The 97,830-nt window shown below is 63.1% G+C and carries 100 protein-coding genes and 1 riboswitch (1 of these 101 cut by a window edge); of the genes, 52 read left to right on the forward strand and 48 right to left on the reverse strand.

Annotation, left to right across the window (positions count from 1 at the left end; translation table 11 throughout):
* From NKH17_RS06515 to NKH17_RS06530, 4 genes are all read left to right on the forward strand, one after another.
* On the forward strand, positions 1–180 hold the 3' portion of the coding sequence (locus NKH17_RS06515; RefSeq protein ID WP_352801740.1) for a sigma-70 family RNA polymerase sigma factor. It extends 381 nt beyond the left edge of the window; the window shows 180 of its 561 coding nt (coding positions 382–561); its start codon lies off the left edge, out of view; it ends in the stop codon at positions 178–180.
* Positions 177–1,010 (forward strand): anti-sigma factor family protein, encoded by an 834-nt coding sequence (locus NKH17_RS06520; RefSeq protein ID WP_352801738.1) that lies wholly within the window; start codon positions 177–179, stop codon positions 1,008–1,010. The genes NKH17_RS06515 and NKH17_RS06520 overlap by 4 nt, the downstream gene beginning before the upstream one ends.
* 124 nt (positions 1,011–1,134) lie before the next feature.
* Positions 1,135–1,632: a 5-(carboxyamino)imidazole ribonucleotide mutase gene (gene purE, locus NKH17_RS06525; protein ID WP_352504988.1), complete on the forward strand. Its 498-nt coding sequence runs from the start codon at positions 1,135–1,137 to the stop codon at positions 1,630–1,632.
* On the forward strand, positions 1,629–2,705 hold the full coding sequence (locus tag NKH17_RS06530; RefSeq protein ID WP_352801736.1) for a 5-(carboxyamino)imidazole ribonucleotide synthase: 1,077 nt from the start codon (positions 1,629–1,631) through the stop codon (positions 2,703–2,705). Before purE ends, NKH17_RS06530 begins: the two co-directional genes overlap by 4 nt.
* A gap of 91 nt (positions 2,706–2,796) precedes the next feature.
* On the opposite strand, the gene NKH17_RS06535 is transcribed toward NKH17_RS06530, so the two are convergent.
* Positions 2,797–3,219: a lysozyme inhibitor LprI family protein gene (locus NKH17_RS06535; RefSeq protein WP_352898193.1), complete on the reverse strand. Its 423-nt coding sequence runs from the start codon at positions 3,217–3,219 to the stop codon at positions 2,797–2,799.
* 235 nt (positions 3,220–3,454) lie between these two features.
* On the opposite strand from NKH17_RS06535, the gene ykgO reads away from it, so the two are divergent.
* Both ykgO and NKH17_RS06545 read left to right on the forward strand, forming a co-directional pair.
* Complete coding sequence (ykgO, locus tag NKH17_RS06540; protein ID WP_006203764.1) at positions 3,455–3,580, forward strand: type B 50S ribosomal protein L36; 126 nt, start codon at positions 3,455–3,457, stop codon at positions 3,578–3,580.
* Between the two features lie 94 nt (positions 3,581–3,674).
* Entirely contained in the window at positions 3,675–4,274 is a 600-nt protein-coding gene (locus NKH17_RS06545) for a tetratricopeptide repeat protein (RefSeq protein WP_352454860.1), read from the forward strand.
* Positions 4,275–4,346: 72 nt separating this feature from the next.
* On the opposite strand, the gene NKH17_RS06550 is transcribed toward NKH17_RS06545, so the two are convergent.
* The 3 genes from NKH17_RS06550 to NKH17_RS06560 all read right to left on the reverse strand — a co-directional run bounded on the left by NKH17_RS06550 (position 4,347) and on the right by NKH17_RS06560 (position 7,528).
* A complete protein-coding gene (locus NKH17_RS06550) occupies positions 4,347–5,429 on the reverse strand; it encodes an NAD(P)H-dependent flavin oxidoreductase (protein ID WP_352898188.1) in 1,083 nt (360 codons plus the stop codon).
* A 207-nt stretch (positions 5,430–5,636) separates the two neighbouring features.
* Positions 5,637–7,067: a pyruvate kinase gene (gene pyk, locus NKH17_RS06555; RefSeq protein ID WP_352504984.1), complete on the reverse strand. Its 1,431-nt coding sequence runs from the start codon at positions 7,065–7,067 to the stop codon at positions 5,637–5,639.
* The gene (locus tag NKH17_RS06560) at positions 7,064–7,528 is read right to left on the reverse strand and encodes a DUF1036 domain-containing protein (protein ID WP_502894192.1); all 465 of its coding nucleotides are present in this window, start codon (positions 7,526–7,528) and stop codon (positions 7,064–7,066) included. The genes pyk and NKH17_RS06560 overlap by 4 nt, the downstream gene beginning before the upstream one ends.
* On the opposite strand from NKH17_RS06560, the gene NKH17_RS06565 reads away from it, so the two are divergent.
* The 5 genes from NKH17_RS06565 to NKH17_RS06585 all read left to right on the forward strand — a co-directional run bounded on the left by NKH17_RS06565 (position 7,520) and on the right by NKH17_RS06585 (position 10,728).
* Complete coding sequence (locus NKH17_RS06565) at positions 7,520–7,750, forward strand: hypothetical protein (protein ID WP_352737829.1); 231 nt, start codon at positions 7,520–7,522, stop codon at positions 7,748–7,750. The genes NKH17_RS06560 and NKH17_RS06565 overlap by 9 nt on opposite strands.
* Positions 7,751–7,795: 45 nt before the next feature.
* Complete coding sequence (locus NKH17_RS06570) at positions 7,796–8,593, forward strand: N-formylglutamate amidohydrolase (RefSeq protein ID WP_254816514.1); 798 nt, start codon at positions 7,796–7,798, stop codon at positions 8,591–8,593.
* A gap of 26 nt (positions 8,594–8,619) precedes the next feature.
* A complete protein-coding gene (locus NKH17_RS06575; RefSeq protein WP_352898185.1) occupies positions 8,620–8,928 on the forward strand; it encodes a DUF1244 domain-containing protein in 309 nt (102 codons plus the stop codon).
* A gap of 10 nt (positions 8,929–8,938) precedes the next feature.
* Positions 8,939–9,400 carry a cupin domain-containing protein gene (locus NKH17_RS06580; RefSeq protein ID WP_352898182.1) on the forward strand — a complete coding sequence of 154 codons (462 nt, stop codon included), beginning with the start codon at positions 8,939–8,941 and terminating at the stop codon, positions 9,398–9,400.
* Positions 9,401–9,546: 146 nt separating this feature from the next.
* Positions 9,547–10,728, forward strand: a complete 1,182-nt coding sequence (locus tag NKH17_RS06585; protein ID WP_352898179.1) for an MFS transporter — start codon at positions 9,547–9,549, stop codon at positions 10,726–10,728.
* On the opposite strand, the gene NKH17_RS06590 is transcribed toward NKH17_RS06585, so the two are convergent.
* Positions 10,686–11,597 (reverse strand): LysR family transcriptional regulator, encoded by a 912-nt coding sequence (locus NKH17_RS06590; protein WP_352476142.1) that lies wholly within the window; start codon positions 11,595–11,597, stop codon positions 10,686–10,688. The two genes, NKH17_RS06585 and NKH17_RS06590, sit on opposite strands and share 43 nt — an antisense overlap.
* A gap of 94 nt (positions 11,598–11,691) precedes the next feature.
* Between NKH17_RS06590 and NKH17_RS06595 the strand changes: the two genes are divergently transcribed.
* Positions 11,692–12,654, forward strand: coding sequence for an SDR family oxidoreductase (locus NKH17_RS06595; RefSeq protein ID WP_352898176.1), 963 nt, complete (start codon positions 11,692–11,694; stop codon positions 12,652–12,654).
* A gap of 63 nt (positions 12,655–12,717) precedes the next feature.
* Here NKH17_RS06595 and NKH17_RS06600 read toward each other — a convergent pair whose 3' ends face one another.
* The 6 genes from NKH17_RS06600 to NKH17_RS06625 all read right to left on the reverse strand — a co-directional run bounded on the left by NKH17_RS06600 (position 12,718) and on the right by NKH17_RS06625 (position 20,977).
* Complete coding sequence (locus NKH17_RS06600) at positions 12,718–12,876, reverse strand: DUF3309 family protein (protein ID WP_023678456.1); 159 nt, start codon at positions 12,874–12,876, stop codon at positions 12,718–12,720.
* A 98-nt stretch (positions 12,877–12,974) separates the two neighbouring features.
* Entirely contained in the window at positions 12,975–16,151 is a 3,177-nt protein-coding gene (locus NKH17_RS06605; RefSeq protein WP_352476140.1) for an efflux RND transporter permease subunit, read from the reverse strand.
* Between the two features lie 2 nt (positions 16,152–16,153).
* On the reverse strand, positions 16,154–17,365 hold the full coding sequence (locus tag NKH17_RS06610) for an efflux RND transporter periplasmic adaptor subunit (RefSeq protein WP_352476139.1): 1,212 nt from the start codon (positions 17,363–17,365) through the stop codon (positions 16,154–16,156).
* A 384-nt stretch (positions 17,366–17,749) separates the two neighbouring features.
* A complete protein-coding gene (locus tag NKH17_RS06615) occupies positions 17,750–18,880 on the reverse strand; it encodes a patatin-like phospholipase family protein (RefSeq protein ID WP_352650967.1) in 1,131 nt (376 codons plus the stop codon).
* A gap of 26 nt (positions 18,881–18,906) precedes the next feature.
* Positions 18,907–19,689 (reverse strand): 3-hydroxybutyrate dehydrogenase, encoded by a 783-nt coding sequence (locus NKH17_RS06620; RefSeq protein ID WP_352650945.1) that lies wholly within the window; start codon positions 19,687–19,689, stop codon positions 18,907–18,909.
* A 199-nt stretch (positions 19,690–19,888) separates the two neighbouring features.
* Positions 19,889–20,977 (reverse strand): citrate synthase/methylcitrate synthase, encoded by a 1,089-nt coding sequence (locus NKH17_RS06625; protein ID WP_352898169.1) that lies wholly within the window; start codon positions 20,975–20,977, stop codon positions 19,889–19,891.
* Between the two features lie 92 nt (positions 20,978–21,069).
* On the opposite strand from NKH17_RS06625, the gene NKH17_RS06630 reads away from it, so the two are divergent.
* Positions 21,070–22,218, forward strand: coding sequence for a citrate/2-methylcitrate synthase (locus NKH17_RS06630; protein ID WP_352898166.1), 1,149 nt, complete (start codon positions 21,070–21,072; stop codon positions 22,216–22,218).
* 42 nt (positions 22,219–22,260) lie between these two features.
* On the opposite strand, the gene NKH17_RS06635 is transcribed toward NKH17_RS06630, so the two are convergent.
* Positions 22,261–22,914 (reverse strand): TetR/AcrR family transcriptional regulator, encoded by a 654-nt coding sequence (locus tag NKH17_RS06635; protein WP_352898163.1) that lies wholly within the window; start codon positions 22,912–22,914, stop codon positions 22,261–22,263.
* 101 nt (positions 22,915–23,015) lie between these two features.
* On the opposite strand from NKH17_RS06635, the gene NKH17_RS06640 reads away from it, so the two are divergent.
* The gene (locus tag NKH17_RS06640; RefSeq protein ID WP_352650951.1) at positions 23,016–23,462 is read left to right on the forward strand and encodes a hypothetical protein; all 447 of its coding nucleotides are present in this window, start codon (positions 23,016–23,018) and stop codon (positions 23,460–23,462) included.
* Positions 23,463–23,571: 109 nt separating this feature from the next.
* Here the strand turns inward: NKH17_RS06640 and phaR are convergent, their stop codons facing one another.
* Entirely contained in the window at positions 23,572–24,180 is a 609-nt protein-coding gene (gene phaR, locus NKH17_RS06645) for a polyhydroxyalkanoate synthesis repressor PhaR (protein ID WP_254816501.1), read from the reverse strand.
* Between the two features lie 278 nt (positions 24,181–24,458).
* On the opposite strand from phaR, the gene NKH17_RS06650 reads away from it, so the two are divergent.
* Both NKH17_RS06650 and phbB read left to right on the forward strand, forming a co-directional pair.
* Entirely contained in the window at positions 24,459–25,643 is a 1,185-nt protein-coding gene (locus NKH17_RS06650) for an acetyl-CoA C-acetyltransferase (protein WP_352898160.1), read from the forward strand.
* 104 nt (positions 25,644–25,747) lie between these two features.
* Positions 25,748–26,473, forward strand: coding sequence for an acetoacetyl-CoA reductase (gene phbB / locus NKH17_RS06655; protein ID WP_352896518.1), 726 nt, complete (start codon positions 25,748–25,750; stop codon positions 26,471–26,473).
* A gap of 65 nt (positions 26,474–26,538) precedes the next feature.
* On the opposite strand, the gene NKH17_RS06660 is transcribed toward phbB, so the two are convergent.
* Positions 26,539–27,738, reverse strand: a complete 1,200-nt coding sequence (locus NKH17_RS06660) for an FAD-dependent oxidoreductase (protein ID WP_352898157.1) — start codon at positions 27,736–27,738, stop codon at positions 26,539–26,541.
* Here NKH17_RS06660 and NKH17_RS06665 point away from each other — a divergent pair.
* The 5 genes from NKH17_RS06665 to NKH17_RS06685 all read left to right on the forward strand — a co-directional run bounded on the left by NKH17_RS06665 (position 27,725) and on the right by NKH17_RS06685 (position 34,387).
* Positions 27,725–28,456, forward strand: a complete 732-nt coding sequence (locus NKH17_RS06665) for a TetR/AcrR family transcriptional regulator (protein WP_352801714.1) — start codon at positions 27,725–27,727, stop codon at positions 28,454–28,456. The two genes, NKH17_RS06660 and NKH17_RS06665, sit on opposite strands and share 14 nt — an antisense overlap.
* A 696-nt stretch (positions 28,457–29,152) precedes the next feature.
* Positions 29,153–32,551 carry a helicase-related protein gene (locus NKH17_RS06670; protein ID WP_352801712.1) on the forward strand — a complete coding sequence of 1,133 codons (3,399 nt, stop codon included), beginning with the start codon at positions 29,153–29,155 and terminating at the stop codon, positions 32,549–32,551.
* A 12-nt stretch (positions 32,552–32,563) separates the two neighbouring features.
* Positions 32,564–32,950, forward strand: coding sequence for an RNA-binding S4 domain-containing protein (locus tag NKH17_RS06675; protein ID WP_352801710.1), 387 nt, complete (start codon positions 32,564–32,566; stop codon positions 32,948–32,950).
* Between the two features lie 148 nt (positions 32,951–33,098).
* Positions 33,099–33,437: a ferredoxin FdxA gene (fdxA, locus tag NKH17_RS06680; RefSeq protein WP_352801708.1), complete on the forward strand. Its 339-nt coding sequence runs from the start codon at positions 33,099–33,101 to the stop codon at positions 33,435–33,437.
* Between the two features lie 368 nt (positions 33,438–33,805).
* Positions 33,806–34,387 carry a CarD family transcriptional regulator gene (locus NKH17_RS06685; protein WP_006327799.1) on the forward strand — a complete coding sequence of 194 codons (582 nt, stop codon included), beginning with the start codon at positions 33,806–33,808 and terminating at the stop codon, positions 34,385–34,387.
* 76 nt (positions 34,388–34,463) lie between these two features.
* On the opposite strand, the gene NKH17_RS06690 is transcribed toward NKH17_RS06685, so the two are convergent.
* The 3 genes from NKH17_RS06690 to NKH17_RS06700 form a co-directional block, all read right to left on the reverse strand.
* Positions 34,464–35,237: an amino acid ABC transporter ATP-binding protein gene (locus tag NKH17_RS06690; protein ID WP_352801706.1), complete on the reverse strand. Its 774-nt coding sequence runs from the start codon at positions 35,235–35,237 to the stop codon at positions 34,464–34,466.
* Positions 35,234–35,914, reverse strand: a complete 681-nt coding sequence (locus NKH17_RS06695; RefSeq protein WP_023721020.1) for an ABC transporter permease subunit — start codon at positions 35,912–35,914, stop codon at positions 35,234–35,236. The genes NKH17_RS06690 and NKH17_RS06695 overlap by 4 nt, the downstream gene beginning before the upstream one ends.
* A 122-nt stretch (positions 35,915–36,036) precedes the next feature.
* Positions 36,037–36,810, reverse strand: a complete 774-nt coding sequence (locus tag NKH17_RS06700; RefSeq protein ID WP_352454874.1) for an amino acid ABC transporter substrate-binding protein — start codon at positions 36,808–36,810, stop codon at positions 36,037–36,039.
* Positions 36,811–37,135: 325 nt separating this feature from the next.
* Between NKH17_RS06700 and NKH17_RS06705 the strand changes: the two genes are divergently transcribed.
* The gene (locus NKH17_RS06705; RefSeq protein WP_254816490.1) at positions 37,136–37,993 is read left to right on the forward strand and encodes an RNA polymerase factor sigma-32; all 858 of its coding nucleotides are present in this window, start codon (positions 37,136–37,138) and stop codon (positions 37,991–37,993) included.
* Between the two features lie 13 nt (positions 37,994–38,006).
* Here NKH17_RS06705 and NKH17_RS06710 read toward each other — a convergent pair whose 3' ends face one another.
* The 4 genes from NKH17_RS06710 to thiB form a co-directional block, all read right to left on the reverse strand.
* Positions 38,007–39,476 carry a M48 family metalloprotease gene (locus NKH17_RS06710; protein ID WP_352476125.1) on the reverse strand — a complete coding sequence of 490 codons (1,470 nt, stop codon included), beginning with the start codon at positions 39,474–39,476 and terminating at the stop codon, positions 38,007–38,009.
* A gap of 254 nt (positions 39,477–39,730) precedes the next feature.
* Positions 39,731–40,522: a thiamine ABC transporter ATP-binding protein gene (thiQ, locus tag NKH17_RS06715; protein ID WP_352476124.1), complete on the reverse strand. Its 792-nt coding sequence runs from the start codon at positions 40,520–40,522 to the stop codon at positions 39,731–39,733.
* The gene (gene thiP, locus NKH17_RS06720; protein WP_352805783.1) at positions 40,519–42,138 is read right to left on the reverse strand and encodes a thiamine/thiamine pyrophosphate ABC transporter permease; all 1,620 of its coding nucleotides are present in this window, start codon (positions 42,136–42,138) and stop codon (positions 40,519–40,521) included. Before thiP ends, thiQ begins: the two co-directional genes overlap by 4 nt.
* Before the next feature lie 240 nt (positions 42,139–42,378).
* Positions 42,379–43,392 carry a thiamine ABC transporter substrate binding subunit gene (thiB, locus tag NKH17_RS06725; protein ID WP_352801702.1) on the reverse strand — a complete coding sequence of 338 codons (1,014 nt, stop codon included), beginning with the start codon at positions 43,390–43,392 and terminating at the stop codon, positions 42,379–42,381.
* 43 nt (positions 43,393–43,435) lie between these two features.
* Positions 43,436–43,550, reverse strand: a riboswitch (TPP riboswitch).
* A gap of 140 nt (positions 43,551–43,690) precedes the next feature.
* Between thiB and NKH17_RS06730 the strand changes: the two genes are divergently transcribed.
* The 4 genes from NKH17_RS06730 to NKH17_RS06745 all read left to right on the forward strand — a co-directional run bounded on the left by NKH17_RS06730 (position 43,691) and on the right by NKH17_RS06745 (position 46,774).
* Positions 43,691–44,335 carry a thiamine diphosphokinase gene (locus NKH17_RS06730; protein WP_352476121.1) on the forward strand — a complete coding sequence of 215 codons (645 nt, stop codon included), beginning with the start codon at positions 43,691–43,693 and terminating at the stop codon, positions 44,333–44,335.
* A 1-nt stretch (position 44,336) separates the two neighbouring features.
* Positions 44,337–46,157, forward strand: a complete 1,821-nt coding sequence (locus tag NKH17_RS06735; protein WP_352898147.1) for an ABC-F family ATP-binding cassette domain-containing protein — start codon at positions 44,337–44,339, stop codon at positions 46,155–46,157.
* A 75-nt stretch (positions 46,158–46,232) separates the two neighbouring features.
* Positions 46,233–46,475, forward strand: a complete 243-nt coding sequence (locus NKH17_RS06740; RefSeq protein WP_254816484.1) for a type II toxin-antitoxin system CcdA family antitoxin — start codon at positions 46,233–46,235, stop codon at positions 46,473–46,475.
* Complete coding sequence (locus tag NKH17_RS06745) at positions 46,475–46,774, forward strand: CcdB family protein (RefSeq protein ID WP_352504964.1); 300 nt, start codon at positions 46,475–46,477, stop codon at positions 46,772–46,774. Before NKH17_RS06740 ends, NKH17_RS06745 begins: the two co-directional genes overlap by 1 nt.
* Before the next feature lie 31 nt (positions 46,775–46,805).
* Here the strand turns inward: NKH17_RS06745 and NKH17_RS06750 are convergent, their stop codons facing one another.
* Together NKH17_RS06750 and NKH17_RS06755 are read right to left on the reverse strand one after the other, a co-directional pair.
* Positions 46,806–48,488 (reverse strand): hypothetical protein, encoded by a 1,683-nt coding sequence (locus NKH17_RS06750; protein WP_352898143.1) that lies wholly within the window; start codon positions 48,486–48,488, stop codon positions 46,806–46,808.
* A 73-nt stretch (positions 48,489–48,561) separates the two neighbouring features.
* Positions 48,562–49,860, reverse strand: coding sequence for an adenylosuccinate synthase (locus tag NKH17_RS06755; RefSeq protein ID WP_352898140.1), 1,299 nt, complete (start codon positions 49,858–49,860; stop codon positions 48,562–48,564).
* Between the two features lie 321 nt (positions 49,861–50,181).
* On the opposite strand from NKH17_RS06755, the gene NKH17_RS06760 reads away from it, so the two are divergent.
* Positions 50,182–51,084, forward strand: coding sequence for a DMT family transporter (locus NKH17_RS06760; RefSeq protein WP_352801691.1), 903 nt, complete (start codon positions 50,182–50,184; stop codon positions 51,082–51,084).
* 84 nt (positions 51,085–51,168) lie between these two features.
* Here the strand turns inward: NKH17_RS06760 and serA are convergent, their stop codons facing one another.
* Both serA and NKH17_RS06770 read right to left on the reverse strand, forming a co-directional pair.
* A complete protein-coding gene (serA, locus tag NKH17_RS06765) occupies positions 51,169–52,767 on the reverse strand; it encodes a phosphoglycerate dehydrogenase (RefSeq protein WP_352476115.1) in 1,599 nt (532 codons plus the stop codon).
* A 183-nt stretch (positions 52,768–52,950) separates the two neighbouring features.
* Positions 52,951–54,126 carry a phosphoserine transaminase gene (locus NKH17_RS06770; RefSeq protein WP_352898136.1) on the reverse strand — a complete coding sequence of 392 codons (1,176 nt, stop codon included), beginning with the start codon at positions 54,124–54,126 and terminating at the stop codon, positions 52,951–52,953.
* Between the two features lie 123 nt (positions 54,127–54,249).
* On the opposite strand from NKH17_RS06770, the gene NKH17_RS33395 reads away from it, so the two are divergent.
* The 13 genes from NKH17_RS33395 (at position 54,250) to NKH17_RS06835 (ending at position 64,745) form a co-directional block, all read left to right on the forward strand.
* Positions 54,250–54,582, forward strand: coding sequence for a hypothetical protein (locus NKH17_RS33395; protein WP_502910578.1), 333 nt, complete (start codon positions 54,250–54,252; stop codon positions 54,580–54,582).
* The gene (locus NKH17_RS06780) at positions 54,579–55,295 is read left to right on the forward strand and encodes a hypothetical protein (protein WP_352970388.1); all 717 of its coding nucleotides are present in this window, start codon (positions 54,579–54,581) and stop codon (positions 55,293–55,295) included. The genes NKH17_RS33395 and NKH17_RS06780 overlap by 4 nt, the downstream gene beginning before the upstream one ends.
* Positions 55,295–55,627 carry an HNH endonuclease gene (locus tag NKH17_RS06785; RefSeq protein ID WP_352970391.1) on the forward strand — a complete coding sequence of 111 codons (333 nt, stop codon included), beginning with the start codon at positions 55,295–55,297 and terminating at the stop codon, positions 55,625–55,627. The genes NKH17_RS06780 and NKH17_RS06785 overlap by 1 nt, the downstream gene beginning before the upstream one ends.
* Before the next feature lie 67 nt (positions 55,628–55,694).
* Entirely contained in the window at positions 55,695–57,350 is a 1,656-nt protein-coding gene (locus tag NKH17_RS06790) for a terminase large subunit (RefSeq protein ID WP_352970393.1), read from the forward strand.
* 274 nt (positions 57,351–57,624) lie between these two features.
* Positions 57,625–58,077, forward strand: coding sequence for a hypothetical protein (locus NKH17_RS06795; RefSeq protein ID WP_352970396.1), 453 nt, complete (start codon positions 57,625–57,627; stop codon positions 58,075–58,077).
* A gap of 98 nt (positions 58,078–58,175) precedes the next feature.
* Positions 58,176–58,727: a MerR family transcriptional regulator gene (locus NKH17_RS06800; protein ID WP_352970399.1), complete on the forward strand. Its 552-nt coding sequence runs from the start codon at positions 58,176–58,178 to the stop codon at positions 58,725–58,727.
* A gap of 160 nt (positions 58,728–58,887) precedes the next feature.
* Positions 58,888–60,192, forward strand: a complete 1,305-nt coding sequence (locus NKH17_RS06805; RefSeq protein ID WP_352970401.1) for a phage major capsid protein — start codon at positions 58,888–58,890, stop codon at positions 60,190–60,192.
* 12 nt (positions 60,193–60,204) lie between these two features.
* Positions 60,205–60,759 (forward strand): HK97 family phage prohead protease, encoded by a 555-nt coding sequence (locus tag NKH17_RS06810; protein ID WP_352970404.1) that lies wholly within the window; start codon positions 60,205–60,207, stop codon positions 60,757–60,759.
* Positions 60,759–61,994 (forward strand): phage portal protein, encoded by a 1,236-nt coding sequence (locus NKH17_RS06815; protein ID WP_352970407.1) that lies wholly within the window; start codon positions 60,759–60,761, stop codon positions 61,992–61,994. The genes NKH17_RS06810 and NKH17_RS06815 overlap by 1 nt, the downstream gene beginning before the upstream one ends.
* 183 nt (positions 61,995–62,177) lie before the next feature.
* The gene (locus NKH17_RS06820; protein WP_352970410.1) at positions 62,178–62,768 is read left to right on the forward strand and encodes a head-tail connector protein; all 591 of its coding nucleotides are present in this window, start codon (positions 62,178–62,180) and stop codon (positions 62,766–62,768) included.
* A gap of 9 nt (positions 62,769–62,777) precedes the next feature.
* Positions 62,778–63,188, forward strand: coding sequence for a hypothetical protein (locus NKH17_RS06825; RefSeq protein ID WP_352970413.1), 411 nt, complete (start codon positions 62,778–62,780; stop codon positions 63,186–63,188).
* A complete protein-coding gene (locus NKH17_RS06830) occupies positions 63,185–63,571 on the forward strand; it encodes a hypothetical protein (RefSeq protein WP_352970416.1) in 387 nt (128 codons plus the stop codon). The genes NKH17_RS06825 and NKH17_RS06830 overlap by 4 nt, the downstream gene beginning before the upstream one ends.
* Positions 63,572–63,749: 178 nt before the next feature.
* Positions 63,750–64,745, forward strand: a complete 996-nt coding sequence (locus tag NKH17_RS06835; protein ID WP_352970419.1) for a tyrosine-type recombinase/integrase — start codon at positions 63,750–63,752, stop codon at positions 64,743–64,745.
* Between the two features lie 202 nt (positions 64,746–64,947).
* Here NKH17_RS06835 and NKH17_RS06840 read toward each other — a convergent pair whose 3' ends face one another.
* The 3 genes from NKH17_RS06840 to glmM form a co-directional block, all read right to left on the reverse strand.
* Positions 64,948–65,808: an outer membrane protein gene (locus tag NKH17_RS06840; protein WP_352898133.1), complete on the reverse strand. Its 861-nt coding sequence runs from the start codon at positions 65,806–65,808 to the stop codon at positions 64,948–64,950.
* 234 nt (positions 65,809–66,042) lie between these two features.
* Positions 66,043–66,882 carry an outer membrane protein gene (locus tag NKH17_RS06845; RefSeq protein ID WP_352898130.1) on the reverse strand — a complete coding sequence of 280 codons (840 nt, stop codon included), beginning with the start codon at positions 66,880–66,882 and terminating at the stop codon, positions 66,043–66,045.
* A 217-nt stretch (positions 66,883–67,099) separates the two neighbouring features.
* The gene (glmM, locus tag NKH17_RS06850) at positions 67,100–68,452 is read right to left on the reverse strand and encodes a phosphoglucosamine mutase (RefSeq protein WP_292664754.1); all 1,353 of its coding nucleotides are present in this window, start codon (positions 68,450–68,452) and stop codon (positions 67,100–67,102) included.
* 534 nt (positions 68,453–68,986) lie between these two features.
* Between glmM and NKH17_RS06855 the strand changes: the two genes are divergently transcribed.
* A complete protein-coding gene (locus NKH17_RS06855; RefSeq protein ID WP_352898127.1) occupies positions 68,987–69,973 on the forward strand; it encodes a hypothetical protein in 987 nt (328 codons plus the stop codon).
* 396 nt (positions 69,974–70,369) lie between these two features.
* Here NKH17_RS06855 and ftsH read toward each other — a convergent pair whose 3' ends face one another.
* From ftsH to rcdA, 17 genes are all read right to left on the reverse strand, one after another.
* On the reverse strand, positions 70,370–72,295 hold the full coding sequence (ftsH, locus tag NKH17_RS06860; protein ID WP_352476109.1) for an ATP-dependent zinc metalloprotease FtsH: 1,926 nt from the start codon (positions 72,293–72,295) through the stop codon (positions 70,370–70,372).
* A 105-nt stretch (positions 72,296–72,400) separates the two neighbouring features.
* A complete protein-coding gene (tilS, locus tag NKH17_RS06865) occupies positions 72,401–73,909 on the reverse strand; it encodes a tRNA lysidine(34) synthetase TilS (protein WP_352898124.1) in 1,509 nt (502 codons plus the stop codon).
* Positions 73,910–73,963: 54 nt separating this feature from the next.
* Entirely contained in the window at positions 73,964–75,079 is a 1,116-nt protein-coding gene (gene ybgF / locus NKH17_RS06870) for a tol-pal system protein YbgF (RefSeq protein ID WP_352476107.1), read from the reverse strand.
* Positions 75,080–75,267: 188 nt separating this feature from the next.
* On the reverse strand, positions 75,268–75,774 hold the full coding sequence (gene pal, locus NKH17_RS06875; RefSeq protein WP_352476106.1) for a peptidoglycan-associated lipoprotein Pal: 507 nt from the start codon (positions 75,772–75,774) through the stop codon (positions 75,268–75,270).
* 284 nt (positions 75,775–76,058) lie between these two features.
* Complete coding sequence (gene tolB, locus NKH17_RS06880) at positions 76,059–77,369, reverse strand: Tol-Pal system beta propeller repeat protein TolB (protein WP_352898121.1); 1,311 nt, start codon at positions 77,367–77,369, stop codon at positions 76,059–76,061.
* Between the two features lie 28 nt (positions 77,370–77,397).
* The gene (gene tolA, locus NKH17_RS06885; RefSeq protein ID WP_352476104.1) at positions 77,398–78,564 is read right to left on the reverse strand and encodes a cell envelope integrity protein TolA; all 1,167 of its coding nucleotides are present in this window, start codon (positions 78,562–78,564) and stop codon (positions 77,398–77,400) included.
* A gap of 7 nt (positions 78,565–78,571) precedes the next feature.
* Positions 78,572–79,030 carry a protein TolR gene (gene tolR / locus NKH17_RS06890; protein ID WP_352476103.1) on the reverse strand — a complete coding sequence of 153 codons (459 nt, stop codon included), beginning with the start codon at positions 79,028–79,030 and terminating at the stop codon, positions 78,572–78,574.
* A gap of 9 nt (positions 79,031–79,039) precedes the next feature.
* A complete protein-coding gene (gene tolQ, locus NKH17_RS06895) occupies positions 79,040–79,750 on the reverse strand; it encodes a protein TolQ (RefSeq protein WP_254816465.1) in 711 nt (236 codons plus the stop codon).
* A 294-nt stretch (positions 79,751–80,044) separates the two neighbouring features.
* Positions 80,045–80,515 carry a tol-pal system-associated acyl-CoA thioesterase gene (gene ybgC / locus NKH17_RS06900; RefSeq protein ID WP_352476102.1) on the reverse strand — a complete coding sequence of 157 codons (471 nt, stop codon included), beginning with the start codon at positions 80,513–80,515 and terminating at the stop codon, positions 80,045–80,047.
* A 129-nt stretch (positions 80,516–80,644) separates the two neighbouring features.
* Positions 80,645–81,685, reverse strand: coding sequence for a Holliday junction branch migration DNA helicase RuvB (gene ruvB / locus NKH17_RS06905; protein ID WP_352801675.1), 1,041 nt, complete (start codon positions 81,683–81,685; stop codon positions 80,645–80,647).
* Positions 81,682–82,086: a type II toxin-antitoxin system VapC family toxin gene (locus NKH17_RS06910; RefSeq protein WP_352476101.1), complete on the reverse strand. Its 405-nt coding sequence runs from the start codon at positions 82,084–82,086 to the stop codon at positions 81,682–81,684. Before NKH17_RS06910 ends, ruvB begins: the two co-directional genes overlap by 4 nt.
* On the reverse strand, positions 82,083–82,367 hold the full coding sequence (locus tag NKH17_RS06915) for an AbrB/MazE/SpoVT family DNA-binding domain-containing protein (protein ID WP_352476100.1): 285 nt from the start codon (positions 82,365–82,367) through the stop codon (positions 82,083–82,085). Before NKH17_RS06915 ends, NKH17_RS06910 begins: the two co-directional genes overlap by 4 nt.
* A gap of 67 nt (positions 82,368–82,434) precedes the next feature.
* Positions 82,435–83,055: a Holliday junction branch migration protein RuvA gene (ruvA, locus tag NKH17_RS06920; protein WP_254816462.1), complete on the reverse strand. Its 621-nt coding sequence runs from the start codon at positions 83,053–83,055 to the stop codon at positions 82,435–82,437.
* Between the two features lie 13 nt (positions 83,056–83,068).
* Positions 83,069–83,491, reverse strand: coding sequence for a type II toxin-antitoxin system VapC family toxin (locus NKH17_RS06925; RefSeq protein ID WP_352476098.1), 423 nt, complete (start codon positions 83,489–83,491; stop codon positions 83,069–83,071).
* On the reverse strand, positions 83,469–83,738 hold the full coding sequence (locus NKH17_RS06930; RefSeq protein WP_352476097.1) for an AbrB/MazE/SpoVT family DNA-binding domain-containing protein: 270 nt from the start codon (positions 83,736–83,738) through the stop codon (positions 83,469–83,471). The genes NKH17_RS06925 and NKH17_RS06930 overlap by 23 nt, the downstream gene beginning before the upstream one ends.
* A 56-nt stretch (positions 83,739–83,794) precedes the next feature.
* On the reverse strand, positions 83,795–84,307 hold the full coding sequence (gene ruvC / locus NKH17_RS06935) for a crossover junction endodeoxyribonuclease RuvC (RefSeq protein ID WP_254816459.1): 513 nt from the start codon (positions 84,305–84,307) through the stop codon (positions 83,795–83,797).
* A gap of 308 nt (positions 84,308–84,615) precedes the next feature.
* Positions 84,616–85,143 carry a protease adaptor protein RcdA gene (gene rcdA, locus NKH17_RS06940; RefSeq protein WP_352476096.1) on the reverse strand — a complete coding sequence of 176 codons (528 nt, stop codon included), beginning with the start codon at positions 85,141–85,143 and terminating at the stop codon, positions 84,616–84,618.
* A 580-nt stretch (positions 85,144–85,723) separates the two neighbouring features.
* Here rcdA and NKH17_RS06945 point away from each other — a divergent pair.
* Complete coding sequence (locus NKH17_RS06945; protein ID WP_352476095.1) at positions 85,724–86,275, forward strand: DUF2269 family protein; 552 nt, start codon at positions 85,724–85,726, stop codon at positions 86,273–86,275.
* A 40-nt stretch (positions 86,276–86,315) separates the two neighbouring features.
* On the opposite strand, the gene NKH17_RS06950 is transcribed toward NKH17_RS06945, so the two are convergent.
* Positions 86,316–87,086, reverse strand: coding sequence for a sulfite exporter TauE/SafE family protein (locus NKH17_RS06950; RefSeq protein WP_352476094.1), 771 nt, complete (start codon positions 87,084–87,086; stop codon positions 86,316–86,318).
* A 94-nt stretch (positions 87,087–87,180) separates the two neighbouring features.
* A complete protein-coding gene (locus NKH17_RS06955) occupies positions 87,181–87,630 on the reverse strand; it encodes an Lrp/AsnC family transcriptional regulator (protein ID WP_352898110.1) in 450 nt (149 codons plus the stop codon).
* A gap of 132 nt (positions 87,631–87,762) precedes the next feature.
* On the opposite strand from NKH17_RS06955, the gene NKH17_RS06960 reads away from it, so the two are divergent.
* From NKH17_RS06960 to NKH17_RS06970, 3 genes are all read left to right on the forward strand, one after another.
* Positions 87,763–88,647 carry a DMT family transporter gene (locus tag NKH17_RS06960; protein ID WP_352476092.1) on the forward strand — a complete coding sequence of 295 codons (885 nt, stop codon included), beginning with the start codon at positions 87,763–87,765 and terminating at the stop codon, positions 88,645–88,647.
* A 105-nt stretch (positions 88,648–88,752) separates the two neighbouring features.
* The gene (locus NKH17_RS06965; protein WP_254816453.1) at positions 88,753–89,400 is read left to right on the forward strand and encodes a thiamine phosphate synthase; all 648 of its coding nucleotides are present in this window, start codon (positions 88,753–88,755) and stop codon (positions 89,398–89,400) included.
* A 1-nt stretch (position 89,401) separates the two neighbouring features.
* Entirely contained in the window at positions 89,402–90,433 is a 1,032-nt protein-coding gene (locus NKH17_RS06970) for a tetratricopeptide repeat protein (RefSeq protein ID WP_352476091.1), read from the forward strand.
* Positions 90,434–90,476: 43 nt separating this feature from the next.
* On the opposite strand, the gene NKH17_RS06975 is transcribed toward NKH17_RS06970, so the two are convergent.
* Positions 90,477–91,481, reverse strand: coding sequence for a zinc-dependent alcohol dehydrogenase family protein (locus NKH17_RS06975; RefSeq protein ID WP_352898105.1), 1,005 nt, complete (start codon positions 91,479–91,481; stop codon positions 90,477–90,479).
* A gap of 112 nt (positions 91,482–91,593) precedes the next feature.
* Here NKH17_RS06975 and NKH17_RS06980 point away from each other — a divergent pair, with 112 nt between their 5' ends.
* From NKH17_RS06980 to NKH17_RS07010, 7 genes are all read left to right on the forward strand, one after another.
* Complete coding sequence (locus NKH17_RS06980) at positions 91,594–92,451, forward strand: LysR family transcriptional regulator (RefSeq protein WP_352476089.1); 858 nt, start codon at positions 91,594–91,596, stop codon at positions 92,449–92,451.
* Between the two features lie 135 nt (positions 92,452–92,586).
* Positions 92,587–93,153 (forward strand): elongation factor P, encoded by a 567-nt coding sequence (gene efp / locus NKH17_RS06985; RefSeq protein ID WP_352476088.1) that lies wholly within the window; start codon positions 92,587–92,589, stop codon positions 93,151–93,153.
* Positions 93,154–93,178: 25 nt separating this feature from the next.
* A complete protein-coding gene (locus tag NKH17_RS06990; RefSeq protein WP_352476087.1) occupies positions 93,179–93,979 on the forward strand; it encodes an inositol monophosphatase family protein in 801 nt (266 codons plus the stop codon).
* A 99-nt stretch (positions 93,980–94,078) separates the two neighbouring features.
* Positions 94,079–94,786, forward strand: coding sequence for a PAQR family membrane homeostasis protein TrhA (trhA, locus tag NKH17_RS06995; protein ID WP_352476086.1), 708 nt, complete (start codon positions 94,079–94,081; stop codon positions 94,784–94,786).
* A gap of 115 nt (positions 94,787–94,901) precedes the next feature.
* Complete coding sequence (locus tag NKH17_RS07000) at positions 94,902–95,927, forward strand: MotA/TolQ/ExbB proton channel family protein (protein WP_352476085.1); 1,026 nt, start codon at positions 94,902–94,904, stop codon at positions 95,925–95,927.
* Between the two features lies 1 nt (position 95,928).
* On the forward strand, positions 95,929–96,960 hold the full coding sequence (locus NKH17_RS07005; protein ID WP_352465687.1) for a peptidoglycan -binding protein: 1,032 nt from the start codon (positions 95,929–95,931) through the stop codon (positions 96,958–96,960).
* Positions 96,961–97,406: 446 nt separating this feature from the next.
* On the forward strand, positions 97,407–97,619 hold the full coding sequence (locus tag NKH17_RS07010) for a hypothetical protein (protein WP_352476084.1): 213 nt from the start codon (positions 97,407–97,409) through the stop codon (positions 97,617–97,619).
* Positions 97,620–97,830: the final 211 nt, after the last annotated feature.

A 97,830-nucleotide genomic window follows, 5' to 3' on the forward strand; every position in this document is an offset into this window, starting at 1 on the left:
CTCGAGGCGGCGATCGCCGCGCTGCCGCACCAATTTCGCGAGACTGTGGTGCTGCGCGACGTCAACGGCCTCAGCTATCGCGAGATCGCGACGCTGCTTGGCGTGCCGCTAGGCACGGTGATGTCGCGGCTGGCGAGGGCGCGCGGTCTGCTTATATCCCAACTTGGGAGGGCGCTATGAGCGCGCACAACGATGGACTGCCCGATGACCCGGCGGGCGTGGCGCTGATGATCCATGCCTTGGTCGATGGCGAGCTCGACGCAGCGGCAGCATTGGCTGTCGAGCGACGCATCGCGGCCGACCCGGCGCTCGCCGCCGAGCATGCCCGCATCGTTGCGCTGCAGACGGTCGTCAGCGGGCTGACGAGGCTCGATGTCCGTGAGGATTTCAAGGCTCGCATCGCTGCAATCGGGACAGCCGGTATGGAGAAAGTGCTGCCGGCGCCGGCGCCCGCCGCTCGAGTGCTGCCAGCGCACAGGGCGATGCACCGATTTGGCGCGTTCGACTGGCGCGCGCTGGCGGCGTCGATCGTCGTTACGGCCGTGCTGGCCAGCGGCGCGACGCAATGGATGATGCTGAGCAGGGCGCCCGACAGCTTTGCTGCCGCGGTCGCCAGCGGCCACCGTCGCAGCCTGCTGGCAGCCAGCCCGGTGGACGTCGTCTCGTCGGACCGGCACACGGTCAAACCCTGGCTGGATGGCAGGGTCGGCCTGTCGCCGCCGGCACCTGACCTTGCCAGTGACGGCTTCGCGTTGCTCGGCGGCCGGGTCGAGGTGATCGCCGACCAGCCAGTGCCGGCACTGGTCTACAGGCACCGCGAGCACCTGATCACTCTCGTCGCCGCGCCCGAGGAAACCGGCTCGACAGCCGGACCGGTCGATCTTTCTGCTGGTGGCTTCTCGCTGGTCCACTGGAGCGACAGCGCCTTTTCCTACTGGGCGATTTCCGATACCGAACGGCCTGAACTTGACGACTTCGTCAACCGCTTCCGAGCAGCGGCCGCCCGATGACAGACCGCCCAAGTCCATGTGCGTAGCCACGCAGACGGCACAAGCGGCTTTGCCGTTTCCGGCCATCCTTGCGGCTCCCCTCGATTTCCGCTAATGCGCGCCTTTGCCGCCGGAGAGCAGAAGCTTGGACGATCACCGCGCCGACGTCGCCATCATCATGGGCAGCCAGTCCGACTGGGCGACGATGCGCCACGCCGCCGAAACGCTTGAGGCGCTTGGCATTTCGCACAAGCGGCTGATTGTCTCGGCCCACCGCACGCCCGATCGGCTCTATGAGTTCGCCAAGGGCGCCAAGGCGGCCGGCTACAAGGTGATCATCGCCGGTGCCGGGGGTGCGGCGCATCTGCCCGGCATGACGGCGGCGATGACGCCGCTGCCGGTGCTCGGCGTGCCGGTGGAATCAAAGACGCTGTCGGGCCAGGATTCGCTGCTATCAATCGTGCAGATGCCGGCCGGCATTCCGGTCGGCACTTTGGCCATCGGCAAGGCCGGCGCTGCCAACGCTGCCCTTCTCGCCGCCGCGGTGCTGGCGCTGAGCGACGAAAAGCTCGCCGCCCGGCTGGATAGCTGGCGCGCCGCGCAGACCGCCAAGGTGGCCGCCGAGCCCACGGACGCGCCGTGAGCCTGCCGGCGGGATCGAGCATCGGCATCATCGGCGGCGGCCAGCTCGGCCGCATGCTGGCGATGGCCGCGGCCCGCCTCGGCTATCGCATCGTCGTGCTGGAGCCGCAGCCGGATTGCCCGGCGGCACAGGTCGCCAACCGGCAGATCGTCGCCGCCTACGACGACGCGGCCGCGCTTGGCGAGCTGGCTGCGGCCAGTGCCGTCGTTACTTATGAATTCGAGAACGTTCCGGTCGCGGCTGCCGCGGCACTTGCCTCTACGGTGCCGGTCTATCCGCCGGCACGCGCACTGGAAGTGGCGCAGGACCGGCTGGCGGAAAAGAAATTCCTCAACGGTATCGGCATACCGACCGCGGATTTCAGTCCCGTCGACAATGACGAGGAACTGACGGCTGCGCTGAAACAGTTCAACGGCAGCGGCATATTGAAGACGCGCCGCATGGGCTATGACGGCAAGGGCCAGCGTGTCTTCCGCAACATGGAAACAGGCGGCTTTGCCGGCACTTGCGAGGCGATGGGCAACGTGCCGTTGATCCTGGAATCCTTCGTCACCTTCGAGCGCGAGATTTCGGTGATCGCCGCGCGCGGCAGCGACGGCTCGCTCGCCGCCTACGATCCAGCGTGGAATGTCCATCGCAACGGTATTCTGCACAGCTCGACGCTGCCGGCCGGAGTAAAATCCGAGACGGCTGCTGCGGCTCAAACGGCGGCGGCAGAGATCCTTGCAGCGCTCGACTATGTCGGCGTCATCGGCGTCGAATTCTTTGTCCTTGCCGACGGTTCGCTGTTGGTCAACGAGATAGCGCCGCGCGTCCACAATTCCGGTCACTGGACGGAGGCCGCCTGCACCATCTCGCAATTCGAGCAGCACATCCGCGCCGTCGGCGGCCTGCCGCTGGGAAATCCCGCCCGGCAGTTCGACTGCGTCATGGAAAACCTGATCGGCGACGACATCCGGCGCGTTCCTGAGCTGCTCGCCGAGCCCGATCTGATGCTGCACCTCTATGGCAAGGCCGAGGCGCGGCCCGGCCGCAAGATGGGCCATTTTACGCGCGTGAGCCGCCGCAGCTAGAGCATGATCCCGAACCGAAGGTCCGCGCTAGCGAAAATTGGAATCCGGTTTCGGAAAAGATCATGCTCAAACATAAAGTTAGAACCTAAGCTTACTGGATGTCGCCGCTCTCGTCCTCGTCGGGGCTGGCGCAGCTCACATCGCCTTCTGCGCAGGTCGAATCGGCGGTGAGCTGCTTGGTGCGATCGTCGGTCAGCCGCGTCAGGCATTCCGATATCAGCATCGGATAGATCGAGCCGCCTTCGCTGTCCGCGGCGGAATAGCTGCATTCCGCGTCGCGAAAAGCGATCCAGGCGCGCTGCGCCGTCTGCAACAGCTTCCTGGCTTTTGCGCCACTTCCGCCGATGAGATCCTGGTAGGCCTTGTTGAGCTTGGCGTCGGCGGATTTGTAGTCCGCGTCGGCGCAGATGTTCATCATCTGCTGGCTGTCGTCATTGCGGTCGCATTCCTGCGCATGGGCAACAGAGCCTGCCGCGAGGACGACAAGACAGGCGGACACAAGAATTCGGCGCATGACGATCTCCAATTCGCAACCGCATCATTCCAGCCGTCGCAAGCCTGCGCAATGCCGCAAGGCGCCAGTGGCGGATATTTGATGATACGAAACGGTCCGTATCGTTTAGGCAACGCGCTTGCGGTTGACACGGGCAACGCTCCTCGTCTATGAGCCACGCACAGTTCAAAGGCGCGTCTGTGGGCGCGCCTTAATAATTCGGCCCGTGACCGGGCCCAGACCGACGGGCAAGACCATGAAAATCAAGAATTCGCTTAAGGCGTTGAAGGCGCGTCACCGCGACAACCAGCTGGTTCGTCGCAAGGGCCGCATCTACATCATCAACAAGACCGCGCCGCGCTACAAGGCGCGCCAGGGTTGAGTTTTCGACGGAGGCTGCGCGCCTCCGTTCGCATGATACGACACTCACGCTAAATTCAGTTTGACGATCCGGCGTCGGGGGCTAGATTCCCGCGATGCGGATTCTTTTTGCATTTTTCACGGCTTTCCTCGTTTCCGGCGCTGTCTCGCTGCCGGCGTGGGCTGAAGATCCGACCACAACTCCGCCGACAGCACCTCCGGTCGTCAAGACGAAACAGGCGCGGCTCGATCAGCTGTTTGCCGATCTCAAGCGCGAACGCAATGAAAAGGCGGCCGAGCGCATTGCCGGACGCATCGGCAGCGAGTGGTCCCAGTCGGGCAGTGCCTCTATCGACCTGATGATGCAATGGTCGCAGAAGGCAATCGAAAACCAGAAATTCGATGTTGCACTCGATTTCCTTGATCAGGTGGTGACTTTGCAGCCGACCTATGCGGAAGGCTGGAACCGCCGCGCCACTGTTCATTTCATGATGAAGAACTACGGAAAATCAATGGCGGACATCGACCGCACCCTGCAGCTCGAACCACGCCATTTCGGCGCGCTGTCCGGCCTGGCTCAGATCATGGCCGAAACCGGCCACAAGCAGTCGGCACTTGAAGCCTGGCAGCGCGTTCTCGGCATCTACCCGATGATGCGCAGCGCCCAGGACCAGGTCGCCGCACTTTCCGAGGAGCTTGCCGGCGAAGGCATTTGAAGCCAGTAAGGGAATAGGGGAGTAAGGCAGTAGGTGAGTGGTGTAGATTGCACTGCGGAAACGCATGCTCCCCTACTCCCCTACCTCCCTACAGGCCCGATCTATGCCGCTTGCTTCCGTGACGAGTTTCTCCACAAGCGCGGCGGCCGGCATCTGCCGCAGCTTCGCAACGCCCTGCCCGGCCCAAATGGGCAAGAAGTCAGCCCGCTTGCTTTCATCCTTTGCCATCGAAAGCGGCATGACCAGACTCGCCTGTAGCGGAAACGCCAGCGCAGCATCTTCCTCACCAGCCATTTCCATCACAAACCGGTTGCGCACCACGCGCGCTGGGCGGCCAGTGAAGCAGCGGGTCACCGACGTGCTCTCGTCGTTGGCCGAGCGCAATGCTGCGCGATAGACTGGCTGCACATTGGCTTCAGGACAGGCCAGGAAAGCCGTGCCGATCTGCACACCAGATGCACCAAGTGCAAAGCTGGCAGCAATGCCGCGACCGTCGAAGATACCGCCGGCGGCAATTACAGGCACCCGCACGGCATCAACAATCTGCGGTACGAGGGCCATGGTGCCGGCTGTGCCGATAGCAGGGTCGCCAGTGAATGTGCCGCGATGCCCACCGGCCTCGTATCCCTGGGCGATAATGGCGTCCACCCCTCCTGCCTCAAGCTGGCGCGCTTCCGAGACGGTGGTAGCCGAACACAAGACAGTACAGCCAGCCGCTTTCAACTGCTGCACAATTGCGGTGTCGGGTAGGCCGAAGTGGAAGCTGACCACCTTCGGGCGCAGCTCAAGCACGATTTCGAGACGCTCACGATCGAAGGTGGGGAAGGGCTCGCCCGGCTCGGGCACCGGTCCGAGGCCGACCTCCTCATAGCAGCCGCGAAGGCGGTCGCGTATAGTTTGGGCAGCCGCATCATCGCGTGCCGGCGCCGGATGCGCAAAGAAGTTGACGTTGACCGGACGATTGGTGGCGTGCTGTGTCGCCGTGAGCTGCTCGCGGATAGCCGCCGCAGGGAGAATACCGCATCCGAGCGAGCCTAGTGCCCCGGCATTGCTGACCGCCGCCGCGAGTTCCGGTGTGGTGACGCCGCTCATCGGCGCCTGAATTATCGGGTGCTCAATGCCGAGGAGTTCCAGAAGATCAGTGCGCATCCACATTGGATCACCCTCCTCTTTCTCCCAGGAGAGATTACCTTAACTGACTTCCAGCTCAAGTCGGACAGGACCTTCGAACCGCCGGCTACAGGCCGATGCAAGCTGGCGGAGTTCGGCGTCGATCCCAACCCGACTGCCGACGATGCGCCGGGCTGGCGCCGTGTTTACGACGCGCCATGCAGCCGGCCCATCCGGCAGCCGCCGCCGACATTAGCGTCCGACTTCCGATCCGACATAGGCGATGCGCAGCATGTTGGTCGAACCGGGCGTCCTGAGCGGAACGCCGGCCGTGATGATGACGCGGTCGCCGGGCTTGCCGAAACCCTCGTCGAAGGCGATGCGGCAGGCGCGATCGACCATGTCGTCGAGGTCGATGGCATCGGGAGAAACGACGCAATGCGTGCCCCACAACAGCGACAGCCGCCGCGCCGTGTTGAGGATCGGCGACAATGCGACGATCGGCACCTGCGGCCGCTCACGCGCGGCGCGCAGGCCGGTTGTACCCGAGGCCGTGTAGGTGATGATTGCCGACAGCTTCAGCGTCTCGGCGATCTCGCGGGCAGCAAGCGAAATGGCGTCGGCGCCGGTCGCTTCCGGTTCCGAGCGCTGCGCGTTGATGATGCCGGCATAGGTCGGGTCGGTTTCAACCTTGGTGGCGATCCGGTTCATCATCGCCACCGCTTCGACCGGGTAGGCGCCGGCGGCGGACTCCGCCGAAAGCATGATCGCGTCGGCGCCTTCAAACACGGCGATCGAGACGTCCGAGACTTCGGCGCGGGTCGGCACCGGCGCGGTGATCATCGATTCCAGCATCTGCGTGGCAACCACCACAGGCTTGCCGGCGCGGCGGGCGGCGCGGGTGATCTGCTTCTGAATGCCAGGCACGGCTTCGAGCGGCATCTCGACGCCGAGATCGCCGCGGGCGACCATCAGCGCATCCGAAAGCTCGATGATCTCGGCCAGCCGGGCGACGGCCTGCGGCTTTTCGATCTTGGCCATGATCAGCGCCCGGCCGCGCGCGATCTTGCGCGCTTCGGCCAGGTCCTCGGGCCGCTGCACGAAGGACAGCGCCACCCAGTCGACGCCGGTCGCCAGAACTGCGTCAAGATCCCGGCGGTCCTTTTCCGTCAGCGCGCCGACCGGCAGGTCGGTGTCGGGCAGGCTGACGCCCTTCTTGTCGGAAATGGTGGTGCCGGCGACGACGGTGCAGACGATCGCCTGGCCGTTGCTGCTGACCGCCTTGAGCTCGAGCTTGCCGTCGTCGATCAGCAGGCGATGACCGGCCTCGACCGAACGCAGGATTTCGGGATGCGGCAGGTAGACCCTCTTCGAATTGCCGGGCTCGGGATTGTCGTCGAGCGTGAAGGTCTGGCCGACGGTCAGCACTTCTTTGCCGTTGGCGAACTTACCGACGCGCAGCTTTGGCCCTTGCAGGTCGGCGAGAACGCCGATCGGCCGGCCGACCGCCTCCTCGACGGCACGAATGCGGCCGACAAGCGTCCGCATCAATTCATGGTCGGTGTGGCTCATATTGATCCGGAACACGTCGGCGCCGGCTTCGAACAGCTTCTTCAGCATCTCCTCGGACGAGGAGGCCGGACCGATGGTGGCGAGGATCTTGACCTTGCGGCTGCGTCTCATTGACTGTTTGTTCCCGGGGCGGCTGCAGCGCCATCCGTTGCGGGCTCGTCAGTCAGCTGGACCATCCAGCTTGCCTGCTCGCCCGTGTCATATTCCTGAAATCCGGCGCGCTGAAAGCCCCGGGCGACGCAGTCGGTAACGCCGGCGATCTTGAACTCTTTTTCGGCCACGCACATGTTGATCGGGCCATCCCAGCGTCCGCCGCGCTCGGCGTCTTCTGCATAAAGATAGTAAAACCTTGATGACAACGGTCCCTCGATCAGCGTCTTGCAGCTCGATCCTTCGATGTGCCACCAGCCTTCGGTGATCCAGCCGGCCTTGGCCCGATAGCCGATGCCGACGCCTACCAGGTTCTGCGTGGCGTTGCAGACCCGGAAATCGGCCCGTGCCGGCGAGGCCGTGATCACCGCGAAAAGGCCCATTGCCGGTATCAGGAGCGGCATGGCCAAGGCATGGCGCACACGCAGCCTGCCGGCGAAACCCATCCTGAAACCCCTCAAGAACCACATTTGCATCTCTCAACGCCCCTTTTCGGAAAAGTCCGTACGCATGTCAACGCGCCGATCTGTCCAATTCCAATCGATTTAGAAGGCTCCGGCGCGCTTGCGGTCGCCCCCGCTCAGTTTTTTGCAGAAACCGTGGCTAAACAACGGCATTGCGCAAGCGTTCTCTTCGTGGAATGACGATACCACCCTCCCAGGAAGCCCGCGAACAGACCTTTCCCGCCGATGACCCGATCCACAGTTTTCGCGCCTTTCGACATCGTCGAAGGCGACCGCAAGCGCGGCATGGTGCTTTTGGCCGATCACGCTCGCCGCGACCTGCCGGAGGAATATGGCAGCCTTGGCCTGCCAGCGGCGGAGTTCGACCGCCATATCGCCTACGACATCGGCGTCGAGACTGTAACCCGCGAACTCGCAAGTCTGCTCGGCGTTCCGGCGGTGCTTGCCAATTTTTCACGGCTGCTGATCGATCCCAATCGCGGCGAGGACGATCCAACGCTGATTCGCCAGCTCTATGACGGCACCATCATCCCGGGAAATTATCCCATGGCGCCGGAGGAACGCGAAAGACGTCTGGACCGTTTTTACCGCCCCTATCATGATGCCGTCGGCGCCATGATCGCCTCGGTGGCGCAAGCGTCCGCGCAGGCACCTTTCATCTTTTCGGTGCATTCCTTCACGCCGACCATGCAGGGCTTCGTGCGGCCGTGGCACGTCGGCATATTATGGGATCTCGACGATCGCGTTGCGCGGCCGCTGATCGACATGCTCGCCAAGGACAAGAGCCTCATCGTCGGCGACAACGAACCCTATGACGGCGCACTGCGCGGCGATACCATGTTCAGGCACGCCATCGTCAACGGATTTGCCCATGCGCTGCTTGAGATCCGCCAGGACCTGATCGCCGACCTTAAGGGTGCCCTCGACTGGGCCGAACGGCTGGCGCCGATCGTTGACGCGATCGATCGACGTGCCGATATACATGCGGTGAAAATATTCGGCTCGCGCACCGGACCGGTGTGACGAAAGGCCCAAGGGACGCCAAAGACATGACCGAACCCAGCGACGAACAAAAGCGCGATTTCGAAGCCGCTGCCTTCCGCCGGCTGGTTGCGCATCTGCGCGAGCGTTCCGACGTGCAGAACATCGACCTGATGAACCTCGCCGGCTTCTGCCGCAACTGCCTGTCCAACTGGTACCGCGATGCGGCGCAGGCCGAGGGTGTCGAACTCAGCAAGGAACAGTCGCGCGAGATCATCTACGGCATGCCCTATGCCGAGTGGCAGGCACTGAACCAGATCGAAGCCTCCGATGCCAAGAAGGCCGAGTTCGAGGCAAGGCGCCCCAGGGATCACTAGGGAGGACGCCGTGCCTAAGATTGACGTTGCCGACGTGCCCGGACGCAAGGGCTCATCCTATCCACCGCCGTTCGATGCACCCTGTGCCGAACGCGTGCGGCAGCGGCTGGGCAACGCAGGCGGGCTCACCGACTTCGGTATCAATCTCATGCGCCTGCCGCCGGGCAACTGGTCGAGCCAGCGCCACTGGCATTCGCACGAAGACGAATTCGTCTACGTGCTTGAAGGCGAGCTGACGCTCGTCGAAGATGCCGGCGAGACGGTGCTGCGCGCCGGTGACTGCGCGGCCTTTCCGAAAGGATCAGGCAACGGCCATCACATGATCAACAAATCGGGCGCGATGGCGATTTATCTCGAAGTCGGTTCGCGCTGGCCCGACGACGTCGCCACCTGCTCCGACATCGACATGATGAGCACCAACGCCGACGGCCGGTTTGTGCACAAGGATGGCGCGCCTTATCCCCAGCCGTAAGGATTTCGGAGTGGACCGCCGAGATGGTTGGCCGACGCGAGAGGACGTAGCGTCTGGTCCAAGCACTTTCGGCAAAGAGCGCTTGACTGTGAATTGAATCGATCTAATTTGCCGCGCGAAGCCATTTCCGGACCGGATTCTACCCGATGGACGCGCAGAAAATGACGCAGACCGCGATTCGTGGACGCTGGGCAGTGGCCGGCATCTTCCTCGCCAATGGCTTCCTGACCGGGAGCTGGGCGCCGCAGATCCCGGTGTTCCTCACCCGGCTGGACATCAGCAAATTCACGCTCGGCCTGTTGATTCTGTTGTTCGGGGCCGGGGCCGTAACCGCCATGACCTGGTGCGGCCATCTGATCTCGAAGCATGGCTCGCGCACGGTGCTGCGCTGGTTCGGACTTGCCGGCAGCTTCGGCCTGTTGGTCGTGGCTCTGGCCCCCAACGTGCCCTTGGCGGCAATCGCCATGTTCATCTTCGGCGGTTCGATCGGCGGCATGGACGTCGCCATGAATGCCAACGCAGTGGCAGTCGAACGGCGGCTATCCCGTGCCATCATGTCGTCCTCGCACGGCTTCTGGAGCCTTGGCGGTTTCGCTGGCGGCGCTTTGGGCGGTTTCGCCATCCAGAACTACGGTCACCTCGCCCATGCGACGGTGGTGACGGCTCTTGCCTTTGCCGTCATCGCCGTAGCGATCCGCTACCTGATCGCCGAGGACAAGCACCCAGCCCCCGAGCACCACAAATTCGCGCTGCCGGCAAACCCTCTGGTCTATCTGGTTGGGCTGATGGCACTGCTGACGATGATCTCCGAAGGTGCGGTGCTCGACTGGGCGGCGCTGTATCTCAGGCAGGAGCTCGGCGCCGATCTTGCCATCGCAGGCCTGGCCTACGCCGCCTTTTCCGGTGTCATGGCCGTCATGCGCTTCCTTGGCGATGGCGTCCGCAACCGTTTCGGTGCCGTTACGACGTTGCGTGCCTCGGCTCTTGCCGCTGCTGCCGGCATGCTGGTGGCCGGGCTGGCGCCCTCGCCGTGGCTCGCCATTGCCGCCTTTGCCTTTTGCGGCCTCGGCATTGCCAACATGGTGCCGATCATCTTTTCGGCCGGCGGCAACCAGGAAGGCATGGCGTCCGGCACCGGCATGAGCGTCGTCACCACAATGGGTTACTCAGGCATTCTGGTGGCGCCGTCGGCGATCGGCTTCATCGCCGAACACTCGAGCTTCGGCCCGATCTTCGTCGCTCTGTCCGGGCTGCTGATCGTCGTGCTGTTGATGGCCGGGCTCGCTCACCGCGCTGAATTCGCAGCCGAGGCAGCACCGGCTGAATAGCGCTTGAACTCTTCGTAGAGGAAATCCGCGACGCGGCGGATGCGGACGCTTGTACGCACGTCGCGGTGCATGGCGAGCCACACCGGCAGCGTCGGCAGCGGGAGACCCGGCAGCACTGTCTCGACCAGCGGATCACGGTCGGCGAGCGGCTCCTGGCCAAATCCGATGCCGTTTCCCGCCCGCACTGCTTCCCACAGCACGATCTGATTATCGGTCCTGAAGCGGAAGGCATTGCGGGCAAGCGGGACGCCGAACTGGGCAAAGCCGCGAATGATCTCATCGCTGCGGTCGAAGCCGACCAGATCATGGCCGGCGAGATCGCGGGCCTCGCGCGGACGGCCACGCCGGTCGAGATAGGATTTTGCCGCGCAGGCGCGGAGCGGAATGTCGGTCACCTTGCGCGCGACCAGTTCATTCTGCGCCGGCTTGACCATGCGAATGGCGATATCGGCATCGCGACGCAGCAGATTCTCGACCTGGTTCGAGGCGACGATCTCGACCTCGATGCCCGGCTCCTCGAAACCAAGCCTCGCCATCATTTCCGGCAGTACATAGGCGGCCACCACTTCGCTGGCGGCAATGCGCACCGTACCCTCTATCGCCTCGACCGATCCCAGCGCCAGCAGCGAAAAGGCGCTTGCCTGCTCGCTCACCGCGCGACCCTGTTCAAAGAGCGTGCTGCCTGCTTCCGTGAGCGCATAGCCACGCCGCCCGCGCCGGAACAGGGTGACGCCGAGCGCCTGTTCCAGCTCGGCGATGTGGCGGCCGAGCGTCGGCTGGCTTGCTGCAAGTTTTCGCGCGGCGGCCGACAGGCTGCCGGTCTCCGCCACGGTGACGAAACTCTTGATCAGGTTCCAATCGATATCCATTCAAAATTGAATATCAGATTGCCATCTTTAGTCAATTTTCATTCGCTTGCGAAGAGACCACAACAGGGTCTCAACACAAACACGGAGACGAACAATGACCAAGATCGCAATTCTCGGCGCCAACGGCCGGCTCGGCCGCACGGTGGCCAAGGCCTTCCTCGATGCCGGCTACGATGTCCGCGCCGTCACCCGCGGCGGCGAGGTGCCGGCCGAGCTCAAAGGCGCCACGGCAATCGCCGGCGACGCGCTCGACCGCAAAGCGCTGATCCGCGCCACCGAAGGCGTCGACATCATCTTCAACGGCCTCAACCCGCTCTACACCGACTGGGGCAAGTGTCTGCCGATGGCGGAGAACGTCATGGCTGCCTGCCGGGCGAACGGCGCACTGCATCTCTTCCCGGGCACCGTCTACAATTACGGCTCGCCGATGCCGGCGGTGATCGCCGAAGACACGCCGTTTCGCCCGACGACGGAAAAGGGCCGCATCCGCGTCGCCATGGAAGATCTGTTTCGCCGCGAGGCGGACGCGGGTCGGGTGCGCACGATCCTGCTGCGCGCCGGTGATTTCTTCGGCGGCACCGGCAGCGGATCGTGGTTCGATCTGGTTGTCGCCGCCAAGATGACCAAGGGTATCTATACGGCACCGGGACCGGTCGATCTCGTGCATGAATGGGCCTATCTGCCCGACCTGGCCAAGACCTTCGTCGGGCTGGCTGACAATCTCGACAAGCTCGGCTCATACGAGGCGCTGAATTTTCCTGGCCATGCGGTGACCGATCTGGACATCAAGGCGGCCGCGGAGAAGGCGCTCGGGCACGCGCTGAAGCTGACGAAGATGCCGTGGTGGGTGCTGCGCGCCGGCAGCCCGTTCGTGGCGATGTGGCGCGAGATCGTTTCGATGTCCTATCTCCGCTTCGAGCCGCACCGGCTGGCTTCAGCCCGGCTGGAAGGCATTATCGGTACGATCCCGCACACGCCGCTGGAAGATGTAGTATCGGAAGCGCTTGAGGATATCGGCGTCGCCACAACCAAGCCGGTGCAGCAAGCTGCCCAATAAGGAAGTTGAAAAAGACGGATGGTCTGACGGTCATCCGCCGCTTGTCCGGACCAATGATTGCGCTCAGATCCGGCCCATCAACAGCAGCACCAAGACAACGATCAGGATGACGCCGACGATGCCCGATGGGCCGTAACCCCAGGACCGAGAATGCGGCCACGCCGGAACCGCGCCGATCAGGATAAGAATAAGAATAATGATGAGAATGGTGCTGATCGTCATCAGAAAATCCTCGCTTTGAGGTTGCAATGACGAAACAATGCAGAAGGCCGCCCATTGTTCCCGGGCGGCCTTTGCTTGATCAGGGCAGCAATCGGACTCTATTCGGCGGCCTTCGGGAAGGCGATCGCCGGCTCGGCGCCCAGATCGGCGTCCAGGCCTTTCGACGGGATGTCGGCCTTGCGACGCCCCAACAGGCTACTGAACCAGCCACGGCGCGCACCGGGTTTGACCTTGGCGCGCGTGAACACCATCAGCATCGACGGCGTCACCACCAGCGTCAGCACGGTGGCGAAGGACAGCCCGAAGACGATAGCCGAAGACAGCGAAATCCACCATTGCGTCGACGGCGCGTTGATCGTCGTCTCGTGGTGGAAGATTTCGAGGCCGAGGCCGAAAGCGATCGGCAGCACGCCGAGGATCGCCGACACTGCCGTCAGCACCACCGGGCGGGCACGTTCGCGGCAGGTCTGCAGAACGGCTTCGTATTTGTCCCAGCCCTCTTCGCGCAACCGGTCATAGGTGTCGATCAGCACGATGTTGTTGTTCACCACTACGCCGGCCAGCGCAATGACACCGATGCCCGACATGACGATGCCAAATGCCTCTCCCGTCAGCAGCAGCCCCAGGAACACGCCGATCGTCGCCATGACCACGCAGGACAGCACCAGCCAGACGCTGGTGAACTTGTTGAACTGCGCCAGAAGCACGATGAAGATCAGGAAGATCGCCGCACCGAAGGCTTTGCTGAGGAAGGCACCAGCCTCCGCACTGTCCTCATTCGAACCGGCAAGCTTCCAGCGAATGCCGCTGCCGAGGTTCATGTCGGCGACAGCTTTGGTGACCTCCTGCTGGACGGCAGCCACCTGGGCGCCGGCAGCGACGTTGGCCTGGACGACCACCGTGCGCGCGCCGTCGATGCGGTTGAGGATACCGACCGTCGGCTCCGGCTTGCGCACGACGAAGTTCGAGATCGGCACCGAGCCTTGCGCGGTCTGCACCCTGAGTTCGTCGAGCGTCGACAGCGTGCGCCGATCCTCGGGCAGGCGCAGCCTGATGTCCACCGCATCGTCGGCGCCGGCGGGCCGGTACTCGCTGAGCTTCAGCCCGTTGGTCACCAATTGCACGACCGTCCCGACCGCGGTCGGACTGATGCCGTACTGCGCCGCCTTTGCGCGATCGACCTCGAGCGCCCAGTCGACCCCGGGCGGCGCCAGACCATCGGAAATATCGATGACGCCGGGCACCTTGGCAATGCGCGCGGCGACGGCGCGGGCCTTGTCGTCAAGGCCCTTCGGATCGACGGCCGAAAGCCTGATCTGGATCGGCTTGCCGGTGGGCGGGCCGGCTTCCGGCACGCGAACCTCGACGTCGACACCGGGAATGCCGGCCATCACGCCGCGCAGTTCGTCCAGAATTGAGTTCGCCGATTTGCGCTCGCGCCAGTCGACGAATTCGTACTGGATCACGCCGACCACGTCTTCCGGAACGTCCTGGCCGCCGCCCTGCGTCTTGCCTACACGCGTATAGACGGACTTCACGCCCGGCCAACCGAGCAGCCGATTTTCTGCCGTCTTGGTGGCCGCATCCATTTCGGCAAGCGAAAGATTGCCGCGGGCGTGGACATAGAGCAGGCCGTAGTCAGGTTCGACATTCGGGAAGAATTCGACGCCGGCGCCGAATTTCGAATAGGCGTAGCCGACGCCGAACAACAGCGCCACAGTGAGGACAAGCACGGTGATGGGATAGTGCACCGCCTGCTTGACCACGGCCATGTACCAGCCGTCGCGATTGTCGTCGGGGTGATGGGCCGGCGCCTTGGCAAATATCGCGCCCAGCGTCGGCGCGAAAACCAGCGCATAGAGCATCGAGGCCGAGAGCGTCACGATCAGCGTGATCGGCATATATTTCATGAAGTCGCCGATGATGCCCGGCCAGAACAACAGCGGCGAGAAGGCGGCAATGCGCGTCATCGTCGCCGCGATGACCGGGCCGGCCATGCGCTTGGCGGCAAGCGCGAACGCCTCTTGCTTCGGCATGCCCTCGCTCATGCGACGCTCGGCGAATTCTGTGACGATGATGGCGTCGTCGACCAGCATGCCGACCGCGAGGATGAGGCTGAACAGCACGATCATGTTGATCGTGTAGCCCATCATCGCCAACAACAGGATGCCGATCAGGAAGGACGAGGGGATGGCCAATCCGATCAGCAGCGAGGCACGGCCGGACAGCGCGTAGAGGATAACGATGAACACCAGGATGACGGCGATCATCACGTGGTTCTGCAGGTCGCCGAGCAACTGGTTCACGAAAACGGACTTGTCTTGCGTGTAGGTGACGTGCATGCCCTCCGGCATCGTCTTGATGAAGGCGTCGGACACCTCCCTGACCTTGCCAATCGTATCGATCAGGTTGGAGCCGATGCGCTTCTTCACCTCGATGGCAATCGCCGGCTTGCCGTCGAGGCGGGTAACCGTCTCGGCGTCCTTGAAGGTCGAGCGGATGGTGGCGATATCCTTGGCCTGCACCACGGCATTGGGTCCGGCGACGACCGGAAGCGCCGCCACATCCTCTGGCGTCTCGATAAGCGACGGCACCTTGACTGCGTATTTGCCCTCGGACCCTTCGATATTGCCGGCGGCGACAAGACTGTTGGAAGCGCCGACCGCACCGATCAACTGGTCGAGCTGCAGCCCGTAGGAAGACAGCTTCATCGGATCGATGACCACTTCGACGAGGTCGTCGCGCGCACCCTGCAGCGAGCCCTCGAGCACGCCAGGCACTTCCTCGATGCGGTCGCGCAACTCGCGCGCCGCCGCCGTCAGCACGCGCTCGGGCACCTCGCCCGACAGCGTCACGACCAGGACGGGGAACTCGGAGATGTTGACCTCTGAGACCACGGGCTCCTCGGCCGCTTGCGGCAGGTCGGCCTTGCCGTCCTGCACCTTGCTGCGCGTGTCCTGCAGCGCGGTGGCGAGATCCGTCTGTGGCTGGAATTCGACCAGCACATAACCGCCGCCCTGGAAGGCGGCCGAGCGCATCTCCTTGAGGCCCTTCAGGCTCTTCAGCTTGGCTTCCATCGGCCGCAGCAAGAGGCGCTCGGAATCTTCCGGCGAGATGCCCTGGTAGATCAGGCTGACATACATCATCGGAATCGGAACGTCCGGTTCCGCTTCCTTCGGCGTCGACTGGTAAGCAACCGCACCGGCAAGGATGAGAAAGACCAGGACCGAAATGGTCAGCCGGGCATTGCTGATTGCAAGTTTGACGATGTCCATGATTACTGCGTCCCGGTCGTCGCTTCGCCCAACAGCTTTTGGATGGTCGCCTGGTCCGCTTCGACCGGCTTGACCACTTCGCCTTCCTTCACCAGCTCCTGGCCGGCGACGATGATGCGGGCGTCGGCCGGAATGCCGCCGAGCACCAGGCCGGTCGGCGTGTCGTCGACCAGGTCGATCGGGAAGAACACGACCTTGTCGTCCTTGTCGACGGCGCGGATGCCGAGGTCGCCCTTGTCGCCGAGCGTCACCACCGAGCGCGGCAGCATGACGGCGTCGGTCGGCTGGGCGCTGAGCGCGATTTCGGCCGTCATGCCGGCCGGTACGGAACCATCTGCATTCGGGATGGCGACTTCGACCCGGAAGGTACGGGTTGCCGAAGATGCATCCCGGCTGATGTAGCGCACGATGCCCTCGACGTTCTGGCCGCTGACCAGACGCACATTCGCCTTGTCACCGATCTTCAGATAGCCGAGATCGCGTTCGCTGACCTCGCCGCGCGCAATCACCGGGTCGAGGCTGAGAATAGTAGCCACCTCGCCGCCCTGCATCACGGAACTGCCAAGCTCCACCGGCACCCGGTCGATAACGCCGTCGAAGGGCGCCTTCACCTCGTTGCGGTCGAGTTCGGCTTGCGCTGCGTCCAGTTGCGACTTGGCCAGCGTCAGGTTGGAGCGGGCTGTATCGAGCTGCAACTTGGGCAGATTGCCGGTTTTCATCAGCCGCAGGGCAGCAGCCAGCTCTGCCTCACGCTGCACGACAAGCTGCTTGGCATTGTCGACCGCCGAGATTTTTTCCTCGGCGGCAAGCATCAGGATCAGGTCGCCGGTCTTGACGTGCTGACCCTGCTTGACCGGCAGCTTGTCGATGACGCCGGCGACGCGTGTCGCCAGGACGGCGCGCTTGTCGGCTTCGGTCAGTCCGGAAATGCGGATAGCGCGTGCATAGGTGCGCCGCGGCGGGGTTATGACCGCGACCGTACGTAACGGCGCCTTGGGCTGTTCCGCCTCGGCAGTCCCCGGCTTGGCAGCCCCCTGTTCGCCAGTTTGGGGCTTGCCTGCGTCGGCTGTCTTGGGCTGCTCGACCTCTCCTGCCTTGGGCTTGTTGTCGGCGGACGCGCTGCCGACGGACGAGAACTCGCCTGTCGCCATCCAGCCGGCGAAACCGATGAGCACAACAATGGCTGCAAGCTTGTGAAACCTGAATTTCGGCATCGTTATTTTTCCAGTGCGCGGGGTTCGGCCAGGCCGCATCTTCTACTTGGGGCGCGTCGCCGATATGGGTGCGCGCGAGGCCGTATTCAAATTGCCGTGATCGGCGAAGCGCGCTTCTACCTCAAAGTTGCGGCGCAATATAGTCAGAAAAGTTGATGGATTGTTGCTTTGTCCGCAAAGATGCGGCTGCAGCATCGGCTGTTGATCGCCAAAACAGCGGTATGGCAGCAAGTGTCAGGATGATTGGACAGATTGCGATGTCATCTGCTTTGCGGAGGAGCAAGAGCAATTCCAGGAAAAGTGTGAAACGGTTTCCGTCCGGAATTGCGTCAAAACAAAAGAAAAAGATAGAGCGGTTCGGCGTTTCCGAAACGATTAACCGTTCTAGGCCGGACGGCGGGCGGCCTCGGGCTGCTTGTGCGCCGCAAGAAACTCCTTGACCCGCCGGCCCGGCGCGGGCCCGCGTACCGGCTTCAGGCCGTCATCGAGCTCGCCGGACAGATCGATCGTCGGCCGCTTGCCGACGGCGTCGTAGTTTTCTTCCAGCCAGTCACTGGCCGCGGTGCGGCCGAGGTCGCGCAGATAAGCAAGGAACGCCCATTCGGCATTGACCTTGGACGATGCCGACAAATCCTTGAACGCTTCGTCGGCATCGATGCGGTGCATGCGTATGTCGCGATATTCGCCGTGCGGCAGTCGGCCGGCGGCGATCAATTCCTTGACGAAGGCGATCGAGCGGAATTCGCGCAACAGCCCGGCATTGAAGGTGATCTCGTCGATGCGGTTTTGAATCTCATTGGCGCTCTTCGGCGTCCCCTCGCGGACCACCGGATTGATCTGAACCAAAAGCACGTCCTCGGTGGCCGCCGTCTTGAAGAACGGGAACAGTGCTGGGTTGCCGCCATAACCGCCATCCCAATAGGGCACGCCCTTGATCTCGACGGCACGGAACAATTGCGGCAAGCAGGCCGACGCCATCACCGTGTCGAGGTCGATCTCGCCGTCAGAGAAGACCCGCAACTGGCCGGTCTCGACATTGGTAGCGGAAATGAACAGTTCAATCGACTTGCAGGCGCGCACATTGTCGAAATCGATCTCACGTTCGACCACGTCGCGCAGCGGATTGATGGCGAGCGGATTGGCGACATAGGGCGAAAATACCCGAGACATCGTATCGAACAGGAAATAGCCGGGCGTGTTCTCGATCGACCAATTGCCCCAGGCGACGTCCCAAGGCATGCGCTGCACCGGGCTGAAGCGGCCCTTTGCCGCCACCGCACGCCAGAAATCGTCGAGCTTCCGCCGCGCACCCTCGACGCCGCCGCGGACAAAGCCGTCGGCCAGCGCCACGGCATTCATGGCGCCGGCGCTGGTGCCCGAAACCGCCGTTATATCGAGGCGCCCGTCCTCCAGCAGCCGATCGAGCACGCCCCAGGAAAACGCCCCGTGCGAGCCGCCGCCTTGCAGCGCGATGTTGATCTTCTTTGGCTCTTCCACCTTGCCGTTCTTCGGCATGGCGTGGCCCTTCACCGCTGGATGGCTCACTGAGCGGTCCAGCCGCCATCGACAGAGATGTGCGTGCCGTTGATCTGCGCCGCCGCATCCGAGCATAGGAACACTGCCGCCACCGCAACCTGCTCGACGGTAACGAACTCCTTGGTCGGCTGCTTTTCGAGCATGACCTCGCGGACCACCGTCTCGCGGTCCATCTTGTTGGCCTTCATCTGGTCGGGGATCTGCGCCTCGACCAGCGGCGTCAGCACATAACCCGGACAAATGGCATTGCAGGTGATCTTGTCGCGCGCCAGCTCCAGGGCGACAGTCTTGGTCAAGCCCATAATGCCATGCTTGGCCGAGACGTAGGCCGACTTGAACGGCGACGCGACCAAGCCGTGGGCCGAGGCGACGTTGACGATCCGGCCGCCACCGGCCTGTTTCATCAACGGGATGGCGGCGGCGATGGTATGGAAGGCCGACGACAGGTTGATGGCGATGATCGCATCCCACTTCTCGATCGGGAAGCTTTCCACCGGCGCGACATGCTGGATGCCGGCATTGTTGATCAGGATGTCGACCGAGCCGAATGCCTCGGCTGCCTTCGCCACCAAAGCCCGGCACTCGGCCGGCTTTGACATGTCGGCTTTGACATAGGCGGTCCTCACCTTGTGGTGCTTCGCGATCGCGTCTGCGATGGCGTGGTCGTCTGCGGTATCGGAAAAGGAATTGACGACGAGGTTGCAGCCTTCGGCCGCGAGCGCGTGGGCAATGGCCAGGCCGATGCCCGAGGTAGAACCCGTGACGATGGCGGTTTTTCTGGTAGTCAAGGCTGGCTATTCCTTTGAAGTGGGTTCCCGCGGAACCATGTTGCACTGCAGCATATAGGTTCTCTGCCATCCAAGAACAGCGGATGTGTGGAGCAATGACATGAAATTTTTGTCATGAGGACCTCTCTTATCTCGACGAGAGAGGTGTCCGGCACCGGCTATTGCGACCGGTTTCCGCAAGTATGCGAGGGAAAAATCCTCAGGCGACGAGGTCTGGGACCGGCCCGATATAGCGCGACTGCGGCCGGATCAGCCGTCCGCTCGTCTGCTGCTCGCGCGCATGGGCAATCCAGCCGGCGACGCGCCCGGCAGCAAAGACATTGGTGAACGCCTCTTTCGGAAAGCCCGCCGCTTCCAGCAGAAGTGCTGTGAAGAACTCGACATTGGTCTGGAGCGAGCGCGACGGCTTGGCGATGCGAAGCACTTCGAGCGCCGCTTGCTCCACGCTCTCGGCAAACGCCAGCCGGTGGCCGGCTTCGCCCTTGGCGCCGAGTTGCCGCACCACCGCTTTCAGCACGTCGGCACGCGGATCGCGCACGCGGTAGATGCGATGCCCGAAGCCCATGATGCGGCGGCCGCGCCCGATCTCGTCACGCAGCCAGCCGGCGGCGTCGCCATGCGCCTCGATCGCATCCAGCATCTCGATCACCGGACCTGGGGCGCCGCCATGCAGCGGCCCCTTGAGCGCTCCGAGCCCGGCCAGCACCGCCGAAGTAAGCCCGGCCTGCGTCGAAGCGACCACGCGCGCGGCGAAGGTCGATGCGTTGAGGCCATGGTCGCAAACCGTCACGAGATAGGCATCGAGTGCCTTCGCCAACTTCGGCGAGGCCGCAATGCCGGTCAGCATCCGCAGCATGTCGGCGGCATGATCGGCCTTGCTATCGGGCGCAATCGGGCTTTCGTCGCGCTGCAAGCGCAGCAAGGCCGGCGTCAGCACGGCAGGTGCTGCAACCAGCCGCAGCGCGTCCGGCAATTTGCCGCCGTCCGGCAGCAGCGCAATGCCGGCGCGCATCGCACTGAAGATATCGAGGGATGCGAGAAACGGCAGCAAGGGTTCGATCTGCTCGAACACTTCGCTGCGCGCCCGACCGATCGCGTTCGCCAGTTCCTTGTCGCCGGGAAAATCGTCGAAAAAGCCATCGAACAGCAGATGGACCACCTCGGCGTATTTCCAGCGGCCTGCCAGTTCAGGCAACGAATGGCCCCGGATGGTCAGGCGGCCGCCAAGACCGTCAACATCGGAGAGCACCGTTTCCGCCGCCACCACATCATCGAGCCCATTCGCCATTGGTTTTCTCCTTGACCCTTTCCGCGCGGTAGATAAGGGTTGGCGACTGGATCATCAATCTTGATCAACAGAATCAACATGACAGGACTGACATGACGGAGTGGCTGACGCGGGACGAGGCCCTGGAGCGTCTCAAGGTGCGCGCCCAGACGCTCTATGCCTATGTCAGCCGCGGGCGCATCGGCATGCGGCCGGACCGGGCGGATCCACGCCGTAGCCAGTATCGCGCCGACGACATCGCGGCGCTGGCGAGCCGCCGGGCGCGCGGCAGAAATCCCCAGGCCATCGCGGAAAGTGCAATTGCCTGGGGTGAGCCGGCGATAGCCACCACGATCTCGACCGTTTTGCACGGCCGCCTCGTCTATCGCGGCCAGGATGCGGTTGCACTCTGCGATGCTGCCACGCTGGAGCAGACGGCAAACCTGCTTTGGGCATCTGACGCACCAGTGTCGTTTGTCTCGGCGAGCCGCCATGGCAACGGCGCAACTGGCCGGCCGGCCGCCTTCGTGGAATTGGCCGCGTTGGCGGCCAAGGGCCGGCCTTCGCTCGGCCGCCGATCAGCTTCGCTCAACCACGATGCGGCCAGCGCCATCGCCGCCCTGGCCCAGGCGCTCGGCGCGATTCCCGGAACCGGTGCCGTGCACGAAAGGCTGGCGCGGGGATGGTCGCTCGATGCGGCCGGCGCGGACTTGATCCGCCGCTCGCTCGTACTGTTGGCCGATCACGAATTGAACGCATCGACGTTCGCCGCACGGGTCGCCGCGTCCACCGGCGCACCTGTTTCGGCCTGCCTGCTTGCCGGCCTCGCCACGCTCTCCGGTCCGCGCCATGGCGCCGCCGCGGAGGCCGTCATGATATTGGGTGAGGATGCGCAGAGATTGGGGCTGGATGCGGCCGTCGGACGCTGGCTCGGTCACGACATGCCACTGCCCGGATTTGGCCATCCGCTTTATCCCGAAGGCGATCCGCGCGCCGAACCTTTGCTGGCCGCTATCGATGTCGATGATGGGCTGCTGCGGCTTTGCGATGCGGCCTTTGCGGCAACGGGCATGCGCCCGAACGTCGATTTCGCCTTGGCTGCGCTGACGCGCAGCCTCCGCTTGCCGTCCGATGCGCCGTTCCGTCTGTTTGCGCTCGGCCGCAGCGTCGGCTGGGCCGCGCACGCGGTGGAACAGGTGACAAGCAACGGCCTGATCCGGCCACGCGCCCGCTACCAGGGACCGCTGCCGGAGTTCCATTAGCTGGCGGCGCAATCCCGGGCCCTTTTTTGGGTGCTGGCGGATTTAAGCTTTAGATGGAATGGTCATACGGTTCATGAAAAGTCGGAGAGCCCGCTGCGCGGCCAGGGCTGGCGGCTCGGACGGATGCCATTCCCGGAAATGATCATCGAGCGCCATGCGTGCCAACCCATACACGAGTGCACGCGCGGCAAGCACAAGATGATCAAAGTCGGTGTCGGGAGCAAGCCGACCGTGTTGTTGCGCTTGCGTCAGCAAGTCGATCATCCTCCGCCGAATAGCCTCATTCTGATGACGAAGGCTGTCCGACGCTTCAAAATCAATTAGGGTTCTGGAACTGATGATCTGGAAATGCGTGGGGTTGGTAATTGCCCATTCCAGATAGCCTTGTCCGATTGCTTCGAAAGCCTCAATGGGATCTGCGCTGCCGATTTTCGACTGCGCCTTGGCAACAGCCTCTGTCAGCCGATCCATGGCCTGTTCGGCGACCGCGGTTAGCAATGCTGTTTTCGATCGAAAATGCCGGAATGGTGCGCCGGGTGAAACGCCGGCACGTTTTGCGGCTTCGCGTACGGAGACATGCTCGGCTCCCCGTTCCTCGATGATCTCCACGGTTGCCGTGATCAAGGCCTCGACAAGATTGCCGTGATGGTATCGCTTGGCATGTCCGGCTTCGTCGGAATCAGTAGTCTTGGTCATCTCAGCCAAATAGCACGAGAGCGGAATGTAAACACTGATTATTTCCCTTGCGTTCGAGCTCTGCGTATGTAATCAATGTTTACATCGCAACGGAGGTTACCATGTTTCGCATTACCGCAACGACTGCCCTCGCTTTCTCCTTATTGTCGCTCGTGTCTGCCGAGGCCGAGGATCGGCCCACCCTGGAAATCGCCTGGCCGACCGCAGGTTCAGTTGTCGAACTGGGCAATGCTCCTGAGAAGGCGATAGGCGTCGTCGTCAGGAGCAACTTCAGGCTGCTCCCTGCGGGTGAGTGTGGGGAAATCAGCCAATGCGGCCACGTGCATATGAAGATCGATCCCGACGGAGACACCTGCAACATCCCCGGCAAGCCGTACAACAGCATGAACAGCGACTTTGGCGGTGACCTTATCAAGGCCCGTTTCGGCCATTGCCCGAATGCCGCCGGCAGACACGTAATCGGCGTGCTTCTTGCCGATGATCATCACCGGCCCATTCTAGTAGACGGCAAACCTGTTACCGCTCTGGTGACGGTGACCACGAAATAGAGCATGCCACGAAGCATAGCATGGATGACATCTCCGCCTTTCGAGACGAAGATGTTTTATCACACGGTCTGCTGAAGGAAGTTTCGGCCGGCACTTCGCCAGCCGGCAGTCAGGACATCGTGTCGAGCTTGCGCTGCATCGCGGCGATCTGCTCCTTCAGTTCCTGAAGGTCGTCGGGTTTTTCCGGTGTTTCCTTCCTGGCCGGTTCGGCCGGCGCTGCTGCCGGCGCAGAGCCCGCAGGCGGGAACGGTGTGAACAGCCGCATGGCGTTCTGGAACATTTCCATGTTGCGCCGCGTCTGCTCCTCCAGCACCTTGATCGGCGTGGCGATCTTCATCATGTCCATCGGCGACTTGCCGAGCGCATCTTTCATCTGTTCGCGAAAGCGTTCCTGCTCCTTAGAGAAGGCCAGCATCGACTGCTCGAGAAAGCTCGGCACGATCATCTGCATCTGGTCGCCGTAATAGGCGATGAGCTGACGCAGGAACGGGATCGGCAGCATGTTCTGCCCGTCCTTGTTCTCGAGCTCGAAGATGATCTGGGTCAGCACCGGATGCGTGATGTCGTCACCGGTCTTGGCGTCCTGGACAGTAAAGTCCTCGCCTTTTTTGACCATTTCAGCGAGATCCTCGAGCGTCACATAGGTGCTGGTGCCCGTATTGTAGAGACGGCGATTGGCATATTTCTTGATAACAATAGGTTCGTCTTTTGCGGCCATCTGCATCCTCCCCGGACACCGGCCAGCTTAAGTAAGCCGCCGGTAACGATTGCGCCTTTTTAAAGGATATGCGCAAAAGCGTCATGAATCCAAGCGGTTTGTGCAGTGCGGGAACATTTTATGCTGCGCAGCACGGACGAGCCGCCGTTGCAGCGACGGGCGGCATGCTTGCGGCAGTGGGACGCCATGCCCATTTCGGGTTTGACTCGGGTTGTGGAAAGGGCAAGAAAAGTCCCAGACGGCACCCGAAATCGTTCCCCGAAAGCCTGGAGAAGAACATGTCCGCTTCCAACGCCATCGTTGTCGCCAGTGCAGCGCGCACGCCTGTCGGCTCCTTCAACGGCGCCTTCGCCAACACGCCAGCCCATGAATTGGGTGCGGTCGCCGTCAGGGAAGCGCTTGTCCGTGCCGGCGTCGAGGGCAAGGAGGTGGACGAGGTCATTCTCGGCCAGATCCTGACCGCGGCCCAAGGGCAGAACCCGGCGCGGCAGGCGGCTATGGCCGCCGGCGTGCCGCAGGAGACTACCTCCTGGGGCCTGAACCAGCTCTGCGGCTCGGGCTTGCGCGCCATCGCGCTCGGCATGCAACAGATCGCCCAGGGCGACGCGAGGATCATCGTTGCCGGCGGCCAGGAATCGATGTCGATGGCTCCGCATGCGCAACATCTGCGCGGTGGCGTCAAGATGGGCGACTTCAAGCTGATCGACACCATGATCAAGGACGGCCTGACCGATGCCTTCTACGGCTATCATATGGGCAACACCGCGGAGAACGTCGCTCGCCAGTTCCAGATCACCCGCGACGACCAGGACCAGTTCGCACTGGCTTCCCAGAACAAGGCCGAGGCCGCGCAGAAAGCCGGAAAATTCAAGGACGAGATAATTGCCTTCACAGTCAAGGGCAGGAAGGGCGACACCGTAGTCGACCAGGATGAATACATCCGCCACGGCGCGACAATCGATGCCATGACCAAACTCAAGCCGGCATTCGACAAGGAAGGCACGGTGACGGCAGCCAATGCCTCCGGCATCAACGACGGCGCCGCAGCCGTGGTGCTGATGACCGAAGCGGAAGCCGCAAGGCGCGGCATCACACCTCTGGTGCGTATCGTTTCCTGGGCGACCGCCGGCGTCGACCCGCAAATCATGGGGACGGGACCGATCCCCTCCTCGCGCAAGGCGCTGGCCAAGGCCGGCTGGTCGGTCGGCGACCTCGATCTGGTCGAGGCCAACGAGGCCTTCGCCGCGCAGGCCTGCGCCGTCAACAAGGACATGGGCTGGGACCCGGCGATCGTCAACGTCAATGGCGGCGCCATCGCCATCGGCCATCCGGTCGGTGCCTCGGGCGCCCGCATCTTCAACACGCTGGTCTACGAGATGCGCCGCAGAGGTGCCAAGAAAGGTCTTGCCACGCTGTGCATCGGCGGCGGTATGGGCGTTGCTATGTGCGTGGAAGCATTGTGATGAGATAAGCGATACGAGTAAGATACTGGCGCAAAGCGAGTAGGGAATAGAGGGCAAACCCCACCGCTTCAACGCGCAGTCATCTGCATTTCCCGGGAGGACACATGACAAAAGTTGCAATCGTCACAGGCGGGTCGCGCGGCATCGGCGCGGCGATATCGGTCGCCTTGAAAAGCGCCGGCTATTCGGTGGCCGCAAACTACGCGGGCAATGAGGATGCGGCGGCAAAGTTCAAGGCAGCGACCGGCATCCCGGTCTATAAATGGTCGGTCGCCGACTATGAAGCCTGCACTGCCGGCATCAAACAGATAGAGGCCGATCTCGGTCCCGTCTCGGTGCTGGTCAACAATGCCGGCATCACCCGCGACGCGATGTTCCACAAGATGACGCGCGAGCAATGGAAAGAGGTCCTCGACACTAATCTTTCCGGCGTCTTCAACATGACGCATCCGTTGTGGGGTGGAATGCGCGACCGCAAGTTCGGCCGCATCATCACCATCTCCTCGATCAATGGCCAGAAAGGCCAGGTCGGCCAGGTCAATTATTCGGCTTCGAAGGCCGGCGACATCGGCTTCACCAAGGCACTGGCCCAGGAAGGCGCGCGCGCCGGCATCACGGTCAACGTCATCTGTCCCGGCTATATCGCCACCGAGATGGTCAAGGCGATGGACGAGAAGGTGCTCAACGAGCGTGTCATCCCGCAGATCCCGGTCGGCCGTCTCGGCGAGCCGGAGGAGATCGCGCGCTGCGTCGTCTTTCTCGCATCCGACGACGCCGGTTTCATCACCGGCTCGACCATATCAGCCAATGGCGGCCAGTACATCAGCTGAGGCTTGGGATGTCGCGGATGCCCCCGTACCGGCCCGACGGCAGGTACGGGCAGATAACCGGGCTGTCACGCGGCAAGCTTCAGCGCTGGGCTGGCTTCAGGCTGGGTTCGGGTAATTGAACCTGCCTCGCACGCGGGTGCCGGCAGACGGGCAAGCGGCGCCCGACTGAGGCCCGACAGCTTCAAGGCGATGCGGCGCTTCAGGAATGGTGTGAGGTTCAGCACCGATAGTACGAGGTTGCGAACGAACCGCTTCACCGGACTGCGGGTAAGTGCCATGCCGGTCATCATGCCAGCCAGGTCAAGCACCTCTTGGGCTGCCGGGCGTCGCAGCGTTTCATAGAGTTCGAGCTCCGCTTCGGGGCGCACGCCGTTCACCACGTCGCCAAGCAATTGGCCAAGCACGACCGCGTCGACGATGCCGGTATTCATGCCTTGCCCTCCCGCCGGACTGTGCACGTGCGCGGCATCGCCCATCAGGAACAACCGGCCCTTGCGGTATGACCGGACCAAGCGGTGATGCACGCGAAACCGCGAGCTCCACGACAGGTCGAGCACGCGGGTTCTTTCCTTGGTCGGCCCACGGCTGTCGAGCAGCACCTGTATGTCTGCGACTGCGGGTTTTTCCGGTGCATCGTCCATTGTCGCGACGACGCGGTACGATCCGTCTGGGAGCGGCGCCACCACCACCAGTCCGGCTGGCGCAAAGAACAGCGACACTTCGGTTGGCCCAACCGGCCAGTCGAGACGAACGTCGGCGAGAACGAACGACGCCTCATAGGCCGCGCCGTCGAACTCTATGCTGGCCGAGTTGCGCACTAGGCTGTGCATGCCGTCGCCGCCAACGACGTAACGTGTCGATATGATCTTCTCGCGGCCGTTTTCGACCACCGTCACGCGCGCACCGTCAGTGTCCTGAACCACCGCTTTGGCCTCGACCATGCGGTGGATCACGCCGCCCAGGGCCGTAATCCGCTCGGCAAACACCTGCTCGGTGAGATTCTGAGGCAGCATCATCAGATAGGGATGCCTCGACGGAAGCTTTCCGAAATCGAGCTTGAGCAGTGCCCGGCTGCGATCTCGGATGGCGAAATTCTGCAGCTTCAGGGCAAGTTCGCTCAGCCGCTGCGTGACGCCCAGCGGCTCCAACGCTTCCAGCGTCTGAGCGTGGATGACGCCGGCCCGCGAGGTTTGAAGGCCCTCCCCAAGCCTGTCGATCAGAACATGGTCGATCCCGGCCTGGTGCAGCACGATGGACAGCGCCAAGCCGGTCGGGCCTGCGCCAATAATCAGGACTTCCGTTTTATCTGGCAACATTTTCTCTCTCCATTTATCAACACATGTTGACTTTCTAGCCGAAGCCATTGCATTTGTCAACAGCCGTTGGCATATGGATTTCATGAGCGAGAATCAGCAGAAGAAAACCAGCAAGTCGGACCGCACCCGCGCCCAGATCCTCGAAGCCGCGAGGCTGCTGTTCGCCAAGCACGGCTATGACGGCGCCTCCATCCGCAACGTCGCCGCCCATGCCTCGATCGATCCGGCCATGGTGATCCGCTATTTCCGCAGCAAGGACGAGCTATTCGCCAGAGCGGCGGTCGTCGACCTGAAATTGCCGGCACTGCGCGTGATCGATCGAACCGCCATCGGCAAGACACTGATCAGGCGATTTCTCGAAATCTGGGAAGATCCGGCCAACGGTACCGGCATGGCAATTCTGCTGCGGTCGGCGACGTCGAACGAATTCGCCGCCGAAAAGTTGCGCGATGTATTTGCCAACCAGGTAAGGACACTGGTTGCGGCGGTCGCTGATCCCGCCGATGCGGGCCGGCGGGCCGGGCTCATTTCCAGCCAGCTGCTGGGTTTGGCGATGTGCCGTTACCTGCTGCGCCTACCACCGGTCGTCGCCCTGTCTCACGACGAAATCATCCAGACCGTCGGCCCTACATTGCAGCGCTATGCCGTCGGAGAGGATGTGCCTTGAACAAGCCGTTCAGCGTGGGGCCGAGTCTGAGCCTCATGCGGCAAGTGCGCCGACCGATGGCCATGACGGCGGTGTGTGCCGAACCAGCACGCAAAGGTTAATGGCCGCTGCGCAGCCTGTGCAAAAACCGCCCGGCAGCCTGTGGATTCTCGGTGGAAAAGATGTTCACAACACAACATGTTGCGGTGAACAAACCAAGAAACTTCGGCTATCTCTGATTCGTCGCCGATTCGTTCCGGCTTTGAGCGGAACGTTAACGACGACAGCTGAAAACACCTCAGAATGATTAAAGCGCGTTAGGAAACATCAATAATTTCATAATGTTGTGCGAAGCAGATTGGCCAGCCACGACCATTCACCGGCAAAGGTTAACCGTGGTGCTCGCCTGGATGCCGCCTGCATGAATCGGGCCAGTTTCCGTGATTCAGCATGTGGTGAGGTACGCCGGCAGAAAACCCAGATGTAGCCGTGAACAAACCCTGAATCAGCGCGAGTCAGTGATTCGTCGCTGATTCGTTCCAGACTCGTTCCAACTGTTAATCGGAAACAGATTTTGCTTTGAAGCGACCAATCGGCCTGCCCTCGGCACATTCCGCTTTCGCTTCGCGCCCGAAATCCCTATGTGTCGCCTGTCATACGCGGCCAATATGGGCGCGCTCCCGACAATGCGAGGCGGAGAGCCTTATTTCCAGGCCGATGAACATCCATCCGAAACACACTGAACCGCTGATCCTGACCGGCCGAGACGTGACGGCCGTGCTCGGCCCGACCAACACCGGCAAGACCCATCTCGCTATCGAACGCATGGTGGCGCATGAAAGCGGCGTCATCGGCCTGCCGCTCAGGCTGCTTGCCCGCGAGGTCTATGCGCGCGTCTGCGAGAAGGTCGGCGCCCATAAGGTTGCGCTCATCACCGGCGAGGAAAAGATCCAGCCGGCTGGCGCGAAATACTCGGTCTGCACCGTGGAAGCGATGCCGCGCGAGACCGACGCCGCCTTCGTTGCCATCGACGAGGTCCAGCTCGCCGGCGATCTCGAACGCGGCCACATCTTTACCGATCGCATCCTGCATCTGCGCGGCCGCCAGGAGACGCTGCTGCTTGGCGCGGCCACCATGCACGGCATCCTGCAGCGCCTGCTGCGGGGCGTGTCGGTGGTGACCCGGCCACGGCTATCGCATCTTGCTTATGCCGGCTCGAAGAAGCTGACCCGCCTGCCACGGCGCACCGCGATCGTCGCCTTCTCGGCCGACGAGGTCTATGCCATTGCCGAGCTGATCCGCCGCCAGCAAGGCGGTGCCGCCGTCGTGCTCGGCGCACTCAGCCCGCGCACCCGCAACGCCCAGGTGGCGCTGTTCCAGTCGGGCGACGTCGACTACCTCGTCGCAACCGACGCCATCGGCATGGGCCTCAACCTCGACCTCGACCACGTCGCCTTCGCCCAGAACCGCAAATTCGACGGCTACCAGTACCGCAACCTGACGGCGGCCGAACTCGGCCAGATTGCCGGCCGCGCCGGCCGGCACCTGCGCGACGGCACCTTTGGCGTCACCGGCCAGGTCGATCCGCTGGATGAGGAACTGATCCAGAAAATCGAGGCGCATGATTTCGACCCGGTGAAAGTGCTGCAGTGGCGCACCGCGCATTTCGATTTCGCCAACCTCGATGCGCTGAAACGCTCGATCGAGACCAACGCCCCGGTCGAAGGCCTGACGCGCGCACTGCCGGCCGTGGACGCGCAGGCGCTCGAGCATCTGTCGCGCGACGAGGACGTCCGGGCACTCACCACCGATGCCAGACGCGTGGCGCTGCTGTGGGAAGCCTGCGCGCTGCCCGACTACAGGAAGATCGCGCCGGCCCAGCACGCCGACTTGATCGCCTCCATCTACATGGACCTTGCCAGGCATGGCCATGTCGACGAGAACTACATGGCCGAGCAGGTGCGCCGTGCCGACACCACCGAAGGCGACATCGACACGCTGTCGCACAGGATTGCCCAGATCCGCACATGGACCTTCGTTTCCAACCGGCCCGGCTGGCTGGCCGATCGGGCACACTGGCAGGAAAAGACGCGCGAAATCGAAGACAGATTGTCGGATGCGCTGCATGAGCGGTTGACGAAACGTTTTGTAGACCGCAGGACTTCCGTCCTCATGCGGCGCCTTAGAGAAAACACGATGCCTGAAGCCGAAATCAGCCCAACCGGAACCGTCCTCGTCGAAGGCCATCATGTCGGCGAGCTGCAGGGTTTCCGCTTTACCGCCGACCAGAGCGCCGGCGGCGAGGACGCCAAGGCGGTGCGGGCGGCGGCGCAGAAGGCGCTTGCCGCCGAGTTCGAGGCGCGGGCCGAGCGCTTCGGCGCCTCTGCCAATGGCGACATCGCCCTGGGTTCGGATGGCACGCTGCGCTGGATCGGCGCGCCGATCGGCACGCTGGTCGCCGGCGAAGACGCTTTGAAGCCGCGTCTTGTCCTGCTGGCCGACGAGCAGCTCACCGGTCCGGCCCGCGACAAGGTTGCGGCGCGCGCCGAGCGCTTCGTCAATTTCCAGATCGAATCCCTGCTGAAGCCGCTGGTCGACCTCAAGAATGCCGAGCAGATCACCGGCATCGGCCGCGGCATCGCTTTCCAGCTTGTCGAGCATTTCGGCCTCATCAACCGTCGCGACATCGCCGACGAGATGAAGTCGCTCGACCAGGAAGGCCGCGCGGCGCTTCGCCGCCTCGGCGTGCGCTTCGGCGCCTACCATGTCTTTGTGCCGGCGCTGATCAAGCCGGCGCCGGCCGGGTTGATCACGCTGCTGTGGGCGCTGAGAAACGACGGCAAGGACAAGCCCGGCTTCGGCGATGTCGTTCACGCACTGGCCTCCGGCCGCACCTCGGTGGTCATCGATCCGACGTTCGACAAGACCTTCTACAAGCTTGCCGGCTACCGCAATCTTGGCCGGCGTGCTGTACGCGTCGATATTCTCGAGCGGCTGGCCGACCTGATCCGGCCGGCGACCAACTGGAAGCCGGGCCTCGGGCCTCGCCCCGACGGCGCCTATGACGGCCAGTCCTTCATGGTGACGCCGCCGATGATGTCGATCCTCGGCGCCACCGCCGACGACATGGAAGAAATCCTGAAGGGGCTCGGCTATCGCGCCGATGCCAAACCGGCAGCCGAGGTCAAGGCGCGGCTCGAAGCACAGGACAGTGCCGCGCGTGAAGCGGCTGCTGCAAAGCTGGCGGCGGAAGAGGCTGCGCGAGTCGAGCAGGCGAGGATGGCGGAAGCATCTGCCGCGGCAGAGCCGCCGGCGGAGGCTTCGGAACCCGTGTCGAATGCGGCTCCCGTTGCGGAGGCGGCGGCTGAAGCTGTGACCGAAGCGGCGGCACAGCCTGTCGCGGAAGCTCCAGCCCCTGAAGCTGCGGCAGAAGTCACGCAAGAGACCCTGCCCGCCGCCGAAGCGGCTGCAGAACCAGCGGCTGAGCCAAGGGCGGCGGAACTTGGGGCGGAAACTGAGGCTACGGCACCGGCAGAGCCGCCGATCTTCGAAACGACGGAAGCATCGCCGGCCGAACCTGCAGCGACGGCGGAAGCAGTCGCCGACGACGCTGCCCCGGAGGCGGAGGAGCCAAAACCTATCCTATTGTGGCGGCAGGGTCGTTTCGACCAGCGCCCGCGTCATCGCCAGCATGACAACCGCCCACGGGACAATCAACGGGGCAATCGCGCGCGCAATGGTCAAGCTGCGCCGGACAGCCGCAGCGATGCGCCGGTAGATGCCGGCGGGCAACCGACGCCAGGCGACCGGCCCGCCCGTCAGGGGCGCCACGACCCGCGTGTCGGCGCCGGCAAACCGCGCTTCGACCGCAGCAAGTTCAAGCCTAAACCGCAAGGCGAGGCTGGAGAGCAGCACGCCGGCAAGCCGCAAGGTGAACGCCCCGACCGGCGCGAAAACCGGCCCGACTGGAAGGCTGGCCGGCAGGACGGCAAAGGCAGCGCCCAAGGCGCAAAGCCCGCCTTCCAGCCGAAACCGCGTGAGGAACGCCCGGTCCGCTTCGACCCGGACTCGCCCTTCGCCAAGCTCGCCGCGTTGCGCGACCAGCTGAAGAAGTAAGCTGCTCGTCCAATGGTCACTGATGCCCGCCAGCGCATCGACAAGTGGCTGTTCTTCTCGCGCGCGGTAAAATCGCGCACGCTGGCAGCCAGGCTGGTCCTCGCCGGACGCGTCCGCATCAATCGCGACAAAGCAGCGCAGGCCTCCGATACGGTCCGGCCGGGCGACGTTTTGACCATCACGCTGGAGCGGCGGATCTTCGTCTGGAAAGTCCTTGGCACCGGCGTACGGCGTGGCCCGGCAGAAGAGGCCCGCCTGCTCTACGAGGACATGTCGCCGCCCGCCGCGCCCAAGGGCGAGGGGCTTCCGGATGCGGTGCCGCCGTTGCGCGAGGCCGGCAGCGGTCGCCCGACGAAGAAGGAGCGCCGCCGGACCGACCACCTGCTCGGCGACGATTGAGCAAGGTCGAACGCCCGCTTTGCCGGCCTTCCGGAATTTCATTCCGGAAACCGCGGCACCGCTGGCAGGGGCCGCCCTTGCCACCAGCGGACAAAGGCGTTACCTCACCAAAAAAGCCCAACAAAATGGGACGTCCCGGAGCCGACCAATGACCTATGTCGTGACCGACAATTGCATAAAATGCAAATACATGGACTGCATCGAGGTCTGTCCGGTCGACTGCTTCTACGAAGGTGAGAACATGCTCGTCATCCACCCGGACGAGTGCATCGATTGCGGCGTCTGCGAACCGGAATGCCCGGCCGACGCGATCAAGCCCGATACCGAATCGGGCCTCGACAAATGGCTGCAGATCAACACCGAATATGCCGAGAAATGGCCCAACATCACCGCCAAGAAGGAGCCGCCGGCCGACGCTAAAACTTTCGATGGCGAAACTGGCAAGTTCGAGAAATATTTCTCCCCCGAGCCCGGCGAAGGCGACTGACGAGCCGGCCAGCTGCGGCGGCCTGACGCCGCTTAACAGACGTGATACATTAACTGCCTTGACAGGCGGCGACGGCGCGTGGCCTTCGCGCGTGCAGCAAAACCTTGATTCTTCCGACTTTTTGTGTTATATCAGCCAAACATGCCGGTGACACAACGTCGATTTATGGCGCAAACGCCCCAAATCACTGAAAGGTGAATTTCTCAATCCGGACCAGAGCGATCTGGGGCAGGCGGTCGCAATGTTGCGATTTGCCGATCCTGGCCTTTCCGGTGAGTTCATCGTTGTGTGGCTAAGGACCGGTCACCCCGGTCGCACGAGTTCGGGCCGGCACGATGCCGGTACCACAACAAGGAGTTCAGGGCGTAATGGCAACGATCACCCCGCAGAAGAAGTCCACCGCAGCGCGCCACGGTTTCAAGACCGGCGAGTACATCGTCTATCCGGCGCATGGTGTCGGCCAGATCGTCTCGATCGATGAGCAGGAAGTCGCGGGCCACAAGCTGGAGCTGTTCGTCATCGACTTCCAGAAGGACAAGATGCGCCTCAAGGTGCCGGTCGCCAAGGCGACCTCGATCGGCATGCGCAAGCTGTCGGAAGAGGATTATGTCGAGCGCGCGCTGAAGGTCGTGCAGGGCCGCGCCCGCGTCAAGCGCACCATGTGGTCGCGCCGCGCCCAGGAATATGACGCCAAGATCAACTCCGGCGATCTGATCTCGATCTCGGAAGTGGTGCGCGACCTCTATCGCGCCGACAACCAGCCGGAGCAGTCCTATTCCGAGCGCCAGCTCTACGAGGCGGCCCTCGACCGCATGGCCCGGGAGATCGCGGCCGTCAACCGCATGTCGGAGACCGAAGCGGTTCGCCTCATCGAGGTGAACCTCAACAAAGGCCCCAAGCGCGGCGCCAAGGCCGACAATGAGGAAGCCGAGCAGGAAGAAGCTGCCTGAGCCTTTTCGCCTTCGAATTCAGAAAAACCCGGCCTCGCGCCGGGTTTTTTGTTTTGGCGGACCGGTAATGGCCATTCTAGCTCTTGCCGCCGCCTTCCCTTTCCGCCTCCTGCTTCAGCGTGGCAATGAACCGCTTGGTCCGCTGGCGCTCGGGGTTGCTGAACAACACCGCGGCCGGCCCTTGTTCGACGATGTTGCCGGCATCGAGGAACACCACTTCCCGCGCGATCTTCGAGGCGAGCCGCAGATCATGCGTCGCCATCACCATGGTCGTGCCCTCGCTGGCGAGCTTGCCGAGCACGTCGACCACCTCCTGCGCCAGTTCCGGATCAAGTGCAGAGGTCGGCTCGTCGCAGAGCAGGACTTTCGGCGAAGGCGCCAGAGCCCGGGCAATCGCTACGCGCTGCTGCTGGCCGCCTGACAGCGTCGCCGGCCAGGCATCGGCCTTGTGCGCCATGCCGACCTTTTCGAGCAGGGCCAGCGCCCGTTCGCGCGCCCTCTCCTTGGGCCATTTCAGCACCGTCACCAGCCCCTCCATGATGTTCTCGATCGCAGTACGATGCGGAAACAGCTGGAAATTCTGGAACACCATGCCGGTCTGCAGCCGCAGCCGCTGGATATCCCTGGTCGAGACCCTGCCGCCGGGGTGGAACTCGAGTGCATCGTCGCCGATCCGCACCGTGCCTGAAGTCGGCAGCTCGAGCAGGTTGATGCAGCGCAAAAGCGTGCTCTTCCCTCCGCCCGAGGGCCCGACAAGCGCCGTAACGCTGCCTTCCTCGATGGTGACGGTCACGCCCTTCAGCACCAAATTGTCGCCGAAACGCTTTTCGATGTTGGTGAGGCCGATCATGCGCGCGCCTCCAGGAAGCCGCCATAACGGTTGAGCCGCGTTTCCAGCCGCGCCTGCAAGGCCGACAGCACGGAGCTCATGACCAGATAGAGAGCCGCTGCCTCGACATAGAGGATCAGCGGCTCATAGGTGGTGGCGACGATGCGCTGGGCCGCCTGGAACATCTCCGGCACGGTGATGGCGGCGGCGAGCGAAGTGTCCTTGACCAGCGAGATGAAGGTGTTGGACAGCGGCGGCACGGCGACGCGCCCCGCCTGTGGAAGAATGGTGCGCCGCATTGCCTGGGCCCAGGTCATGCCGATCGAATAGGCCGCTTCCCACTGACCCTTGGGCACCGAACCGATGACGGCGCGGATGATTTCCGACGAATATGCGCCGATGTTCAAGGTAAAGCCGATCAGTGCTGCCGGAAAGGCGTCGAGCAGGATGCCGACCGATGGCAGGCCGTAGAAGATCAGGAACAGTTGCACGAGAAGCGGCGTGCCGCGGAATATCCAGACGTAGAAGCGGACCACGGCGACCAGCGGTTTGGGACCGAACAGCCGGACAAGCGCCACAACCAGGCCTAGGACAAGACCGAATGCAAACGACAGCAGCGTCAACGGCACGGTGAAGATCAGTGCGGCCCACAGCAGCGTAGGCAGGGATTCCAGCATCAGTTGCAGCCAGTGCGGCACGAAGGCTCCTCCTTGCCAGATTGCCGTCGCTCACATCACGCGAAAGCGGCGGGCCGTCAAAAGACAGCTCGCCGCGGTATGAACGACGCGGGCCGGCGTTCGGCCCACACGAGAAAGCCGTTTTACTTCGAAACGTCCTGGCCGAAATAGGTGTCGGCGATTTTCTTGTAGGTGCCGTCGGCCTTGATGTCGGCCAGCGCCTTATTGATGGCGGCCACCAGTTCCGGATCGCCCTTGCGCACGATGACGCCGGAATAGTCGGCGTTTTCCTCCTGCGCAGCAATCTTCACATTGGCGTCGGGCTTGTGCTTCTTGAAGTCGAGGAAGGACAGACTGTCATTGATGGTGGCGTCGGCGCGGCCGGTAAGAAGAAGCTGGATCGACTGGTCGAAGCCGTCGGTGCCGACGAGTTCGGCGCCGTTGGTTTCAGCCAGCTTGCCGAAGTTCGAAGTCAGCGACTGCGCCGCCTTCTTGCCCTTGAGATCGGCGAAGCTCTTGATATCGGTGTTGTCGCCACGCACGATCAGCACCGCCTTGGAGGCGATGTAGGGATCAGAAAAGTCATATTTGGCCTTGCGCGCCTCGGTGATGCCGACCTCGTTGATGACGGCATCGTAGCGGTTGGCGTCGAGACCGGCGATCAGCCCGTCCCATTTGCCTTCGAGGAACTGGGCTTTGACGCCGAGGCGCTCGGCGATGGCCCGCGCGATCTCGACGTCGAAGCCGACGAGCGCGCCGGAAGCATCATGATAGGTGAAGGGCGCATAGGTTCCTTCCGTGCCGACCTTGAAGACGCCGGACTGCTTGATCTGGTCGAGATTGGCGCCGGCATGACCGGCAGCGATGGCCAGAACCTGCAGCGTTCCGGCGATGATGAGCGATTTGAGCCATTTCATTTTTCTGTGATCCCGTCCTTGGCCGATGTCCGGCGTCATTGCGAGTGCCGGAAAATGACAGATGCGCGATGCCGGAATAAGAAACTAAATTTCAAAAATCTCGCGCCCTTGAAATCCAATTCTCAACCAGCAGTTCCCGGGGCCATCCGGCTGAGTCAAGGCCGGTGGCGAATCGCCTGGAACAGCGCAATCGACATGACAGTCCGGGGGAACATTCCCCCGCATGGCACGTTCTTCGCTGTTGTAGGGCGCGGCGCCGCCATTTCAACCATCGGCGCCAACTCACGATTCGATCGCACCGCAACGCCTGAAGCAGGAGCGCGGCATGATGGAAGACAGTGCAGGACGGACCATGGTTCGCGCGGCGATGAAAGCCCCTTATCTGGAACGTGACGAAGAGCATCTCCTGGCGCTGCGCTGGAAGGAAAACAATGACCAGCACGCGCTGCACCGCATCACCGTCGCGCATATGCGGCTGGTCATTTCCATGGCGTCGCGGTTTCGCCACTACGGCCTTCCGCTGGGCGACCTGATCCAGGAAGGCCATGTCGGGCTGCTGGAGGCCGCGGCCCGTTTCGAGCCCGAGCGAGAGGTGCGGTTCTCGACCTATGCGACATGGTGGATCCGCGCCTCGATGCAGGACTATATCCTGCGCAACTGGTCGATCGTGCGCGGCGGCACCAGCTCCGCGCAAAAGGCGCTGTTCTTCAACCTGCGGCGTCTGCGCGCCCGCCTGGCAAACGGCGCCGAGCAGACGTCGAATGCCACGCTCTACCGCGAAGTGTCGGCGGCTCTCGGGGTATCGGAGGCCGATGTGGCGATGATGGATTCCCGCCTTTCGGCGCCGGACAGCTCGCTCAACACGCCGCTTGCCGACGATGCGGGCGCAACCGAGCGGATGGAGTTCCTGGTTTCGGATGACCCGCTGCCCGATGAGGTGGTCGGCGACACGATCGACGTCGAACGCCGCTCGGTGTGGCTGAAGACGGCGCTCGGCGCTCTCAATGCGCGAGAACTCAGGATTATCGAGGAACGCCGGCTGAGCGACGAGGGCGCGACGCTCGAAGCGCTTGGCGAAACGCTCGGCATCTCCAAGGAACGTGTCCGGCAGATCGAGGCGCGCGCCATGGAAAAGCTCAAGGCGGCGCTGGTAAAGCAGAATCCGGAATTTCTCGCGGCCTGAATCGCGTCGGCTGCTATTTGTCGGTGACGATCTTAACCTTGTCGCCGGCCGAAACCGCAGCACCCGGCGAGAGCGCGTTGAGCACCCTGAACAAATCCAGCTTGCGGTCGACGCCGACCATCTGTGCGGCCAGGGAGCCCATTGTCTGGCCGGGCCGCACCGTGACGATGCGGATACGCAGTGGCTTCAGTGCTGCCTTCTCGGCAGCACTCAGGATGCGGAATGAGCCGCTGACCGAGCGCGCGACCGTGCCCAGCGAGGTGCTGGCAGACGGTGCAGCAGTCAGCAAGCGGTAGACCTGGCCGCCGGCGCGGATCACCGCAATATCGAATTGCCAGCCATCGGCGCCGGCATGCGCGGTTGCCGCTTCGTTGCCGTTGATCGTTTCCTGGCGCACGCTGCTGTCGTCGAGCCCGGCAACCCAGCCGCTGCGGATGTAGTCGGTCAGCGAGCGGTCCTTGTCGATCGAAACGCCGTCGAAGCGGATTGCCATGTCGCCCGGGCCTGTGGCCGTCACCGCCGCCGCCGAATTGTCGATGATGAAGCCGTTGGGCACCGAGAACGACACGCCGAGGCCAGGATGCAGGAAGGTTTCGCCGCGCACATAGCCTTCCTCCGGCGTGTCGCCGTAGAGCAGCCCGTCTATGCCGGCAAGGAATGAATCGCGGTCGCGCGACCCGACACCGGGCGCGCCGAACTGGCGGGCGTGGCGCTGCGCGAGATCGATACGCTGCGGCGTGTTGGGGTGCGTCGCCAGGAAGTCGAGGCTGGCGTCGGTGGCGCCGCTGATCGAGCGGAAATCGGTATAGGCCGACATCGACTGCAGGAAGCGGCCGGCGGCGTAGGGGTCGAAACCGGCTTCGCCGATCGACTTGATGCCGATGGCATCGGCCTCCAGCTCCTGATTGCGCGAGAACTGGGCCAGCCTCAGCTTGCCGCGGATCAGCGCCGCCTTGGCCGTCGGGTTGTCGCCGAGCACGTCCGAAACGACCTTGGTCGCCAACCCCTCTTCGGCTTCCAGCTGCTGGCGCTGCAGACCATGATTGGCCGTAACGTGGCCCATCTCATGCGCAATGACGGCGGCAAGCTCGGCCGAATCGTTGGCCAGCGCCAGCAGGCCGCGGGTGATGTAGAGATAGCCGCCCGGCAGCGCGAAGGCATTGACGTTGGGCGAGTTGAGGATGGTGATGCGGTAGGTCTGGGTCGGGTTGGCCGACACCACGGTCAGTCTGCCGACGACCTTGGCCACCATGCGCTCGAGCTTGGGGTCGGAATACTCGCCGCCATAGGTGGCGAGGATGCGCGGGTGCTGCGCCTTCGCCAGTTCGGCGAGCCTGCTGTTAGCGGCGACATTGTCGACCGTAATCGGCTTGTCGGAGGGCTGGAAGCCCGATTCCTGCACGTCGGGAGGCGTGAACATCTGGCAGCTTGCCAGCGCCACGGCAAGACCGGCCAGCGCCAGAAAGCGCGCCAGCGGTTTCACCCTCCGATTGTCGATGCCGGTCGGCAGGTCGGCTTCCTTTCAAGTCCTGGGACGTGACCGCGAAAATCGGGCGCGATTTCCGGAAAGCATCACGCGCAAAATCAAGTTCTACGGCGTCCTTCGTGCGTCCGACAGATACGAGGCAGCAAGGGCAAATCACGGTCTAAGCCGGACCAGTTCCTGGCGGACCTAGCCACACTACCTCGACCATGGCAAGCAAGCGCCGCTTCGCCTTCCGCCGGTTTGACCATAAATTATGTCCGCTTCCGGGCAACATCTCGTGATCCAGCCGCAAACGGACCCGAGCCGATATAGCGTCGGAATGCCTCCGGTCCAGCCCCAACGAAAAAATCGGCGGCGGTGCCGGTCGCGGCAACCGTGCCACCGTCCAGGAAAACCATGTTTTGGCCGATACGGCGCGCATCGTCCGGCTGGTGCGTGACGAATAGCACCGTCATGCGCTGCTCCGAATGGACGTCGGCCACCAGGTCGAGCATGTCGTCGCGCAGTGCCGGTCCGAGCGAAGCGAACGGCTCGTCGAGCAACAGCACCGGCCGGTCGCGCACTAAAACCCGGGCGAGCGCGACGCGCTGCCGCTCGCCGCCGGAGAGTTCGCGCGGCAGTCGGCTTTCCTTGCCGGCAAGGCCGACGCGCTTCAGCGCTGCGGCGATTGCGGCGCGGTCAGCCTCGCCCAGCCTGAGCGAAGGCGAGCGGCCGAGCCCGACATTCTGCTCGAGGGACAGATGGGCAAACAGGTTGTTTTCCTGGAACACCATCGATACCGGCCGCGCTGATGGCGGCGCAGTGCTGACGTCGGCGCCGCCGATGAGCACGCGGCCTGACCGTGGCGCCTCGAAACCGGCCACCAGATTAAGCAGTGTCGACTTTCCCGAACCGCTCGGCCCCATGATGGCGGTGATTTCCGATGCCGGGAAATCGACATCGAACATAAGCGGCGTTTCACCATAGCTGAACGAGACATTATCGAGCCGCACGGCCGCGCCTTTTTCCACCGAAATGGAGCGTTCCGGGCCGATCGGCATCATGATTTCTCCCTCCTTCCCATCCAGTCCGCGGTCAGCACCAGCGCCAGGCAGACAAGGCCGAGCAGCAGCGCCAGCCCGGCCGCATCCTCGGTGCGGTAACTGCCCATGCGGGCCAGCAGCAGGTAGGGCAAGGTTTGCACGGAATCGCTGCCGAACAGCGCAATGACGCCAAGATCGCCGAGCGACAGCGCCATGGCGAAAGCGAAGCCGGTGGCGAGCGGCCGCCGCAGCGACGGCCAGTCGATCAGCCGCAACCGGTTCCAGCCCGAGATGCCAAGCTGTGCGCAAAGCCGTTCGTGGCGTTCGCTCGCCGCGTCATAGGCAGGGCGGATGGCGCGGATGGCGAACGGCATCGCCATCACCGCATTGACCGCAACGACCATGACAGGGGCGATCGCAAAGACATCGCTGACAGTGCGCAGGAGGAGGAACCAGCCGGCGCCGATGACGATGGGCGGCACCACCAGGACGAACCCCGCACCGGTGTCGGCCAGATGTTCGAGCACCGTCCGTCGGCCTGTCCGCCGGGTGAGCGCCAGCGCCCGGCGTGCCATGACCAGCGACAGCGACAGCGCCAGGGAGAGCAGCGCCGATAAGACGGACAGCACGGCACTGGTCGCCGTCGCTTGCCGCACCGCGCTCTCGCCGGCCAGGCGGCCGAGATCGGCGCCAAGCCCGGCCGCCAGCGTGGCCGCCATCGGCCCGGCGACAAATAGCAGTGCCAGCCCGATCACCAGCGCGTTCAGGACGGTCTCGGCCGCACCGGCTGAAAAATACCGGCGCGGCGCCACCGGCAGATTGGCGTCGCCGGTCATATTGGCGCCAAGCCGCGTCAAGGCCAGCACGACCACGAAGGTTAGGGCAATCTGCAGCAGGGTCAGCGTCACAGCCCGCGCCGGGTCGAAGTCGAAACGCAGCGCCTGGTAGATGGCAACCTCCAGCGTCGTCGCGCTGGGTCCGCCGCCGAGCGTAAGCACGATGGTGAAGGAGGTGATGCACAGCATGAAAACGAGCCCGGCAACGCCCGGCAAGGCCGCACGCAGCGGCGGCCATTCGATCAGCCGGAAGGCCGGCGCAGCACCCATGCCAAGCTGGCTCGCCAGCCGCCATTGGTCGGCCGGCACGGTCTGCAACGCCTCCAGGAACAGCCGCGTCGCCAGCGGCAGGTTGAAGAAGACATGGGCGACGAGTATGCCCGACAGGCCATAGATGCCGGGCCAGCTCTGGCCGCCTAGCGCGCCCAGCGTGCCGGCAAAATAGCCGGCGCGGCCATAGAGCGCCAAGACACCGAGTGCAGCAACAATGGCCGGCAGCGCCAGTGGCACGGCGAAAAGCTGCAGGATAAAGCCTCGCCCGAAAAACTGTGGATGCCGCGACAGGGCACGCGCGGCGAACAGCGCTGGCGCGACGGAGAGCAGGGTCGACAGCAGAGCCTGCCAGAGCGTGAAACGGACGATACGCAAGAGATACGAATCGAAGGCGGAGGCGACACCGGACGGGTCGCGTGTGGCTTCGATGATCAGCCCTGCAAATGCTCCGCCGAGCAGAAGTGCTATTGCCGCAAGCGCGAGGATGCCGGCGGTGATGCGGGAGTCAGATGATGGTGCGCGTTGCACGCTAGACCACCAGATTCGAGATTCTTAGTGAGGATTGCGTTCCTTCGCGCCCCCCTCTGTCCTGCCGGACATCTCCCCCACAAGGGGTGAGATTGGCAGTTTCAGCGCTCTGCTCATTCCAGCAACATCGGCGACTGGCGAAAGCCGCCGTGCCGTCCGATCTCCCCCCTTGTGGGGGAGATGTCCGGCAGGACAGAGGGGGGCGCCGTAGAGCGATCATCTTCGATCAATCGGCCAAAGCTACTTGCTCATCACCGCAAGCCACTCATCGACCCAGGCCTTGCGGTGGGCCGCGACTTCCTCCGGGCTGAACAGCAAGGTCTTGGTCGGTTTGACCAGCTTGTCGAACGCCGGATTGAGCGGCTTGTCGGTCTTGCCGGCCGGGAACATCCAGTTGGTTTCGGGAATGACATCCTGGAATTTCGGTCCGGTCATGAAGGCGATGAACTTTTCCGCCAGGGGGTTCTTCGCGCCCTTGGTGGTGATCCCCGCAACTTCGATCTGCAGGTATTCGCCTTCCTCGAAGGACGCCGCCTGGTAGCGCTCGGTGTTTTCGGCGACCATGTGGTAGGCCGGCGACGTGGTATACGACAGCACCATCGGCGCCTCGCCCTTGGTGAACAGGCCGTAAGCCTCGCTCCAGCCTGGCGTCACCGTCAGCACCTTTGCTTTGAGCTTGGCCCAGGCTTCGGGCGCCTTGTCGCCATAGACCGACTTGACCCACAACAGCAGGCCAAGACCCGGCGTCGAGGTGCGCGGGTCCTGGATGACGATCTTCTCTCCGGCATCGCCCTCGACCAGTTCCCTGAGGCTCTTCGGCGGGTTCTTCAGTTTTTCGGTATTGTAGACGACGGCGAAATAGCCATAGTCGAACGGCACGAAAATATCGTCGCGCCAGCCGCCCGGCACGCTGACATCCGATATGGCGCCATGCGGCGAAAACAGGCCGGTTGCCTTGGCGTCCGCCGTCAAATTGGTATCGAGGCCAAGCACGATATCGGCCTTGGTGGCGGCCCCTTCCAGCTTCACACGGTTGAGCAGCGCCACGCCGTCAGCGACCGAGACGAATTCGATGACGCAACTGCACTCGGCCTCGAAGGCCTTCTTCACTGCCGGTCCCGGACCCCAATCGGCGGTGAAGCTTTCATAGGTATAGACGGTCAGTCTATCCTGTGCCGATGCCTGCCCTGGCAGGGCGAGCGCGGATGCCGCAAGCAGGACAATCGGGACAAGAGAGTGGAAAAAACTGCGCATCGGCGCCTCCTTCGTTCGCGTTGAAAGGAATTGAGGCGTCGGGCTGTCCGAAACGTCTAATCCCTCCGCCGGTACAAACCGGATCAGGTTCAGCGGGTTGGCAGTCTTGCCTCTCAGCCGGTCCGCGAAGATCGCGTCCGGCACCCCGTTAGAGCGTTTCGACACATAGGCCCGGCCGAAGTGCTGCGCAAGCGGAAGTTTGCCGGGCATCCAAAGCCCAGCCTTCCGTTTCGTCTGCCGTTTCATCTTCCGTTTCATTCTTCCGTTTCTGGGGCAGGGCTGGTAAGGGCCACGAGATATGAGCAAATTCACCATCCTGCTTGGCGGCGATCTCATCCGCACGCCGCTGCTCGACCGCCAGGTCGAAGGCTCGCGCGTCATCGCTGCCGATGCCGGCATCGGCCATGCCCGTATGCTGGGCCTGAGGCCGGAACTCTGGGTCGGCGATTTCGATTCCGTGCCTGCCGAGTTGCCGGAGGATCTGGCCGCCGTACCACGGCAGGTGTTTCCCGCCGAAAAGGACAAGACCGACGGTGAACTCGCTATCGCTGCCGCGCTCGAACGCGGTGCGACCAGCCTTGTGCTCGCAGGCGCTTTCGGCGGCAAACGCACCGACCACATCTTCCTGCATATGGCGCTGAGCGTCCGGCTGGCGGAAGGCGGGACGGAAGTGCTTTTGACCAGCGGCGCACAGGAAGGCATTCCCTTGCTGCCCGGAAAGGCTGGCTTCGACTATGCCGACGGCACGCTGTTTTCGGTGCTCGGCTTCTCCGATCTCGCCGGCCTGAGCGTCACCGGTGCCAAATGGCCGCTCGACCACGTCGAGGTTGCGTTCGGCTCGTCGCTGACCATTTCCAACGAGGTCAGGGGCCGGTTGGAAATCGCGCTGGCCAGCGGCCGCGCGCTGCTGCTCGCGCATCCTTTTCCCTTACCTGAAAGCTGACATGGCACCGCCGCTTCTCAATCTCGACGGGATAAAGCTGACCTTTGGCGGCACGCCGCTGCTCGACGGTGCCGCCCTGACGGCCTCAGTTGGCGACAAGATCGCCCTGGTCGGCCGCAACGGTTCGGGCAAGTCGACGCTGCTCAAGATCGCCGCCGGGCTGATCGAGCCGCAGGACGGCGAAGTCTTCCGCCAGCCTTCGGCAACCGTGCGCTACTTGCCGCAAATGCCCGACATGGACGGTTTTGCGACCGTCCGCGCCTATGTCGAGGCGGGGCTCGGGCCCGCCGACGATCCCTATCGCGCCACCTATCTGATGGAGCATCTCGGCCTGACCGGCGAAGAACGGCCGAACGACCTCTCCGGCGGCGAGGCGAGGCGTGCGGCACTCGCCCGCGTCATGGCGCCGGAGCCCGACATTCTCCTCCTCGATGAGCCGACAAACCATCTTGACCTGTCGGTCATCGAATGGCTGGAGGAGGAGCTTGCCCGCACCTCCTCGGCACTGGTCGTCATCTCGCATGACCGCCGTTTTCTCGAGCGCGTGTCACGCGCCACAATCTGGCTCGACCGCGGCCAGACCCGCCGTCTCGACAAGGGCTTTGGCTATTTCGAGGAATGGCGCGACACGGTGCTGGAGGAGGAAGAGCGCGAGCAGCACAAGCTCGGTCGCCAGATCGTGCGCGAGGAGCACTGGCTGCGCTATGGCGTGACAGCGCGGCGCAAGCGCAACATGCGCCGACTCGGTGAGTTGCAGACCATGCGCCAGCGCTTTCGCGGTCATCGCGGCGCCGAGGGTGCGGCGACGATGACAGCCAGCGACGCCGCCGAATCCGGCAAGCTGGTGATTGAAGCCAAGAACATCGAGAAGAGCTTTGGCGATCTGACCGTGGTCAAGGGATTTTCGACCCGCATCCAGCGCGGCGATCGCGTTGGCTTGGTCGGGCCGAACGGCGCTGGCAAGACGACACTGTTGAAGATGCTGACCGGCGAATTGAAGCCGGACGCAGGCACGGTGCGGCTCGGCACCAATCTGGAGATCGCCACGCTCGACCAGAAGCGCGAGGCCGTCGATCCACAGGAGACACTGGCGCAGTATCTCACCGACGGGCGCGGCGAGAACCTCGTCATCAATGGCGAACAGCGCCACGTCGTCTCTTACATGAAAGACTTCCTGTTCAAGCCGGAACAGGCGCGCACGCCGGTGCGCGAGCTTTCGGGCGGCGAGCGGGCACGGCTGATTCTCGCCCGCGTTTTGGCACGGCCGGCAAACCTGCTTGTGCTCGACGAGCCGACCAACGACCTCGACATGGAGACGCTGGAGCTGCTGCAGGAATTGGTCGCCGGCTTTGCCGGCACGGTGATCCTGGTCAGCCACGATCGCGATTTCCTCGACCGCACCGTGACGAGCATCATCGCGCCGGACGGCGACGGCCGCTGGATCGAATATGCCGGCGGCTATTCCGACATGCTGGCGCAGCGCGGCGGCACCAGGCTGGACGACCGCAAGGCGCGGCCGAAGGCAGAGACCAGCGAGGCGACGGCTGCAAGCAGGAGCGACGCGGCCGCTGCCAAGGGCCCGGCCAGGAAACTGTCGTTCAAGCAGAAATTCGCGCTGGAAACCTTACCCAAGAAGATCGAGGCGGTGTCGGCCTCGATCTCGCGGCTGGAGAACAATATCGCCGATCCGGCCTATTACGAGCGCGACCCGGCCTCGTTCCAGAAGACGATTGCCGCGCTCGACAAGGAGCGCGTCACACTGGCAGCGCTCGAGGAGGAATGGCTGGAACTCGAGATGCTGCGCGAGGAGATGGAGGGGTAATTCGCGAGTTCAAGCACCGTGTCATTGCGGCTAGACAGGAGTGCGCATATATTATGCGCATGCTGCGGAGTGATCATGCGCAAGATAGCTGTGAATGCGGTTCGTCAGCCGGCAAATCTGTCGATCGACTCAAAGCTCATGAAGGAAGCCAAGGGGCTCGATGTGAATGTCTCGCGCGCCGCTGAAGCCGGCATCGCTGAGGCAGTGGCCGCCGAGAAGACGCGGCTGTGGAAGCTTGAGAACCGCGCGACGATAGATGCGTGGAACGAATATGTCGAAAAACACGGTATTCCGCTGGCAGAACATCGGCAATTCTGATGGCGCGCTACGACGTCTTCGCGAGTAGCATCGAAGGCGGCTATCTTCTCGACGTCCAGGCCGATCTGCTCGACCACTTCAAGACCCGGGTGGTCGTCCCGCTGCTGCCGGTTGCGATGGCGCCATCACCAATGCGAAGGCTCCATCCCATTTTCGAGATCAATGGTCGGAAATTGGTCATGGCCACCCATTTGATCGCCACGGTTGCGGCGACGGAACTGGGCGAGAGCCGACTGAATCTGACCAGGCATCACGAAGACATCGTGAGTGCGCTCGACATGCTGTTCCAAGGCTTCTGAGCCAAGGAGGCGTTGGGCTGGTGAGCCGGCCTCACCCCGCCGTCTTTGTCTGCCAGGCTTTCAGCGCCTCGTCGAACACCTTCTCGCCGGGAATTCCCTTTTCCATGGTGAGCAGCGCCCGCCGCCCGGTCTTGTAGACGACCGGCACGTCAATCCAGTCCTGACCTCTGAGCAAGGTCAGATTGGCGTCTTCATCCGCCTTGGTGTCGTTGAGCGCAACCAGGAAGAAGCCATCGGCGATCTTGGCCGGGATGCCGATCAGCGGGCTGCCGGCATCCTGCTCGGAGCCCTTCATGGCGACACGCAAGATGTTGTCGACACCGCCGCCCTCGAAGCCATTAGGCGTCAGGAAGATCATCTCGATGATGTGGCTGGCCGGCAGCGTCTGGTCGGTGTTGCGACGGATCGTCATGCGCAACTGGATATCCTTGCCTGGAATGGTCGCCTCGGCACGGATCGCCGGCTCGGGCGGCAGGTCGCCGCCGGGCGATTCCTGCACCAGCGACCAGACGATGTTGCCGGGCTCGGCCGAGCCTTGAGCGGTGCTGGTGCGCTCCTCGTAGAAGATCGCCTTCTGGCCAACGGCCAACGCGGCTTGCGGCGGAACTACCGTCGGTGCCGCTGCCGTCGCGGGCGGTGGGGCGGCCGTTGCAGGGGCTGGCGGAGCAGCTGCAGCATCGGGCGGCGTTGCGGGCGTTGGCGCAGCCGACCCATCGACTGCTGGAGCATTGGCCGTGGCTTGCGTGTCGGCGGGTGCCGCCGGTGCCGGCGCGGCGGGTGCCGGGGTGGTCGGCGCTTGAGCGGCCGATGGCGGCGTGGTCAGTGCGGCGACGGATTCGCCTTCGCCGATGCCCGCCTGCCCGGCCGCGGGGCCGGGATCGACTTCGTGGCCCTCGGGCGTCAGGCGCTGCGTAAACTTCGCGCCCTCGCCGGCCTCCGTCGGAGGCGCGGCGGCCGGTACGGCCGCATCGGCCACCGGCTTGGCCGGGGCTGGTTTTACCAGCGGTTCGGTGGCGACGGCTTTGGTCTCGTCGAGGCCGAGCATGCTGCCGAACGCATCCTTGTTCAGCCAGATGCCATAACCGCCACCGGCAATGACCAGCAGGGCAATGGCGGCGGCGATCACGCCGCCATAGCTGCGCCTGCGCTCGGCAGGATGGAGTCGCTGGAACCTGTCCTCCGCGGGGCCGCCGTCGTTGGAAAAGTCGTCGCCCCGAAAAACGCTGTCTTGGTCATCGGCCGTCGGAAGATCCATATCGGACGGCGGCGGACCAGCGCGCTCTTGAGGAAGAGCGACGGGCTGCGGCTTTTGCCAGTTCGGCACCGCCTTGGCGGGCGTGGACTGCCATGCCGGCCCAGTCTGGGCCGGCCCGGTCTTTGCTGGCCCGGTCGTTGCTGGCTCGGTCTTTGCCGGCTGCCGGACATGGCTGGGCTGGTTCTTGTTGCGGTCGATGGAGGAGAAGATGTCCTCCAGTTCCGCCAGCGGATCGGATGCCGGTGCCGGTTTAGCATATTCTCGCTCAACGCTTGCGATGGCGTCTTCGAGTGCGCGCTTCTGCCTGGCGACATCCGACGGCGCAAACGGCGGATCGCGTTCGGCAATTTTCTTCGCGATCGTCGAACGCGCCATGTCATAAACTTTGGCGCGCACTTCCGCCGACGGCTTATCAAGCTTGTCTAGCGTCTTTTTCAGGGCACCAACAAAATCTACCATGCTTCAGTCGACCTGCATTTGTTTCTGGGCCGGCCCCCGCAAATCAGCCGCAATGCCCGGAAAGGCTGAGAAACTAGTCTTGAAACGGATCGGTCACAAGTATCGTGTCGTCCCGTTCAGGGCTGGTGGAAAGGAGTGCGACCGGCGCGCCGATCAGCTCTTCGATGTGGCGGACGTACTTCACCGCCTGGGCCGGCAGATCGTTCCAGCTACGCGCGCCGGCGGTGGTACCTTTCCACCCCTCCAACGTTTCGTAGACCGGTTCGACGCGGGCCTGCGCACCCTGGCTGGCCGGCAGGTAATCTATCGCCTCGCCGTCGAGGCGGTAGCCGGTACAGACCTTGATCTCGTCCAGCCCATCGAGCACATCGAGCTTGGTCAGCGCAATGCCCTTGATGCCGTTGACGGCGACGGCCTGGCGGACCAGCACGGCATCGAACCAGCCGCAGCGGCGCTTGCGACCGGTGACGACGCCGAATTCATGGCCACGCGTGCCCAGGAACTCGCCGATCTCGTTCTTCTGCTCGGTCGGAAACGGGCCTTCGCCAACACGCGTGGTATAGGCCTTGGTGATGCCGAGCACATAGCCGATGGCGCCGGGGCCGACACCGGAGCCGGCAGCGGCCTGGCCGGCAACGGTATTTGACGAGGTGACGAACGGATAGGTACCATGATCGATGTCGAGCAACGTGCCTTGCGCGCCCTCGAACAGGATGCGCTCGCCGGCGCGGCGCTTGTCGTCGAGGATTTTCCAGACGCGGTCCATATAGGGCAGGATCTCGTCGGCGACGGAAATCAGCTCGCTCATGATCGCCTCATGCGTGACTTCGCCATGGCCAAGCCCGCGCCGCAGCGCATTGTGGTGCGTCAGCAGCCTGTCGACCTTCAAGGGTAGCGTTTCCAAATCCGCCAAATCCATCACCCTGACCGCGCGCCGGCCCACCTTGTCTTCGTAGGCGGGACCGATACCGCGGCGGGTCGTGCCGATCTTCGTTCCGGAATTGGACGCGGCGTCCTCGCGGAATCCGTCCAGCTCCCGGTGCAAGGACAGGATAAGCGCGGTGTTTTCGGCTATTTTCAGGCGGTCTGGCGTCACCTCGACGCCCTGCGCCTTCAATTTCGCAACCTCCGCGACGAAAGCGTGCGGATCGAAGACGACGCCATTGCCGATGATGGACAGCTTGCCTTGCCGCACCACGCCGGACGGCAGCAGCGACAGCTTGTAGACCTTGCCGTCGACGACCAGCGTGTGGCCGGCATTGTGGCCGCCTTGGAAGCGCACGACAACGTCGGCGCGCTCCGACAGCCAGTCTACGATCTTGCCTTTGCCCTCATCGCCCCATTGCGAGCCGACGACCACCACATTGGCCATATTTCTTTTCCCTTGAGACGCCGCACGAGCAGCTTGAAAACAGTTCGAAACGACAGGCCTCTATCGCATCGGCCCCCAAAAACGGAATCGATTTTCGGAGAGCACGACGCGAGGATTAAAGCCTCCCGACGCGTAACTTGTAGCGTCCAATTGCACGCACGTCGCTCTATAGCGTCAAGACCCGGCGAGCGCGACCACTCTTTGCCACCCAAAACGCTCCGAGGCACAACAATTTTCGCCTTTGACATCATTTACTTGGGCTAGCGGTCGCAATAGTCCCACACCGACGTCAAATTGCCTCTGCCTGGCCGGAATGTCACGATGCATCGAGCCGCCTACCTATTCCTGCTGTTCACCACCTTGCTGTGGGGCGGCAACTCCGTGGCCGGCAAGCTGGCCGTCGACCACATTTCGCCAATGACGCTGGTCTTCCTGCGCTGGATTCTGGCCGTTCTGATCCTGCTGCCGATCGGCTGGCGAACGCTGCATGAGGACTGGCCAGTGGTGCGCCGGCACTGGTTGCTGCTTGGCGGGCTCGGCGCTTGCGGCTTCGCCTTTTTCAATGCGATCTTCTACACGGCACTCAACTACACGACGGCGATCAACGTCTCGATCGAGCAGGCGGCGATACCGATCGTGATCATCATCGCCAATTTCGTGCTGTTTCGCCTGCGGGTGAACCGGGTGCAGATCGCTGGCGTCGTGCTGACCATCATCGGCGTCGCGGTGACAGCGAGCCATGGCGACCTGCGCCAGCTTCTCAAGCTGGATCTCAACTTCGGCGACGCGATCATGCTGGTCGCCGTGCTTTGCTACTCCTTCTATTCGGTGGGGTTGCGGCTGAAGCCGGTCATCCGTTGGCAGAGCCTGATGCTGGCGCTGTCGGTTGCCGCACTCATCACATCGCTGCCTTTCTTCCTGTGGGAGATTGCCGCCGGCAAGGTCATCGTCCCCGACGCCCGCGGCTGGGCTGTCGCGTTCTATACCGCCATCGGTGCTTCGGTCATCTCGCAGATCTTCTATATCAGGGGCAACGAGCTGATCGGCGCCAACCGGGCCGGCCTGTTCATCAATCTGGTGCCGATCTTCGGTACGCTGCTGTCGGTGCTGATTGTCGGTGAGACATTCCAGCTCTATCAGGCGCTGGCTCTCGCACTGGTGCTGGGCGGCATCAGCCTCGCCGAATACAGCGGACGGAAGATGGCGGTATCCGCTGCTGAATGAAGTCGCTTGCCGCGACGGTTCACTGCAGTCCGTCAACGACCATGGAAGCGCCCCGCGTGCTGCTGCACACGGGGCGATCGAATTTCAGGCCGCGCCGACGTCGAAATGCAGCCGCTTGGCCGAGTCGATCGATTTGTGCGAGCGCACCTGCGCCAACACGTCTTCCGGGAACGGCGCATCGAGATAGAGCAACGCAATGGCATCGCCGCCCGGCCGGTTGCGGCCGAGCTGGAAATTGGCGATGTTGACGCCGTTCTCGCCGCACACCGTGCCGAGCAGGCCGATGATGCCGGGCGCGTCGGCATTGGTCGTGTAGAGCATGTGCTGACCGACCTCGGCGTCGAGATTGATGCCCTTGATCTGGATGAAGCGCGGCTTGCCGTCCGAAAAACAGGTGCCGGCGATCGAGCGCGTCCTGTGCTCGGTCTTAACAGTTAGCTTGATATAGCCGTCGAACACTCCCGACTTGTCGCGCTTGACCTCGGCGACGATGATGCCGCGCTCCTTCACCATGATCGGCGCCGACACCATGTTGACGTCGGCGACCTGCGGCCGGATCAGCCCGGCAAGAGTAGCGCTGATCAGCGCCCGCGTATTCATCGTCGCGGTCGAGCCATCGAACAGGATCTCGACCTCCTTGATCGGATCCTCGGTGACCTGTCCGACAAAGGCGCCGAGCACTTCGGCGAGCTTGACGAAAGGTTTCAGCCGCGGCGCTTCCTCGGCAGTGATCGACGGCATGTTGATGGCATTGGAGACGGCGCCTTTGATCAGATAGTCCGACATCTGCTCGGCGACCTGCAGCGCGACGTTCTCCTGCGCCTCCATCGTCGAGGCACCGAGATGTGGCGTCGCCACCACATTCTCCATGCCGAACAGCGCGTTGTTCTCCGCCGGTTCGACCTCGAACACGTCAATGCCGGCGCCGGCCACCTTGCCGCTCTTCAAGGCCGCGATCAGGTCGGCCTCGACGATCAGCCCGCCACGCGCGCAGTTGATGATACGCACGCCGGTCTTCATCTTTGCGATCGCCGCGGCGTCGATGATGTTGCGCGTCTTGTCGGTAAGCGGTGTGTGCAGCGTGATGAAGTCGGCACGGGCGAACAGCTCGTCGAGCTCGACCTTTTCGACACCGAGTTCCTCGGCGCGGCTGTCCGACAGGAACGGATCGAAGGCGACGACGTGCATCTTCAGGCCGACGCCGCGCGTAGCGACGATCGAGCCGATATTGCCGCAACCGATGATGCCGAGCGTCTTGCCGGTGATCTCGACGCCCATGAAGCGGTTCTTTTCCCATTTGCCGGCATGGGTCGAGGCGTTGGCCTCCGGTATCTGGCGGGCCAGCGCGAAGATCATGGCGACGGCATGCTCGGCGGTGGTGATCGAATTGCCGAAAGGCGTGTTCATCACGATGATGCCCTTGCGGCTCGCCGCCGGGATGTCGACATTGTCGACGCCGATGCCGGCGCGGCCCACGACCTTCAGCCTGGTCGCGGCGTTGATCAGCTTCTCCGTCACCTTTGTCGCCGAGCGGATGGCCAGCCCATCATACTGGCCGATCACTTCGAGCAGTTTTTCCTTGTCCTTGCCGAGATCCGGCAAATAGTCGACCTCGATGCCGCGATCCCTGAAGATCTGCACGGCGGTGGTGGAAAGTTTGTCTGAGACGAGAACGCGGGGCATTGGCTTGGTCCTTTGCGATTGGCGTCCCTCCCCCTTGAGGGGAGGGTCGGCGCGAAGCGCCGGGGTGGGTCATTGCGGCCGGATGCGGCCAAATCTTTTTTCTTTCTGGATGGCGGATCGGTGAGCGGTTGGAGGCGACCCCACCCGGCCCTTTGGGCCACCCTCTCTTCGAGGGAGAGGGAGTTAGGCGGCTGCCTTCAGCGACGCCTTTTGTGCGGCAAAAGCCCAGTCGAGCCAGGGCAGCAGCGCTTCGAGATCGGAGGTCTCGACTGTCGCGCCGCACCAGATGCGCAGGCCGGGCGGTGCATCGCGGTAGGCGCCGATGTCGTAGGCGACGCCTTCCTTGTCGAGCGCCGAGACGATTGCCTTGGCGAACGCAGCCTGTCCATCGGCGTCGAGTGCAGCGACATCCGGATCGGTGAAGGAAAGGCAGACCGATGTGTTCGAGCGCGTCGCCGGATCGACGGCAAGATGGCCGAGCCAGGAAGATCTTCCGACAAAGCGATCGAGAACAGCGGCGTTGGCATCCGCTCTGGTGACCAGCGCGTCGAGGCCGCCGATCGACTGCGCCCAACGCAGCGCGTCGAGATAGTCCTCGACGCACAGCATTGACGGCGTGTTGATCGTCTCGCCCTTGAAGATGCCTTCGATCAGCTTGCCGCCCGAGGTGAGACGGAAGACCTTCGGCAGCGGCCAGGCCGGCTTGTAGCTTTCCAGCCGTTCGACGGCGCGCGGGCTGAGGATCAGCATACCGTGCGCGCCTTCACCGCCCAAGACCTTCTGCCAGGAGAAGGTGACGACGTCGAGTTTCTGAAAATCGAGCTTTTGCGCAAAGGCCGCCGAAGTGGCGTCGCAGATGGTCAGGCCCTTGCGGGTGGCCGGGATGAAATCGCCGTTCGGCACGCGCACGCCCGACGTCGTGCCGTTCCAGGTGAAGACCACGTCGCGGTCGAAATTTATTTTGGACAGGTCGGGCAGTACGCCGTAGTCAGCCTCTAACCTGCGCACATCGGCGAGCCTCAGCTGCTTGACCACATCGGTGACCCAGCCGGAGCCGAAGCTCTCCCAGGCGACCATGTCGACGCCGCGTTCGCCGAGCAGCGACCACAGCGCCATTTCGACCGCGCCGGTATCCGAGGCCGGCACGATGCCGATGCGGTAATCCGCCGGAACCTGGAGGATTTCCCGCGTCAGCTCGATCGCTTGTTCGAGCTTGGTCTTGCCGATCTTGGCACGGTGCGAGCGCCCGAGCGCGGCATTTTTGAGCGCCTCGACCGACCAGCCGGGACGTTTTGCACAGGGACCTGAGGAAAAATTGGGATTTGCCGGACGGAATCCGGGCTTCGTTTGCGTCGTCATTGTGGTCTATCCTTCCAGATAGTGGCCCCTCGTTGGGGAGGGGTGGCCCAATCCGGGAGATACCGGAAGCCCCGGAAAACCGCAAGCCCCATAAGCATTTGCCATGCAGGTTCTTGCGGCATCGTGCAGAACGGACGTGGAACGCCCGGCAAGAAGTGGCACAAATCTGACACAGGCAGTTCGCCGTCTGTTCGTGCAGCTCCGGCGACGGCGCAAACGAAAACCGCCGCTCAGGCTGGACCCCTGAACGGCGGCGCTTCGGAATACGAAAGCATTGCAGATGCAACATCGGCCTACCACAACGGCGCTTCCGCTGCAACGTGCGCGGCCCGCTGGCTAGCGGAAAACCGTGACAATTGCCCGCGTCCGATTGTGCCCGTGCTCCGGGCGATGTTCAGCCTGTCGGCGCTTGAAGCCGTCCAGGCGATCCGTGAAGCGAACGCGGTGCAGCGATGACTGCGCCCCTGCACGTCAGCGCCGCTCTGGTCAACTCGCGGCTGGTCAAGGCCGGCGCTCCCGATCCGGAGCTGGTCGAGGCCTACATGTCGGGCGCGATCCGCACGAAGGGGGCGAGCCGCGCACCCGGTCCCCTCAATCGCCATTCCCGCCGCCTGACAGCCCGGTTCAATCGCAAGTGGCAACGCTCGCCCGATCGCGCCGCGTCCGTCAAGCGCCGCCGCGTGCTGGGCGGCTCAAGCGGCCTGCCCGACACGATCCGGCATCACTACACCGAGGGCGAGCGCGCCGCCTTGGCCGTCGTCGCAGGCGAGGTGAAGCATCATGGCGTCTGCGATCTGCCCCTTGACCGGATCGCGGCCGTTGCCGGCGTCAGCCGCACGACCGTGCAGAACGCGCTTCGTGAGGCACAGGCGCACGGCCACGTGACGGTCGAGGCGCGACCGCGCAAGAGAGAGAAGAACCTCACCAACCTCGTGCGCGTCCTCTCAAAGGAATGGCTCGCCTGGCTGAAGCGAGGGCCTTCGCTGGCGCGATCTATAGGGTTCAAATCGTTCCACCCCACGAAGAACCAAGATCAAACAACAACCATCTCCGCTGGTCATAGAGCCGAGCACGGGCACGGTAGTGCCAGCGGAAGCGGCGCAAAGGGGCTTGGGAATAGGAAGCGAGCGGGACCGCTGCGGCCACCTTGCCAGCGAGGGCACACCTGATGCCTGGCGACCCGTACTACAAGAGCCGCCATTGGCGTCAACTGCGGGCCGCGCGGCTGAAGCTCGACCGTGACACGTGCGTCGTGCCTGGCTGCGGCAAGCGGGCCACGACGGTCGATCACATCAAGCGACGGCGAGACGGCGGCGCTGACACGATCGCGAACACGCGGTCGCTGTGCCGCGAGCATGACGACGCGGTGAAGGAGCTGCCCGACGGCCGACGACGCAACGGCGGCAAGCTCGTGGTGAAGGGCTGCTTCGCCGACGGATCTCCGCGCGACCCCTCGCACCCCTGGTTTACAGGCGGGCCGAGGGGGGTTCGATCCTCCTAGTTCGGCTGGGGATTGGACCGCTGGGGGCAGTCGCGCACACTTACTTTTGTTTAAGGAAATCAATATCATGGGCAAGCGAGGCATAGGGGCGAAGCCGGTCAAGGCCGTCGCCGATATGAAGAAAACGAGGCGACGTTCCAAGCCGTGGGAGAAGCGCGGCCTTTCCCGAGCCGGCCGCGTGATCGCGTTCATCGAGACGCTGAAAATCACGAGCGGCATGCACGCCGGCAAGCCCTTCCTGCTGCGCCCGTGGCAACGAACGATCGTCGATGCGATCTATGCGACGGACGCCGGCGGCAATCGCATCAAGCGCCAGGTGCTTCTCACGATCCCGCGAAAAAACGGCAAGACGCAGATCGCCGCGGCGCTCGCCTTGTGTCACCTGGTCGGGCCGGAAGCCGAGCAGCGCGGGCAGGTCTATTCGGCAGCGGCCGATCGCAAGCAAGCGGCCCTGATTTTGCGCGAGCTGGTCGCCTTCGTGCGGGCCGACGCCGAGCTGTCCGACCGGATCATCATCCGCGAGCATTCCAAGACCTTGGAGGATGTGATTACCGGCTCGACCTATGAGGCGCTTTCGTCCGACGCAAAGAAGGCGCACGGCCTGAATGTCAGCTTCGCCGTCCTCGACGAGCTCGCCCAGTGGCCGAAGCGCGACCTTTACGACGCTCTGACGACCGGCGGCGCCGCGCGCGCCGAGCCGCTATTCGTTGTGATCTCGACGCAAAGCCACGACAAAAATCACGTGATGTCTGAGCTGGTCCAGTATGGGCAGCGGGTGCTCGACGGCGTGATCGTCGACGAAACATTTTTGCCGGTGATCTTCGCCGCGCCCGACGACGCGGATCCTTGGTCGGAAGAAACCTGGTTCGCCTGCAATCCGGCGCTTGGCGACTTCCGGTCCCTGGACGAAATGCGGTCGGCCGCCGAGCAAGCCAAGGCACTGCCGGCGCGCGAACCGTCGTTCCGGCTGCTCTACCTGAACCAGCCGGTCGACGCGACGGCTCGGTTCCTCAATGCCCGCGACTGGACCGCCTGCAAACATGCCGATGATGAGAGCGACGGCCTTTTCGCCGGCATGGACCGGCTGTCGAAGCAACGCTGCATTCTTGGTCTCGATCTCAGCTCGACCACGGATTTGACCGCCCTCGCCGCATGGTTCCCTGCATCGCAGGATTTGCGGGCATGGTTCTGGATGCCGGCCGACAATCTGGAAGAAGCCGAGCGCCGCGACCACGTTCCATACCGCCTATGGGTGCGGCAGGGCTTCATTGAGGCCACGCCCGGCCGGGCAATCGACAAGACGTTCGTCGTACATCGCATGGCCGAGCTGACGAAGGACTACAACGTCCAGTTCTGCGCCGCCGACCGCTGGCGGCTGGACGAAATCAGGCGGATCATGGCGGAGGAAAGCGTTCGGATCGAGCTCGAGGAGTTCGGGCAGGGCTGGCGCGACATGGGGCCGGCGATCGATGCCGTCGAGACGGCCGTGCTGCGCCGCGAGCTGCGCCATCCCGGGCACCCGGTGCTCGATATGTGCGTGGCGAATGCTGTGACGGTTTCCGACCCGACCGGGGCGCGCAAGCTAGTCAAAGAGCGGAACACCGGCCGAATCGACGGCCTGGTCGCCGCGACTATGGCGATCGGCGCGGCTGTGAAGGTGGCTCCGAAGAAACCGAGCGTCTACCAGGGGCGCGGCCTCATTTCTCTCGTCGCTTCGCGGTAGGATTTTGCGCCAATGCCTGTTCGACCAACCGACGGATAGCTTCCGGGCGCGATGGTACATCGGACTGATTTCTTCGCCACGCATCAAGGTCAGTCAATTGCGCCGGTTGCAACCGCACCATGACAGGTGTTCCGCTCTGGTTCGGTCGCTTTCGCGATTTCGTGATATCACCAATTGTCTCAGCCATGGTTGCATGATATCACCAAATGCGAACCGGACAAGCGCGCGAACGCTTGCCCGGCTCTAACCGAAACCGATCGTAAGGAGATCGATCATGGCTGTTTCCAGCAATAGCACCGCCTTGCCTAATGGCAAGAACCTATCCCGACGCTCAATCCTAGGCGGCCTTGCCATCGCAAGCGTCGGCGGTGTGGCGGCCGTCTCGGCGCAGCGCGATATGACCGCTCACGAGCGCTATGAGCACCATCTTGCCGAACTGAAGAAAGCCGCCGAAGAGATCGACCCTCGGATCTCACATTGGGATGGCTTCAACTTTTTGGGGGACGAAGGCAGCGACGGTTGTGGCATGATGATCTCCGCACATTTCAGGACAGGGCGCTACCAGGGCGACGGCATCTATGAGACCGAACACAGCGGCCCCGTGAAGGTCACGCTTTTAGCTGATCGGCGGGACGGAAAGCGGATGTTCGCCTACAGCTGGCCAAACGGCCGGCATGAAATTCCCGAGGACCGGCTCGAGGCCTTCATTGTGCGGAAGGTTGTCTGACAAACCTGCCTTGAAAGACAGGCTGGTTATCCACAAGCCGGCGCGGGCGGGATTGCTACTCGCTCGAATTTGCGTTAGTCGTATGAACCATGTTCGATATGACACCAGAACGCTTCAAGGCGATGATCCGCGATCGGTCGTTCACTTCCGAGGAGGTGATCGCGTTCACCGGCGTCGACAAGTTCACATTTCGAAACTGGCTGAAGCGCGGCGTCGTGGAGATGGGGGAGAAGCATCGGCTCGGTCGATGGTTGTTTTCCCCGGTCGACATGATCCGCGTTTCGGCGATGGTCGATCTGGTCGAGAACATCGGCATGTCGCCTTCCGCCGCTAGCGGACTTTGCGACGAGGTGGTGAAATTGCTTGACACCTTTGTCGAGGCCTCGATCGCCAATCGTAAGGAAGGGGTGCGCACGTCACCGCTGCTTGCGCCACTCGACCATTACCTCATCGTGGCGATCGTCGCCAAGGATAAGGTCTCCTACCGGCATGCGATCCGCCAAGGGGACCTGATTGTTTTCGGAGACGAGGAAAAACAGGACGCGGGTTTGCTGATGCTACGCGTCACCCACGTTGTGCTCGCAGCCGGCCTGATCATCGACGACATGCTTGAGAAGGTCAAAGCCGCCCTCGACGAGAGGAAGGCGTGATTTCACACAGGAATATATTCCTCTATCTCTGATTGTAGCGTATACACTGTGTGAACTGATTTCCCGCCGTGAGGCGGCACTTCCCAGCGCCGGAATGCCCGGCCCGATGGAACTTTAAACCCCGCTGCGAAGCGGCACTTTCCCAACGATGGAGACTGACATGCCCAAACTTCATGAATTGCAGGAAGCCCGCGCCACGGCCGTCGTGAACATGCGGGCCTTGGCCGACCTGGCCGATACTGAAAAGCGCGATCTCACTGCCGACGAAGAAACCAAGTTCGGCACGTTCAAGACCACGATCGCCGATCTAGACAAGAAAATCGGCCGGGCGCAGACGCTCGCCGATGCCGAGCGGACCGCGCCCGCGATTGTGCACGGCCGTCTCGGCGACGGTGCGTATGAGGAGCGCGCCCGCGACTTCTCCGTCGTCAAGGCGATCCGCGCGTCGTTGCCGCGCGACGTGGGCGGTGGCGGTGTGGACGCAGGCTTTGAGATCGAGATCAGCCAGGAAGTCCAGCGCCGCGCCGCGCGGCCATTCCAAGGCATCGCAGTGCCGGACCAGGTGTTTGAGGTAGAGCGCCGCACCCTGCTTGTAGGGTCGAGCGGAGCCGATCTCGTGCCGAACCCGCATCGCGCCGACTTGTTTATCGACCGTCTGCGCACCGCTCTCGTGATGGGACGGCTCGGGGCTACCGTGCTCGACAACCTTGTCGGCTCGCCGATCGACATTCCCCGCCAGACTGGCAGCTCGACCGCTCAATGGGTCGCGGAAGATGGCTCACTGACCGAAACCGATCTCAGCGCCGACGATGTCAACTTGGCGCCGAAAACCTGCGGCGCTATTACCAGCTATAGCAGGCGCTTGCTACTCAACGCATCGCCGTCGATCGAGCAAATCGTCCGCAACGATCTCATGCAGATTATCGCGGCTGCGATCGACGAGAAAGCCATTGCTGGCGATGGCACCTCCAATACTCCTACTGGCATTCTCAGCACGTCGGGGATTGGTTCGGTCGCGATCGGCACGAATGGCGGCGCGCCGACCTGGCAAAGCGTGCTCGACCTGATTGCCGAACTCGAAACGGACAACGCGGAGGGCCGAGCCTTCCTCACCAATCCGAAGTTCGTCAAGAAGGCGCGTGGCACCGTTAAGGTCGCGAGCACAGACAGCGTGATGATCCAAGAGAGCCCGAACGAGTTGGCCGGCTATCCGCTGGCCTCAACCAACGCGGTTCCCTCCAATCTGACCAAGGGCACCGCCAACGCAGTCTGCTCCGCGCTGATCTTTGGCAACTTCTCCGACTTGCTGATCGGCTACTGGACGGGCATCGACATCCTGCTCAACCCCTATGAAACGACAGCCTACGCAAAAGGCCGCGTGCTCGTGCGGGCGATGCGCGACGTCGACGTGCAGGTGCGCCACGCCGAGAGCTTCGCGGCCATCAAGGACATTACGACAACCTGATCGGAGGCGACCATGACTATCGAACGTCGGGTCGCCATTGAACTGCGGGCCGGGGGAGACAAGAAAACCCCCCGGCTTGTAGGGCACGCGGCCATATTCAATTCCCTGTCGCAAGACCTTGGCGGCTTCACGGAAATCGTGCTGCCCGGCGCCTTCAAGCGCACGCTCACGTCCGACCGAGATCCGCTCGCGCTGGTCCAGCATATGCCGCAGCTCGTGCTTGGCCGGCGCTCGGCCGGCACGCTGCGGCTTCAAGAGGACACGCGCGGCCTCGCGTTCGAGATCGACGTGCCCGACACGACCGCCGCGCGCGACCTGCTGGTCAGTGTCGAGCGCGGCGACGTTCGCGGCGCTTCCTTCGCCTTCTCCGTGCCCAAGGGCGGCGATCGTTGGCAGGTGCGCGGCGACCAGGTGGTGCGCGAGCTGATCGACGTCGACCTGCACGAGGTCACCGTCACGGCGCAGCCGGCCTATCTCGACACGTCCGTCGCCCGTCGCTCCTATGAACTGCAATTCGCCAACGCGCCGCGCCTGCGGGCGCTGCGCCGCTTCCTGGAGACGATCTAATGGAAGCCGCCACGATCCCGGCCGAAAAGCGCTCGACCCCGACCACGTGGGACTTGCTGCGCACCGGCGCCGACTACGGCACCGACGCGGGCGTTCCCGTCTCGCCGCACCTGGCCGAAAACCTGTCCGTGGTGTTCTCATGCGTCCAGGTGATCGCCGAGACTGTCGGCATGCTGCCCTTGCTGGTTTACCGCAAGCTCGGCGACGGCGACCGTTCGCAGGATCCTGCGCACCCTGTGGCGCAAATCTTCGGCGGCGATGCAAACGACCGTCAGACGGCAGGCGAATTCATTGAGATGATGACCGCGCACTGCCTTTTGCGCGGCAACGCCTATGCCGAGATCATCCGGGACGGCCGTGGCGCGCCAGTCGAGCTGATCCCCTACCATCCCGACCATGTGAGCGTCGTCCGCATCCCGCGCACCGGCCGCTACGCTTATGATGTGAGCCTGCCGGAAGGCGGGACCAGGCGCCTGCTGCCCGAAGAAATGTTCCACCTTCGCGACCGATCCGATGATGGCGTCGTCGGCAAGTCCCGCCTGGCGCGCGCCCGCGAGACGTTCGGCTCGGCGATCGCGACCGAACGCTATGCCGCGTCGACCTTCAAAAACGGCGCGTCAATGTCCGGCATTCTCAGCCATCCCGAGGCGATCGGCGAGGAAGCGGCCGAGCGCCTGCAGCGCGACTTCAAACAGACCTATTCCGGCGCCGATCGGGCCGGCGCCGTGGCCGTCCTCGAGGAGGGCTTGAAGTGGCAACAAGTTTCCGTCTCTCCCGATGATGCGCAAATGCTCGAGAGCCGTAAATTCTCGACGACCGCGCTGGCGCGCATCTTTCGCGTCCCGCCGCCTGTCATCGGCGACTTTGAGGGCGGCAACCAGTCATCCATTGTTGAGGTCGGGCGGTGGTTTTATTCCCACACCATCATGCCCTGGCTGACCAGGTGGGAGCGCGCCATAGAGCGCAACCTGTTCAGCTCCGCGACGCGCCGCGCCTTGGAATGTGAATTCGACTGCGATCTGCTCCTACGCGGCGACATGCTGACCCGGTTTCAGGCTTATCGGATCGCACGCGAGATCGGCGTCTACTCGGCCAATGAGTTGCGCCGGTTCGAAAACCAGAACCGCCGCACCGATCCGGCCGGCGATGAATATTTCGCGCCCGCCAATATGCAGCAAGAGCAGACGGGCCGACCCGTCGCCGATCGGGGCGGGGGCAACAATGCCGAAGAATAACGCTAGCCACGTTGGCGTCTTTACCCGGATGTGCTTCGCCGGGGTTTCAGCGCCACAAGGCTGCGGCAAGACGGTGAGTGCCGCGCTCGCTTTTGGCGAACAACCCCGTCGGCCCGTGGCGGGGTTTCATCCTTTACCCGCGCGACGGGCACCCGAAAACCGCGCACTTTCCCGAGGTCCATCATGCTGACCGTCACCACGGCCGCGACCAAATTCAATCTTGTCGACCTGGGCGTGATTCGGGGCGCGATGGGGATTGTCGATCAAAGCGAAGATGAGGCGCTGCAAGGTTTTCTCGATCGCGCGTCTGACGTAATCGCCCGGCACTGTCGCCGGGTGTTCGCGTTGGAGACCGTCGCCGAGCAGCTCCGGCTGGACAGATGCCGCGAAGAATTGATCCTCGCGCGCTATCCGGTCGACGAGATTGTTTCGATCGTCGAGAACGATGCCATCCTGGCCGCGCCCGACTATGAAGCCGACAAGGCCACGGGCCTCGTGACGCGACTATATGGCGACCGGCCGTGCTGGTGGCCTGCCCAAAAAATCGTCGTGACATACAGCGCCGGCTACGATCTTCCGCTGGATGCGCCCGCGGCATTGCAGCAAGCCTGCATCCAGCTCGTGAAAGCCTATTACATGGCGGCTGATCGCGACCCGATGGTTCGCTCGGAAAGCGTCGATGCGATCTCGACTGCCTCCTACTTCGCCGGCCGGGATGAACATCTGCCGCCCGACGTGCTCGCCCTCCTGAAACAATTCCGCAAGCTGAAATGAGGTGATGCCGTGCTCAATCCCGGTCAATTCAACCTTCTCAATCGCGCCATCACGACCGCAATTGCCGGCGAGGCGCAAACCGCCGTCGACAAGCTCGCCGGGATCCTCGCCGCCACGCTGCAATGCGAGTTCGCCTATGGCAGCGGCGGCACGAGCTGCAAGGTCTATGCGCAAGTCTCGCTCGACCAGGGGCTTTCGTGGATCGACGTTGCCTGCTTCGCCTTCACCACGGCGAGCGCGGTCAAAGCCGTGAACCTGTCGGCCGGCACGCCAGTCGCGACGGCCATCACGCCGACCGATGGCGCCCTGCCCGACAATACCGTCGTCGACGGCATTCTCGGCGCTGTGATGCGGGCCAAGATCAGCACGACGGGCACCTACGCCAACACCACGGCCCGACTGAGGCTGGACGCCAAATGAAGAATGCGCACGTTGCCCGGCTGGATCGGCAGCTCCGCCTGCATGGCGAGCCTGTGCAGCTCGCGCGCAAGGTGTCGGGTGTCGTGCGGCATCGCCTGAATTTGACCGGCATCGTCAAGACGTTCGCGGCCGAACAGCTTATCGGCGCCATCACCCAGAACAACTATCTCGTGATCCTATCGCCGACCGAGCTGCGCAAAAAGGCGTTCCCCGGCGCAGTGCCGGCGACGATCGCGAGCGGCACCATTCCGCCCGGCGATGAGAACCTGCCCAGCACGGCCGACGCGATCATCATGCGTGGCGGCGAGAAGGCAATCGGGCAGGTCTCAGCGATCTACGACGGCGACCAGGTGGTGCGGATCGAGATCAAGGTGACGGGATGATGGCAAGGTCCAATTTGCTCCCTGACTACACAACCCCGGAGGAGCTGGCGTCACACCTCGGCATCTCTGAACGATCTTTGCGAGAGATGGCACGTTCGCTAGGCGCTTGCTCGCAATTCGGGAAACGGATGATCTTCACGGCAGACGATGTTCAACAGCTCATGGAAGCGACACGCCCATGCCCCTCAAGCTCTACAAACGGTCAGGCGGATCGATCTGGCACTACAGGGGCACGGTCGCCGGAAGGCGGATACGCGGCTCTACAGAGACTGAGGACAAAACAAGAGCGCAGCGGATCGCGGCCGAAAGAGAAAAGCGGGAGTGGACGCGTCATCTCGATGGACCGGGATCGACGCTGACCTTTGCCGACGCCGCCATCGCCTATCGCCAATCGGGCAAGTCGACGCGCTTCCTCGAACGGATCGAGGACCATTGGAAAGACACGCTCGTCGCCTCGATCACCGACCAGGCCGTAAAGCGAGCTGCAATCAAGCTCTACCCCAATGCCGGGGCGGCCACGCGAAACCGGCAGGTGATCGTGCCGACACAGGCCGTCATCAATCATTGCGCCGACGAAGAATGGTGCCCGCGTCTCCGGGTAAAGCGTTTCAAGGTCGTCTCCAAGATTAAACAGCCCGCGACCCTCGATTGGGTGAACGCCTTCGTGGCCAATTCCTCGGCGCATTTGGGCGCGCTCTGCATGTTCATGTTTGGAACCGGTGCTCGCATCGGCGAGGCGGTTTCCCTGACGTGGGCCGATGTCGATCTTCATGCACGGACGGCGCTGATCAGACAGACCAAGATCGGCGAGGAGCGCCTCGCGCATCTTCCGCCGCAGCTCCTAGCGGCCATCGCAAACATCCCGTCGAACCGGAAGCCCGATGATCCTGTGTTTCAGTATCTGCATCGGGAAAACGTGCGCCAGGTGTGGGACGCGGCCGTGAAGCGCGCCGGCATCGCGAAGCTGTCACCGCATTCGTGCCGGCACGGCTTCGCCACGACCATGCTGCACGCCGGCGTCGACGTGAAGACCGTCGCCAAGATGGGCGGCTGGAAAGACGTGGCCACGTTGGTCAAGACCTATGCCCACGCCATGGGCGACCGGACCGTCACCAACGTCATTTTTGGCACAAATCTGGCACAACCCGAAACCGGGAAGGCCGCAAGCAGTTGAAAGGATTGCATAAAATGGATGTAGACAACGACCCTCGTTGGGGAGGGGTGGCCCACGGACGGCGATATGCGTTCAGGCTTTCGGCGTCAAGGGGAAAGTTTTTGTCGCTGTCGGGATACCGGCTGCCTTTGGCAAAAAAGTGCCACAACGCAAACGGCGGGCCAAAGACCCGCCATTGTTCACGCCTCAGCTTCGATCGAGCCTACCAGAGGTCGTATCGCAGTCCGACTTTGACCGTCTGGTAGTCTATGCCTTTGTGAATGTTGAGGGCGCCGTCGTCATAGGCAACGTATTTGGCATTGGGCACGGAGAAATATTCGTAGCCGAGATCGACCGAGACGTTCTTGGTCACCCGATAGGAAAGGCCGGCGCCGATCGAGTAGGCGAGATTGAATTTGGCTTGCGAGTCGGTAGCGCCCTCGTAGCCCGCCGGATCATCGCAAATGAAGCCCCCGGTCCCGGATGGATTGGCGGGTACTTCCTTACAATCGCGCGCGCCGATGCTCCTGTAGTATTTGTTGTAGGCGAGACCGAGGCCTCCGCCGAGATAGGGCGTGATCCCGACATATGTCCCGAGATCGACATAGCCGTTGGCCATGATGCTGTAGCCCTTGTTGGACGCATTGTTGGACAGATCGCATTTCTGCGAAGCGGGGACGGTTATAATTTCGCCGAGGAGATTCTTGGTGAGCGTTGAACCGTCGCAGGTAGCTGCTACCTTTTGCTGGTCGCCGAACTCGTTGGTTGGTAGGATTCCGGCATTCAGTTCACCGCGAAGGTAATCGTTGAAGTGGTAGCCCATTCCGATGCTGCCCGTGAACAGGCTGCTATCCTGCGTGAAGCTGGTTAGGGGACCGGTTGCAATCTCCTCATGCTCGAACGGGTGGCTGAACGCATAGCCGACATCGCCGCGCAGATACCATCCCGAGCCAACCTCGACCGGTACATAGTCGGGCGCCTGGTCGACATAGACCGGCGGATCGTAGTCGGCGCCAAGCGCCGGCGTCAGCGGCATCAGGACGACTGCTGCAAGCGCCAGTGCTACAGGCGATTTGGATGTCATGGTCCTCGGCTCCCGAACTTGGCGCATTCGCAATCGCGCGCCGTTTCAGAGAGCATTGTTAACCATAGTGGTTAAGTGCGGGTTAAGGATAACAAGGCGTTAGCAATTGATTTGATCCGCTTTCGCTTCTCGAGTTGGGCGGTGTTCCAGAGCGCCGCAGCATCTGTAGGCAGCCAAAACGAAACCGCCCGGCATCAGCCGGGCGGTCGACGAATTCCTGGATTTCAGAAACAACTACTTGGTGTAGACGGGCTCGGGTTCTGGAACATAGGGCTCCGGCGGCGCGCAGTCCGACCTGCCGAACTGGTAGCGCAGGCCGCCACGCACTTCGTGCACGTTGATGCCGTGGTCATAGCCGGGGCCGACATTGGGGAGGGAGGCATAGTCGAACATCTTACCGCCATTGATGTGGCTGAAGCGGTAGCCGACATCGAGTTTGACGCGGTCGGTCAGGCAGTAGGATGCGCCCGCCATGGCAGCATAGGCAAAACGCCAGCCCTTGCCACCGCTATGATCAAATGAACCATCGCTGTCCACGTTGTGCAGTTCATCCCACTTGACCCAGGCACCGCCGATGCCGGCGCCGACATAAGGCGTGATCCCATGCCAGGTGCCGATGTCGACATAGGCGTTGGCCAAGAGCAGCAGCGCCGAATAGGACGAGGTATCGACGGACGTGCAAGGCGTTTGCTGCGGGCCGCAGAAGCCGTTGGTCGAGCCGCGAAATTTGGACTTGCTCATCCAGTCCAAGGTGAGATCGGTACGGAAATGCTCGTCGATCTGGTAACCAACACCGCCGCCGGCCGAGAAGGCGCCGTCCAGCTTGCCTGTATCGAACTTGCCGGGATTCTGGGGCGCTACACCGTAGGTGATGTAGTCGCCACCACGAAACTTCGACCAGTGATAGTCGATGTCGCCACGGATATACCAGCCGCCGAATTCGGCCGGCTGCTCGTAGGCAACCGGTGGTGGCGCCTCCTCGACTACGGGCGGCTCGACGAAATCGGCGGCGAACGCCGGCCCGGCGCCGGCAAACAGCGCGGCCAGGAGGGCCATTCTTGCTGTGTTGAACATGCTTATCACCCCTGAGAACACTCGAACGGCGAACGCGCCCGAAATATGATTGACCTCAGTTGTGGATAATGAATCGGAAAGGTTAAAAGGCGTTTAACCGTATTGATTAACCACGAATCTCTAAAAGTCGAGCAATCGGCCGTTGCTGCAGGCGGAATTGGCGACTCAATAAAAAGCCCGCCGGCAAGGCGGGCTTTGAACCGATGTTGGAGGGAGATCAGGCGGCGCTGCGCGTTTCCGAAATGACCTCGACGATGTCGTTGACGACGGACTCGACAAGTTGTGGGTCGTCGCCTTCCGCCATGACGCGGATGAGCGGCTCCGTGCCGGATGGCCGGATGACCAGGCGCCCGGCCTTGCCGAGGCGATTGCGCGCATCTTCGATCGCTGCCTTGACCGGCGCCTCCTCGAGCGGCTTGCCGCCGGAAATATGCACATTCTTCAACAGCTGCGGCACCGGCTCGAACTTCTTCGACAGTTCGCTCACCGGTCGGTTCTGCCGCTTGATGCAGGCGAGCACCTGCAGCGCCGAGACAAGGCCGTCGCCGGTAGTCGAAAAGTCGGACAGCACGATGTGACCCGACTGTTCGCCGCCGACATTGAGCCCATGGGCACGCATGTGCTCGACGACATAGCGGTCGCCGACCTTGGTGCGATGCAACTGCAGGTTCATGTCGCCGAGGAAGCGTTCGAGGCCGAGATTGGACATTACCGTCGAGACGACACCGCCGCCGGCCAGCCGCCCGCTCTGGTGCCAAGACTCGGCAATCAGCGCCATGATCTGGTCGCCATCGACGATCGCGCCGTTCTCGTCGACGATGACGACGCGGTCGGCATCGCCGTCGAGCGCAATGCCGATATCGGCGCGCACTTCGTGCACCTTCTTTTGCAAGCCGGCCGGATGAGTCGAGCCGCATTCCTTGTTAATGTTGAAGCCGTTCGGCTCGACATTGATGGCGACGACCTCGGCGCCGAGTTCCCACAGCGCGTCGGGCGCCACCTTGTAGGCGGCGCCGTTGGCGCAATCGACGACGATGCGCAGGCCCGACAGCGACATTGAGCGCGGCAACGTGCGCTTGGCGAATTCGATATAGCGGTCATGCACGCCGTCGACGCGTTTGGCGCGGCCGAGCCCATCGGAATCGGCGAGCGCCAATTCGATATCCTTGTCGAGCATCCCCTCGATACGCTCCTCGATCTCATCGGACAGCTTGTAGCCATCGGGGCCGAACAGCTTGATGCCGTTGTCGTAATAGGGGTTGTGCGAGGCAGAAATCATCACCCCGATATCGGCGCGCAGCGAGCGCACCAGCATGGCAACAGCGGGCGTCGGGATAGGGCCGAGCAGGAAGACATCCATGCCGGCGGCGCACAGGCCCGATACCATCGCGTTCTCGATCATGTAGCCGGAAAGCCTGGTATCCTTGCCGAGCACGACGCGGTGGCGGTGGCTGCCGCGCTGGAAGGAGAGGCCGGCGGCCATGCCGACCCGCATGGCGACCTCCGCCGTCATTGGAAACTTATTGGCTCGCCCACGAATGCCGTCCGTACCGAAATAATGTCCTGCCATGTTCGCCAGCTTCCCGATGGTTCTTTCCGAGCATCTCATGCCATAAAATGGCCCAAGCCCCGTCATCACATTGTATGATTATGGACGACCAATCCTTAGAAAATTGTTGTTTTGTGTGTTTTGCGTCACGCTAGTGTGTTGATTTTCAAGTTCCGAGCCCTTGTTGCGGCAGCAGCATCAGAAACGTCAACTCAAACTCATCTGGATCCTTTGGTCTGTGGCAGTGTGGCCTTGAACCCGAGTCCGCATCGTGCGGCTCCAGACAGCGGTAGGCTCAGGTCCTCCGCACCCGCCGATTTGACTGTCCCTCATGTGACGCAGTGGTCTCGCTGGGAACCAGCCATATGCGCGCTTTCCGTGCAATGCACCCGGACGAACTTGGCTGGGAGACGGTCCCGGCAACGAATTCATCACCTTAAAGAAAAGAATGCACTTCTAAATTTGTCTCTACGCTACTTAGCATCTGGCGCAACCAGCCGTTGAGCGCTATTGCTGCACTGGGACATATCATGAACTGCCACAGGGAGAAAACGCATGCTCATCCACCGACTTGCCACTTTGACGGGTCTTGCCGTCGCGACCTTGTTCCTGGCGGCGCCTGCCAATGCGCTGACCATGGCCGAGTGCAGCACCAAGTATAACGCGGCGAAGGATGCGGGAACGCTTGGCGGGCAGAACTGGAACCAGTTCCGCAAGGCGCAATGCGGCACCGATGCCACCGCCGCTACGATCGACACCGCCCCGGCCAAGGCCACTGACACCACCAAGGCAGCCGCCGGCGACGATGCGGCCCCGGGCCTGACGGCGAAGGAGTGCAGCACCAAGTACCAGGCGGCAAAAGCCGCCGGCACGCTGAACGGCATGAAGTGGAACGATTTCCGCAAGACACAGTGCGCCGCCGACGCGACGGCAGCCGCACAACCCGCCGCCACGACCAAGGCTGCGGCAGCCGCCGACGACGCTGCGCCGGGCCTGACGGCCAAGGAATGCAGCACCAAATACCAGGCCGCCAAGGCTGCCGGCACGCTCAACGGCATGAAATGGAACGACTTCCGCAAGAGTGAATGCGCCGCCGGCGCAACTGCAGCGGCACAGCCTGCCGCGGCACCTGCCGAGGCGGCGACAGCCGCCGCGACCGATTCCGGCAAAGGCCTCAGTATGGCGGATTGCAGCGCCAAATATCAGGCTGCCAAGGCCGGCAACACGCTGAACGGCATGAAGTGGAACGACTTCCGCAAGAGCCAATGCGGCGCCGGCGCAGCCGACGACGACACCCTGCCGGCTCCCGATGCCAAGTATACCGGCGATCCGCAGCCGCCGACCATCACCGCCCCCCAGGGCGTGAAATTCCCGACGGCGATCTCCAAGAAGTATGCAACCGAGACCCCGGCCAAGGGCCGCATGCACACCTGCCTCGACCTCTATTACGCCAACAAGGACGCCAACACGCTGGGCGGCCTCAGGTGGATCCAGAAGGGCGGCGGCTTCTACAGCCTCTGCAACGCCAAGCTGAAGAGCTGACCGGCGCCATCATCCGACGATAGGAGCCCGCGAGCCGCAAGGTTCGCGGGCTTTTTTGTTATTACCGAACAAGTGAGAGGGCCTTCCGAGGTTGGACCAACTGTCAGGTCGCGTTCCTTCGCTGTCCGCCGCCGGAAGCAAGACCCGCCTCGGAGGGCGGGTCGTCGGCGCCGTTGAGCCCTTGGCGCCGGAAAGGCAGGCAATTTGCCCAGGTAGGCGCCGAGTCTCCCTCCCCTTTTTGGGGGTTAGGGATCATCGTAGGGCGAAAGCCTCGGCTTTCCACCTGCGACAGCCCTGCACAAGTGGGGAGATCGGCAGCTTTAGCGCCTCGCGAACATCAAAAGGAAACGCCGCGGTTAGAGCCCACGGCGTTTCGAAGTCGATCTGTCCTGATCCCTAGCTTGACGGCTGGGGTTCCATGCCGCCTTCGGGCTCGGGGCCCTTCTTGCGGCGGCCGGACTTTGGTACGGCCGAGCCGCGGCTCGGCGGCGTGTCGTCGCCGAGGTCGCGTGCGGGCTTATTGCCGGCGATCAGCTGCTTGATCTCCTCGCCCGACAGCGTCTCGTATTCGAGCAGGCCTTGCGCCAGCGCGATCCATTCCTTCTTCTTCTTGGTCAGGATTGACCTTGCCGTCGAATAGGCCTCGTCGATCAGCCGGCGCACTTCGGCGTCGATGATCTGCGCCGTCTCTTCCGAGATGTTCTGCGTGCGCGCCACCGAATGGCCGAGGAACACCTCCTCCTGGTTGTCGCCATAGGCGACATGGCCGAGCTTGTCGGAGAAGCCCCAGCGCGTCACCATGGCGCGCGCCAGCTTGGTCGCCTGCTCGATATCGGAGGAGGCGCCCGATGTGATGTTCTCCTTGCCGAACTTGAACTCCTCGGCGACACGGCCGCCCATCATGATGGCGAGCCGCGAGATCATGTATTTGTAGCTCATCGAATAGCGGTCGCCTTCCGGCAGCTGCATGACCATGCCGAGTGCCCGGCCGCGCGGAATGATGGTCGCCTTGTGCAGCGGATCGGCGGACGGCACGTTGAGCGCCAGAATGGCGTGGCCGGCCTCGTGATAGGCGGTCAGCTCCTTCTCGGCCTGCGTCATCGCCGACGAGCGGCGCTCGGCGCCCATCATGATCTTGTCCTTGGCGTCCTCGAATTCGGCCATGGTGACGAGGCGCTTGTTGCGCCGTGCCGCCATCAGGGCGGACTCGTTGACCAGGTTCATCAGGTCGGCGCCGGAAAAGCCCGGCGTGCCGCGCGCGATCACCTTGAGGTCGACATTGGGCGCCAGCGGCACGTTGCGCACATGCACCTTCAGGATCTTCTCGCGGCCGACGATGTCGGGATTCGGCACCACCACCTGGCGATCGAAGCGGCCCGGCCTGAGCAGCGCCGGATCGAGCACGTCGGGCCGGTTGGTGGCGGCGATCAGGATGATGCTTTCGTTGGATTCGAAGCCATCCATCTCGACCAGCAGCTGGTTCAGCGTCTGCTCACGTTCGTCATTGCCGCCGCCGAGGCCGGCACCGCGATGGCGGCCGACCGCGTCGATTTCGTCGATGAAGATGATGCAGGGCGCATTCTTCTTGGCCTGGTCGAACATGTCGCGGACGCGGCTTGCGCCGACGCCGACGAACATCTCGACAAAGTCCGAGCCCGAAATGGTGAAGAACGGCACGTTGGCTTCACCGGCGACCGAGCGGGCGAGCAGCGTCTTGCCGGTTCCGGGAGGACCGACGAGCAGCACGCCGCGCGGAATCTTGCCGCCAAGCCGCTGGAATTTCTGCGGGTCGCGCAGGAACTCGACGATCTCTTCCAGATCCTGCTTGGCTTCGTCGACGCCGGCGACGTCCTGGAAGGTGACGCGGCCATGCGCTTCGGTCAAAAGCTTGGCCTTCGATTTACCGAAGCCCATGGCACGGCCGGAACCGGACTGCATCTGGCGCATGAAGAATATCCAGACGCCGAGGATGAGGATCATCGGCAGCCAGGAGATCAGGGTGCCGAACAGCGAATTGGAGCCGTCGGATTCAGGACGCGCATTGATGGTGACGTTCTTGTCCTGCAGACGCGAAACCAGTGACGGGTCCCCAGGCGAATAGGTCTGGAAGCCGTTGGAACTGTCCGTGTAATTGCCGGAGATACGGGCGCCGGCGATGGTCACCGACTTGATCCGTCCCGCCGCGACTTCCTGCAGGAACTGCGAATAGGGGACATCGCTTGAGGCCCCACGCGTCTGCGGCGTCTGGAAAAGATTGAAGAGAGCGATGAGCAGGACCGCTATGATCGCCCAGAGCGCGAGATTGCGATAATTCGGATTCATCAATTGTCCCGTTGGCGCCGCTGGGCGGACACACGTCGTGAGAGGAAACTTGGCCCTAACATAGGGAGAGCGTCTCCCCTTGCCAAGCATAACAGCAGGTCTCGGTTAAGCTTTCGCCCGTGGTAGGCCGGCACTGTGGCCGCCGAATGGCGAGGCTGGAACCGGCGCCGCGCCAAGCAAGGCGGCGACGGCATCGGCCGGCGCCAGATCGAAGGACGGCAGGAAACGGGCGAAGGGCGCGACTGCCGGATATGCGGCGACAGCCGCCGGCATCGAGCCTTCCCCGGGCGAACCCGGGCCTTCCCCAGGCAGACCAAGGCATTCGCCATCCCGCCATAGCGCCGGCTCGGCGGCCAGAGCTGCGCGTATAAGGCTTGCCGGCGTGCCATGTCCGGCAATTGCCCGCTTTGCGGCAAGAGCCGCCCCGAGCGGTGCTACCAACAGCGGCGCGATCAACAATGCACCTGAACTGTCGCCCAATGTGATCCGTCTGCGGCCGTCCCAAAGGGCATTGTCGGAAACCTCGACAGCGGGCGGCAGATCGCGCAATTCGCGATGCAAAAAGATACCGGTACGCCGGGCATCGATTACGGTCCGCGACAATGTGGCACAAAGCGCCCCGGTGCGGAGCCGGCCGAAAAGGGCTCCGCTGCGGGCCTGGTCGGGAAGGAAGGCTGTGCCGCCGGTCGCCGCCAGCAGAATGCGCAGCGCATAAATAGCCGCCCCGCTGTCGCTTTCAGTCGCAAAATCCCGGTCGACGCGGACGAGGCCGGCGGCTGGCCTGGAGGCCAAGCTGCGGATCAGCATGGCCGCGCGGCGTCCCAATTGCTCACGCTCGGCCGCCACCTTTCTGGCCAGCGCTATCGCTTCAGCCACACGAGGCGCACCATCGCCTTCGGCAAGTGCTGCGCGGACGCGCGGCCGCTCGAAAGCGGTGTCGGCATTGGTCGGATCTTCGATCCAGGCAACCTGTTCACGCCGCAGGAATTCGCGCAGTGCCTCACGCCTTACGCCGAGCAGTGGCCGCACGATCCAGTGCCGCCAGTCGTAGAGGGTTGCCGGCGCCATCCCGGCAAGACCCCGCCCTTCCTCGCGCCGCCCGTCGTCGCTTTGCCCTCCATCACTTGGCCGCTTGTCACTTGGCCGCTCGTCACGTGCCCACTCGTCACGTGCCCACTCGTCCCGCGCCCGCTCGTCCCGCGCTTGCCGCATCAGCACGGTCTCGGCCTGGTCGTCGGCGGTGTGGCCAGTCAGGATCAGGCCGATGCCTGCCGCTTCGGCGGCCTCGGCGAGCAGCCGGTATCGGGCTTCGCGCGCGGCGGCGGGCAGGCCGGTCGATGGTTTGCGCCCCGACCAGGCGAGGACGCGATGGGCAATACCGCGCGCCGCGCACAGCCTGGCCACGGCTTGCGCTTCCGCTGCCGCTTGCGGCCGCAATCGATGATCGATCGTTACCGCCAGCAATTTCGTTGCCGGGGCGTTACGGTCGAGATGGGCTTTGAGGAGGAGGAGAAGGGCGGTCGAGTCGCTGCCGCCGGATACGGCCGCAACAGCGCCGTTGGAAAAGTCGATCCGCGAAAAATCCGAAAGGTCAGGCTCGGTGTCGAGCGTCATGCATGTCGCCCAAGCGTGGGCCCGGTTTTGCGGCAACGACACGCAACGGAAAAACTAGCACGCCGCGAGTGCCCTTTCCTGCTTGACCCGCTCCTTGAGCGCGCCGGAAATATCAGGGTAGCGCTTGCCGATCTCGCTGAAAGTGGCACAGGCCACGTCGCGCTGTTTCAGCCCGACCAGTGAAACGCCGAGCTTCAGCAGCATGTCGGGCGCCTTCTTGGCCTTCGGATAGTCCTTGCTGGCAGCGAGGAAAATCTCGGCCGCATCGCGGTATTTCTGCTGGCCGAGCAGCGATTCACCAAGCCAGTAATGCGCATCCGCCGCTTTGGCGTCCCGGGGAAAACGGGCGATGTGATCGCGGAAACCCTGTTCGGCGGTGCTGTAGTCGCCCGACAGGATGAACTGGTAAGAGTTGCGGTAAAGCTCCTCCGGGTCGTTGGTCGATGGGAGTGCCGCGACCACCGTGTCGTCGGATTTACCGGCCTTGTTGCCAGCCGCGCTGGCGCCGTTGGCTGGGGCCGTATTCTGCGACGGCGCGTTCGCCTGCGCATTGCCATCGGCTTCGACGACATTGCCGTTTTTGTCGACGGTGATGGTGCCGAACGTCTTGGGCGGCGCGCCAGGGATCAGCTTGCCGGGATCGCCGTTGGGCGATTCGATGATGACGTCCTCGACGCTTTTGCCGCCGTCTGCTGCCTTGCCCGCGTCGGCCGGAGCCTGCGTTGCCGGCGCCTCCGCCATGTTACCGTCGCCGTTGGGGCTGTCGCTGCTAGGCGCGGCCTCGGACTTCTTCTGCCCGGCCGGCTGCTGCGCGCCTTGCGGACCGCCTTCCAACTGCTGGAAACGGAATTCGTTGTCTTCCTGCTGCTTGCGGATCTGCTCCTGCATCTGCAGGACCTGGAAATTGAGTTCCTCGATCTTGCCGTTCATCTGCCGGAGCTGTTCCTCCAGCGCCGGAGTGCCGGTGCCATCCTGTTGCGCGAATTGAACCTGATCCGGCTTTTTCCTTTCGCCGAAAATGCCGGGCAGTTTGATCGTCGGCAGATGGAAGGAAAAACCGCTTTGCGATGACTGCTCGGTGCCGTTTGCCCCGATACCGTCAGCAAGTGCCGCGATACTTGATACGAGCAGCAGCGCAAGCGTGCCGCTCAAGACCGATCTGAAATGCATGTGCCTCTCGCCGTGAAACCATTGTTGCGCGCCTCTCACTCGAAGTAGACCAGCCAACTGGGGACTGGCCAGACGCTCTCGGCTCTTAACAGGACGTGAGACTTCGGCCAAATTTTGTTTGGAGCGAGCAGATACGAAAAAGGCGGCCCTGCGGCCGCCTTTCGCATCAAGTGTTGCATTTTTGCCGATCAGGAGCCGGCGCCGCTCAGTGTGGTCACGGCGCGGCGGTTCTGCGACCAGCAGGAGATGTCGTCGCAAACCGCGACCGGACGCTCCTTGCCGTAGGAAATAGTCTTCAGGCGCTGCGCCGAAACACCCTTGGCGACCAGGAAGTCGCGGGTGGCGGCAGCACGGCGGGCGCCGAGCGCCAGATTGTATTCGCGCGTGCCGCGCTCGTCGGCATGGCCTTCGATGACGATGGCATACTGCTTGTACTGGTTCAGCCACTGCGCCTGGCGCGACAGCGTCGTCTGCGCGTCGGCGCGGATCGAGGACGAATCGGTGTCGAAGAAGATGCGGTCGCCGATATTGACGGTAAAGTCCTGGGCCGACCCGGGCGTTGCCGCGCCGGCGCCGTTGAGGCCGAGATCGGCGGCGCTGTTCGGCGTCTTCTTCGAGGCGCAACCGGTGATCGCGAGTATCGCGACCAGCGCGATCATGACCGGGTTTGTGGTAAGTGCTGCGATACGGCCCATGCCGCCTCTCCTTCGCAATTCGAGTGATTTCATTGATCGTCCAGTAACCACGTTTGGGTTAACCGACGCTCAAGAAACACGGTTAAAATTTGGTTTCGGCTGCCGTCCGCAACCGTTCTGCCGAGGGCTACTCAAGGGCGACAATGAGCGCGGACCGTAGGCGGAAATGCGGCCAAAACGCGACCAAGGGGTGAAAACAAGGCCGGAAACGGCGCTTTTCGGGCACCGTTGCCGGCGTGCAACTGGGAACAAAGGATGCTCAAGTAGAACATCCTTGCCCGGGACTATTCCAGCAGCGGCGACCAGGCCGGATCCGAGGCGAAGTTCGCCGTCGGGATCGGCTGTTCGTTGCGGCCGGTGAGATCGACCGAAACAAGTTTTGGTCCGCCATTGGAATCACGGAAGAACATCAGCACCCGGCCGTTGGGTGCCCAGGTCGGCCCCTCCTGCTGAAAGCCGGTGGACAGGATGCGCTCACCCGAACCGTCGGTGCGCATGACGCCGATCTGGAATTCGCCGCCGGTCTGCTTGGTGAAGGCGATGAGATCGCCGCGCGGCGACCACACCGGCGTCGAATAGACGCCGTCGCCGAACGAGATGCGGGTCTGGCCCGAGCCGTCGGCGCCCATCACATAGATCTGCGCGCGGCCGCCGCGGTCCGACGTGAACACCACCTTGCTGCCGTCAGGCGAGTAGGATGGCGAGGTATCGATGGCGGTCGAATCGGTGAGCCTGGTCGTCGAGCGGCTTCTCAGGTCCATGGCGAAGATGTTGGAATTTCCGTCGTCGCGCAGAAGGCTCATTATTACCTTCTGGCCATCCGGCGAAAAGCGCGGCGCAAACGTCATGCCGGGGAAATTGCCGACCAGCTCGCGCTGCCCCGTCTCGATCTGCAGCAGGTACACCCGCGGCTGACCGCTTTCATAGGACATGTAGGTGATTTCCTGCCGGTTCGGCGAAAAGCGCGGCGTCAGCACGATCGATTTGCCGTTCGAGAGATAGCGGACGTTGGCGCCGTCCTGGTCCATGATGGCAAGCCGCTTCTTGCGCGCATTCTTGGCACCGGACTCGTCGATGAAGACGACGCGCGTGTCGAAATAGCCCTTCTCGCCGGTCAGCCGCTCGTAGATCGCATCGGCGATGATATGGCCGACGCGCCTGGTATTGGCGTCGTTGGCGAAGAACTGTTCGCCCGAGAGCTGCTGGCCGGCAAAGGCGTCCCACAGCCGGTACTGGGCGCGGATGCGGCCGTCGGCTTCCTTGCCGACGCTGCCGGTGACCAAAGCCTGGGCGTTGATTACCTTCCAGTCCTCGAAGCGGGGCGTGGCATCCGGGTTGGAGATTTTTTCAATGAAAGCGCTCTTGTCGATCGGAGCAAACAGGCCCGAGCGCTTCAGATCGTCGATGACGATCCCCGATATCTCCGCGCCCAATGCGTCGCCCGATTGAAAGTCGGTGATGGCGATCGGCAGAGGCTCGATATTGGGTTGAGTCAAGTCGAGCTGGACCAACGCCTTTGCCGGCAGCGTGGCGAGCCCGCTCATGGCGGTCGCAATCGTGCCGATCAGTATCAGCGTCGTAAGCAACTTCTTCATTCGTTCAGCCTCGTTGTTCTCTCGGCAATCAATACATGTCGCTGGGGATGAAATTGACCTCGACCTCGTTCCATCCCAGCTCGCCGTCATATTTTGCGACGGGCAGATTGTAGGGCGCACATCGCAGCACTGCGCGCCGGGCTGCTTCCGAGGCGACTCGGGAGCCCATTGAGCCATCGCCCGCGGATCCGACTTCCGGAGCGCCGTCGATCTCGCCATTTTGCGTGAGCTTCATCCTGATGGTGACTTTTTGGCTGTCGCCATCGAATGTGCCGGGTGTCACACTCCAGCAGCGTTTGATCTGGGCCTTCAGGCCATCAAGCTCGCTCTGCGAGAGTTTGGTGCCTTGGTTCTTCTCGCCGCCGAGCGAAGCCTGCTGGGTCGAGCGCTTGGCGCCGCCGCCGGACGGTTTCTGTTTGTCGAGCAGCGCCGAAATCTCATCTGCATTGAATTGCTTGTCGTCCGATTTCGGCCTGGAGGAGGCTTCCTTGACCGGCTTGTTGGTGTCCTTGCGCTCCGGCGCCTTCGCGCTTTCGGCCTGGGCCGGCTGCGGCTTCGGCCGGGCCTCAGGCGCCGGCGCCGAGTCCGGAAGCTGCGCCTCCTCGGTCGGCGGTTGCTTGGCAATCGCCTCGGCGACGGCATCCGGCTTGACCTCAGGCTGCGGATCGATCGCGGCGGTCTTGTCCTGCGGCGGCGTGGGCGTCGGCTCCTTGGCCGGCGTCGGCTTGGGATCGGTCTGCTTGACCGGTTCGGGTTTGACCTCTTCCTTCGGCTGCGGCACCGGCGCTACCTCCGTTGCGGGAATAGGCTTCGGCTTTTCCGGCGGCTTCGGCACGTCTTCGGTCTTCGGCTTCTCGACCGGGGTCGGCGCGGGTGGCGGAGCCGCCGTCATATCGACCGGCTTGGGCTTGGCCTCAGGCGTCGGCGGCTTGTCGGTATCGACGCTGTTTTCTCCGACTTTCTGGGCATCGGGTACGATGTCGGGACGCTGTGTCGGCAGCGGCGCCGGTTTTTCGTGCATCACGGCTTTCTTGTCGCCCTGCAAAACCTGCGAGACGGCCTCCATCGGCACAATGTCCACTGCGACCGACTCGACATCGGACGACGGAAGCGCAGCCGGCGCCGACAGCGTGAACAGGCCGAAGGCGATTGCCACCGTATGCAAGATCACCGATGTGGTGAGGCCGGTCTTCATCTTGCGTCTATTGATCCTGTTTCGGCAGCGAAAGCAGGCCTAAATTCTTGTAGCCGGCGTCCTGGATGAGACCCATCACTTCCATCGCGGCGCCATAGTTGGTAGCCTTGTCGCCGCGGATGAAGATGCGCTCCTCGTAGCCGGTCTTGGAAATCGCCTGCAGCTTGGCGATCAAGTCCTCCTGCGGAATTTCGGTCTCCTGCAGGAAAATCTTTCCCATGCCGTCGATCGTGATCGTGATTGGCTGGGTATCGGCGTTCATCGCCTTGGCCTTCGTCTCCGGCAGGTCGACTGGCACGCCGACCGTCAGCAGCGGCGCCGCGACCATGAAGATGATCAGCAGCACCAGCATCACGTCGACCATCGGCGTGACGTTGATCTCCGATATCAAGGCGTGATGGCGGCCGCGCCGCCTGTGGCCGCGCCCGCCGCGTCCTCCGCCACCTGCGCTTACGGACATTCCCATGATCGTTCCTCAGGCCTTCTGCGCGACTTTTTCATCGATTTGGCGCGAGAGTATGGCGGAGAACTCATCCGCGAAGCCTTCCATGCGCACCGCGATCTTGCTCGCGTCCGACGACAGCTTGTTATAGGCGATGACGGCGGGAATGGCGGCGAGCAGGCCGATGGCCGTCGCCAGCAGCGCTTCGGCGATGCCGGGCGCGACCACCGACAGGCTGGTGTTCTTCGAGGCTGCGATCGCCTGGAACGAGGTCATGATGCCGATAACCGTGCCGAACAGGCCGATGAAGGGCGCCGCCGAGCCGGTGGTGGCGAGAAACCCGAGCCGCCCTTCCAGCTTTTCCATTTCGCGGGTCAACGCCAGATCCATTGCCTTGTCGATGCGGGTCTGCAGGCCGAGCGGCGATTTCGCGCCCTTCTCGAAGCTTTTCTTCCATTCGCGCATGGCGGCGACGAAGATCGCGCTCATGCCGGTCGTCTTGCGGTCGGCGAGCGTGCGGTAAAGCTCTTCCAGCGACTGTCCCGACCAGAACACCTGCTCGAAGCGGTTGAGCGCCAGCCGCATGCGGGCATAGGCGACGAGCTTGTCGACGATGATTGCCCAGGTCCAGATCGAGGCGCAGAGCAAGCCGATCATGACCAGCTTGACCACCCAACCGGCCTGCATGAACAAGGCCCAAATCGATAAATGCGCGCCCGGTTCGGCGAGAGCGATGTTTTCCATGTTACGTCCTTAAAGATTTTCCGGGCGTGGCTGGCGGCTGGCCCATGGGCATCCCTTGTGGTCCGTTCGCGTTAAGCTTGCGGAATAACCCCAAATGCACCGTTGGCGGCCTTTTCGGGGCAAATATTGGTGAAAGGAAGGCGCTTGGATTCTCCCAATCTTAACCAATCCCTTCATGGACCGTTATGGTTAAGGATGGGTTATGACGTACAGCGCGGCGCATTGCCGCGCCCCGACGAGCCGCCCGGCGATCCTCGCCCGATCAGGAGTTCCGGATCGTCCGCCTCTGAGCCCTTATTTGCGCGTTCTGGGCATGAAGGCTGCGATCCAGTCCTTGGGAAAGCGCCGCGGCCGCCCGTTCTCGCCGACAATCGCCGCTTCGACACGCGCCTCGACCAGCACTTCGCTGCCGCGCTTCAACTGTTGCGCCATGACGATGCGGGCGCCGGAAATCCCGTCGGTGCGCGTATCGATGGTCAGGATGTCGTCCATGCGAGCCGAACCGCGGAAGTCGATCTCCATGCGCCGCACCACCCAGACTATTCTCTCGCCATGCTTGCCGTCGGCAAGCTCGGTGTGGTGGACGCCGGCCAGCCGCAGATAGTCGGAACGGCCGCGCTCGAAGAATTCGAGATAGCGCGCGTGGTAGACGACGCCGGAAAAATCGGTGTCTGCATAATAGACCCGCGCCATCAATCGATGGCCGAATTCCGTCAGCGCGCCGGAGAGCCCGGCGGACAATGCCGATTCACCTTGATCGTCCATTGCGCTGTCCTTTTGTTCCCGACGAGCATCTGTTTTGGCACCACCTGTTTTGCGCATAGACCGGCGATGATCAAGACCTGGAGGGCTGGGCCGGGGAACTGCCAGCAGCAAAGCCATAAGTAGCGGAACTTAGGGCTCTTCCTGGAACAGGCTGATCTGCTGCTGCGCCAGGTCCTTCGGCGCGTCGAGGCCGAGATGCCGCCAGGCATTGGCCGCCAGCACGCGGCCGCGCGGCGTGCGCATGATGAAGCCCTGCTGGATCAGAAAGGGTTCGATGATGTCCTCGATGGCATCGCGTGGTTCGGAAAGCCCGGCCGCGATGGTTTCGATGCCGACCGGCCCACCGCCGAAATTCCGGGCGATCATCGACAGATAACGGCGGTCGAGCGCGTCGAGGCCGAGCCCGTCGACCTCCAGCCGCGTCAGCGCCTCGTCGGCGACCTTGCGGTCGACATGACCGTCGCCGGCAACGCTGGCGAAGTCGCGCACCCGGCGCAACAGCCGGCCGGCGATGCGCGGCGTGCCGCGCGCCCGCCGGGCGATCTCCAAGGCACCGTCGTCGCCGAGCGGCATGGCAAGGATGCGGGCGCCGCGCTGCACGATCTGCTCGAGTTCCTCGACCGAGTAGAAATTGAGCCGCACCGGAATGCCGAAACGGTCGCGCAGCGGGTTGGTCAACAGGCCGAGCCGGGTGGTGGCGGCGACTAGCGTGAAGCGGGCCAGGTCGATCTTGACCGAACGCGCCGCTGGCCCCTCGCCGATGATCAGGTCGAGCTGGAAATCCTCCATCGCCGGATAGAGGATTTCCTCGACCGCCGGGTTGAGCCGGTGGATCTCGTCGATGAACAGCACGTCGCGGTCTTCGAGATTGGTGAGCAACGCCGCCAGATCGCCGGCCTTGGCGATGACCGGACCCGAGGTCGAGCGGAAATTGACGCCGAGCTCGCGCGCCATGATCTGCGCCAGCGTCGTCTTGCCGAGGCCGGGCGGGCCGACGAACAGCACATGGTCGAGCGCTTCGCTGCGGCCCTTGGCGGCCTCGATGAAGACTTTGAGATTGGCCCGCACCGCCGCCTGGCCGACGAAGTCGCCGAGCGTCTGCGGCCGCAAGGTCTGCTCGGCGTCCTCGCCGCGTCTGTCGGGAGCAATGAGGCGTGGCGAAAGGCTCATGCGAGCAGTTCCATACCGGGAATGGCCTTGGCAGCGCGCTGATCGAAGGTGACCGTGTGCGAGCAACCTAATTTTCGATTGTGTTCCGCAATCAACGCGTCGGCAAAGTCGACCTGCACTGAATTCGATCGCTCGAGCGCGATGACGATGGCATCGAAGTCTTCGAACTCCAGCGTCTTGATCTTGAGCAGCCTCTGGATTGCGGCCAATACTTGTTCCTTTGGCTGCCTGTAGCGCGAAGCCAACGACCAGCTGAATTCGACCAGCACGATCAAACTCACGAAGCCGGGCATTTCCACACTAAGGCCGCTGCCGAACGCAAGCGCCTTTGCCCGCTGCTCCGGATCATCATTGAGCACCATGCGAAGCAGAACGTTGGTATCGATGCCGATCGACGTCAAGCGGGACCCTCTTGTCCGTCATTTGATCTATCCCCGACAACATGCCGGCCGACGGCATCCCGCACAGCGGCGTCGATTTCCTCCAGCGTAGCGGGACCGCCAGGCGGATCACCCAAGAATCCGGCGAGATCGGCAAATCCGAGGTTGCGCGGCGTTCCGATCAGGTAACCATCCATGACCGTCCAGGCGATCGTATCGCCCGTCTTGAGCGACAAGGCGTCGCGGACGTCCTTTGGAATCGTGAGCTGTCCCTTGGAGGTCAGACTGGCATATGCGCCCATATTCTTACTCCTGGAGAAAATTCTTACCGATCACATAGTAGTTGGAATTTCACTTTCCAGCAACGTCTCACCGTGCGAGCTCCTTCAGCCCGAAGCGGATCAGCTTCGATGCGTCCGCCTCCTCACCTGCCGTCTTCAGCGCCGCTGCGACTGCATTGGCGGCGGTGTCGCGCGAATAGCCGAGATTGACCAGCGCCGAGACGGCGTCGGTGATCGGCGCCGAGGCAACGCCCTCACCGAGCTCCTGCTTCAAGCCGATGGTGCCGGAGGCGGTGCCCGCATAGGCCGGCGCTTTGTTCTTCAACTCGGTGACGATGCGCTCGGCGACCTTCTTGCCGACGCCGGGCGCGCGGCTGACCATGGCGATATCGCGCAGCGCAATCGCATTGGCGAGATCGGCCGGCGCCAGCGTCGACAGGATGGCCAGCGCCACCTTGGCGCCGACGCCTTGCACATTGTTCATCAACAGCCGGAACCACTCGCGCTCCAGCACCGACTGGAACCCATAGAGCCGCAGCATGTCCTCGCGTACGTAGGTCTCGATGAACAGCACCACCGCCTCGCCCGGCTGCGGTAATGCCGCCAGCGTACGCGCCGAGCAATAGGCGACGTAGCCGACGCCATGCACGTCGACGATGCAGAAATCCTCGTCGATTTCGTCCAGCGTGCCTTTTAGCTTGCCGATCATTTGAGCTTGCCGATCATGCCGGGTGGGTTTCCGGAGAGATGATATCGAGGTCCGGGAAGTAGCTGCGATAGCGCGCGGCATCGCGCGTCAGCAGGCGATGCCCGGCAACAACTGCATGGGCTCCAATAAAGAAATCCGGCAGCGTTCGTTCGCGGAGGCCGCCGGCGCTGCGATAGCGGGAATGCGTAACACCGGCCAGGAAGGCTGCTTCCCACGGCAGGAATTCACGCTCGATCTTGAGCATGTCGGCTGCCTGGCGAAGGGCCTTCTCCGTTGCAATCAGCGGCGCGAGTTCGGACCAGACGATTGTGTTGATGACAAGCGCGCCGTCGCGCCGGCATGCGGTAATTGCCGACGCCGACCACTTCCTCTCCCGTCCGGCAGGACCCCAAACGTCGACCAAGACATTTGTGTCAATCAATGTCGAGGTCTTCACGCGGGCCCCTCAGCCATTCCATATATTCGTCCGTCGTCATGCCCCCTAGGTCCAGCGTACCGGCCATACGATCGAGCGTCTGGCTGAATCTGCGCGAGGCTTCCTCCTGCGACATGTTTTCGTTGACCGCAATGACACGAGCGCCGTCCTCGGTGGGAACGAACTCCACCTCCGAACCTGGGCCGATACCCAGATGATCCCGTATCTCCTTCGGGATGGTCACTTGCCCCTTGGTGGTAACGCGCATGGTAATACCTCGTCGGTATTACTTATTGCCGACCTGAGAACAAGTCAAGAACAAACTTATCCGACCAGCGCCGCCAGCCTGTAGGCGATGCTCTGCCGGTGGTGTGCGTGACAGATGGCGATGGCCAGCGCATCGGCGGCGTCGTCGCTGTCGAAAGTCGCCTTCGGCATCAGCACCTTGACCATCATGTGGATCTGCTTCTTGTCGCCATGGCCGACTCCGATCACCGCCTTCTTGACGGCGTTTGGCGCGTATTCGGCAACTACAAGGCCGGCACGCGCCGGCACCAGCATGGCGATGCCGCGTGCCTGGCCGAGTTTGAGCGTCGCTGCGGCGTCCTTGTTGACGAAAGTTTGCTCGACCGCCGCCTCGTGCGGCATCGCGGCATGCAGGACCTCGGCGAGCCCGTCGTGCAATTGGCAAAGACGCATCGCCAGGGCGGCCTTGTCGTCGGACCGCACCGTGCCGGAAGCGACGAAGCGCAGCGAATTGCCTAGGCTTTCGACTATGCCCCAGCCGGTGCGCCTCAGCCCTGGATCGATGCCGATGATGCGAATCGCTTCCCCCATCCGTCAAGTCTACCTTCGGGGAACAGCGATGCCAGCGAAATGTGAACAAACCGGAAACGAGGGCTCGTCATGTCCAGAGAGCCTCTGAGATCGTTTTCGAAAGTCGCCCCGGCGAGTCATATGGTGGTGGTTTCGAGAACCGGAGCGCAGCGGACATTTGGGTCCGTGAGCCCACGCGTGATCCCGAGGGGATCATGCGCAATTGAACTGCTGCAGCGTCCTTTGCGCGTCCAAAAGGACGCGCGGCGCTGCAGGTAAGCGGAGAAAACGCCGCCAGATGACCGCTGGTAGAGTTTCCAAACGGTCTCTCAGCCGCGGGCGAAAGCCGTGTTGAGCAGCGTGATTTGGTCGGACACCGGATTGAGGCGACGGCCCGACGGCGGCGCCTCGGCGAGGCCGCCATAGATCTCCTCGTCCATGCGGCGCACCAGCGCCTGCAGGCGCAGCGAGCGGTTGACGAGGTCGATGAAATCGTTCGGCAGTTCGGCCCAGCCGGGCGCCTCCTCATGCGCCGAGGCGGTGTCGAGACGCACCTTGGATTTTTCTGAGGCCACCTGATCGCGGGTCATCTCGCCGGAATTCGCCGCCCGCTGCAAAAGCAGCCAAGAGGCGACCTGCATCAGCCTGGTGGTCAGCCGCATCGATTCGGCGGCATAAAGCGTCGCCGCCGGCCTCGACAGCTTCTTGGCCTCGGCGCGGCCCTTGCCGTCGAGATACTCGGCCGCCTGCTCGACCAGGCCCATGCCTTCCTGATAGAGCGGCTTGAAGGATTGGGAGAAAACCCGGCGCTCCGCCAGTTTGATGGTTTTCGCGCCAGCCTTCGAAGGCTCGTTCATTGCTACGCCCCTGCACTTGCCTCAAAGCCGGCCGATTCGGCTCTTGGTCTGCCACATCCGGCAGCCTAAACGACTGAAGCTTGAAAATGCGCTTCGCTGCCGGTGAAGGCAAGCACATGTTTAACAAACGGTTAACGGCCGCATTTAGCCGCTAGACGTCCATGCCTGCGAACAAAAAAAGAGCCGCGGATAAGGCGGCTCTCAGGAGTTTAACAGGGAGGCGTCAAACAAAGTGGCTCCAACCACTCGGTAAGAATCCAGATCACTGGATGGACATAGTAAACGCCTGTAAAGCTTAACGAAGCCTTAACGCAGCGCATATTTTTCGATCAAGGGCCCGGCATCTGTGCCGTAACAGCACAGCTGACCGGCCAGGGCGGCGTTCACACCACTGGCTGGAAGCGGGGGCGACCCGCTTGCGCCATGGTTCCTCCAGATCGTGACCGACATACCGAAACAAAGCGGCACTGCGCACGACATCGTTCCGAAACAGGCGGCGCGCTAAACGCCGCGCTCCTCGCAACGAGGCGGAGCAAACCTTGCGCTCCGGCAATCATGAAAATCTCTCAAGGAGCAAACAATGGACTGGTACTCGGTCGTTAAATTTCTGCACATCGTCTCGGCGATCCTCTGGGTCGGCGGCGGCTTCACGCTGATGCTGCTTGCGGTACGCGCCGACCGTGCCGGAAACGTCGAAGGCATGCTGCAGGCGATGCGCGCCACCGGCGAGCTCGGCAACCGGTTCTTCGCGCCGATGTCGATGCTGACATTGCTCTTCGGCCTCATCATGTGCGGCTTCTGGGTCGGCTTTTCCGATCTGTGGGTGCTGATCGGCCTTGCCGGTTATGCGACGACCTTCTGCATCGGCATGTTCGTCTTCAAGCCGACTGCCGACCGCATGGCAGGCATGATCGCCAAGGATGGCGTGACGCCGGCAGTGCTTGCCCAGGGCCAGCGCGTCCTCAATGCCGCGCGCTTCGACTATTCGGTGATGCTGGTGATCATCGCAGACATGGTGCTGAAGCCGACGCTGCACGACATCACCATTTTGGGCTGCATGGCGTTCGTGCTGGCAACTGGCGTTGCCCTGGCGCTTGGCAGGACGCGGCCGCTGCTGCCGAGTGCCGCCTGAGGTTTAAGGAATCCGGCGGCGGCCGACTGGGGCCGCCGTCTTACAGAAGGCCGGCGATGCCGTCCCACAGAAGCTTGACCGCGACGACCGCTACGGTCGCATAGGTAAAGGGATAGAACAGTTCCGGCTGCATCCGCCGCACCAGCCAGGCGCCGGCGATTGTCGACAGCGGCGCCAGCGGCATCAGCACCGCCGACGCGGTCAAATTGGTGGTGTCGAACTGGCCGAGCGCGAAATAGGGGATGAGCTTCAGCGCATTGGTGACGGCGAAGAAGATCGCCGCGGTGCCCGACAGCACCTTCGGATCGAGCCTGATCGGCAGCGCATAGACCTGAAAAGGCGGGCCGCCGACATGGGCGACGAAGCTGGTGAACCCGGCAACGGTACCCCAGAAGCCGGCGGCGACGCGGTTGGGCTCCGCTGCGTGGCCGGCACCGTGGCGGAGTTGCAAATAGAGCCAGCGCAGCACGAAGATAAAGGCAACCGCGCCGACGATCAGCCGCACCATCTCTTCGGTTACAAGTGCCGCCGTCAGCCAGCCGAGGGCGATGCCGATCACGGCGCCCGGCATCATGTCGGCCAGCATCTTGCGGTCGAAGATGCCCCACCATGTCCACACCGAGACAATGTCCATCAGGCACAGAATTGGCAGAAGGATTGCGGCAGCCTGAACCGGCGGCATGGTCAGCGCCATTAACGGCACGCCGACAAAACCGACGGCGCCGCCGAAGCCGCCTTTCGACAGGCCGACGAGGATGACGGCCGGAATGGCCGCAGCATAGAACCAGGGATCGACGAGCAGGCCTGACATGAGGGAAAGGAGGCTGGAGGGAAAGTGACCTCTGAATAGACCAGAAATGATCGGACCGCGACCGCAAATATGTGGACCACGGCACCGAAACCCGTCACATGTTTGGCATGTCGAGCGGCGGCGGGCGTCTCCGGATCGGCTGCGCCTTGATGATGGCGGTGCTGGTTTCGGCCTTGTCGGCGATGCGGTCGAGAATCCCGTCGAGCTCGACGATCGAGCGGACGAACAGCCGGGCAACGAAGCAGTCATCGCCCGTCACCTTGTCGCATTCGCCGAATTCCGGGATTTCCTCGATCAGCTTCTGGACGATGTGCAGCTTGCCCGGCAATGGCCGGATGCGAACGATCGCCTGCAAGGGGTAGCCGAGCGCCTGCGGATCGACGTCGATGGTGAACGCGCGGATAACGCCGCGATCCTCAAGCCGCCGAAGCCGCTCCGAAACGCTTGGCGACGACAACCCGACCTGCAGCGCCAGTTCCTTCAGCGAGGTCCGTGAATCCTTGACCAGGATATCGAGGAGCTTTCTGTCGAGATCGTCCAGCATTTTACAATTCCAGGCTAAGAGCGATGTTTACCTAATTTAATGAGGTTTGCCCTGCATATCACCAGCTACAAGTCATAGAAAGACCCGATCCGCCGTGGGATCATCAAATCGCAACGGGTTTCAGGAGCATCCATGGACAACACGGTACGCGGCACGATCGAAATGACGGCGGCGATGGCGATCCTCGGCACGATCGGCTGGTTCGTCGTCCTTTCCGGCCAGCCTATCATGGACGTGGTGTTCTGGCGCTGTGCTTTCGGGGCGGTAACGCTGCTGATCATCTGCGCGGCGCTGGGACTGCTGCGCGGCAGGCTGTCGCTTCGCATTGTCGCGATCGCGGCTCTCGGCGGTGCTGCCATCGTTATCAACTGGCTGCTGCTGTTCAGCGCGTTTTCGCGTGCCTCGATCTCGATCGCCACGGCTGTCTACAACACGCAGCCCTTCATGCTGGTGGGTTTTGGCGCGCTCTTCTTCTCCGAACGGCTGACGGTGACCAAGCTGACCTGGCTCGGCATCGCCTTTGCCGGCATGCTGCTGATCGTGCAGGCCGCGCCCGATGCAGGCGATCATGGTACCGATTACTTTACCGGCATTGCGATGGCGCTGGCCGCGGCTTTCTTCTGGGCCGTTGCGGCTATCGTCACCAAGAAGCTCAAAGGCACGCCGCCGCACCTGATCGCCCTGATCCAGGTCTGCGTCGGCGTTCTCATGCTGGCACCCTTCGCCGATCTCACCCACCTTCCCGCCGATGCGCGGAGTTGGGTCATGCTGGCGACACTCGGCATCGTCCATACCGGCCTGATGTACATCCTCATGTACGGCGCCATCCAGAAGCTGCCGACGCATCTGCAGGGATCGCTGTCCTTCATCTATCCCGTCGTCGCCATCCTCGTCGACGTGGTCGCTTTCGGCCATCGTCTGCAGCCGGCGCAGATCGTCGGCGCCGCCGCCATCCTGGTCGCCGCCGCCGGCATGAACCTCGGCTGGTCGCTGTGGAAATCGAAAGTGCCAGCCTAGAGCTCGCAAGCGACCCCCTGCCGCCTGTTCAACTCCCGCACTTTGCTCTATGCCGCAATGCAACCATCTTCGCCCGGCATAGGCGATAACCGGGACCGAACACCAATGAATGACGCAACGCCGCCCAACCGCTGCCGTATCGTGCTGATCGCGCCGCCGAACGTGCCCGCCGAGCGCATCGCCGCGGCCTTCGCCGGCGGTGACGTCGCCTCGCTTATCCTGCCGGAAAACGGTATGGACGAGGCCGCCTTCCAGGCCTTTGCCGAGCAGATCGTGCCGGTGGCGCAAGCGGCCGGCATTGCCGTCATCATTGCCGGCGACACCCGCATCGCCGGCCGCGTCCAGGCCGACGGCATTCATGTCGAGGTCGGCAAGGACGAGCTCGCCGAAACGATCGAACATTTCCAGGCCAGGATGATGGTCGGCACCGGCGGCGCCAAGACCCGCGATGATGCGCTGGAACTCGGCGAGCTCAGGCCTGATTACATCTTCTTCGGCCGCTTCGGTTACGACAACAAGCCGGAGCCGCACCCGCGCAACCTGTCGCTGGGGCAATGGTGGGCGGACGTGATCCAGATCCCTTGCATCGTCATGGCCGGATCCGATCTTGCCTCGGTGGAAGCGGTCGCCGCCACTGGTGCCGAATTCGTTGCGCTGTCCAGCGCCGTCTTCGCCGACGGCGCCGATCCGAAGACGGCGGTTGCCGCCGCCAACGCGCTGCTCGACGAAACCGCGCCGCGCTTCGAGGACTGACGTGTTCTCGCGGAAAATCCTTTTCAGCGCCTTTCTTGCAACGGCCGTGACGCAGGCGATAGCGGCGGAACCCGTTCCGCTACCGCAGCCCAGGCCGGATTCCAGCGAACCTGCCGATAAGCCGATCGCCGCACAATTGCCGCAGCCCGCCACCACCGCCCCGTTGCCGTCGGCCGATACCATCAACCCCGACCGCTTCGGCGCAAAGCCGTCCGACGCCGCCTACGGCGCCTTTCAGCGCGGGCTCTACAAGACGGCCTACAATCTTGCGCTTTCCCGTGCTCAAAACGGCGATCCGGCGGCACAGACGTTGGTGGCCGAGATACTGTCGCGCGGCCTCGGCGTGCCGGTCGACGCGGCTGGGGCGGCGAAGTGGTATGCGCTTGCCGCCGAGCAGGGCGTGCCGGAATCGCAATTCCAGTATGCGCTGATGCTGCTCGACGGCCGCTACGTCAAAAAGGACGAAAAGGAAGCCTATGCGCTGATGCAGGCCGCCGCCGAGGCCGGCAATCGCCTGGCGCAGTTCAATTTTGCGCAGCTGATGGTCGAGCAGGAGCCCGGCGATGCCGGTATTGCCAAAGCCGTATCCTATTACGAGCGCGCTGCCGCGACCGGGCTTGCCGACGCACAATATGCGATGGCACAGGTCTACGCCAACGGCGCCGGTGGCAAGCCGCGCGACGATGTCCGCGCCCGCGGCCTGCTGGCACAGGCCGCGCGGCAGAACTACGACACCGCACAGATCGATCTCGCCACCTGGATGATCGAGGGGCGCGGCGGCGCACGCGACCTGAAATCCGGCTTCAACTGGATGAAGCAGGCCGCAGAAGGCGGCAATGTCGCTGCCCAGAACCGTCTCGCCAAGCTCTACATGAACGGCATCGGCACCGATCCGGATCTGATCCTAGCCGGCGCCTGGTATGTTGTCGCCCGCCGCGCCGGGCTCATCGACCAAGAAATGGACGATTTCCTGCAGGGCCTGACCGACGAGCAGACACAGCAGGCGCTGCAACGGGCCAACCGCCTGCCCTGATCGCGATCTCGCGACTCATCGCACCCGGGCTCGTCAGGCGGGCTCACTGCGTATGATCGAGCACGACCTTGCCGAAGGGCGAGCCGTGTTCAAGGTACCGAAAGGCTTCGGCGGCCTGGTTCCACGGCATAACCCGGTCGATCACCGGTCTCAACCGGTTGACGACAATGGCGCGGTTCATCGCCTCGAAGGATTCGCGTGAGCCCACCGGTATGCCTCGCGCCCGGACCTGCCGGCGGAAGATGTCGAGCGGGTTGATGGCGCCGTCATTGCCACCGAGATAGCCGATGACGTTGATCTGGGCGCCGCGCGCCGCTGCCCTCAGGGATTGTGCAAAACTCTGCGGTCCGCCAACCTCGATGATATGGTCGGCGCCGCGGCCATCCGTCAATCCCAGCACGGCCGATGCCCAGTCGGGGACGCTGCGATAGTTCACGCCATCCTGCGCGCCAAGTTGCTTTGCCCGCGCAAGCTTCTCGTCGCTGCTCGACGTCACGATGACGCGCGCCCCGGCAGCGGCGGCGAACTGCACCGCAAACAGCGAAACGCCGCCGGTGCCGAGGCAAAGCACGGTGTCGCCGGGTTTGACGCTGCCCTCCGTAAACAGCGCGTGCCATGCCGTCACGCCGGCGCATGGCAGCGTCGCTGCTTCGAGGTCGCTCAGATTGGCCGGCGCCAGCACCGCCGCCTGTTCGTCGAGCCGGCGCAGCCCGTCGATTGGGCCGCCGCGTTGATAGGAGGGCTCAGCCATCGCGAAACTGCCCCCGACCCAGCGTTGCCAGAACGTGCCGCAGACCCGGTCGCCGATCTTGAACCGGCTGACCTCGGCGCCGATGGCAACGACTTCGCCGACGCCGTCCGACAGCGGCACCAGCGGCAATGCAAACTTCGTGTGATAGCTGCCGCGGACGATCTCGGCATCGCGGTAGTTCAGCGCCGTGGCCTTGACCTTCACAATCATCTCCTGGCGCCCTGGTTCAGGCATCGGCCGCTCGACCATTTTGAGGTTCTCCAGGCCGCCCGGGCTCCGCAATTCGATCGCTTTCATCGTCGTTCCTTTCCAGCTGGGTCCTGCCGGAGGAAAATCGCTTGCCATCCATCCGATTTCAAATTCATAATGTTCAGAATAATTATGCTTCTATGACATGTTCGGGTGTATCGTGCTTGAAGAACTGAAAACACTGGCCCTCTTTGCCGAGGAGGGTTCGATTCAGAAGGTGGCTCGACGCCTGCCATTGACGCAGCCGGCCGTCACCCGTCAGATCCAGCGGCTGGAGGAAATGCTCGGCACGGAATTGCTCGACCGCCGGCTGAAACCGTCACGACTGACCCCGGCCGGCGTAGAAGTGCTGGCACGCGGCAAGCACATTCTCGCTGCGGTCGACGCGCTGAGATCATTCGCCAAGGGCGACGAACCGGAGGGCCTGCTGCGGCTCGGCCTCGCGCATGGACTTTGCGACAAAGCTGTGGCCGCCGCTATTGCTGATGCCGTGGCGCGGTTTCCGAAGGTCTCGCTGCGTCTGAAGAGCGGCTGGAGTCTTGAGCTGGCCGACCAGCACAAGCGCGGACAGCTCGACCTCGCCTTCATCCTGGACGGCAGCAATTCCAAAGCCGGCGACGGTGTTGTCGGAACCGAGCCCCTCGGCATCATCGCTGCCGAAAACACCGGCCGGCAAGTTGACGTCAAGACCATGCCCTGGGTCCTCAGCCCTGAACCTTGCGACGCGCGCCGGCGGCTGGCGGCTGCCCTTGCCGAGGGCGGCCACAGATTGATCGTCGGCGCCGAGATTCAGGACAGCGCGCTGCAGATCGACTGGGTTCGTCGAGGCCAAGGCCTTGGCCTGCTGCCCAAGCGGCTGCTGCGGGAAAAGCTGCCGCAGGGTATTGCCCTGGTCGACGCTCCCGGCCTCGAGCTGTCGCTGCGAATTGTCGTGCTGCGTTCGCCGCACCTGCATCTTTTGAGAAAGGTTGCCGACGCGGTGACCGGGGCGGTCACCGCAACCGTCGGGACGGACTGAGGCTGCCGCGCCGCGCTGCCGGGCCAGCTTCCCGCTTCACCTGAAAGGCGCTCCTTGCCTCTGCTGGCGATTTGTGGTCTTGGAGGCGCCAAATTGCCGTTTGCGGCGATCATCTCATTTCCGGATCACCTCACCATGGCCAAGATCAATGGCAACGAAATCCGTCCCGGCAACGTCATCGAGCACGATGGCGGCCTTTGGGTGGCGGTCAGGACCAACACCGTCAAGCCCGGCAAGGGCGGCGCCTACAACCAGGTCGAGCTCAAGAACCTGATCAACGGCACCAAGCTCAACGAGCGCTTCCGTTCGGCCGAAACGGTCGAGCAGATCCGGCTCGATCTGAAGGATTTTTCTTTCCTCTACGAGCAGGGCGACGCGCTGGTGTTCATGGACACCGAAAGCTATGAGCAGCTCGAACTGCAAAAGGAGTTCGTCGGCGATCGCGCCGCCTTCCTGCAGGACGGCATGATGGTGACGGTCCAGCTCTATGACGAAAGGCCGATCGGCATTTCGCTGCCCGACTATGTCACCTTGACCATCTCCGAGGCCGACCCGGTGGTGAAGGGCCAGACGGCAGCCTCGTCCTACAAGCCGGCGATACTCGAAAACGGCATCCGCGTGCTGGTGCCGCCGTTCATCGGCTCGGGCGAGCGCATCATCGTCGATACCAACGAAATCACTTACGTGCGCCGCGCCGACTAAAGCGCGGGCAGCAGGAAGAAACACAATGCCGCGTTCCGCGATCCTCAATGTCATGGTCCAGGCCGCAATGAAGGCCGGCCGCTCCCTGTCGCGTGACTTCGGCGAAGTGCAGAACCTGCAGGTCTCGATGAAGGGGCCAGGCGACTATGTCAGCCAGGCCGACCGCAAGGCCGAAGACATCGTCTTTGCCGAACTGTCGAAGGCGCGGCCCGGCTACGCCTTCCTGATGGAGGAACGCGGCGTGATCGAGGGCGACGACGGCCAGCACCGCTGGATCGTCGACCCGCTCGACGGCACCACCAATTTCCTGCACGGCATTCCGCTCTTTGCCGTTTCGATCGCGCTGGAGCGCCAGGGCCAGATCGTCGCCGGCGTCGTCTACAATCCGGCGATGGATGAGCTCTATACCGCCGAGCGCGGCGGCGGCGCTTTCATGAACGACCGCCGGCTGCGCGTCGCCGGCCGTACCAAGCTGGTCGATGCGGTGATCGGCTGCGGCATGCCGCATCTCGGGCGTGGCCAGCACGGCAATTTCCTCATCGAGTTGCGCAATGTCATGGCCGAGGTTTCTGGCGTCCGCCGTCTCGGCTCCGCCTCGCTCGATCTCGCCTACGTCGCCGCCGGCCGCATGGACGGGTTCTGGGAAACCGGCCTGTCGGCCTGGGATGTCGCCGCCGGCATCTTGCTGATCCGCGAGGCGGGCGGTTTCGTCTCCGATTTCGCCGGGGGACAGGACGCGCTGAACGCCGGTTCGCTGGTTGCCGGCAACGAACTCATCCAGCGCGCGTTGTTGAAGACCATAAAAAGGCCACTCTCAGCCAGCTGATAGAGGCGCGCCGCGCTGAAGCGCCGCAGTCGCAAAACCGCAACCAAAGCTTGAAATACTCGCCCGCGGCCGCCCAGATAAGGCGACGCAGGATCATCGATGACGAACAGCCGGCCCAAATCCGAGAGCGAATTCTCCCAGCTCGACATTCCTTTTATGGGGCGCTGGCATTACTCGCGCGCCGAGATCATCGCCGACGGCATTGTCCACGCCGTGGGCATCGTGCTGGCGATCGCTGCCGGCTCGACGCTGCTGGCACTGGCCGCCTATCGAACCGGCCCCGGCGAATATGTCGCCGCCGCATTCTATGTGGTCTCGCTGCTCACCGTGCTGTCGATTTCGCTGGCCTACAATGTCTGGCCGGTGTCGTCGCCGGCAAAATGGATATTGCGGCGCTTCGACCATGCCGCGATCTACCTGCTGATCGCTGCCACCTACACGCCTTTCCTGGCCCAGCTCGGCGGCTCGCCGCTGGCCGTTTCGATGATCGTCCTGGTCTGGACCGCCGCGGCGGTCGGCATCGCTATCAAGGTCTTTCTTCCCGGCCGTTTCGACCGGCTGGCGATCGTCTTCTATCTAGCCATCGGCTGGAGCGGTCTCGTTCTGGTGGAGCCGCTCGTGCGGACGCTGCCGGCGACATCGATCGCGCTCATCGTTGCCGGCGGCATCGTCTACTCCTGCGGCGTGATCTTCTTCGCCTGGAAGGGCCTGCGCTTCCACAATGCGCTGTGGCATGGCTTTGTCGTCACCGGCGCCGGCCTGCATCTGGCCGCCATGGTCGACTGCCTGGTCATCAACCGGCTTTGACCTCCGGTCGCGGACAGTGGCAATATTGCCAAGCGCCATTCAATTTCGTCACAATTCCGTTTAGAGTCGCAAACACAAATTGATCGGCGGCGACGGCATCGGAAACGGGGCACGGATGACTCTTCTCAGATCCTTCGGCATGGGCAGGCGCTCCGACGTTCTGATCTACGATCCGCACAAATTGTCGAGCCCGCAGGTGTTTCTGCTGACCATGGTGATCTTTCTGTTCATCGTGGCCTTTATCGCCGCCATCCTGACGCGCCAGATCTCGACCGCCTTCGTCACCAATCCCGGTCTCAACGGCCTGATCATCGGCGTGCTTGCGGTCGGCATCCTGCTGGCCTTCGTTCAGGTCGGCCGGCTGTTCCGCGAGGTGCGCTGGGTCAACTCGTTCCGCGCCGGTTCCGAGACAACCGAACCGGTGCTGCTGGCGCCGATGAAGGCGATGATCGGCCGCTCCTCGACGATTGCCTTCTCGACCAGTTCGATGCGCACCATGCTGGATTCGATCGCCACCCGCCTCGACGAAAGCCGCGACACGTCGCGCTACCTTGTCGGACTGCTGGTGTTCCTCGGCCTGCTCGGCACCTTCTGGGGCCTGCTCAACACGATCGGCTCGATCCGCGAAACTATCGAGTCGCTCGATCCCGGCACCGGCGATGCCGCCGCCGTGCTCGAATCCCTGAAGCAGGGGCTTTCCGCTCCGTTGGCCGGCATGGGCACCGCCTTCTCGTCCTCGCTGTTCGGCCTCTCCGGCTCGCTGGTGCTCGGCTTCCTCGACCTGCAGGCCGGCCGCGCCCAGACGCGCTTCTATACCGAACTCGAAAACTGGCTGTCCTCGGTCACCGACCTGTCCTCCGACATCGTCGTTGCCGACGCGGCGAGGACCGAACCCTCCGAGGAAATCCGGCTGTTATCGGAAAAGCTGCGCACTCTGCAGGAAAATGGCGGCGGCTCCAATCCGCGCGTGGCCACTGCCATGGCCAATCTCGCCGACGGCATTTCCGGCCTGGTCAAGAACATGCGCTCGGAACAGCAGATCATGCGCGACTGGGTCGAGGCCCAGTCCGACGAGCAGAAGGCGATGCGCAACACCCTGGAGAAGATCGCCGACGCCTTGAAGAAGCCTGGAGTGCATTGACGTGGCGTTGGCGCGAGGCCGGCGCTCCGACCGCCGCATCGATTACTGGCCGGGCTTCGTCGATGCGCTGTCGACGCTGCTGTTGGCGATCATGTTCCTGCTCACGGTTTTCGTTTTGGCGCAGTTCCTGCTCGGCCGCGAGATCTCCGGCAAGGACACGGTGCTCAACCGCCTCAACTCGCAGATCAATGAGTTGACCCAGCTTCTGGCGCTGGAGCGCTCGACGACACAGGACAAGGAAGACACCCTTGCCAATTTGCAGGCATCGCTATCCGCATCGGAGGCCGAAAAAAGCCGGCTCGAGCAATTGCTGGCGCAAGGCGCCGGTGCCGGCGATGCCGCCAACCAGCGTGCCACGGCCCTTTCCGGCGAACTCGACAGCCAGCGCCAGATCAGCCAGCAGGCGCTGAGCCAGGTCGAGATCCTCAACCAGCAGATTTCGGCGCTGCGCAAGCAGATCGCGGCGCTCGAACAAGCGCTCGACGTGTCCGAAACGCGTGACCGCGAATCCAACACCAAGATCGCCGATCTCGGCCGCCGCCTCAACGTCGCACTGGCGCAACGCGTGCAGGAACTGAACCGCTACCGGTCCGATTTCTTCGGCCGCTTGCGTGAAATTCTCGCCGATCGCGAGAACATCCGTATCGTCGGCGACCGCTTCGTCTTCCAGTCGGAAGTGCTTTTCCCGACCGGCTCCGAAGTGATCAACGATGCCGGCAAGGTCGAGATGAAGAAGCTTGCCGATGCCATCATCGAATTGCAAAAGGAAATCCCGCCGGAGATCAACTGGGTGCTGCGCGTCGATGGCCACACCGACAACAAGCCGCTCTCCGGCACCGGCCGCTACCGCGACAATTGGGAATTGTCGACGGCGCGCTCGACCTCGGTGGTCAAGTTCCTGATCGAGAACGGCGTGCCGGCCAACCGGCTGGTCGCGGCCGGCTTCGGCGAATTCCAGCCGCTCGACCCCGCGGATACCGAAGAGGCGCGCAACAAGAACCGCCGTATCGAGCTGAAGCTGACCGAGCGGTGATCTGCAAGCCTTTGGCTTATATCATGCGCCAGGGCGAGCCGGCTCAAGTCGGCGGCATTTAGTGCACTGGTGCGGCAGCGGCAGGAGCTGAAAAAATTACCTTTTTTAATTACATTTTGCCGCCACGGCCTTTTAGCCTTGGTCATGGGCCGAGAACCGCCGGCGGTGGAACCGCTCATCGCGACGCGACGGAAGCTGACGGCCCGCGGCCGGAAGGCAGGGCCCCCTCCCAACCACCGCCTTCCCCAGTAAAGAAGACGCAACCATGCGCTTCTTCGCTCCCAGGAATTTTAGGACTGCTACGCTCGCCACACTTCTCCTCGTTCCGTTTGCCGGCGCTTACGCCGGCCCACGTGAGACGGCCTTGATCAATCAGATCCAGAGCGTGGAGACAGGTATCCAGGGCGCCATCCAGGCGAACAAGCGAGCCGGGCGAGGCGCGTGACTTGCGCACGCAGCTCGCTCAACTCGACCGGGCCGCCGAGAGGGCCGCACGCGAGGGAACGATGCCGAGCACGCAATATCAGCAGTTGCTGGCGCAGCTCGACGATGTCAGCCAAAAGCTGCGCGCTGATACCGGCAGTGCCTTCCTCATCGGCAACGGCGCCGATGGCGGATACTATCCGAACGGCTATGGCCCAACCTATCCAGGCGGCTGAAATCGGCCGCAGTGCCCGGCGCTGTGGCAATTGATTTGTGCATGATCCTTTTCCAGCTCGGTTCAGGGATCATGCGCTAGCCCAACGCCAGCGCATTCAGCGCCAGCACTGCCGGCACGGTTCGGATGAACAGGACTTTACGGCCCGCCGGAGCCCCCCCGGAAAGGCCCGCGGCCGCGGCGCCGCCCCCGCCGGAGGCCAGGGTGGTTTT

Source organism: Mesorhizobium sp. M1334, from assembly GCF_040317995.1.
Classification (GTDB): Bacteria; Pseudomonadota; Alphaproteobacteria; order Rhizobiales; family Rhizobiaceae; genus Mesorhizobium.

Coding starts and splice junctions, on each gene's coding strand:
- NKH17_RS06520 (WP_352801738.1), top strand. CDS start 177: ATGAGCGCGCACAACGATGGACTGCCCGATGACCCGGCGGGCGTGGCG.
- NKH17_RS06535 (WP_352898193.1), bottom strand. CDS start 3,219: ATGCGCCGAATTCTTGTGTCCGCCTGTCTTGTCGTCCTCGCGGCAGGC.
- ykgO (WP_006203764.1), top strand. CDS start 3,455: ATGAAAATCAAGAATTCGCTTAAGGCGTTGAAGGCGCGTCACCGCGAC.
- NKH17_RS06545 (WP_352454860.1), top strand. CDS start 3,675: ATGCGGATTCTTTTTGCATTTTTCACGGCTTTCCTCGTTTCCGGCGCT.
- NKH17_RS06550 (WP_352898188.1), bottom strand. CDS start 5,429: ATGTGGATGCGCACTGATCTTCTGGAACTCCTCGGCATTGAGCACCCG.
- pyk (WP_352504984.1), bottom strand. CDS start 7,067: ATGAGACGCAGCCGCAAGGTCAAGATCCTCGCCACCATCGGTCCGGCC.
- NKH17_RS06565 (WP_352737829.1), top strand. CDS start 7,520: ATGGCGCACACGCAGCCTGCCGGCGAAACCCATCCTGAAACCCCTCAA.
- NKH17_RS06570 (WP_254816514.1), top strand. CDS start 7,796: ATGACCCGATCCACAGTTTTCGCGCCTTTCGACATCGTCGAAGGCGAC.
- NKH17_RS06575 (WP_352898185.1), top strand. CDS start 8,620: ATGACCGAACCCAGCGACGAACAAAAGCGCGATTTCGAAGCCGCTGCC.
- NKH17_RS06585 (WP_352898179.1), top strand. CDS start 9,547: ATGGACGCGCAGAAAATGACGCAGACCGCGATTCGTGGACGCTGGGCA.
- NKH17_RS06590 (WP_352476142.1), bottom strand. CDS start 11,597: ATGGATATCGATTGGAACCTGATCAAGAGTTTCGTCACCGTGGCGGAG.
- NKH17_RS06595 (WP_352898176.1), top strand. CDS start 11,692: ATGACCAAGATCGCAATTCTCGGCGCCAACGGCCGGCTCGGCCGCACG.
- NKH17_RS06600 (WP_023678456.1), bottom strand. CDS start 12,876: ATGACGATCAGCACCATTCTCATCATTATTCTTATTCTTATCCTGATC.
- NKH17_RS06605 (WP_352476140.1), bottom strand. CDS start 16,151: ATGGACATCGTCAAACTTGCAATCAGCAATGCCCGGCTGACCATTTCG.
- NKH17_RS06610 (WP_352476139.1), bottom strand. CDS start 17,365: ATGCCGAAATTCAGGTTTCACAAGCTTGCAGCCATTGTTGTGCTCATC.
- NKH17_RS06615 (WP_352650967.1), bottom strand. CDS start 18,880: ATGCCGAAGAACGGCAAGGTGGAAGAGCCAAAGAAGATCAACATCGCG.
- NKH17_RS06625 (WP_352898169.1), bottom strand. CDS start 20,977: ATGGCGAATGGGCTCGATGATGTGGTGGCGGCGGAAACGGTGCTCTCC.
- NKH17_RS06630 (WP_352898166.1), top strand. CDS start 21,070: ATGACGGAGTGGCTGACGCGGGACGAGGCCCTGGAGCGTCTCAAGGTG.
- NKH17_RS06635 (WP_352898163.1), bottom strand. CDS start 22,914: ATGACCAAGACTACTGATTCCGACGAAGCCGGACATGCCAAGCGATAC.
- NKH17_RS06640 (WP_352650951.1), top strand. CDS start 23,016: ATGTTTCGCATTACCGCAACGACTGCCCTCGCTTTCTCCTTATTGTCG.
- phaR (WP_254816501.1), bottom strand. CDS start 24,180: ATGGCCGCAAAAGACGAACCTATTGTTATCAAGAAATATGCCAATCGC.
- NKH17_RS06650 (WP_352898160.1), top strand. CDS start 24,459: ATGTCCGCTTCCAACGCCATCGTTGTCGCCAGTGCAGCGCGCACGCCT.
- phbB (WP_352896518.1), top strand. CDS start 25,748: ATGACAAAAGTTGCAATCGTCACAGGCGGGTCGCGCGGCATCGGCGCG.
- NKH17_RS06665 (WP_352801714.1), top strand. CDS start 27,725: ATGGACAGCGCCAAGCCGGTCGGGCCTGCGCCAATAATCAGGACTTCC.
- NKH17_RS06670 (WP_352801712.1), top strand. CDS start 29,153: ATGAACATCCATCCGAAACACACTGAACCGCTGATCCTGACCGGCCGA.
- NKH17_RS06675 (WP_352801710.1), top strand. CDS start 32,564: ATGGTCACTGATGCCCGCCAGCGCATCGACAAGTGGCTGTTCTTCTCG.
- fdxA (WP_352801708.1), top strand. CDS start 33,099: ATGACCTATGTCGTGACCGACAATTGCATAAAATGCAAATACATGGAC.
- NKH17_RS06685 (WP_006327799.1), top strand. CDS start 33,806: ATGGCAACGATCACCCCGCAGAAGAAGTCCACCGCAGCGCGCCACGGT.
- NKH17_RS06690 (WP_352801706.1), bottom strand. CDS start 35,237: ATGATCGGCCTCACCAACATCGAAAAGCGTTTCGGCGACAATTTGGTG.
- NKH17_RS06700 (WP_352454874.1), bottom strand. CDS start 36,810: ATGAAATGGCTCAAATCGCTCATCATCGCCGGAACGCTGCAGGTTCTG.
- NKH17_RS06705 (WP_254816490.1), top strand. CDS start 37,136: ATGATGGAAGACAGTGCAGGACGGACCATGGTTCGCGCGGCGATGAAA.
- thiQ (WP_352476124.1), bottom strand. CDS start 40,522: ATGATGCCGATCGGCCCGGAACGCTCCATTTCGGTGGAAAAAGGCGCG.
- thiB (WP_352801702.1), bottom strand. CDS start 43,392: ATGCGCAGTTTTTTCCACTCTCTTGTCCCGATTGTCCTGCTTGCGGCA.
- NKH17_RS06730 (WP_352476121.1), top strand. CDS start 43,691: ATGAGCAAATTCACCATCCTGCTTGGCGGCGATCTCATCCGCACGCCG.
- NKH17_RS06735 (WP_352898147.1), top strand. CDS start 44,337: ATGGCACCGCCGCTTCTCAATCTCGACGGGATAAAGCTGACCTTTGGC.
- NKH17_RS06740 (WP_254816484.1), top strand. CDS start 46,233: ATGCGCAAGATAGCTGTGAATGCGGTTCGTCAGCCGGCAAATCTGTCG.
- NKH17_RS06745 (WP_352504964.1), top strand. CDS start 46,475: ATGGCGCGCTACGACGTCTTCGCGAGTAGCATCGAAGGCGGCTATCTT.
- NKH17_RS06750 (WP_352898143.1), bottom strand. CDS start 48,488: ATGGTAGATTTTGTTGGTGCCCTGAAAAAGACGCTAGACAAGCTTGAT.
- NKH17_RS06755 (WP_352898140.1), bottom strand. CDS start 49,860: ATGGCCAATGTGGTGGTCGTCGGCTCGCAATGGGGCGATGAGGGCAAA.
- NKH17_RS06760 (WP_352801691.1), top strand. CDS start 50,182: ATGCATCGAGCCGCCTACCTATTCCTGCTGTTCACCACCTTGCTGTGG.
- serA (WP_352476115.1), bottom strand. CDS start 52,767: ATGCCCCGCGTTCTCGTCTCAGACAAACTTTCCACCACCGCCGTGCAG.
- NKH17_RS06770 (WP_352898136.1), bottom strand. CDS start 54,126: ATGACGACGCAAACGAAGCCCGGATTCCGTCCGGCAAATCCCAATTTT.
- NKH17_RS06780 (WP_352970388.1), top strand. CDS start 54,579: ATGACTGCGCCCCTGCACGTCAGCGCCGCTCTGGTCAACTCGCGGCTG.
- NKH17_RS06785 (WP_352970391.1), top strand. CDS start 55,295: ATGCCTGGCGACCCGTACTACAAGAGCCGCCATTGGCGTCAACTGCGG.
- NKH17_RS06790 (WP_352970393.1), top strand. CDS start 55,695: ATGGGCAAGCGAGGCATAGGGGCGAAGCCGGTCAAGGCCGTCGCCGAT.
- NKH17_RS06795 (WP_352970396.1), top strand. CDS start 57,625: ATGGCTGTTTCCAGCAATAGCACCGCCTTGCCTAATGGCAAGAACCTA.
- NKH17_RS06800 (WP_352970399.1), top strand. CDS start 58,176: ATGACACCAGAACGCTTCAAGGCGATGATCCGCGATCGGTCGTTCACT.
- NKH17_RS06805 (WP_352970401.1), top strand. CDS start 58,888: ATGCCCAAACTTCATGAATTGCAGGAAGCCCGCGCCACGGCCGTCGTG.
- NKH17_RS06810 (WP_352970404.1), top strand. CDS start 60,205: ATGACTATCGAACGTCGGGTCGCCATTGAACTGCGGGCCGGGGGAGAC.
- NKH17_RS06815 (WP_352970407.1), top strand. CDS start 60,759: ATGGAAGCCGCCACGATCCCGGCCGAAAAGCGCTCGACCCCGACCACG.
- NKH17_RS06820 (WP_352970410.1), top strand. CDS start 62,178: ATGCTGACCGTCACCACGGCCGCGACCAAATTCAATCTTGTCGACCTG.
- NKH17_RS06830 (WP_352970416.1), top strand. CDS start 63,185: ATGAAGAATGCGCACGTTGCCCGGCTGGATCGGCAGCTCCGCCTGCAT.
- NKH17_RS06835 (WP_352970419.1), top strand. CDS start 63,750: ATGCCCCTCAAGCTCTACAAACGGTCAGGCGGATCGATCTGGCACTAC.
- NKH17_RS06840 (WP_352898133.1), bottom strand. CDS start 65,808: ATGACATCCAAATCGCCTGTAGCACTGGCGCTTGCAGCAGTCGTCCTG.
- NKH17_RS06845 (WP_352898130.1), bottom strand. CDS start 66,882: ATGTTCAACACAGCAAGAATGGCCCTCCTGGCCGCGCTGTTTGCCGGC.
- glmM (WP_292664754.1), bottom strand. CDS start 68,452: ATGGCAGGACATTATTTCGGTACGGACGGCATTCGTGGGCGAGCCAAT.
- NKH17_RS06855 (WP_352898127.1), top strand. CDS start 68,987: ATGCTCATCCACCGACTTGCCACTTTGACGGGTCTTGCCGTCGCGACC.
- ftsH (WP_352476109.1), bottom strand. CDS start 72,295: ATGAATCCGAATTATCGCAATCTCGCGCTCTGGGCGATCATAGCGGTC.
- tilS (WP_352898124.1), bottom strand. CDS start 73,909: ATGACGCTCGACACCGAGCCTGACCTTTCGGATTTTTCGCGGATCGAC.
- ybgF (WP_352476107.1), bottom strand. CDS start 75,079: ATGCATTTCAGATCGGTCTTGAGCGGCACGCTTGCGCTGCTGCTCGTA.
- pal (WP_352476106.1), bottom strand. CDS start 75,774: ATGGGCCGTATCGCAGCACTTACCACAAACCCGGTCATGATCGCGCTG.
- tolB (WP_352898121.1), bottom strand. CDS start 77,369: ATGAAGAAGTTGCTTACGACGCTGATACTGATCGGCACGATTGCGACC.
- tolA (WP_352476104.1), bottom strand. CDS start 78,564: ATGAAGACCGGCCTCACCACATCGGTGATCTTGCATACGGTGGCAATC.
- tolR (WP_352476103.1), bottom strand. CDS start 79,030: ATGGGAATGTCCGTAAGCGCAGGTGGCGGAGGACGCGGCGGGCGCGGC.
- tolQ (WP_254816465.1), bottom strand. CDS start 79,750: ATGGAAAACATCGCTCTCGCCGAACCGGGCGCGCATTTATCGATTTGG.
- ybgC (WP_352476102.1), bottom strand. CDS start 80,515: ATGGACGATCAAGGTGAATCGGCATTGTCCGCCGGGCTCTCCGGCGCG.
- ruvB (WP_352801675.1), bottom strand. CDS start 81,685: ATGAGCCTTTCGCCACGCCTCATTGCTCCCGACAGACGCGGCGAGGAC.
- NKH17_RS06915 (WP_352476100.1), bottom strand. CDS start 82,367: ATGGGCGCATATGCCAGTCTGACCTCCAAGGGACAGCTCACGATTCCA.
- ruvA (WP_254816462.1), bottom strand. CDS start 83,055: ATGATCGGCAAGCTAAAAGGCACGCTGGACGAAATCGACGAGGATTTC.
- NKH17_RS06930 (WP_352476097.1), bottom strand. CDS start 83,738: ATGCGCGTTACCACCAAGGGGCAAGTGACCATCCCGAAGGAGATACGG.
- ruvC (WP_254816459.1), bottom strand. CDS start 84,307: ATGGGGGAAGCGATTCGCATCATCGGCATCGATCCAGGGCTGAGGCGC.
- rcdA (WP_352476096.1), bottom strand. CDS start 85,143: ATGAACGAGCCTTCGAAGGCTGGCGCGAAAACCATCAAACTGGCGGAG.
- NKH17_RS06945 (WP_352476095.1), top strand. CDS start 85,724: ATGGACTGGTACTCGGTCGTTAAATTTCTGCACATCGTCTCGGCGATC.
- NKH17_RS06950 (WP_352476094.1), bottom strand. CDS start 87,086: ATGTCAGGCCTGCTCGTCGATCCCTGGTTCTATGCTGCGGCCATTCCG.
- NKH17_RS06955 (WP_352898110.1), bottom strand. CDS start 87,630: ATGCTGGACGATCTCGACAGAAAGCTCCTCGATATCCTGGTCAAGGAT.
- NKH17_RS06960 (WP_352476092.1), top strand. CDS start 87,763: ATGGACAACACGGTACGCGGCACGATCGAAATGACGGCGGCGATGGCG.
- NKH17_RS06965 (WP_254816453.1), top strand. CDS start 88,753: ATGAATGACGCAACGCCGCCCAACCGCTGCCGTATCGTGCTGATCGCG.
- NKH17_RS06975 (WP_352898105.1), bottom strand. CDS start 91,481: ATGAAAGCGATCGAATTGCGGAGCCCGGGCGGCCTGGAGAACCTCAAA.
- efp (WP_352476088.1), top strand. CDS start 92,587: ATGGCCAAGATCAATGGCAACGAAATCCGTCCCGGCAACGTCATCGAG.
- NKH17_RS06990 (WP_352476087.1), top strand. CDS start 93,179: ATGCCGCGTTCCGCGATCCTCAATGTCATGGTCCAGGCCGCAATGAAG.
- trhA (WP_352476086.1), top strand. CDS start 94,079: ATGACGAACAGCCGGCCCAAATCCGAGAGCGAATTCTCCCAGCTCGAC.
- NKH17_RS07000 (WP_352476085.1), top strand. CDS start 94,902: ATGACTCTTCTCAGATCCTTCGGCATGGGCAGGCGCTCCGACGTTCTG.